This is a genomic window from Barnesiella propionica (assembly GCF_025567045.1).
In the GTDB taxonomy this organism is placed as follows: domain Bacteria; phylum Bacteroidota; class Bacteroidia; order Bacteroidales; family Barnesiellaceae; genus Barnesiella_B; species Barnesiella_B propionica.
In genome coordinates, this window is sequence record NZ_JAOQJK010000004.1 from 173,014 (window position 1) to 288,356 (window position 115,343).

The following is a 115,343-nucleotide window of genomic DNA, read 5'->3' on the forward strand; positions in this document are numbered from 1 at the left end:
CAGTTGCTAATCTGTATATGGACAAAGGATATCTTTTCTTCCAGTTGGTTCCGATTGAAAATAATGTTATGAACGACTCTATAGATCTGGAGCTTCGTATGATGGAAGGTCCTCAGGCACGTATCAATAAAGTCGTTATTAATGGTAACGACCGTTTGTATGAACATGTGATACGCCGTGAGCTTCGTACGAAACCGGGAGAACTTTTTAGTAAATCGGATCTGATGCGTTCGGCCCGTGAAATTGCGCAGACGGGGCATTTCGATCCTGAAACGATGGATATAAAGCCTCAACCGAATGAAGAGAACGGAACCGTGGATCTTATTTATAATCTGCAGTCCAAGGCTAATGACCAGATAGAATTTTCTGCCGGGTGGGGACAAACGGGTGTTATCGGGAAGTTGAGCCTTAAGTTTACTAATTTCTCAATGAGAAATTTACTTAATCCGAAATCATATAAGGGTATTATACCGCAGGGCGACGGGCAGACTTTTACTATCAGCGCCCAGACGAATGCAAAATATTATCAATCTTACAGCCTGTCTTTCTTTGATCCGTGGTTTGGCGGTAAGAGGCCGAACTCTTTATCCGTATCGGCTTATTACAGCCGTCAGACAGCAGTGAGCAGTTCGTTTTATAATAATAGCTTTAATCCGTATGCTTATTCCGGTTTGTACGGGAATAGTTATAATAACGGCTATCTCAACGATTATTATCAGAATAGCATGGAAAATGCCATCGATCCTGATAAATGGCTGCAAATGGTGGGTGTATCGGTGGGATTCGGTAAACGATTGAATTGGCCGGACGACTATTTTACTTTCTCTGCCGAGCTTGGCTATCAGTTGTATATGCTTAAGAACTGGGAATATCTTTATTATATGCAGAACGGTACTTCCCACAGTATTACGTTGGGGTTGACTTTGGCCCGTAACTCTATAGATAATCCTATATATACCCGCCGGGGTTCTCAATTCTCGATGTCTTTGCAACTTACACCTCCTTATTCTTTATGGGATAAAAAGAATTATAAAGAGCTTTCGGAGAAAGGAACGGCCGCGGCTAAAAAAGATATGTACAAATGGATCGAATACTATAAATTCAAATTTAAGAGTAAGGTCTACATACCTCTTACTTCGGCAGAAAGTCAGCACACGCTGGTATTAATGACGAGAGCTGACTTCGGATTATTAGGTTCGTATAATAAATATAAGAAATCTCCGTTTGAAACGTTTTATGTGGGAGGCGACGGTATGACGGGGTCATATACGTATGCCCAGGAAACTATAGGTTTACGTGGTTATGAAAACGGCTCATTAACTCCCTGGGGAAAAGATGGCTATGCTTATACCCGTCTGGGCTTTGAGTTGCATTTCCCGTTATTGCTGCAACCTTCGTCGACTATTTATGCTTTAGCTTTTGTAGAGGGAGGTAATGCCTGGACATCTTTGAGCAATTTTGATCCGTTCTCTTTGAAACGGTCGGCAGGAGCAGGTGTGCGTATTTTCTTGCCGATGATAGGTATGATGGGAATTGACTGGGCCTATGGTTTCGACAAAGTGTTCGGAGAAAGAGGCGGAAGCCATATTCATTTCATCTTAGGACAAGAATTTTAAATTGTGAAAAAATAGCAGCTATTCAGTTAAATGCTGCAAAACGAAATGAGTTAAAGATATCGAGCATGAATTTTTATGTTATCTTTAACTCATTCCTTATATAAATAGGAACAATGGACTTTATGTGAAATTTAAAAGTTTAAAAGATGAAAAAAATAGTACTGATGACAGTGTTGGTATTTGCGTTTGCAATCCACGCTTCGGCACAGAAATATGCGTTGGTAGATATGGAATATATTCTTAAGAATATTCCCTCGTACGAGATGGCTAACGAGCAGCTGAACCAAGTATCTCAGCGCTGGCAGAAAGAGGTAGAGGAAAAAGCGAAACAGGCAGAACAACTGTATAAAGATTATCAGTCCAATATGGTATTCCTGACCGAAGACATGAAGACGAAAAAAGAGGAAGAGATATTGGCAAAAGAAAAAGAAGTGAATGAATTGAGGCGGAATTATTTCGGCCCCGAGGGAGAATTGTTCAAAAAGCGTGAAAGCCTGATGAAACCGATACAGGATGATATTTATAATGCAGTAAAGAAAATATCGGAAGAAAAAGGATATATGATGATTCTGGACAGGGCTTCTTCTTCGAGTATAATTTTCGCATCGCCCCGTATAGATATTAGCAATGAAGTCCTTGCAAAATTAGGATATTCAAAATAATTGACTACTTTTGTGCCATAAACTTTTATAGCAAATAACAATAAAAAATTAATATCACAATGTTTAAGAAATTAGTAATTGCTCTTGTTTGCGCATTACCTTTGAGTATGAGTGCGCAATCATTTAAATTCGGAACGGTTAATTCCCAGGAGATTTTTAATATGATGCCCGAAAAGGCTGCTGCAGAAAAAACTCTCCAGGACGTAAATAAAAAGTACGAAGATGAGTTTATGAAAATCCAGGAAGAATTTACTAAGAAGTATAAGGAATTCCAGGCTATGGGCGACACTGTTCCCGAAACTATCAAAATGCGTCGTGCTCAGGAAGTACAAGACTCCCAGAACCGTATAGAGAGTTTCCGTGAAATGGCGACTGCCGATATTCAGAAACAACAGGAAAAATTGTTAGCTCCTATTTCTCAGAAATTGCAGGAGGCAATTAGGTCGGTAGGTGCAGAAAATAAATTCACTTTTATTTTTGATTTAGCTTATCCCGGTGTGCTTTATAACGGTGCTCCGAGCGAAGATGTGACTCCGTTGGTGAAAGCTAAGTTAGGATTGAAATAATATTCTTTAAAATCATAGAAAAAGGATGATAACGCATTATCATCCTTTTTCCGTTTTAGTCCTTTGATTATGGTGCAAACATTTTCTTCAGAACCGGGAGCTATCGGCGTTTTTGATTCAGGATACGGCGGACTTACCATTTTAGAGGAGATACGGCGTGAAATGCCCCAGTACGATTATATATATGTGGGCGATAATGCTCGTGCTCCTTACGGTACACGTTCGTTTGAGGTTGTATATGAATTTACCAGGCAAGCGGTATTGCACTTGTTTGCACAAGGTTGCCAACTGGTTATATTAGCTTGTAATACAGCTTCGGCAAAAGCCTTGCGTACCATACAGCAAACCGATTTGCCTAAGGTCGCTCCTGATCATCGCGTGTTGGGGGTAATCAGGCCTACGGTGGAAGCTTTGGGAGAATTGACACGAACCGGGCATATAGGGGTGTTGGGAACGCCGGGGACCATACGTTCGGCATCATATCCGATGGAAATAAATAAGATGTATCCCGGTTTTAAGGTGTATGGAGAGTCTTGTCCTATGTGGGTACCTTTAGTCGAGAATAACGAATATAATGCACCTGGTGCCGACTATTTTGTAAAGAAATATATAAGTTCGCTGTTAAGTCGATCTTCGGATATCGATACGGTTGTTCTGGGATGTACTCATTATCCTTTGTTGTTGGAAAAAATTAAATCTGTACTTCCTGCCGGAGTATTTCCTTTGATACAAGGAGAACTGGTTGCCAGGAGCCTGAAAGATTATTTATTGCGTCATCCCGAGATGGAAATGCGTTGCACGAAAGGAGGGAACTGCCGTTACCAGACAACCGAGGCTGTACATAAATTTTCGGAAGCCGCCGCTTTGTTCCTGCATGAAGAAGTAGAGGCTGAACATATTATTCTGGAATAATTAAAATTGGAAATATGGCATTGGTAAGAATAAATAAATATATAAGTGATACCGGCTTTTGTTCGCGTCGTGAAGCCGATCAGCTAATTGCGGACGAGCGGGTAACGGTAAACGGAATTTTAGCTGAAATGGGTACGAAGGTTTCCGATACCGATAAAGTGAAAATCGACGGACAGATACTGAGACCCGCAGTTAAGTTGCCGGACGAGGCGAGACCGGTGAAGAAAAAGAAAATAATGTCAGATGAAGGTGATGCAACTCCGCGTCGCAGAGGCGGTAAGTCAGGTACGCGTGGTTCTGCACGTAATAGTAGGATAGGATATGTAAAGCCTGATGATATTACTTCAGAGAAAACCGCACGAGGTTTTTCTGTAGCTAAGAAAGACAAATATCCGTCCCGTAAGTCCGGTAAAAGCAAATCCGGGTTATCGGGGAAAAAATAAATGTATAGAACCGGGAATAGTGTTTACATAATATTTTTATGTTTTGTTATTCTCCGGGATTTATTTTTATTTGGTTCTATTTTAGAAATATATATGATATTATTGGCCGGAGAATCAACAGAATATAAAAAAGTTTTGGATACAAAAAAGGCTTGCAAAAAAATGCAAGCCTTTTCTTATAGATTATTTTTTATACTTCTTCAGTTTCGTCGTACCATTTAGAGTACATCAGATAGTTTTTCGCTATTTTCTGGTTTATCTCTTTAGATTGTTCCGGGTCAACCATTTTTATGAATTTGGCGGGAGCTCCTCCCCACAGTTCACCGGGTTTGATAACGGTCTTGCTCAGGACTACCGAGCCGGCAGCTACAATAGCTCCTTCTCCTACTTCCACATGGTCCAGCAATACAGCCCCCATACCGATAAGTGCGAAGTCTTTTATTTTAGCACCGTGTACGGTAACATTGTGTCCGATCGATACATCGTCTCCTATTTCGATAGTTGATTTTTGATAGAGAGTATGTAATACGGAACCGTCTTGTATATTTACCCGGTTGCCGATGCGTATTGAATTGACATCGCCTCTTAAAACGGTGTTGAACCATATGCTGCATTCATCGCCTATTATTGTATCACCTATAATCGTGGCATTGTCGGCCAGAAAGCAATCTTTTCCTATTTTAGGGGTATATCCCCTTACTGATTTTATAAGTGCCATATTTTAGATTTTATATAATGTTATAAAGCGGATGTGGCATTACGTAACCATTCCTGCTCTTCGTTTGTCAGTTCCGGGCTTAATGTTCGATATACTGTTTCGTGGTAATTGTTAAGCCATTCTATTTCCTCTTTTGTCATAAGCGTTTTGTCAAAGGCCTTTTTGTCGAAGGGGAATAAAGTGAGTGTTTCAAATTTGTAGAAACGTCCGAATTCTGTTTCTCTGTCGTTTACCGTAAGTACAAGATTTTCACAGCGAATTCCATATTTCCCTGTACGGTATAATCCAGGCTCGTTAGATGTGACCATACCTGGCATCAAAGGAGTCGGATTCTCTTCAAGGCGTATGTTTTGCGGGCCTTCATGCACGTTGAGGAAATGGCCTACACCGTGTCCTGTTCCGTGTAAATAATTTAATCCTTCATTCCACAGGTAATGACGTGCCAGAACATCCAGTTGAGCTCCTCTTGTACCTTGAGGGTAGTGCGCTGTTGCTAAAGCTATGTGTCCCTTCATGACCAGCGTGAAATCCTGTTTCTGTTCCGGTGTGAGTTCTCCGAGCGCGATAGTGCGGGTGATATCGGTCGTCCCGTCAAGATATTGAGCCCCCGAATCAATCAGTAGAAATCCGTTGGTAGAGAGAGTTGCATTACTTTCGGGAGTAGCCGAGTAATGAACGATCGCTCCGTGCTCGTTGAATCCGGCGATTGTAGAGAAACTTTCTCCTACATAATGCTTGCCCGCCGAACGAAATTCTTTTAATTTTTCGGCGACGGTAATTTCTGTTACATTACCGTCTGAGAGATGTGCTTCGAGCCAGCGGAAAAATCTTACCAATGCTACCCCGTCCCTTTTCATGGCAGTTTTTATTCCTTCGATTTGGACCGGGTTCTTTACGCTTTTAAGCATACTTACCGGAGAGGTGGTTTCGCGTATGATGCAATGGCCAGGAATGGTATTTATCAGTGTGTAATTTACCTTTTTAGGATCAACTAATATGGATGTGTCTTCCGGCAGAGAGGCCAGGAATGGCAATATGTCGGTATAAGGACGGAATGTTATGCCTTCTTTTTTCAGATAGGCCGTGCTTTCTTCTGTTAATTTTTGAGAGTCTATAAATAATATCCGTTGTGTATCCGATAGAAATGCATAACAGATTACAACAGGATTACATTCTACATCGGACCCGCGCACATTGAAAACCCACGCTATTTCGTCCAGTGCAGCGAGCAAGGTAGATGTTGCTTTGTTTTTGCGCACTTGTTCCAGTACCCGGTTTACTTTGTTGTCGACCGACTCTCCGCTGAATTTTTCATTATGGATGAAAAGTTTGTTGTCCGGTATTTTCGGCCTGTCGGCCCAAATAGTGTTGAAAGGTGTAAAATCGGATATAAATTTAAGCTCGCTATCTTCGAATAGCTGTTTCATGTTCCTTGCTTCTGCTGCGGAAAATAAAGTTCCGTCAACCGCAATGACCGAACCGGCCGGAAGTTCTGTAATGAGCCAGTCATTTATTGCCGGGGTCTCAGGCAGTCCGTCTTTGAATAGGTCGAATCCAGAATCTTTTAATTGTTGTGCGGCTTGTAAGAAATATCGCGAGTCTGTCCATAATCCGGCCTTGTCGGTAGTGATGACCGCCGTTCCGGCTGAACCGTTGAATCCTGATATCCATCCTCTGGCTTTCCAGTGTTCTGCACTGTATTCGCTCAAATGAGGGTCGGTGCCCGGTACGATGAAGGCGGATATACCTTTCTTACGCATTTCGTTGCGCAATGCATCTAATCTTGGTAACGTATTCTTGCTCATATTATGTATGATTTTATTAGAAACAAAGATACAATATAATTAGGTCAATTCGAAATTATGGTAGAACAATCGTCTGTCCCGTATAGCCGGAAAATATTTTCTGGTTTTATTATTCCGGTTTAATTTTAAGATGATAAGAACCAAAAAAAGCGCAAGTTATCCATAAAATATCTCCGAAAGTTTTGTTTATCACGAAACAATATATAATTTTGCACCGCATTTTATCCGAGATAAAACAAATTAAATAATTTATAATATGATAGTAGTTCCAGTAAAAGAAGGCGAGAACATTGAAAAAGCTTTGAAGAAATTCAAAAGAAAATTTGAAAAAACCGGTGTAGTTAAAGAACTTAGAAGTCGTCAGGCATTTGAAAAACCATCTGTGGTAAATCGTAAAAAGATTATGCGTGCGATTTATGTTCAGAAATTGCAACAGGTAGAAGAGTAAATTCCCTTTTGTTAAGTTGGAAATCTGAATTCTTTTCTTTATTTTCGTAGCGTAAGATCAAGTTACGCTCGTTATGTCGATTGAATCATTTTTAAGATATATCCGGTATGAGAAAAACTTGTCTTCTCATACCGTATTGTCATATAAAAATGATTTATTTCAATTTAAAGAGTATGTAGAGAGGAGCAATGGCAGTTTTGATGTAGCGGAAATTACCCGGGATCAGATAAGAAATTGGGTAATGGATTTGGGGGAAAGAGATGTATCCCGTACGATTAGCCGCAAAATATCCTCTTTACGTTCGTTCTTTCATTTTTTGGTGAAGCAGAAATACATTCCCGAGAGTCCCGTAAAGGATATCTCATTACCCAAGATTCGCCGGAAATTACCGGGGTTTGTTCGTCAGGAAGTCATGAACGAGGTGATAGACGTAGGTGATTACGGTAAAGGGTTCGGTGCAGTCCGGGACCGTTTGATTATAGATATGTTATATAGTATAGGGTTGAGGCGTGCCGAGTTGATAAATTTGACCGATGATGAGGTGGATTGTAGTACGGGAGAGTTGAGGGTGACCGGTAAGCGGAATAAACAGCGCATTATTCCGTTTGGACCTATACTGAAAGATGAGATATTGTATTATATGGAAATGCGAAATGAAAAGTTCGGATTTCCCGTGACGGCATTTTTCGTAAGGGATAACGGTGAACCTTTATATCCCCAGTTTGTATATCGGTTAGTAAAACGCTCTTTGGAAGGTGTGAGTACGCTTGTCCGAAAAAGTCCGCATGTATTGCGCCATTCATTCGCTTCGGCTATGTTAAATAACGGGGCGGAGTTGAATACGGTGAAAGAACTGCTTGGTCACAGCTCGCTGGCATCGACGGAGGTATATACTCATATAACGTTCGAAGAGCTGAAACGAAGTTATAACCTGGCTCATCCCAGAGCCCTAAAAAAAGGAGGAAATATGGAAATTCGGATTCAATCAATTCATTTTGACGCTTCTGCTCAGTTGGAAAGTTTTATTCAGAAAAAGGTGTCAAAATTGGCTCAGTATTATGATGAAATCATAGCTGCTGAAGTTTTACTTAAAGTGGTAAAGCCCGAAACCGTACAAAATAAAGAAGCCGGTATCAAGTTGTTGATTCCAAAAGCCGAGGATTTATTCTCGAGCAAGGTCGCAAATACTTTTGAAGAAGCTGTCGATTTGGCGGTTGACGCTTTAGTAAAGCAGCTTCAGAAAAACAAAGAAAAAACACGCTGTAAATAAAAAAATGCGATAATAATTTTTGTAGTTCGAAATTATTGCCTAAATTTGCACCCGTTTCCCACAGGATAATACTGCTCTGTAGGAGCGGGTGTATGTTTCCTGCCGATGTAGCTCAGTTGGCCAGAGCACGTGATTTGTAATCTCGGGGTCGTGGGTTCGAATCCCTCCATCGGCTCCAGAAAAGGAAATAAATATTTGTTAGGGCGAATACCAGAGTGGCCAAATGGGGCAGACTGTAAATCTGCTGACGTACGTCTTCGGTGGTTCGAATCCATCTTCGCCCACAAAAAATGCGGAAGTAGCTCAGTTGATAGAGCATCAGCCTTCCAAGCTGAGGGTCGCGAGTTTGAGCCTCGTCTTCCGCTCTATAAGTAAGGATTGCCAATGTAGCTCAGCGGTAGAGCACTTCCTTGGTAAGGAAGAGGTCACGGGTTCAAGTCCCGTCATCGGCTCAAGTTTTGAATGCTAATCATTAATCAAAAATAAATAACAAAGTTATGGCAAAAGAACAGTTCCAACGTACCAAACCACACGTAAATATTGGTACTATTGGTCACGTAGACCACGGTAAAACGACTTTGACTGCTGCAATCACAACCGTACTTGCAAAGAAAGGTCTTTCTGAATTACGTTCTTTCGATTCTATCGATAACGCTCCTGAAGAAAAAGAACGTGGTATTACAATTAATACTTCTCACGTAGAATATGAAACGGCAAATCGTCACTACGCTCACGTTGACTGTCCGGGTCACGCCGACTATGTAAAGAACATGGTTACCGGTGCTGCTCAGATGGACGGAGCTATTATTGTAGTTGCTGCAACTGACGGTCCTATGCCTCAGACTCGCGAGCACATCCTTTTGGCTCGTCAGGTAAATGTTCCCCGTATCGTTGTTTTCTTGAACAAATGCGATATGGTTGACGATGAAGAAATGCTTGAACTCGTTGAAATGGAAATGAGAGAACTTCTCTCTGCTTATGAATACGATGGCGACAATACTCCTATTATTCGCGGTTCTGCTCTGGGTGCTTTGAATGGTGAAGCTCAATGGGAAGATAAAGTAATGGAATTGATGGAAGCTGTTGATACTTGGATTCCTCTGCCTCCGCGTGATGTTGATAAACCTTTCTTGATGCCTGTTGAAGACGTATTCTCGATTACTGGTCGTGGTACTGTTGCTACAGGTCGTATCGAAACCGGTATTATCAAAGTAGGAGATGAAGTTCAAATTATCGGTCTTGGTGCAGAAGGTAAAAAATCTGTTGTTACCGGGGTTGAAATGTTCCGTAAACTTCTTGACGAAGGACAAGCTGGTGATAACGTAGGTTTGTTGCTTCGTGGTATCGATAAGAATGAAATTAAACGTGGTATGGTTATTTGCCATCCGGGACAGGTTAAGCCTCATTCTAAATTCAAAGCTCAGGTTTATATCCTGAAGAAAGAAGAAGGTGGCCGTCACACTCCGTTCCACAACCACTATCGTCCTCAGTTCTATATTCGTACCTTGGACGTAACAGGTGAAATTACTTTACCGGAAGGCGTTGAAATGGTAATGCCTGGTGACCATGTAACTATCAATGTTGAGTTGATCAATCCGGTTGCATGTGACTTAGGTTTGCGTTTCGCTATCCGTGAAGGTGGCCGTACTGTAGGTTCTGGTCAGATTACAGAAATCTTAGACTAATTACAGATATAAATTTAAACCGGCTCAATATAGAGCTGGTTTAATACGGGTCTAGCTCAGTTGGTAGAGCACTGGTCTCCAAAACCAGGTGTCGGGAGTTCGAGTCTCTCGACCCGTGCAAATCCGAGAATAAAATGAAAAAATTAAAAATACTTGCAGATATCGAGGATTCTTATAATGAACTTGTTCATAAAGTATCCTGGCCTACCAAGTCCGAGTTGGCGAATAGCGCAGTAGTTGTTATGTTTGCTTCCCTAATCATAGCTATTGTGATATTTGCAATGGATCAATGCATCGATTTCATCATGCACTTTATTTATAGCATAAACTAATTCAGGGAGGTAAAATCAATGTCTGACGAAAAGAAAGGATGGTACGTTCTGCGTGCCATTAGTGGTAAAGAGAACAAGGTCAAAGAAACTCTTGATGCAGAAATCAAGAATACTGATCTTGGTAATTTCGTATTTCAGGTTTTGATACCTACCGAAAAGGTTTATTCTGTACGTAACGGAAAGAAGGTTGTAAAAGAAAAGAACCTTTATTCCGGTTATGTGTTTGTTGAAGCCATCTTAGTAGGAGAGGTTATTCATCGCCTACGTAATACGACAAACGTTATCGATTTTCTGGGAGGAAAGGCTAATCAGCCGGAACCCTTAAGACCTTCGGAGGTTAATCGTATGCTGGGTGCTGTTGACGAAATGCAGGAAATAGGCGATGAGCCTGTTGTTTCTTACGCAGTAGGTGAAACAGTAAAGGTAAACTACGGTCCGTTTAACGGGTTTAGTGGTGTTATCGAAGAAGTGAATAACGAAAAGAAGAAGTTGAAGGTGATGGTTAAGATCTTTGGTCGCAAGACTCCTCTTGAACTGGAAAATTCGCAAGTAGAAAGGGAATGATTACATTGGTTACGCAATGTAACGGCCCTCGGTATTTAACATATCAAAATTAAAAACAATGGCTAAAGAAATTGCTGGACAGATCAAATTACAGATTAAAGGTGGTGCAGCAAACCCCTCTCCTCCTGTAGGACCTGCTTTAGGTTCTAAAGGAATCAATATCATGGAGTTTTGCAAGCAATTCAACGCCCGTACTCAAGACAAAGCTGGAAAGGTTTTGCCGGTTGTAATTACTTACTATACCGATAAATCTTTCGATTTTATAGTTAAGACTCCTCCCGTTGCCGTTCAATTGCTCGAAGTTTCGAAACAAAAGAGCGGATCGGCGGAACCTAACCGTAAAAAAGTAGCTGAAATAACTTGGGATCAGGTTAAGGCAATTGCTGAAGACAAAATGGTCGATTTGAACTGTTTTACTTTAGATTCAGCGATGAGTATGGTTGCTGGTACAGCGAGAAGTATGGGTATCACCGTTAAAGGGGAATTCCCGGTAAATAATTAATAAACTTCAATTGAAATGGGTAAACTGACAAAAAATCAAAAGTTAGCTTTCGACAAAATTGAAGCAGGGAAGGCCTACTCACTCAAGGAAGCATCACAGTTGGTAAAGGATATTACTTATACTAAATTTGATTCTTCCCTTGATATAGATGTACGTTTAGGTGTAGATCCACGTAAAGCAAACCAGATGGTAAGAGGCGTAGTCTCTTTACCTCATGGAACCGGAAAACAGGTACGCGTTCTTGTATTGTGTACTCCCGATGCCGAAGCAGATGCTAAGGCCGCTGGTGCAGATTACGTTGGTCTGGATGAATATATCGATAAAATCAAATCTGGTTGGACCGATATTGATGTTATCATCACCATGCCTGCTATCATGGGTAAAATTGGTGCCCTGGGTCGTGTATTAGGTCCTCGTGGCTTGATGCCTAATCCTAAGAGTGGTACTGTGACTACCGATGTCGCTAAAGCTGTTAAAGAAGTAAAGCAAGGTAAGATCGACTTTAAAGTTGATAAAAACGGTATCGTACACGCCTCAATAGGTAAAGTTTCGTTTACTGCTGATCAAATAAGGGATAATGCAAGAGAATTTATTTCTACCTTGATTAAGTTGAAACCTACTGCTGCTAAAGGTGCTTATATAAAGAGCATTTTTCTTTCGAGTACAATGAGCCCGGGTATTAAAATCGAGCCTAAATCAGTTGATGAGATTTAAAAAATTGAATTATGAGAAAGGAAGATAAAAGCACAGTTATTGAGCAAATAGCAGATACTATAAAAGAGTACAACTGCTTCTACTTGACTGAAACGGCCTCTTTGGATGCTGAAAAAACAAGTGCACTTCGTCGTGCTTGTTTCAAAGAAGGTATCAAATTGATGGTTGTAAAAAACACCTTGCTTCATAAAGCAATGGAAAGTCTTGACGTGGATTATTCTCCGCTGTACGAGACTTTGAAAGGATCTACAACTATTATGTTCTCTAATGTTGGTAATGCACCGGCTAAATTGATTAAGGAATTTACGAAAACTTCGGATCTTCCTGCATTAAAAGCCGCATATGTAGAAGAAAGTTTCTATATAGGAGCTAACCAACTTGACTCTTTGGTTGCTATTAAGAGCAAAAACGAACTTATTGCTGATGTTATCGCATTGTTACAATCGCCTGTTAAGAACGTTGTATCTGCACTTCAGTCAGGTGGTTCAACAATTCACGGAGTATTACAGACACTCTCTGAAAGATAATTTTATTACAGTAAAAATTAGATTAAATAACATTTAAATCATACAAAAATGGCAGATTTAAAAGCTTTTGCAGAACAATTAGTTAACTTGACCGTAAAGGAAGTAAACGAACTTGCTCAAATTTTGAAAGAAGAGTATAACATTGAACCTGCTGCTGCAGCTGTTGCTGTTGCTGCTCCTGCTGCTGCTGGTGCAGCTGCTGAGGAAAAATCAGCATTCGATGTAGTTTTGAAAGCCGCTGGTGCTAACAAACTTGCAATTGTTAAATTGGTTAAAGAACTCACCGGTCTTGGCTTGAAAGAAGCTAAAGATTTAGTTGACGGTGCTCCTAGCAACATTAAAGAAGGACTTGCTAAAGCTGAAGCTGAAGCATTGAAAAAACAACTTGAAGAAGCTGGAGCTGAAGTTGAACTTAAATAGTATTATACTTGTAAAAACAAGTATTTTGGTTAGGAATCCTCGAAGGAGGGTTCTTAACCTTTTGTGTCTATTTTAATATTAAGTTCACTTAATCCATATTTTAAATGTCTTCAAACATAGGTAAACAACGGGTTAATTTTGCTTCAATTAAAAATCCTCTCCCTTATCCGGATTTTCTTGAGGTTCAATTGAAGTCATTTCAAGACTTTCTCCAACTTGATACACCCCCCGAAAAAAGAAAGAATGAGGGTTTGTACAAAGTGTTCGCAGAAAATTTTCCTATAGCGGACACACGTAACAATTTTGTCCTCGAATTTTTGGATTATTACATCGATCCGCCGAGATATACTATCGACGAATGTATCGAAAGAGGTTTAACATACAGCGTTCCTTTAAAGGCAAAGCTGAAGTTGTACTGTACAGATCCCGATCATGAAGATTTTGCGACTGTGATTCAGGATGTGTATCTGGGGCCTATTCCATACATGACAGAAAAAGGTACTTTTGTTATCAACGGTGCAGAACGTGTCGTTGTTTCCCAGTTGCACCGTTCGCCCGGTGTTTTCTTCGGACAGAGTACTCATGCAAACGGAACGAAGTTGTATTCGGCCCGTATAATCCCCTTCAGAGGTTCTTGGATTGAGTTTGCTACAGACATTAATAATGTCATGTATGCATATATCGATCGTAAGAAGAAATTGCCTGTTACCACTTTGCTTCGTGCAATAGGATTCGAGAGCGATAGGGATATCCTTGAGATTTTTGGCCTTGCCGAAGAAATGAAGGTGAACAAAACCAATATGAAGAAGGCTATCGGCCGTCGGTTGGCAGCCCGTGTATTGAAGACTTGGGTGGAAGATTTTGTGGATGAAGATACAGGTGAAGTTGTCTCTATCGAGCGTAATGAAGTTGTTATCGATCGTGAAACCGTTCTGGAAGAAGATCATATTAACGAAATACTCGAGTCTGGCGTACAAAATATTCTTTTGCACAAGGAAGACAGCAATGCCTCTGATTATTCGATTATTTTCAATACGCTGCAGAAAGACTCCTCTAACTCGGAGAAGGAAGCAGTGCTGTATATATACCGTCAGCTTCGTAATGCCGAGCCGGCCGATGACGCCAGCGCTCGCGAGGTTATCACTAACCTGTTCTTTTCTGAAAAGAGATATGATCTGGGTGAGGTAGGACGTTACAGGATTAACAAGAAATTGAATCTGAGTACTCCTCCTGATGTGAAAGTTCTTACGAAAGAAGACATTATTGAGATTATTAAATATCTCATTGAATTGATCAATTCAAAAACCGATGTAGATGATATCGACCACTTGAGTAACCGTCGTGTTCGTACGGTAGGAGAGCAGTTGTATAATCAGTTTGGCGTAGGTCTGGCCCGTATGTCGCGCACAATTCGCGAGCGTATGAACGTGCGGGATAACGAGGTATTCACCCCGATAGACCTGATCAATGCTAAAACTATTTCATCGGTTATCAATACATTTTTCGGAACGAATGCGTTGTCACAGTTTATGGACCAGACCAATCCTCTGGCCGAGATGACGCATAAACGCCGTATGTCGGCGCTGGGGCCTGGCGGTCTTTCCCGCGAGCGTGCCGGTTTCGAGGTGCGGGACGTACATTATACGCATTATGGCCGTCTCTGTCCTATCGAAACTCCTGAAGGGCCTAATATCGGTCTTATATCTTCATTGTGTGTATATGCGAAGATTAATGATCTCGGTTTTATTGAAACACCTTACCGTAAGGTAGAGAACGGAAAAGTAGATTTGAGCGAGGAAGGTATAGAATACCTGACGGCTGAGATCGAAGAAGGTAAAGTTATCGCTCAGGGTAATGCTCCGTTGAATGATGATGGTACTTTTATCCGCAGTCGTGTAAAAGCACGTTTGGATGCAGACTTCCCTGTGGTGGCTCCGGACGAGGTGCAGATGATGGATGTTTCTCCTACGCAGATAGCTTCGATAGCAGCATCTCTTATTCCTTTCCTGGAACATGACGATGCTAACCGTGCTTTGATGGGATCGAACATGATGCGTCAGGCAGTTCCTTTGTTGCGTTCCGAAGCTCCTGTTGTGGGAACCGGATTGGAAGGTCAGCTGATACGTGATTCTCGTACTCAGATTACAGCAGAAGGAGACGGCGTAGTAGAATTTGTAGATGCTACAACTATTCGTATTCGCTATGACCGAACCGAAGATGAAGAATTCGTAAGTTTTGAAGATTCTGTTAAAGAATACAATATTCCGAAATTCCGCAAGACCAACCAGAGTACGACAGTGGACTTACGTCCTATCTGTACAAAAGGACAACGGGTGTCTGCGGGAGAGATTCTTACCGAAGGTTATTCTACCGAAAACGGAGAATTGGCTTTGGGACGTAACCTTAAAGTGGCATTTATGCCCTGGAAGGGTTACAACTATGAGGATGCTATCGTTTTAAACGAACGTGTAGTCCGTGAAGATATACTTACTTCTGTTCACGTAGACGAATATTCTCTGGAAGTTCGTGAAACGAAACGTGGTATGGAAGAGCTTACCTCTGATATTCCGAACGTTAGCGAAGATGCTACGAAAGATTTGGATGAAAGAGGTATTATCCGTGTAGGAGCTCATGTCAATCCGGGCGATATTATGATAGGAAAGATTACTCCTAAAGGCGAATCAGATCCTTCTCCCGAAGAAAAATTGCTTCGTGCGATTTTCGGTGATAAAGCCGGTGATGTGAAAGATGCTTCGTTGAAGGCAACTCCTTCATTGAAAGGTATTGTTATCGGGACTAATTTATTCTCTCGTGCTATTAAGAAAAAGAAATCTAAACTTAGCGACAAAGCTATTTTGCCTAAGCTTGACGAGGAGTATGAAACGAAGATGAACGCTTTGAAAGATGTGCTTATCGAGAAATTGATGGTATTGACGCAAGGCAAGACTTCTCAGGGGGTGAAAGATTTCATGGGAACCGATGTTATTGCCAAGGGTGCTAAATTTACCCAGGCTGCTTTGAGTAAAATAGATTATACGGCTATACAGGTAAGTAAATGGACGACGGATCCGGCTAAGAACGAAATGATTCGTCAGACCATAATCAATTATCTCAAGAAATACAAAGAGTATGATGCTGAATTGCGCAGGAAGAAATTTGATATTTCTATCGGTGACGAGTTGCCTTCCGGAATCGTACAGATGGCCAAAGTTTATATAGCTAAGAAGCGTAAGATCAGCGTGGGAGATAAGATGGCCGGCCGCCATGGTAACAAAGGTATCGTATCCCGTATCGTTCGCCAGGAAGATATGCCGTTCCTGGAGGACGGAACTCCGGTAGATATTGTGTTGAACCCTCTGGGTGTACCTTCCCGTATGAACCTCGGTCAGATATTTGAAACCGTGTTAGGTTGGGCCGGTGCTAAATTAGGAGAGAAATTTGCTACGCCTATATTCGACGGTGCCAGTATGGATGATCTGAACGAGTGGACCGATAAAGCCGGTGTACCGCGTTACGGTAAAACATATTTGTATGATGGCGGAACAGGAGATCGTTTCGACCAGCCGGCAACAGTGGGTGTTATCTATATGTTGAAACTGGGGCACATGGTCGAAGACAAGATGCATGCCCGTTCTATAGGCCCGTACTCGCTTATTACACAGCAACCGCTTGGTGGTAAAGCTCAGTTTGGTGGACAACGTTTTGGTGAGATGGAGGTTTGGGCGCTTGAAGCCTTTGGTGCTGCTCATGTGCTGCAGGAAATCCTTACTATCAAGTCCGATGACGTAGTAGGACGTTCTAAGGCTTATGAGGCCATTGTAAAAGGTGAGCCTATGCCTAATCCCGGTATCCCCGAGTCCCTTAATGTTTTGTTGCATGAATTGAGAGGTCTTGGTCTTAGCATCAATTTAGAATAATAAAATAAGGGAATTTGCAGACTTTCAGAAGAGAGTCTGCATTCCTGCTAACTCTTTATAATTTAAATATATGGCTTTTAGAAAAGATAACAAGATAAAGAGTAACTTTTCGAAGATTTCGATTGGTTTGGCTTCTCCCGAAGAGATTCTGGAAAATTCCAGCGGTGAAGTGTTAAAACCCGAAACCATCAACTATCGTACCTATAAGCCCGAACGTGACGGTTTGTTTTGCGAACGTATTTTCGGGCCGGTAAAAGATTACGAATGTCATTGCGGTAAATATAAACGTATTCGTTATAAAGGGATCGTATGTGACCGCTGTGGTGTGGAAGTTACCGAAAAGAAGGTACGCCGTGAACGCATGGGGCACATTCAACTGGTCGTTCCTGTGGCACATATCTGGTACTTCCGTTCATTACCGAATAAAATCGGTTATTTGTTGGGGTTGCCCAGCAAAAAACTGGATGCAATTGTTTATTACGAGCGTTATGTAGTCATACAACCGGGTATTAAGAACGATACGCTGGCTAAATATGACTTGCTTTCCGAAGAAGAATATCTCGATATTATGGAGACTCTTCCTAAAGAAAACCAGATGCTCGAGGATACCGATCCGAATAAATTCATTGCCAAGATGGGTGCAGAAGCTATTTATGATCTTCTCGCTACTCTTGACCTGGACGACCTTTCTTATGATTTGCGTCATAAGGCCAATACCGACGGATCCCAACAGCGCAAGAGCGAGGCTCTTAAACGTCTTCAGGTAGTAGAGTCTTTCCGTGCATCCAAAGGCCGTAATAAGCCTGAATGGATGATTATGAAGGTCGTTCCGGTGATACCTCCCGAATTGCGTCCTTTGGTTCCTCTGGACGGCGGACGTTTTGCTACCTCCGACCTTAACGATCTTTATCGTCGCGTAATTATCCGTAATAACCGTCTGAAACGACTGATGGAAATCAAAGCTCCCGAAGTAATTTTGCGTAATGAAAAACGTATGCTTCAGGAAGCAGTCGATTCTTTGTTGGATAATTCACGTAAATCGAGTGCTGTTAAAACGGATGCCAATCGTCCTTTGAAATCCCTTTCGGATAGTTTGAAAGGAAAACAAGGACGTTTCCGCCAGAACCTTCTTGGTAAACGTGTTGACTATTCGGCCCGTTCGGTAATTGTCGTAGGCCCGGAACTCAAAATGCACGAGTGCGGTCTTCCTAAGGATATGGCCGCCGAATTATATAAACCGTTCGTTATACGTAAACTTATCGAACGCGGTATTGTAAAAACGGTGAAGTCCGCTAAAAAAATAGTTGACCGTAAAGAACCGGTCGTATGGGATATTCTTGAACATGTTATGAAGGGACATCCGGTTATGCTTAACCGTGCTCCTACTTTGCACCGTTTGGGTATCCAGGCTTTCCAGCCCAAGATGATTGAAGGAAAAGCCATCCAGTTGCACCCGTTGGCTTGTACGGCGTTCAATGCCGACTTCGACGGTGACCAGATGGCTGTTCACTTGCCTTTGGGTAACGAAGCAATTCTCGAGGCTCAAATGCTCATGTTGGGAGCACATAATATCCTGAATCCTGCGAATGGTGCGCCTATTACAGTTCCTTCTCAGGATATGGTTCTGGGATTGTATTATATTACCAAGCTTCGTCCCGGCGCGAAAGGCGAAGGGCTTAAGTTTTACGGTCCTGAAGAAGCCGAGATCGCTTATAATGAAGGTAAAGTTACTTTGCACTCTCCGATATCGGTTATTGTAAAGGATTTGGACGAAAACGGTAATCTGGTAGAGAAGATGATAGATAAGACTTCGGTGGGACGTGTGCTGTTTAATCAGTTCGTACCGAAAGAAGTAGGTTATATCAACCAGATTATTTCGAAGAAATCTTTGCGGGAAATCATCGGTAAGGTAATCAAGGTATGTGGTGTTACACGCTCGGCACAATTCCTTGATGATATTAAGAATCTGGGTTATCAGATGGCCTTCAAGGGTGGCTTGTCTTTCAACTTGGGAGACGTGCTTATTCCTGAAGAAAAAGAAACTTTGGTAAACGAAGGTTATGCCGAAGTGGAACAGATTCTTAATAACTATAATATGGGTTTCATTACCTATAATGAACGTTATAACCAAATTATCGATATTTGGACACATGTGAATTCCAGATTATCCGATATTTTGATGAAACAATTGACCGCCGATAATCAGGGATTCAACTCTGTATTTATGATGCTTGACTCCGGAGCCCGTGGTTCTAAAGACCAGATACGCCAGCTTTCCGGTATGCGTGGTCTTATGGCGAAACCGCAGAAGTCTGGAGCAGAAGGAGGTCAGATCATTGAAAACCCGATTTTGGCGAACTTCAAAGAAGGTTTGTCGGTATTGGAATACTTTATCTCTACTCACGGTGCCCGTAAAGGTTTGGCCGATACGGCATTGAAAACGGCAGATGCAGGTTATCTGACCCGTCGTTTGGTGGATGTCGCTCATGATGTAATCATTCATGAAGAAGATTGCGGTACATTGAGAGGTTTGGTCTGTACGGAAATTAAAAATAATGAAGAAGTAGTTGCTTCACTGGGTGAAAGAATATTGGGACGTGTTTCCGTTCACGATGTACAGCATCCGTTGACGGGAGAGATTCTGGTTCATTCCGGTGAAGAAATTACGGAAGATATAGCCAAGAAGATCGAAGATTCACCTATAGAACGCGTAGAAATACGTTCGGTGCTTACTTGCGAGTCTAAGAAAGGTGTTTGTGCCAAGTGTTACGGACGTAATCTTTCCAACAACCGAATGGTGCAGAAGGGTGAAGCTGTGGGCGTTATTGCCGCCCAGTCAATCGGTGAGCCGGGAACACAGCTGACGTTGCGTACGTTCCACGTCGGTGGTATCGCTTCTAATATTGCGGCTGTGTCCAGTGTAACATCCCGTTATGACGGTATTCTGGAAATAGACGAGCTTCGTACGGTGGAAAGTGTGAACGAGACCGGACAGAAAGTCCAGATCGTAGTAGGCCGTCTGGCAGAAATGCGTATTGTAGACCCGAACACCAAGATTGTTCTTACTACTGCTAACATACCTTATGGTTCTAAACTTTATTTCAATAGTGGCGACACTTTGAAAAAAGGCGATATGGTGTGTGAATGGGATCCTTTCAATGCTGTTATCGTTTCGGAAGTTGCCGGTAAGGTTGATCTGGAATTTGTAGAAGAAGGTGTGACTTATCGTGTTGAATCGGACGAACAGACAGGTTTGCGTGAAAAGATCATTATCGAATCCAAAGACAGAACCCGTGTACCGGCCGCTCATATTGTAGATGAAAACGGAAATGTTCTCAAGACATATGCATTACCTGTGGGAGCTCACCTCATGGTAGACCAAGGTAAAGAGCTGAAAGCCGGTGAGGTATTCGTGAAGATACCTCGCGCCGTAGGTAAAGCCGGTGACATCACAGGAGGTCTTCCTCGTGTTACCGAGTTGTTCGAAGCTCGTAACCCGTCGAATCCCGCTGTCGTATCTGAAATTGACGGTGAAGTAATTTTCGGTAAAGTGAAACGTGGTAACCGTGAAATTTCGGTGATATCCAAGACCGGTGAAACGAAAAAATACCTTGTACCTCTGTCTAAACAGATATTGGTTCAGGATAACGACTATGTACGTGCTGGTACTCCTCTTTCGGACGGTGCTATCACGCCGAGCGATATTCTTGCGATTAAAGGCCCCACGGCTGTTCAGGAATATATCGTAAACGAAGTTCAGGACGTATATCGTATGCAGGGTGTGAAGATTAACGATAAACACTTTGAGGTTATTGTTCGTCAGATGATGCGTAAGGTAACGATACTTGACCCGGGAGATACCCGCTTCCTGGAACAGCAAATTATAGACAAACAGGAATTCATGGAAGAGAATGACCGTATCTGGGGTAAGAAAGTTGTTGTGGAGTCGGGTGATTCTCAGACAATGAAGCCCGGACAGATAGTAACTGCACGCAAATTACGTGACGAGAATTCGGCTCTTAAACGTAAAGACTTGCGTCCGGTTGAAGTTCGTGACGCTATACCTGCTACATCGGAACAGATTTTGCAAGGTATTACGCGTGCGGCATTACAGACTTCCAGTTTTATGTCGGCTGCATCGTTCCAGGAAACGACAAAGGTTCTTAACGAGGCCGCTATTAACGGTAAGGTAGATTATCTGGAAGGTATGAAGGAGAATGTGATTTGCGGTCACCTGATTCCTGCCGGTACGGGTCAGCGTGAATTCGATAAGTTGATTGTCGGTTCCAAAGAGGAGTTCGACCGCGTTTTTGCAAACCGTAAAAACGTAACGGATTTTTAATAAACGCTGATAGAAATCTTATATGCCGGGACATGACGAAGTAATCCGTTATGTCCCGGTTTTTTATGTCTATAATGGGATCTGGTGTATGTATAGGTAAACTTAGGATCGGACGTGAGATTTGGTTTTATATGGTAACTTAGTTCGTTTTTTATCAAATTATTTTGAGGTGCCGATCATTTCTTTAATGAGAGTTCTTGAATTACGTTAAAAAACTGTGTCAGCAATAGGATATAGTATTTGCTAACACAGTTTCCGTATTTTGATTTACAAGTTTTTTGTTTTGGTATTTCTTGTAAAAAATGGTTCTCTTATTTGCTTATTATTTCACTGTTGGGAGCCTAACTTAAAAGTATGAGTGAAACCGATTTTTACGAATAAGGCGGACATCGACGCGGATTTATATGTCAAGTAATAAGAATTTCCTTGCCTGTCTTCGTAAGTAGCGGTCTGCTCGGATAGTTTTGCCGACGCGAAATCATAGCCAGCTTTAATATCCAGATAAGAATTGTTGGTTGTGCGTATGGATATGCCTATGGCGGGGGCTATAAAGAATCCGGATTTTTTAGGTTCAATAGGGTTAAATTTAAATTCGTTCCAATCTGTGTAAATATATTCGGGTTCGGTGTAGCTGTATTTTCTTATTCCTGCGTCACACGAGGCGAAAGGAGATATTTTCCGGTTAGTGAGCCGGTATTGACCCCTCACAAAAATATTATGTGCATATCCGTTTGCCTTGCTCCATATGTCGTGTAAGTACATATCATTACCTTCACTATTAAAATTAGTGTTAAAGTAATCGAAACCATAACCTACTCCGAAACTAATATTTGGATTTAATTTGTATGTCGCTACTAATGCGCCTCCCGCGGTACTATACCCTTCTTTTCTATCGGTCGCCAGCAACCAGGGGGCGGCACTTCCGGCTTCCAAGGTAAACTGCATTCCTTTGTTGCGTGTTGGAACTGATTTGCCGACGGTTTTAAATAATGATTTGTGGAAGTCAAATCCTACTTTAACTGTGAAAGCACCGCTTCCTCCTATATTTATGGTAGGAATGTAGTGAGTGTAGCCTAAAGAGAAATTGACGTCTACTTTTTTCGATAATGGAATTTGTATTCCGGGCATTATCTGGAGCATGATATAATTTAGTTTTCCTAAATTGTCAATCTCATCGGCCGTATTGATAATATAACCGAAACGTACGGTTCCATTCGGTACTATGGAAGTCGTGTTGAGCGGAAAATACACTTTGAAATCGGTGTTTACGGGAATCATTGTATTTCCGCCTTTTTTTGTAGGAATAAAAGCGCCACTCCCGATACCCCAGTAAAAATTTTTGGTGAAGCGTTTGCCAATCCCTATTTCGGTTGAAAATGTTCCTCCTCCTCCTTTTGTGGCGATATTGTAACCCAAGTCCACACTGAAATCCAATCCACGGTGTCCGGAATTTTTCATTTCGTTTTTATCTTCTTTGGTAATCTTTTGTACGTCGCCCACATTATATACAAATACGCTTCCGTCTTTTGTACGTACTTTGATAGATTGATTTGGCACTTGTTCGATAATTTCACCTTTAATAATACTACCATTCTTGAGATAGACCGTTTCGATGTCGTGCTGGGCCATTAAGCTATTGCAAGAAAGCAATAAGCTGAAAAATAAAAGCATTTTTTTCATAGAAATAAATTGGAAATAAAAAAGCGGAACCATTCAATGCTTGTCTTAATCTCAGGTTACCGCCAAGTGACCTTCCTCACAAACAAGCACGAATGGTTCACGCCATATAAACGTGAACCATAGTCGCTTGTTCTCGTGAGAATGAATATTGGCGGTATTCGAGATTAGAGAACAAGAGCCAGAGCTCAATATATTTTAATTAATATGAATAGAAACGCTTTTTCTGTTGTTAATTAATTTGTTTACAAATTTCTGCGAGAGTTTCTGTATATAACAGTTTTATTCTCAAAGTTTCTTTCATGGGTGTCTGTTTCGTATTTATTTGTTTTTATGGTTAATAACTGGGCAAAAATAAATAAAATAAATGAATAAACTTTTTGAAGATATTAGATTTTCTTCAAAAAAGATATTCTTTCTTTTATCCGATTTTATTTTTAGTGTAATACCTCTTCTTTTCTTGTATTAAAATAAACTTATTAACAGGGCAATATTTAATCCTGCTACAAGTAGTCCGAGTGTAAGGAGAATTGCAGTTGTAGATTTTTTATTCACATGTTTACCCATTACTTTTCCAGATGAAGTCAGGTAAATTTGAGTGAATACTGTTATGGGTAATTGTACGCTCAGTAACATTTGTGATATGATAAGTCCCTGGAACGGGTCACCGATAAAGAATATGAGTAACAAAGCCGGGATAAAGGAAAGCATGGTTCCCACTTTTGTATGGATATCTTTCGGGCTGTAAGCTTCGTTAAAAAATCCGGCAAAAATCGAAGCTCCTGCAATGCCGGATGTAATAGTGGAAGATATCCCGGCGAAGAGTAAAGCTACCGCGAAAATAAATCCGGCGTTATTGCCTACGAGAGGAGTCAGTAGTTCTGCTGCCTGGTTCAGTTCTTCTACGACGATCCCCTGTTTGTAGAAAGCCGCTGCCGCCAGAATTATCATGGCGGAGTTTATAGCCCAGCCTATTCCCATGGATAACAAAGTATCATAGAATTCATATTTCAGTTGTTTTTTTATTACCGTTTCGTTTTCCAGATTCCATTCCCTGCTCTGTATAACTTCCGAATGAAGGAACAGGTTGTGTGGCATTACGACGGCTCCCAGGACGCTCATGATGATTAAAATGGAATTGTCGGGGAAAGACGGTTTTACCCAGTTTGTGACAGTCTCAGGCCATGAGACATCTACCAGCGCCAGTTCGTACAGGAACGATATGCCTATAATGGAAACGAACATGATAATCCATCGTTCTATTTTGCTGTAAGTATTACTGAACAGCATGATGATACAGGCTGCCGTTACGATTACGGCACCTATCTTAACCGGAATATTGAAAAGCATATCCAGGGCTATAGCTCCTCCGAGTATCTCGGCCAGAGAAGTAGAAATGCTGGCAAGCATGGCACTTCCCAGAATGGGGCGTGCCAGAGGTTTTGGTATATATTTGTTGGTGGCTTCGGCCAGACAAAGTCCGGTAACTATTCCCAAGTGGGCTACATTATGCTGGATGATAATGAGCATAATAGAAGAAAAGGTCACCACCCATAATAAAGAATAGCCGAATGAGGAACCGGCAGCCAGATTGGTCGCCCAGTTTCCCGGGTCTATGAAGCCTACGGTGACCAGTAGCCCGGGACCTATATATTTCAGCAGGTCCAGTGCACCTGACCGGGTTTTATGTGTAATTTTTAGTTTATCGAGGAATTTCATGAAGAGGAGTAATGGATATTATTATGTTATCAGGAGCAACAATCCGTTTCGCAATGTTCTCCCGGCAGTTCTGTTTCAAAGGTTGCGTGTTGTATATTTGCATCTTCCAGCCGATGTTTCAGCCGGTATTTCAGATCTTCTATACCGGCAAACGAATCTACGACAATATGTGCAGTCAATGCGGTCTGAGTCGTACTAATGGCCCATATATGCAGGTGATGAACTCCTTTTACTTCGGGTTCGTTCAAAATTAACTTTTTGACTTTTTCAATATCTACATTGCCGGGAACGCCGTCTAAAGAGAGCCTTAAACTGTCGTGCAACAGATTCCAGGTGGATATTAAAATGATAAGGCTTACTACCAGTCCTATAACAGGGTCTATGATATTCCAGCCCGTATAACGTATGATAAGACCTGATACCAATACACCTACTGAGACCAGTGTATCGGCTGCCATATGCAGATAAGCTCCTTTTATGTTGAGGTCTTTTGATTTATCTTTAAAGAACAGGTAGGCTGTAAAAGCGTTGATGACGATGCCTATTCCGGCTACCCATGCGACAGCGTCGCCGTTTATCGCTTCGGGGTTTCGTAATTTTGATATACTTTCTGAAATGATGATACCTACCGCCACTAATAATATAATAGCGTTTAGAAGGGAAACCAATATCGTGCTTTTTTTGTATCCGTACGTATAATTACCGGAAGGTTTAATTTTTGCCAGCCGGAATGCCAGCATGGCCAGGATTAGGCTTACTACGTCGCTCAGATTATGTCCGGCGTCGGAGAGTAGAGCCAATGAACCGAAATATAATCCGGAGCCGGCTTCTACAATAACAAATAGCAGATTGAGCGTTATACCTATAATAAAAGCTTTATTCAATTTGCTTATTTCATGCGTATGGTGGTGTTCATGTGCCATAATCCAGTAAAACGATTTTACACCATGAGATGTTTATCCCATGGTGTGCCATATTGATTTTATAATAACAAATATCCGGCTTTTATCTGAAATATTATATGTTTTCGATAGTTTTTTTAGGAGAATAAATCATTGAGAGCTTCACTCATACTGGGGTGTGTGAAAATAAAATTATGTAAAAATGTAGAATCCAGCCCGGCTTTCATGGCTAATGAGACTGTGTTTATCACTTCACTGGATTCGGGGCAAAAGAGCGTACATCCCAAAATTTCATGAGTATCAGCATCTATCACTGCCTTCAGCATTCCGTCTTCAGCATCCACTGTTTTTGCACGGGGAATCGAAGAAACCGTGAATTTGTTTACCAGAATATTCTTACCGCTTTTTCTGGCTTCTTGCTCGTTCAATCCGATATGAGATAAAGGAGGGTCTATGAATACCGAGTAGCTGACAGGTTCCCTGCCGGTAGTTCTTCTTCTTTGATCACCGAACAAGTCGTCCCTTATGATACGATAGTCATCAAGAGATATATAAGTGAATTGCAATCCTCCTTTTACATCGCCCATCACCCTGATACTGGGAGTTGTCGTTCTCAGTAATTCGTCCACTATGATAGCTCCTTGTTCATTTACTTTTACTCCGGCTGCTTCCAGATTAAGTTCTTTCGTGTTCGGTCTTCGGCCCGTTGCCAGCAGTACGGCGTCCGCTTTTAATGTGTAACCTGCATTTTCCCGTGTATTGGTATATGATATGATAACTTCGTTTCCGGTGTTATGGAAAGAATTTACTTTTGCCCCCATTTTAAATAATATTCCTTTTTTTTCCAGGACTGTTTTTACACTTTCGGCGATGTCTCTGTCTTCTCTGGGCAAGAGTTCGGTATAGCCTTCCAGTACTGTGACCTGGGAGCCGAAAGATGCATATATGGATGCAAATTCCAGTCCGATATATCCGCCTCCTATGATCACCAGTCTTTCCGGAAGCTCAGTAAGTTCCATGATCTCTGTACTGGTATATATGAACGGATTTTCTTTTATTCCTTCTATGGGTGGTATAACGGTTTCGGCTCCTGTATTAATGAAAATGTACGGCGCTTTCAACAGCAATGTCCCTTTTTCTGTTTTTACATTTACGGTTTCGGGAGATGCGAAACTTCCTGTTCCCGTATAGACTGTTATGTTTTTCTTGTCGTCCAGTTTATGAAAGTTATTGTTTCGGAGTAAAGAAGTTATCTTGTCTTTTTTTTCTATGGCTTTCCGATAAAATTCTTTCTTATTTTCGAAAGAGTCTTTTTTCCTCAAATCGGCAAGTTTTGCCTGGTGTACCAGTACTTTGGTCGGTATACAACCGATATTGATACATGTGCCTCCGTACATTTTTTCGGATTTTTCCACCATGGCGACCTTCCATCCCCTGTTTGCCAGATCGGAGGCGAGAGTTTTCCCTCCTTTCCCAAATCCTATAATGATAGCATCGAACTCTTTCATAATACTTATTTATTAAAATATTTTTTCAATAATCTTTGTGCCGATTCTGAAAGTACAACTACGCTGCCCGCCAGTATGGCCGTATCTTTAATAACTAATCGCCCGGCTCCTGTCAATAGAGGGAATCCGTATTCTCCGCTCCCTAAATCGGGAACCCAGACTTCGGGTGTTGTAATAAGAAAAGATAGCGTTCCTAATGTCATGATAATGGCCAGGATAGCACCTGCAAAGCCTAATTCGGGAGAGAATATACCTAAGAATACCAACAATCCTATGGTTATAATGAGGATGCCGAGTCCGTGGGAAAATGCATATGTATGGTTTTGTACATGCCATTCGTGTTTGACTTCGTTATATTCTCCTTCTTTCAGTTTGTAGTCTTTGTATTCCGGGGCATCTTTAGCATAGAAAAAGCTCATAAAAGGACTGTTCGCTACGAAAGGTACGATGCCTTCGGCTTCATAATTGTAAAACTTAAGTCCGCCTATCCATACAAAAATGATAAGGATAGCAATGCGGATAAGATCAATTCCCAGTTTCTGTGACGAAGCGGTAATTCTTAGAAGAGAAAAAAACAGGTGTTTTGCTTTTGTTGTCATATTGTCAGTTTTTAATGGTTTAACTTATGATGCAAAATTCGGTTGTTTTTTCCGGGGAATAAATAACAATTTTACCGGATTAGTTGTCAATTATTCCCGTTTTTCTTTTTTTCTGAAATCGGAAATGCTTTCTCCCGTCATATTTTTGAAAAAACGGCTGAAAGAAGCCAAGTCTTCAAAGCCCAGAATCTCCGCAATTTCTTTGGCGCTTTTTGTACTATATAGCAGTAAACGTTTTGCTTCGGCTTCGGTTCGTTCGTGAATAATTCTTAGCGGAGATGAAAAACCATAAGAAGAAAACAGATTGGTTAAGGTTTTAGGAGAACGGTGAAGCATTTCGGCATAATCCTGTACTTGCTTTTTTTCTTTGAAATGGTTATCTACCAGAACAAAGAACTGACGGATGATATCGAAACTTTTTTCTTTTTCATGGTTAATCGAGAATTTTTCCCGGGCAAAACGGGTACAACTGATAATAAAGCGTTTCAACAGGATGCGCAGCATTTCTTCCTGCAGATTATCTTTAATAAGATATTCATTTCTGAATTTGGATGTTATATCCAGTAATATTTCTTTTTGTTCCAGTGTTAATCGAAGGCGCATGATATCGGACGTGCCATTGAAAAGGAAACCGTTGCATGAGACCTCATTGTCGTGCCCGAAAATACAGTAGAAATTGCTGTTGAAAAGAAGTGTGAGATAGTCTCCGTTTATTTCTTTAAATGCGATGTGGTGCAACGGAGTGAGGGGAATGATCTCGTCTTGCTCCAATGTCATAATCACGTGGTCTACTTCCAGTGTCAGACTGCCGTTTTGTACCCAGATAAATTTATACAGGCTTTTATCTTTTTGCAAAACTTTATTTTCGTTAAAATTGGAAGATAACGATATGTTCCCTTTGAGAGGGGTTGAAAAATGATATTCCATAGTTTTTCGGTTTAGTTAAGTAACAATGGAAATTACTAATTTTTAAAGGTATGAAGTTTTTATCGGAATAAAAAGATATTATGAATGAAAAGAGCTAATGAAACTTATAAAGTAAAATTTTAATATAAAAGATGTTTTAATTTTTTCCTTAACGGTCGTTCAATTTGTTATTGTGTTATATTTGATTATTATGAGAAATGTATGGTTATGGTGTCTGTTATTCCTTTGTAGCCTGTTTTCTGTACAGGCACAAAAGAGTGTGGATACAGATGTAATGAAACAGGAGAAAAAGAAAATGGAAGATAGAAGTGTGGTTTATTTTGCAGGCGGTTGTTTCTGGGGAACCGAGCATTTTATGAAACAGATCCGGGGAGTCGAAAAAACAGAAGTCGGCTATGCAAACAGTAATATAGCAAATCCTACCTATGAACAGGTATGTACCGGTAAGACAGGGGCTGCAGAAACGGTAAAGGTCGTTTATGACCCCCATACTGTGAAATTGAGTTTATTACTCGACCTTTATTTCAAAACTATCGATCCCACCAGTCTCAATAAGCAAGGGAACGATAGAGGTACACAATACAGAACCGGAGTTTTTTATACCGATAAAGCAGACCTGCCTGTGATAGAATCGGTGATAAAATCTTTGTCCCGTAAATATAATAAACCTATTGTGACGGAAGTAAAACCGATTATTAATTTCTATCCTGCGGAAGGTTATCACCAGAAATATCTGGATAAAAATCCGGGCGGTTATTGCCATATAAATCCGGAACTTTTCAAACTTGCCCGGGAAGCCAATTCCCGGCCGGTCTATAAGAAACCAGATGATGCGACATTACGTACTATTTTATCTGCAGAAGAATATGCTGTAACACAAAAAAATGCTACGGAACCGGCTTTCCGCAATAAATATTGGAATGAAAAGCGGGATGGGATATACGTGGACGTGACTACGGGGGAACCTTTATTTGTTTCCACCGATAAATTCGATTCCGGTTGCGGGTGGCCCAGTTTTTCCAAACCTATAAATAATGCACTGTTGAATGAAAAAATGGATTTGTCTCACGGGATGACTCGTGTTGAGGTGAGGAGTAAAACGGGAGATGCTCATTTAGGACATGTATTTACCGACGGCCCGAGAGATAAAGGCGGTTTGCGTTATTGTATCAATAGTGCTTCATTGAAGTTCATCCCGAGAGAAAAGATGAAAGAAGAGGGATACGGCGATTATTTATATTTGTTGGATAAGTAGTGTTTTAAATTGATAGATGAATGTTATAAAAAAGTATGTAATAATAAAATAATACAATAGGCATTTATATCTATCAGTTATCGGGGTTGTTTTTTATCTTTGCAAAAAGAGACGGACTTCAGGTCTTTCAATTTCCGAATGAAAGGTGATTTTTATTTATCCCGGGAATTAAGTCCGGAATAATTTTATATAGTGATTTTTTTGCGAAAAGAGAGATTATTTATTATCTGCCGTAAAAATTACGGCTTCGTCCGGTTTTATATGCTTCTCCTGTTTATGAGTTTCAAAAATTCATAATAGCCTCAGATTTGATACTGAAACTTGTTATTCGCGTTCAATTTTTCTATAATAATATATAGAAAAATATGAATGCCGTATATTTATAAGTTACAAAGAGGCAATAATTGAATGAGTGATAATTTTCATATATATACTGATATATCACATATTCCGGCAAAAGAATATGAGACGTATCTGGAGGAAGGTTTTAGCGGAATATGTACAGGTGGTTCCGCCGTTATAGAAGTTTTCTCGGTTTGTCGCCAGATAGTTAAAAATGACCTTGTGACTATTTTGCCGTTGCAACTGGTATCTGTCCGTGATATCAGTGATGATTTTTCCATGACATTTTTTAAAGTCGATAAAGTTATGTTTCTGGACATTATGAGTGGATTGGGGAGGATCACTACCGACTTCTTTTTTTATATGCGGAAGAATTTTCAGTACCATTTGAGCGATAGCGATACTAAAAGATTTCTTGGGTTTTGCCGTGTAATCGATTTTCGGGGGAACAATGACGATCCTGCTTTTCAACGTGAAACTATTTTACATTTGTTACGTATTTATTATTGGGATTTTTATGTTCATTTTCAGACGAAAGCAAGTGATAAAAAAAAATCTCTCTCTAATTCCAATAAGGAAAATATCGCTTTTAGATTTTCTATGTTGGTTTCTGAACATTATAAAGAACATAGAGAGATCGCTTTTTATGCCGACAAATTGTGCATATCTCCTCTATACCTGACAAAGGTTATACAGGAAATGAGAGGACAGTCGGCCCATGAAGTAATCATAGATTACGTGATTGTAGAAATAAAGAACCTTCTTCGGGATACAAATCTTGATATAAAGGATATTGTCCGGAGAATCGGTTTTGCGAATCAGTCATCGTTAAGCCGTTTTTTTCGGCAGCATACGGGTTTGTCTCCTTCGGAATATAGGCGTACCATCCACATTATATAATATATATACTACATACACAACACAATAACTATAAATTCCAATGTTAAAATTAACTGCGAATACGACTGATTATCAATATTCTCATTTTTCTGTTTTGTGGATAATTATAGTCGCATTTTCTTTTTTTATCCTGCCGGTTAAGGCCCGGGTATTACAAGACAGTGTTTTTACAATTAATAAAGACTATTTGTTGGTTGTAAATACTTATACTTCGGATGCATCCTGGAGTAATGCTGTTTTGGAGCCGATACGGCATTGGGCTGCAAACGATAACCGGACTATTTTTATTGAACATCTGAATATGCTGATGATTGATAATCTGGCTGAATTTCGTGAAGTGGAAGCCGATTTATTTGAAAAATATAGTGACAAAGCTCCTAAGGCTATTCTACTATTGGGTAATTCTTCCTTATTGCTCAGGGACGGCTTACGTGCGCACTGGGGAGATATCTCTATCGTCGTATGTACAGAAGAAAAATATATAGGACCGGATTTGGCATATATTGATAAGAAACCTGTTTCGGAAAAAGAGCAAATTCCGCTTATTGAACTTGCTGATTCATATAATATGACGGTTATCCAGTCCGAAATGTTTTTACAGGATAATATTTCTTTAATGCGGCGTATGATTCCGGATATGAAAAAAGTGATCTTGATCGGTGACGGCCGTTATATCAACCAACAGCTTGACTATGATTTAAGAAATCTTTTAATGCGCTCATATCCAGATATGAAGTACGATTTTTTTTCGGCTATGGATATGACAAAGGAGGAGTTGCTTCACCGGCTGAACAATATTGACCCTGTAACAACAGGAGTGTTATTTTCTTCTTGGTTCAATAAATCGCACTATGCCGGGAGTACTTTACTCACAACTAATTCATTTCAGGATATAACGAACGTTTCTGTACCGGTTTTTGCCCTTCAACAGGCTTCGATGAACAATAATGGTATTATAGGAGGTTATTTTTATGATAAACAAACTTTTCAATCATGGCTGCAACAAACATTAGAAAATGTGTTGGAGGGAAAGCAGGCGAGAGATATTCCGTTTTATATTCCTACCGATGCTATCCCTACATTTAGTTATCCTGTTTTGTTGTTTAAAGGGTTTACCGTTGAGCAATGTCCTCCGGGAAGTGTTTTTTTGGAACGTCCTCGTTCGTTTTGGGAACGTAACAAGTATTTTATAATTTTCGGAGGAGTGTTGTCGGCTCTGTTACTTTTGTTTTTGTTTATTTATCAACATAACCGCATTCATGTTCTGAAAGTCCTTAATGAAGAGCGTAAACAAAAACTGGAAACTAATAAAGAGCTGGCTAAGTTGTTTGAAGATATGCCAATTGGTTATTCGAAAGGGAAATTAGAGCGAAACGAGGATGGCAAGATTATTGATGTGGAGATTACACGTATGAACGGACGGTTTATCCATAGCCTTGTCGGAGAAGGGAAGCAGTTAGAGGGATTAAAATTGAGCGAGCTTTTCGGGACAGATTTTCAGGTATTTCTTCATTTTTTGCATTTGATGGATGCGCAACATAAGACCATTACTTATTCGCAATATTTTTCGGCTGTGAAAAAGTATGTGGGGGTTTTTATAACGGATGCTACACAGTCGGACTATATTGATGTCTACTATATCAATACGACTGATTTGCATATAACCCAGCAAAAACTTAATGAAACAAACCATAAGTTGGCTATGGCTCTTGATGTAGCCAGCATTATTCCTTGGAATTGGGATTTGAACAATCATACAATTACATGTGATATAAATCATCCGGTGAAATCGGGGAGTGAAAATACGGTTTCAGGTGAAGAAGATCGGTTAGTAGTACCCGAATCACAGTATTTTGAAAAGATCCACAAGGAAGATCGGAAACGTGTAGAAAAAGCTTATTTGGATCTTATGACGGGATGTGTAGATAAGGTCCGGGAGGAGTACAGGATAGTTAACAGTACAGGATGTGGTTTCACATTGGATTGGGTTGAGGCTTGTGCGACTGTGGGAGAACGGGATGAAAAGGGGTGTCCGCAAATGTTGGTTGGTTCGTTGTTGATTATTACGCAACGAAAAAAAATGGAAATGGAGTTGATCGATGCCCGTGATAAGGCTGAAGAGTCCAATCGTCTAAAATCGGCTTTTCTCGCGAATATGAGCCATGAAATCCGAACTCCGCTTAATGCTATTGTCGGTTTTTCGGAGATGCTTGGCAGTGTGGAAGAGGTTGAAGAGCGCGAGGAATATGTACGCATTATTGAGAACAATAATGATTTATTGCTTCAATTGATCGGAGATATTCTTGACTTATCTAAAATAGAATCGGGAACGTTGGAGTTTGTAGAAGCACCGCAAGAGATAACTTCTTTGCTGAAAGATATGGTCTGCTCGTTACAAAAACGGGCGGATAAAAAACATCTGGTCATAACTTTGGAAAAGTACTTGCCTGAGTGTTTTACTTTAATTGACCGTAACCGACTTAATCAGGTGCTTACTAATCTTATTGTTAATGCCATTAAATTTACCAGTACGGGCGGAATCGATGTTGGCTACACTTTACAGGAAGACGGTATGTTGCGTTTTTATGTTACAGATACGGGGTGCGGTATTCCTAAGGAAAAACGACAGGAGATTTTTAACCGTTTTGTCAAATTGAATAATTTTGAGCAAGGAACCGGCTTGGGACTGCCTATTACTCAGATGATAGTAAATAGAATGGGAGGTGAGATCGGTTTGGATTCGGAACCGGGAAAAGGAACTACTTTTTGGTTCACTATTCCTTATCGTGAAGTGAAAAGAGGTCAAATCGATTTACCGGAACGATCTATGTTACAAGTGTGCTCAGATCAAATTACGATGCTTATTGCCGAAGATGATGCCAGTAATTATAAATTGTTCGAAACTATTCTCAGGAAAGACTATCGTATATTACATGCCTGGAACGGAAAAGAAGCGGTAGAATTGTTTGAAGAATATCATCCCCATATTGTATTAATGGATATTAATATGCCTGTGATGGATGGTTATCAGGCAGCAGAAGAAATACGCAAAATATCTGCAGAGGTTCCTATTTTGGCCGTTACAGCTTATGCATACGCTTCGGATGAAAATCGTATTCTCAGTTATGGCTTTGACGGTTATACTTCGAAACCGATAAATGCCGGAGCTTTGCGCTTAAAAATTAATGAATTAATAAAAAGCCGGTTAATGCTGATGTTTTAGTGGGAATTCAATAAAGTTTACGGTTTGTATAATATGATGCTCAAAAACTAATATAATCGTATGGAGCAAGGTAAAATGTCTTTTGACAAAGAAATGTCCAGATTACTTCAGGATCAGATTCTGTTTACAGAAAGCGTATATGCTCGTTTGCCGATGGGAATAGAAATCTATGATGTGCAAGGTATATTACGCAGTATGAATGACTATGCACAGCATATGTACGGTGTTGATGTCGATGCTGTGATAGGAAAGGTGAATCTTTTCGACAGTCCTTATGTCGATGATGAACTTGAAAAAAAAATAAAGTCCGGAGAAGATATTACTCTGGAATTCGAGTACGATTTCGATAGGGTAAACAAAGAATATTTCTCGACCCATAATCAAAATACTATAATTTATGAGGTAAAGATCGTATCTATACGGAATAAGAAAGGGATTATTGTAGGCCATATGTTGTTAACCAATGATGTAACAGCAACAAAAGAGGCGGAATATCGTACCGAAGAGAGTAAGAAAAATCTGGAAATGGCTATGGAGGCGGCTAATATGTCTTCCTGGGTGTATGACGTACATAAGGGGGAATTCGGTTCGTTACATGGAAATGCCATCGTCAAAGATGGTATGACATTGGAAGGGCTACAAAAGATGTTGCATCCACAGGACCGTATTATAGTGACAGAACTTTTTTCCCGGTTAATTGGTAAAGATATTCAACAGGGCTATATAACCGTACGTGTCTTTAATGAAGAAGAAATGCAGTACCGGCATTATGAGAGCCGGATGAGGCTGTCAACGGAACATTTTGGGAAATTACTGATAGTAGGGACCCAGCTGGATGTGACTGAGAAGATACGAATGGCTAAAAAAACTCAGGACTTGATAGCGAAACGTGAGCTGGCTATGCAGGTTAGTAATATCGTTCATTGGGATTTTGATGTGCGTACGGGAAAATTCGAATCTTATAACGATCCGGTCAATGATTATGCCAGCGATAAATTACTGACGGTTTCGGAATATCTGGATGTGATACATCCGGAGGACCGCTCATCTGCCAATGATGCGATACAATCAATGCTGTCGGGAAAGAAACTCAATGTCGATTTTACCTGTCGCATGCAAACGAAATATGATGATTCCTGGCAATATTGTAATATTATAGGTGTTCCGTTCGAATATGATGATGATGGCAGTATTACCCGATTTACGGGATTCACGCAAAATATTTCCAAACTCCATCGTTTGAATGAAGAACTAAAGGAACGAAATTATAAAATGGAACTTACATTCAAAATGGTAGGAATGTCTTATTGGGATTTTGATGTAGAGAATAGTCAATTTCGCGCATTTAACGATCCTGTAAACGATTATCATTCAGAAAAATCAATTACACCTGAGGCATATATACATGTTACACATCCGGATGACGTGGAGATAGTTCGTGAAAGTATAGACTGTATGCTTCGGGGTACTAACAAAGAGTTCAGTTACCAGTACCGTTCCAGAACTAAATGGGATCAGGAGTGGCAGACTCTTATTGTTACCGGTATACCCGTAGAAAAAAATAAAAAAGGGCGTATCACGCGTTATACGGGTATTTCATATAATAATACGAAATGGGAGAATATCGCCAGGGAGTTGAAGGATCTGAAAGAAAAGGCAGAACTTTCCGATCGTCTTAAGTCGGCTTTTCTGGCTAATATGAGTCATGAAATACGTACTCCCCTGAATGCTATCGTCGGATTCTCCGAACTTATGGTGAATACGGACGATCAGGCCGAGAAAGAGGAATATATGGAGATTATCGAATCTAATAATGAGTTATTGCTACGACTAATCAATGATATTCTGGACTTGTCTAAAATAGAATCGGGAATTTTAGAACGTAAACGGGAGAAATTCAATTTATCCAAAGTGTGTGGTGAATTATATACTATGATTCAGCCGAAGATCACGAATCCTGATGTTGAATTTCGTCTGGCTAATTCCAGCCCGGATTGTTGGATATTTTTGGATAGGAACCGGCTTAAACAGGTGTGGATGAATTATCTTACCAATGCAGTGAAATGTACGGAATCGGGATATATCAAGATGGGGTATTCTATTGAGAAGGACGGCATTAAAATTTATGTAGAGGATTCGGGGGTGGGAATACCCGAGGAATTGCAGAGCCGGGTTTTCGGTCGGTTTCAAAAACTTAATGAGTTTGCTCAGGGTACAGGCCTCGGGTTGGCTATTTCCCGGGCTATTATCGAAGCGGCAGGGGGAGAAGTGGGATTTACTTCTGTTCCCGGTGTCGGGTCGACATTCTGGGCACGAATTCCCTGTGAAGTAAACATGGAAAAGAACGGGGGTAAGAATAATAATAAGGGAACTTCGGGTGTTAAAGCTCCGTTGAATGGGGCTGACGGTAAGGAAATGAAGATATTGATAGCGGAAGATAATGATAGTAATTACTTGTTAGTACAGCATATTCTCAAGAATTATCATCTTACCTGGGTGAAAAATGGGGCAGAAGCAGTGAATAAAGTACGTGATGAACATTTTAATCTTGTTTTGATGGATTTGAAAATGCCAGTCATGGGAGGTGTGGAAGCGACCCGGAGAATTAGGGAATTCAATACAGGCATTCCGATTATTGCTCTTACTGCCAACGCTTTCGATTCGGATAAGGCCAGTGCTTTGGATGCAGGATGTAATGCTTTTTTATCCAAACCGTTGAAAAAAGATCAGTTACTTGAACTCTTTCGATGAATCAGTAAGGAGAATTGTTATTTTAATTAAATCGTAAACGCCCTATAAATCTTATAGGGCGTTTACGATTTAATATGGTAATTATTTTTTAACGGAACATTGTTTTAAGTTCTGTTATCAGAAAGGTTTAAAGCCCATTATTTCTCGTACGTCCCGTAAAGTTTTTGCTGCGCTTTCGCGTGCTTTTTCGGCTCCGGTCCTTACCACTTTACGCAAGAACTCATCATTGTTCTGTATGTCCAGAATACGTTCGCGAATGGGAAGGGTAACTTTTAGAATATCTTCGGCCAGTTGTTTTTTCATATCTCCGTACCGTATTTCACAGTGGTTATATTTTTCTTCGAAATAGTCTACTGTATCGGGAGTTGAAACGATTTTAAGTATGGTGAACAGGTTTTCTACCGGTTCCGATTTAGGTGCATTGGGTGTTTGCGGTCCTTCATCGGTTACTGCGCGCATGACCTTTTTCCGCAATGTCTTTTCGTCATCTATCAGATAGACGCAATTACCTTCAGATTTACCCATTTTACCCGAACCGTTCAGACCTGGTATCTTGATGGTTTCTTTTCCGAAGTTATAGCTGGTGGGCTCAGGAAAATATTCTACTCCATAGATGGTGTTGAAACGGCGGGAAAAGCGGCGCGTCATTTCCAAATGTTGTTCCTGGTCTTTTCCTACCGGGACTTTCGTAGCCCGATGTATCATGATATCGGCAGCCATGAGGCTAGGGTAGGTAAGTAATCCGGCATTTACGTTCTCGGGTTGTTTGCGTATTTTTTCTTTAAAAGATACGGTACGTTCCAGTTCTCCTACATATACGTGCATATTCAGCAGCAGGTAAAGTTCTGATATTTCGGGTATATCGCTCTGTATGAATATCGTGGACTTTTCGGGATCGAGTCCTGAGGCCAGATATTCGGCCAGTATGTTCTTTACATTGGCGTGTAGTAAGGCCGGGTCGGGGTGGGTGGTTAATGCGTGCAGGTCGGCGATAAAAAAGAAGCAATTGTTTTCATCCTGCATTTTTACAAAATTTTTGAGGGCACCGTAGTAATTACCTAAGTGTAGATTTCCTGTGGAGCGTATACCGCTCACGACTGTTTCTTTCATTCTGTTTTTTATTAGTGACTCCCTTTTCCGGTTTTGGAGGCCGGTAAGTCTGGTTAAATATTAAATGGCATGCAAATATAAGAATAAAAGATTTTCCGGCATTGTGACGGATAAATTAAATTTGCGGACGATAGGGCCGTTCGCTCAATTGAGGTAATATTTGGCGAACTATTTCTTTGGATCCTGCAAGTATGGATATTCCTCTGTCATTCCTGAATGTGCGTATTTCACCTCCTGCTTCTTTAACAATAAGTTCTCCTGCACAAACATCCCATGCGTGGAGGTCCAACTCCCAATATCCGTCCAGCGTACCGGAGGCCACGCAACACAGATCATATGCGGCCGATCCCAGCCGGCGTATACCCCGGACATGCGGAAGAATACGGATCAGATTATCGGCATTGTTATCGGGATTTCTATCTTTGTCTATGGGAAATCCGGTTGAAAGGACAGAACGGTCGAGTTCTTTTTTATTAGATACCTGTATAGGCAGGCCGTTCAAAAATGCACCTTTGCGTATGATTGCCGTATATAGTTCGTCGAGATAGGGAGCATATACAACCCCTACGATCGTGTCGCCTTTGTATTGTATACCAATAGATACAGAGAAGATAGGGAGCCCCTGACTGTAATTTGTCGTTCCGTCGAGGGGATCAATTACCCAGCGGAAATCTTCCGTTCCGGTGTGTTCTCCGCTTTCTTCTCCCAGTATGGCATGTCCCGGGAATGTTTTGTTGATTTGTTCTATCAGATATTTTTCACTTTCCTTGTCAGCGATGGTGACTACGTCGTGGAGATTGAATTTTGTTTGTATATCGAGATGTTTTCCCCGGAAATAGCGAAGTTGTATTTTCCCGGCTTCCCGGGCCCATTCTGTGGCTTTATGGAGCAGGTCGTTTATAAGTTTTTCCATATGAATGTAAATTTAATAAATAACAAGCGCCAACTGTCAACTGTTTATTTACAGTGGCAAGCCGGCGTTCTTATTATATATAGTATTTTTGGTTGGGCATTATTCTACATACACTTCCAGGTCTTCAATAGGGAGTTGGCGTTTGAATACTTCTTTGAAAGAAATAAGGGATTCGGTACGGGCGAGTCCCAAGGGTTGAAGTTTCTTGTGTATTATTTCCAGCAAATGACTGTTGTTGCGTGCATATAATTTGATAAACATGTCATATTGACCTGTGGTATAATGGCACTCTACGACTTCGGGAATTTCTTTTAGTTTGTCTACAACATCGTTGAATTGTCCTGGTTTCTGGAGGTAAAATCCGATATAAGCACAAGTTTCGAATCCTATTTTGTTCGAGTCTATAACATATTCCGATCCCTTGATAATACCCAGATTGGTTAATTTCTGGACACGTTGATGAATGGCAGCTCCCGATACATTGCATTCCCGGGCTACTTCAAGAAACGGAATCCGGGCATTTGATGCAATCAGTTTCAGGATTTTATAATCCAGACTGTCTAATTGATGATATCCCATATTTTTAATTTGTTGTGTTAAATAATAAGTTAATCTATTTCAGAGTTTTGACAAAGTTACTATTAATCTCTTACATAATCAAACATTTAGGTGATAATCTGGCTTTTTTTTGTGAAAAACTCTGATTAGTTTATGCTTTCGCTGAGAAGGTTGCTTTCAGATTGATACTTCGTATTCATGCAAAAATGAACAAAAACCGTATCTTTGTTTTTTGAATGATAAGGTAAGTAGTGAGATTTTCTACGATAATATTCTAATAAATAGTAATATGATACGATTATATCCTGCCTTGCAGAATGATAAGGACGCTTTGGAGTTTATCCGCAAGGTTTACATGAAATCTTTTCCCGAAGACGAAAGACGGGAGTTTTCCCGTGTAATAGAATTACTTGCCGGGAATCCGTTGTTCCATATAGTTGTTCTTCGTAATGAAAGAGAAGAAAATGTCGGTTTTATTTCATATTGGGAATGGGAGCATCTGGTTTATGTTGAACATTTTGCTGTAGAAGAACGCTGGAGAGGATCGGGATACGGGGCAGGAGCTTTAAAGTCTTTTCTCGATGAGGTAAAGTTACCGGTTGTACTTGAAGTGGAGAAGCCCGAAAACGAAATGAGCCGCCGCCGTATAGGTTTTTATGAACGTCTCGGGTTTAAACTGTGGCCGCAGTATCTTTATATACAACCTCCATACGAAAAAGGGAAACAGAGTCTGGAACTGTATCTTATGACTTATGGAGATATAAATATGGAAACCTCTTTCGAATCGGTGAGAGATTTGTTACATGCAGAAGTGTACCAGGCAGGTTCTATTCCCGATTGAGAAATTGCACCGCCAGATGTGACAAGATATCTGTTCCTGTCGTCAGGGCGGCTTCATCTATCAGAAAGGTGGATGTATGTTGTCCTCCGCAATTCGGATTGCCGGTTCCTTGAATTCCTAACCTGAAATAAGCGGAAGGGATAATGGCCGAGAAAAAGCCGAAGTCGTCTGCTGTCATTCTGGGTTCCATGGGCAGTATATGTTCTTTACCGAGTAATTTTTCTGCGTATGTGCGAACCGACCGGGTAATTTCAGGATCGTTATAGACACAGGGATATCCGTCGTTCATTATGATTTCGCTTTTACATCCGAAAGCTTCTGCCGTATGCATTATGACTTCTTTTAATAAAGATTTGAGACGTTTCCTCTCGGATTCATTCATGCAACGGAGCGAACCGGATATCTGCACTTCATCCGGAATTACATTTGTCGCACCGTCGGCAATGAATCTTCCCACCGATAATAGTGACGGAATGAACGGGTTCCTGTTTTTGGCAATGGCCAGATGCATTCCCTGTAATGTTTGAGCTGCAGCTAATACGGTATCATTGATACGGTGTTGAAGGGCTCCGTGTCCTCCCTGTCCTGATATTTTTATGTGTATTTCATCGGCGGAGGCCATGATATATCCTTCGTTAATGGCTATTGAGCCGCAAGGAATGTCGGCATTGCAATGCATTGCCAGCATGACATCCGGAAGAGTTTTCCCGAATAATCCGTCTTTCAGCATCAAATATGCTCCTCCCGGATCTTTTTCTTCGGCTGCTTGGAATACGCAAAGTAGCGTACCTTCGAATAAAGCTTTTATTCGGTTCAATGACAGTGCACATCCTATCAGGCAGGCCATATGTGCATCGTGTCCGCAAGCGTGCATAACATGGGGTATTTTGGAGCGGTATTCTATTTCATTTTGTTCTTGTATGGGGAGCGCGTCCATATCGGCCCGTATCGCTATGGTTCTTTTTTGAGGATTTTTCCCTTCTATGGAAGCTACGATACCGTACCCGCCAATATGACTGCGGTAAGGGATATTATTCTTATCAAGAACAGAACATATATAAGAGGCTGTTTTTACCTCTTCGAAAGATAGTTCAGGATACTGGTGTAAGTCCCTGTAACAATTTATAACGGTATTTCTTAATTCCTTATGTATGTCCGGTATAATTCTTTCCATGATTCTTCGTTATTTTATTACAAATGTATATAAAACGGCTTTGTTTTTTGTACGTTTTTATATAAAAAAAGTGTTTGTGGATTCAAACTGATATGTAAAATGTTAAAAACGAAATTTAATATATTAAAAAATAGAAGAACAGATATAATTGATTTGTTTTGTATTATATTTGTAAAAAAATAAGTGCTGTGCAAGCACCCTTGAAACGAAGAAGTTCTATTGTAATGAGGTTAAGAATTTTATTTATTCTTATATTGGCGTTGGCTGTCACGGCGGTTTCCTGTTCATTGAAAAATGAGGAGAAGAAAATTGTCACAGTGACTATTCAGCCTCAAAAGTATTTTGCCGAAAAGATAGCCGGTGATCGGTTCGAAATAAATTGTATTGTTCCTGTCGGGAGTAATCCGGAAGCGTATGATCCTTCTCCATCTCACTTGGTGCATTTAGGAAAAAGCGTTGCCTATTTTAAGATCGGCTATATAGGTTTCGAGTTGGCCTGGATGGATAAACTTATCCAGAATAATCCGAACATGAAAATATATGATAATTCTAAGGGCATATCCTATCTGGAAGGCACTCATATGCATGCTGATACGCCGAATGATATGCACGACGATATAGATCCTCATATATGGAGTTCTCCCAAGATGGCTTATAAGATAGCCGAAAATATGTATGAGGCATTTGTGGAACTTGATCCGGCTCATAAAAAAGAATATACCAGAAATTATGAAAATCTTGTTTCTGAAATAAGCAAGGTTGAATCCGAAATTACAGCACGTCTTTTGCCGGTGCAAGGTACGATGTTCGCTATCTACCATCCGTCATTGAGTTATCTGGCTGCCGATTATAAGCTGCAACAGTTGAGTATTGAAACCAATGGAAAGGAACCGTCTGCCTTATATATGAAAAAGGCTATAGATATAGCTCGCAAGAATAATGTCAAGGTCATCTTTATCCAGAAAGAATTCGATATGAAACAAGCGAAGACTTTTGCTTCGGAAATAGGGGCAAAGATCGTTGTGATAGATCCCTTGAATTATCATTGGGGAGAAGAGTTAATACATATAGCAGATGCTCTCGGAAAAGAATAAACTGATAGAAGTCGCGCACGTATCACTTAGATATGATCTTCAACCGATTCTTACAGATATAAATCTGGACATTAATCGGGGTGATTTCATGGTAATTACCGGTCCCAACGGGGGTGGTAAAACTTCTTTGTTGCGTATTATTCTGGGGCTATTGAATCCTACAAAAGGAACGGTACGTTTTTTTGATGATGGAAAAGCTGTACATAAACTGAATATGGGATATTTGCCTCAAAAGAATATGATAGACAGCCGTTTTCCTATTACGGTGTCGGAGGTGATATTGTCGGGGCTTATCAATGAAAAACCTTTTTTGCGAGATTTTTCCCGGGAACAGAAAGAGCAGTCTGAACATATTATGGAATTAATGGGTGTAAATGAACTTCGGGACAGGTCGATAGGACAACTCTCGGGCGGACAGTTACAACGTACTTTACTGGGACGTGCCATCATTTCCGGTCCCGGTGTCCTGGTGCTTGACGAGCCTTCTTCTTATGTAGATAAGAAATTTGAAAACCATATGTATAAACTTTTGGCTGACCTGTCACAGAAAACAACGATCCTGCTCGTTTCTCATGAATTATCCAAAGTAACTTCAATCGCAAATCGTACTGTTTATATAGATAAGACGTTACGGGAAGAATTTGATATTTAAGAAATAATCGTTACCGGTAATTCTTATTTATGCTTGTCATTCATTTTTATGCTTTTATGAAAAACACAATTCTGATTATTGTTTTATTATTTAGCATTTATCCTTCTTTTTCTCAAGTCAATGACTCTATCTCTACGGTGTCGGGACATTCCATTCAAGTCGCCCCGATAGGGATACGGTATAATTATGAGCAGGCGTTTGGACAAAAGTTTTCTTTGAATTATACAGCGAGTCTCGAATATAGTGTTTTCCCTGTTTTTGTTTTTGATCTTTGGCATGCTAATATTTGTTTTGATTTTGAATATTCATTAAATCCAGTATTACAGATAGAACCGCGCTATTATTTTAATTTGAATAAACGTGCTGCAAAAGGGAAAAATACCTACCTGAATTCGGGCGGTTTTCTTGCATTGTCATGTACTTTCTTTTTACTTCCTTTATCTTATAATACCGATAAGCCTTTATCCGGTTTTTTTATTACGCCCTATTGGGGCGTGAAGCGGGTATGGTATAAACATTTTTTATTCGAGTTCGGGGCAGGATTGAATTTTTTTAAATTCTTTTCTTGGAAACAAGTTGGTATTTTTCCTTATTTGAACTATAAATTAGGATATCAGTTTTAGGCAGATTTTTATTCTTTCGCAAGCATCGGCTGCTCATACAGGCCGGTAAACTCCTCCCGGGAAAGTGCGTATCAGATTTTTGAATTCCAGTTCTATGAGATTCGACAATACTTGCGATGCAGTCATCTCGAGCATGACGGTCAGTTGATTTATTTGTGCTTCCCCTTGTTGCCGTAGTACGTTTAGGATAAGGTTCTCCTCGTCGTTCAGTTCTTGGAATAATGACGGCTGTATCGTTTCTTTTGCCGGTAAGCTCCAACGCATGGATTCAATGAGATCACGGGCGGAGGTAATAAGTGCTGCTTTGTTTTGGTGGATGAGCCGGTTACATCCTTGAGACCAGGTATCGCCCGTCCTTCCGGGTAAAGCAAAAACATCCCTGTGATAGCTTTCGGCAATTCCTGCTGTAATAAGAGCTCCTCCTTTTTCTCCCGATTCTATAACGACGACGGCATCACACATTCCGGCAACAATCCGGTTGCGGGCGACAAAGTTCCCTTTATTAATAGATTGTGTGGAAGGATATTCTGTAATCAGACCTCCCTGATGCAGCATTTCTATCGCTGTATGCCGGTGGTTGGAAGGGTACACCTGGTTCAATCCGTGAGCCAATACACCTACGGTTTGCAGATTGTTTTTCAGGGCGGCTCTGTGTGCGCAGATATCTATACCATAAGCCAGGCCGCTAATGATGAGTAAATCGGGATAACAATAGGACAGGTCCTTGATTAATTCCTCGCAGAATCCCTTTCCGTAGGCTGTAGCATGTCTGGTCCCTACAATACTCAGAATTTTTTTTGCATTTATATTGCCGTTTCCGAAGTAATAAAGCAGAAGCGGGGCGTCGGTGCAATCCAACAGGCGTGCCGGATAATTATCTTGCGTGAAGAATAACGCGGAGACATGTTTCTTTTCCAAGAAAGCCAATTCGTTTTTAGCTATACGTAATGCTTCTTTACGATTTTCTCCGGAAATTATTTTTCCGTTCCATCCGGTAATTTCTTTTATTTCTTTATCCGGTAATGTGAAGAATGATTCCAGATTTCCGGTTGTTTCCATCCATTGGCGTGCGAGCAGAATATTCATTCCTTTGACGCGGGAAAATGCTATTTGGTAACAGAGATTATCGGAGTCCTGTTTCATTGTGAAGGAAAATATAATTTACAGGTATTTTTCGAATATAGGGAGGAATTCTTCTCCTCTGGTTATACGTCCATTGCTTGTACAAACCGTTTCTACGACAGCTCTGACACAAAGCTGGCCGTTTTCTGTCTTGTAAATATCCTGATAAAATATATATTTTACACCTTCTCGTTTCATGTACAGTTTACTGGAAAATATATCCTGGCTTTTCAGTGGCGTTTTATAATTGATTTCGATACGGCTTACAACGGGGTCTATTCCTTTTTCATGCATTTCGGTAAAAGAGGCTCCGGTAGAAAGCAGGAACTCATGGCGCGTATGTTCCAGATAATGCTGGTAGTTGGCGTTGTTTACGATTCCCTGCATATCACACTCATAATCCCTGACTTTCATTTCCAATTCGAAAATATATTCCGGCATCTTCATTTAGTTTTATTCATTTATTGTTCGGCAAAAATAAAATAAAAAATGGGAGTATGAGCAGAATCGCGGGAGAAAGCTGTAAATAGTTACTTAAATGATTTGGAGGGGGCTCGATTGTAACAGTCCGGCATAAACTGTTCCGGGGTTAAACGATGCAGGAGTTTTTTATTGTCGAGGCGTTCTTTTCCTTATTGTCGAAAGAAGTTATTGGAAAGGTTTGTAATAAATTTTTAACCACGGCAATAGGATAAATAAATATTCCTATAAATTTCGGTTAGGCGCAATGTCGTTTCTGTCTGCTATGAGTTGCCGTTTATATTCTATTCTGTTATCTTTGAAAAATGTAATAAATATAATTGGGAATGATAAAGAGGAATATTATATTTTTGTTTTATTTCTTTTCCGTGTTAGAGTCTTTCGCTTGTACATCGGCTGTAATTTCAGGAAGAGTAACGGAAAACGGACGTCCATTGTTGTGGAAACACAGGGATACATCTGCGGAACAAAATGTCGTGGTACGGTTTTCAGCCAGTGAAAATTCTTATGCTTTTGTGGGGCTTGTGGACAGCCGCGACACAAAAGATACTGCCGTATGGGCAGGTTATAACAGTGAGGGTTTTGCTGTGATGAATACCGCTTCGTATAATCTTAAAAACGATACTTTTGCTATTGTCGACAAAGAAGGCGTGTTGATGAAAGAAGCCCTCGGTAAATGCCGAACGGTAAAGGATTTTTCTTTGTTTCTCGAAAACTATCCGTCGGTAAGGGGGGTCGAGGCGAATTTCGGGGTTATAGATGCCCATGGCGGGGCAGCTTATTTCGAAGTAAGCAATAGTGAGATATTCCGGTTCGATGTAAAAGATTCACCGGAGGGTTATCTGATTCGTTCCAATTATTCGATGGCAGGCCGTAAAGATGAAGGACTGGGATATATAAGATATGAGAACGCACAGTACCTTTTATCTCCTGTAGCAGTTAAAAAGGGATTGACTCCGGAATATATCACAGGGCATGTTTCCCGTTCGTTCTATCATTCCTTGCTCGGTAAAGATATGTCCCGGACGGGGGATAATTGGGTGGTAGACCAGGATTTTATCCCGCGTCGATCGAGTTCTGCTTCGGTAGTTGTCGAAGGTGTGAATGAGGGTGAAAATTTACAAATGGTAACGATGTGGACACTATTAGGTTATCCTCCCTGTTCGGTCGTTATGCCTGTCTGGCTTTCTGCTCCCGAAGGTGTACCTTTTTTGCTTTCACGGGATAGTACTGGTGTGTCGTCATTTTGTAACAGAGTTGTCGGTTTGAAACATCAGGTTTTTCCTTTAAAACGAGGGAACGGAAAATATTATATAAACATGGAGTTATTGTTCGGTCACCGCTCCCTGGGGATTGTTCCGCAACTTATTTCTTTGGAAGAATATGTTTACAGGGAAAGCCGGATATTCATGCGTGAAGCAGAAAAGAATGGCGGTTTTTCCGGACTTAATGTATCGTTCTTTATGGACCGTATTTCTCAAAAGATTTTGGCTGCGTACGACAGGCTTGAAATCTCTGTTGAATAGAAAACTTATTCTGTAGATTGTACTTTTAGAGTGGAGTTATATAAGTCTGTTTAAACCGGAGCGGGGAAAGATCTTTTGTTTTAAAAAGGAGCCCTCATAGCGTTGCCGTTATGAGGGATGTATATTTTTAATAAGACTGATATCAATCCAGAAGAGGGGCTATCCTGTCGATCAGTTCGTTTCCTAATTCGGTTTTTATCCGTATATGCTCGCTTACCATACAAACGAAAGGATCTTTCTCAAATGCGCCGCGAACCTGCTCGAAGTCATATTCACGTTGTTTGCTGTTACCGTCTGCTCCGAAACCTGTCTTGCTTACCAGTGAATATTCTTTGTGTGCGTCTTCATAAAGCATTTTATCCAGGGTAACTACAGCGTCTTTCCATTGGCGAACGATGTCTGTAATATCTTTTGCCGTGATTTCTTCAACAGATATTCCATACCATCGGGGTATCAGGTCGCAGACCCATGTCCATTCCATATCGTAATAGTCCTTATGCCAGCGGGAAAAAGATTCTTCAATAAGCGACAGGTCATTTACAAGGCCGTCTTCTATAGATTCTGCTAATTGTGAAACCAGTTGTTTCGGAGTGATAAGACCTGAGAGATCAACCCATTCTCCCAGCCCGTAAGGATGTGTGGGCTGCAGTCTTAGCCGTATTTCTTCGTTATTGCTGAAGCGGATGTTTTCAAGACGTTTAATGATAGAGTTCCCCATGAATTTATTGATAGCGAGCGTATAAAACTGTATGCCTTTGACCAATGATGAATTGCGTATGATCGTACTCTGGTAACTGTAGCTTTCTGAAGTTTCTCCTGAGGTATTCTGTAACTCTCTTAACGTATCTATCCCGTTCAACATTTTTTGTATGGTAAATGGGCTGAGCAGATTAAAATTGATATTATCCAGTTTTTCGGGATCTTTTCGTTTGTCTCGTTTCGGCCATTTTTGAGCGTCTCTTATCGTACCTACACTTCTTAAATTCACGCCGGGTACCAGAAATGACTTGTTTCTTTTTTCGATGAGATAGGAGAACGGTAGATTAGAGGTATCGGGATGGGTTACATGCCGTCCCATAACAAGAGAAAAAGCTCCTATTCTTGCCGGCCAGAGAATATAAGAGTCGCTGGTGGTTTTTGATCCTCGTTCGGCGATACCTTGATGTATAGGCCCGAGTTTATACATGTGGTTGCTTTGGTTAGAGCCGCTTCCGGCATTCAGGAAAGAGAACATCCCGGCGATGAGCAAACTGGATTTATGCATAGATACGGTGTAGGGGCCTGCGAATATCGCGCATGCTTCACCGTTTTCTCCCTGGCAATTACTAAAGAATAGGGAGTCGTGCGCCGAAAACAGATGGCTCAGGTTGCATGCCTGACCTATAAAGCACCGTGACAGGACTACACCGTCGCTTACATGGGCGCCGGAGCTGATAATGAAATTTTCGGCCATTACATTGTGTCCGATATGTACCGGTGCATGTTCGTTACTGTTAATACTTCCGTTTTCTAACCGGGAAGCACCGTCAATGTAGCAATTATCGCCGATAAACATATTTTTAATAGTTCCGGTATTCAGAATAAATACTCCTTTTCCTATTTTTCCGGTAGCTGATTTTATATTTTCGGTATATTGGTTTATGTGGAATCTCAGCTTATTTATAAGTTCGGGACGGTGGCGGTACATAGCTATTATGTAAGCTGTATGAGCCGAAAGTTTATTGTATATTGGGACTTCCCGCCCGCCTGTCTCGTTCAGCACGGAAACTTCGGTCCCGTTTCCGAAAGAGCTTATTCCCTCGACAAGTATATTGTTCACGTTCTGGATAAAACATTCGTCTCCGATGTCGTAATTGGCGATGTAGTTGGGGATATTTTCTATCAGTACATTATCGCCGAGTGTACAGTTATGTAATGTGACATGGCGCAGGCCCGCCTGCTTTTTCAGACCACCGGGCAAGGTGAAATTTTTATCAAAACGGCCTAAGCGTATTTTCCCCGAGAAACGGGTGTGGAAGATGTTTCCGGCCGTGAAGCCGTCCGATACGGTGATGTTGTTCCAGTCGTCGGCCAGGCACGATTGGTTTTGCAATTGTTTTATTTCTCCTGAAGTGAGTTTACGATCCATAATATATATATCAATTAATCAATGTCGTTTTTTTTATTCTTCGTCCGTTTCATATTTTTGGAACAGGAAATCGTTATACGGGAACCTGGTTGTATGTATTTCTTTTACACGTTGGTATAACATTTCTTTCAGTTCTTCAATGTTTGTTTTCTCATGTGCCGAAATGAAAATACAATTGTCGTGCATTTTTGCCATCCAGGTCTCTTTCAATTCTTCCAGTGAAATATTCTCACGAGTACGCGGGGTAAGGTCGTCCGGAGCTTTCTCTATGTAGGTGAATGCATCTATTTTATTAAAAACGATGATCATCGGCTTATCAGCCGAATTGCATACTTCTTGTAAAGTCCGGTTTACCACTTCGATTTGTTCTTCGAAAGCAGGGTGCGAGATGTCGACGATATGTAATAAAAGGTCTGCATCACGTACTTCATCCAGAGTGGATTTGAACGATTCGACCAGATGTGTGGGCAATTTACGGATAAATCCGACCGTATCGGTAAGGAGAAATGGAAGATTGTCGATGATAACTTTACGCACAGTCGTATCAAGAGTCGCGAATAATTTGTTTTCGGCAAATACTTCCGATTTGCTCATCAAATTCATTAATGTGGATTTTCCTACATTCGTATAACCGACAAGAGCGACGCGTACCATTTTTCCCCGGTTTTTTCTCTGCATGGATTTTTGCCGGTCGATGTGTTGCAGTTCTTCTTTTAGCCTGGATATTTTATCAAGGATAATGCGTCGGTCCGTTTCTATCTGGGTTTCACCGGGGCCACGCATACCTATACCTCCCCTTTGACGTTCCAGGTGGGTCCATAGCCGTGTAAGTCTGGGGAGCAGATATTGATACTGGGCCAGTTCCACCTGAGTTTTTGCATTGGCTGTTTGTGCCCTTGCGGCAAAAATATCCAGAATAAGACTGGTACGGTCGAGTATCTTGACTTGCAGTTCCCGCTCTATATTTTGTACTTGCTTGGAAGACAAATCATCGTCGAAAATCACCATGCCTATTTCATTCTCTGCTATATATTCTTTAATCTCCTGTAATTTTCCTGTTCCTACGAAAGTTCTTGAATTCGGGGTATCCAGACGTTGCAGGAATTTTTTTACCGGTTGCGCTCCTGCCGTTTCGGCGAGGAAGGCAAGTTCGTCCAGATATTCATTGGCTTTAGCCTCATTTTGAGCAGGAGTAATAAGTCCCACCAGTACGGTTTTTTCTGTTTCCTGTTTTGTCAGGATAAATTCTTTCATGCAATTGGTTTATTGTAAATTTAACAGTTGCAAATATAATGGATTTGGATGGCATTTGGTTCTTATTTAAGTGATATTGAGAATTTGTACTCCTATCTCGTGAAAATGAAAAGTATGTTTTTGATTAGATACAATTTTTTATAAAGATTTTTTATAAAAATATGGTTTTGCCGGAACTGGTATGTGTGCTACAGTTTAGAGTATTCTAAGGAGATATAAGAGCTTTATATTATATTTGCATGGATGATAAACGGAAAAGGATATGAAACCTAAACGCATTATACTTATTCGTCACGGAGAAAGCGAAGCGAACGTAGACCGTTATTTGTTCGGCAGCATTCCCGATTACAGGATAGAGCTTACCGAAAAAGGTTTGGAGCATGCCTGGCATGCGGGGATAAGATTAAAAGAATTGGTAAGGGATGAAACTTTATATTTTTATGTTTCTCCTTTCTGGCGAACGCGTTCTACTTTTGAACAGTTAGTTTCGAGCTTTCCGCGACGGCAATACCGGTATAGCGAAGAACCCCGTTTAAGGGAACAGGAGTGGGGGTATCTGAGGTGCAACGAAGATTTTGACAAGATATGCAGGGAACGTCGGGAATACGGAATTTTTTATTATCGTATTCCCGGTGGTGAAGCCGCTACAGATGTCTACGATCGCATTAATGATTTGCTGGGGTCGCTGCACAGGGATTTTTCCCGGGATGATTACCCGGGAAATTGTGTGCTGGTTACTCATGGGCTGGTTATACGGTTATTCCTTATGAGATGGTATCATTTAACTGTCGAAGAATTTGAAGCTATGGATTCTCCCGGGAATTGCGAGCTCGTAGTCATGGAGAACGACGGTGCCGGCCGTTATATGCTGAAAACACCTTTGTCTACCCACGATACCGATCCTGCCCATAGCAGACCGATACGTTTATAATAATTCTATAAGTTAGTTTTCGTTTATTTTTATCTCATGTTAAATTTCATTTCCCTAATTTTGCGTAGCTGTTTCAATTTAAAAAAATAAAATGGAAGTCTCACATAAAATTAATAAAGTCCAGATACGGAATCTGCAGTTGGAAGACTATACGCAGTTGTCGCAATCCTTTACCCGGGTGTATTCAGACGGATCGGATGTATTCTGGACAAGAGAACAAATAGGAAAGCTGATAGATATTTTTCCAGAAGGGCAGATTGTTGCCGTAGTAGACGAGATGATCGTGGGTTGTGCTCTTTCCATAATAGTAGATTATGATATGGTTAAGAACGATCATACTTATGCGAAAGTGACGGGTGATGAAACCTTTTGTACGCATAATCCGAACGGCAATATATTATATGGCATAGAAGTGTTTGTCCACCCCGATTACCGAGGATTGCGGCTGGCACGCCGTATGTACGATTACCGTAAGGAACTTTGCGAAACCTTGAATCTGAAAGCTATCATGTTCGGAGGGCGTATTCCTAATTATTATAAGTATGCAGCAGACATGCGGCCTAAGGAATATATTCAGAGGGTCAAGCTGAAAGAAATATACGATCCGGTACTGACGTTCCAGTTATCTAATGATTTCCATGTGCGCAAGGTAATGACCAATTATTTGCCTAATGACGAAGAATCCAGGCATTATGCTACTTTATTACAATGGGACAATATATATTATACTCCTCCTACAACCGATTTTGTTGCCGCTAAAACGACGGTTCGCGTAGGATTGGTACAGTGGCAGATGCGCTCTTATAATACGATAGACGATGTTTTCGAGCAGGTCGAATTTTTTGTGGATGCTGTATCGGACTATAAAAGCGACTTTATTCTTTTTCCCGAATATTTTAATGCTCCTATGATGGCGAAATATAATCATCTGGGAGAATCGCAGGCAATACGCGAGCTGGCTAAATATACCGAGGAGATACGTGACCGGTTTATCAATCTGGCTATCAGTTATAATATAAATATTATTACGGGAAGTATGCCTCTGGTACGCGATGGCAGCCTCTATAACGTCGGTTTTCTTTGTCGTCGCGACGGTAGTGTGGAAACGTATGAGAAAGTGCATATAACGCCTGACGAGGCAAAGAGCTGGGGGCTTTCGGGCGGTAATATGGTACAGACATTCGAAACGGATTGTGCCAGAATAGGAGTACTTATCTGTTATGATGTGGAATTTCCCGAATTGTCGCGTATTATGGCCGATCAGGGTATGCAGATATTGTTTGTTCCTTTTATGACGGATACACAGAACGGATATTCCCGCGTACGGGTATGTGCACAAGCCAGAGCGATAGAGAATGAGTGCTTTGTCGTGATAGCGGGTAGCGTAGGCAATCTTCCCCGTGTACATAATATGGATATACAATATGCGCAGTCTGCTGTATTTACTCCTTGTGATTTTGCTTTTCCGACGGACGGGAAGAGGGCGGAGGCTACTCCTAATACAGAAATGATTCTGGTATCGGATGTAGATCTCGATCTGTTGAATGAATTACACACGTATGGAAGTGTACGTAATTTAAAAGATCGCAGGCATGATCTTTATGAGCTAAAAACTAAAAGGAGATAGTTATAATAATGATTTTTTGTATATATTTGTAAAATCTGACGACGTCAGGTCCTATGACAGATTTGTGAATGTTACAAAGCTTTAAGACACTTAAATTGAAAGTCGTATTGGGGTATATGTCCCTGATAGCTATTTTGTTGGTAACTTTCTTTTTTTTACATAAGGAGTTGTCGGCATTTTCTGGCTATGACCGTTTTGAGGCAGAGCAGAGGCAGCGGCGTGAGTCTGTGAACCGCTTTTTTGTAGATTTGTATAGGACCGAAGTTCTTGCTCAGGTATTGAATCAGGGCCGTACCTCGGATTTTAATGCTTACCGTATCGCCCTTTCGGATGCATTAGCTTCAGCCGATTCTTTGTGCTTGTTGATGGCCGATTCGCTTCAAATATCCCGTATAGATAGTATTCGTGTTTTGTTGAAGATACGGGATCGCAGTTTAGAAAATCTGGTCTGGGCCGCATCGGCGGAGAAGAAAAGCGGTATCAGGAATATCCAGAAATTACGGCTGAAACAAGATTCTCTTCTTGATGTGCAGGAAAAACATGACAAGATCATCGCCGAGCAGGATTCTATTATTAAAAAAAGTCGAAATAAGGGCTTTTTCAAACGGTTTGTGGAAGTGTTTTCTCCGGACAAGAAGACGGCCCGTCGTATCGACAGTTTGCAGAATGTTCGTCATAAGACTGGCGAGTATATGGATTCGATAGCCGTGAACCTGAAAGAGTCCGGTTCCCGGTATGAGGAAGACATGGGAGGAATGCAGGCCCGAACTTGGTTGAATTTACGAAAAGTGTTACAAGAGAATCAGTCACTGACCGTGAGAATCAGTGGCCTTATACACGAGTTTGAACAAAAAGAGCGGGCAGAATATGACGAACGGGTTATGCAATATGGGGATGTCCGTATGAATGCCCTTCATATGATAACGATGATTGCTATTATTGCGATATTGCTGGCGCTTGTGTTCGGAGCTATGATTTGGCGTGATATCACGAGAGGGAACCGTTACCGAAAAGAACTTGAAATAGCCAGAAAGAAAGCGGAAGAATTGTTGTCGGCCAGAGAGAACCTCATGCTTACCATTACTCATGACTTTAAAGCTCCTTTAAGTTCAATAATTGGATATACGGAGCTTTTATCCCGTTTGACAAAAGGGGATCGGCAGAAGTATTATCTGAGTAATATGAAACATTCTTCGGAACATTTGTTGAGGCTGGTAACGAATTTATTGGATTTTCACCGGTTGGATTCACATAAGATAGAGGCCAATAATATTCCGTTTAATCCTAAATTGCTGTTTGACGAAATCGTAACAGCATTTGAACCAGTCGTTGCACAAAAAGGATTGAAATTAATTTACAAATCCGATCCACGGTTACAGGGACATTTTGAAGGAGATCCTTTACGCCTCAAACAAATTGCCGATAATCTTCTCTCCAATGCAATTAAGTTTACGCGTAGAGGCAGTATTACATTACATTTGTTTGAAGAAAATGGATCGCTGTGTTTTTCGGTGAGCGATACGGGAAAAGGAATTGCAAAAAGCGATTTGGAAAAGATATTTCAGGAATTTACGCGTTTGCCCGGAGCTCAGGGTGAAGAAGGCTTCGGCCTGGGACTTACAATTACCCGCCAGCTGGTGAATTTACTAAGTGGAGAGATAATCGTGGGAAGCGAAGAGGGCGTCGGAAGTAATTTTACGGTTCGTTTGCCTTTAGTACCGGTAGAGACAACAAGCTTGAAAAAATCGGGAAAGACTTTAATGCTGGAGAATGTTCGCATCCTTTGTATAGATGATGATAAATTGCAATTGGAGATGGTAAAAGCTATGTTGGAACAAGAAGGGGGAAACGTTACGATCTGTAATAAAGTTGACGATTTATTATTATCATTAGAAAGAGGAGTATTCGATCTGATAATGACTGATCTGCAAATGCCTGAAATAAACGGTTTTGACCTGTTGTCGAAATTACGTAAATCTGGTTTACCGACTGGTGACACCATTCCTGTAATAGCCGTTACTGCAAGGAGTGATGCGAATGAACGGCATTTGCAAGAACGGGGATTTGCCGGTTGTCTTCATAAGCCTTTTTCTACAAAGGAGCTGATAGGAGCCGTTTTATCGGCTCTTGACAAATCGATGATAGACCGCGGAATCGAAGAGGACTTTGAACAGCGAAGCGACTGGCAGGGAGAATATGATTTTGACTCTCTCACTGCTTTTGCTGGTGACGATCGAACGGCCTGTGCCGAGATATTAGCTACATTTTTAGCCGAAACATCCGGAAATATAGAAAAAATGGAGCAAGCTTTTGAAGCTCATGATATGCGGGCTATAGCTGGAATGGCGCATAAGTTATTACCGCTTTTTACAATGATTAAAGCTTTAAGGGCTATTCCGGCTTTGAGCTGGCTGGAGCAGAGAAGAGACAAGGAGTATATTGAAGAGGTGTCCGGTAAAGTATCTATTGTGATCACTGAAGCCCGGCGGATAGTGGAAGAACTTCAAAAAAATAAGGAGATAAAGGAATGAATAAGATATTGATCGTAGAAGATGATATTACATATGCGAAGATGCTTAAAACCTGGCTTTCGCGTAAAGGATTTGATGTCGTTTCTGTCAGTGAGGTCGGGAAAGCGGAAAAATATCTGGCGGAAAATAAAGTATCGCTTATTCTTTCGGATCTACGATTACCCGACAGGGATGGCATCGAATTATTGGTCTGGATACGTGAAAATGATTTGGATATTCCGTTAATCGTTATGACGGGTTATGCCGGTATTCAGTCGGCAGTACAGGCGATGAAGTTGGGTGCCGTGGATTATGTAGAAAAACCGATGAACCCGGATGCGTTATTAAAAAAGATAGAAGATGCTCTGAACCCGGTTGCAAATGATAAGAATGCACCCCGGGAAAAAAGAAAAGAAAAGAACAGCCGTAAACAAGCATTGACTTCAGCGAATTATTTAGAAGGAGAAAGTGAAGCGGCAAAACAATTATATAATTATGTCCGTTTGGTTGCTCCTACTTCGATGTCGGTGCTTATAAACGGTGCTAGCGGAACCGGGAAAGAATATGTTGCCCGACAAATTCATTATTTGAGTAAGCGTTCTGATAAACCTTTTGTCGCTATAGATTGCGGTGCGATCCCGCGTGATCTTGCCGCATCGGAATTCTTCGGTCATAAAAAAGGTTCGTTTACGGGAGCCCTTTCCGATAAAATCGGGGCGTTTGAAGCAGCGGACGGAGGCACTATTTTTTTGGATGAAGTGGGTAATCTGAATTATGATACACAGATACAGCTACTTCGGGTTCTGCAGGAAAGAAAAATAAGGCCGGTGGGTTCCAATACAGAAATACCTGTTGATGTAAGGTTGATAAGCGCGACTAATGAAAATTTGCAGGATGCGATGGAAAAAGGTAACTTCAGAGATGACCTTTATCATCGGATCAATGAATTTACTATTCGTATGCCGCAGCTTTGTGAAAGAAAAGAAGATATATTACTGTTCGCTGATTTTTTTCTGGACAGGGCGAATAAAGAATTAGGTAAAGATGTTTCCGGATTTGAAGATAAGGCTTTGCAAAAAATTCGTACATATAGTTGGCCCGGTAATCTGAGACAAATGAAAAATGTGATTAAAAGAGCAACTTTGTTAACTAGCGGACGCTATATCACATCCGATGAATTAGATATCGATATTGTGCAGGAATCTGATGTACCGGATATTATGCCGTTGAGAAACGTGGCGACAGAACGTGAACGTATAATAGAAGCGTTACAACGTACGGGCAACAATAAAAGTAAAGCTGCCGAGCTTTTGCAGATTGACAGGAAGACATTGTACAATAAACTTAAATTGTACCATATTGAAGAATGACTTTATGTTATAGTGTGGAATTTTTCCACACTATTTTTTTTAATTCCCCATTATTCTACAAAATTCCCCATTCCATAGTTTAATAGTTATTTTTTAAGTGCTTTATTTATAGTGCTTTATTTAAATGTGTTTATTCTGGCATCACTTTTGGTCTTATATTATCAGAAGTGAAGTTGAACAGTCTTAAAAAAACGATTATGAAAAAGTTAGCATTATCAGTAGCTGTGTTTATGATGGCATTAGGCGGAGTGATGAATTTATCAGCTCAGGAACCGACCAGTTCAGAGCCTACCAAAGAAGAAAAGAAAGATAGCGTTCCGAGTCAGGAGCCGAAGAAAGATACATCCGTTTCATTTGCCCTGATGGATGAGCCTGTTTCTTCCGAACCGAAAGAAGAAAAGAAAGATAGCGTTCCGAGTCAGGAGCCGAAAAAAGATGCATCCGTTTCTTTTGCCCTGATGGATGAGCCTGCTTCCTCAGAACCGAAAGAAGAAAAGAAAGATAGCGTTCCGAGCCAGGAGCCGAAGAAAGATGCATTCGTTTCGTTTGCTCTGATGGATGAGCCAACCTCTACCGAACCGAAAGAAGAAAAGAAAGATAGCATTCCGAGCCAGGAGCCGAAAAAAGATGCATCCGTTTCATTTGCCCTGATGGATGAGCCTGCTTCCTCAGAACCTAAAGAAGAAAAAACGGATACGGTTCCACCCACTCAGAAATCAGATAAAGCCGTTTCTGAATATGGAATAGCATAAAAAATAACTTGACAATCAATTTCGTGAGAAATAAATTCTATATTCTTGTTTTGCAACACCTTGCTTCTCAACCTTCTATCACCCACTATCTATTCCCAATTAGTTGAGAAGCGGAGGCTATCTACAGAAAGCCTCTTAATAAGTGATTTTGAGAATCTCTGGCGATTGGTTCGTCGGAGATTTTTTTATGCAGCCTTTAAAAAGTGAATTATTTATTTGTGAATTAAATAATAATGAATATATTTGTGATATTAAAATGATATCAAAATAAATATTATGAAAGAACAAGAATTTGAATTTAAAGGATTTGTTGCCAATGGCTTCTTTATGCTGTTTTTTAATTTATTGTTTACTGCAGCGGGTATTGCTTCGTTCTCTTACTATGGTAGGTTCGGGGATTGGTGTATAATAATAGGGATAGTTATACTTATTGCAACTATTTTTATATGGAGAGGCATTATGAAACTGGAACCTAATGAGGCGCGTGCCATGGTTTTTTTTGGTAGTTATAAAGGTACGTTCCGGAAAACCGGGTTCTTTTGGGTTAATCCGTTTTTAGAGAAAAAGAAATTGTCATTTCGAGCCCGTAATTTAAATGTAGAACCTATAAAGGTGAATGATAAGGTGGGAAATCCTATTCTTATAGGTCTTGTACTCGTTTGGAGATTGAAAGATTCGTATAAGGCTTTGTTCGAGATTGATTCTCAAACCATGGTGGAAGTTTCGGCTGGAGTAGTTACATCTAATGATATTAATAGTCTGATTAGTCATGCAAACCGGGTGAATGTGAACCGGATGGGAGCTTTTGAAAATTTTGTACGTGTACAAAGTGATGCGGCACTACGTCAGGTAGCCAGCCTTTATGCGTATGATAATAGCGGCATGGAAGAGGATGAACTGACTTTGCGCTCGGGGGGAGATGAGGTAAATGAGCAGTTGGTACAGAAACTGAATGAACGATTGGCTATGGCCGGCATGGAGGTAGTAGAAGCCCGAATAAACTATCTGGCCTATGCTCCCGAAATTGCGGCTGTTATGTTACGCCGTCAACAAGCCAGTGCCATTATAATGGCGCGCGAAAAGATTGTAGAAGGAGCTGTGTCTATGGTTAAAATGGCTTTGGATAAGATAGAAAAAGAGAATATGGTCGAGCTGGACGAAGAAAAAAAAGCAGCTATGGTGAGTAATTTACTTGTTGTATTATGTGCCGATGAAGCTGCTCAGCCCGTTCTGAATACCGGTACGTTGAACCATTGATATTGTATATGATTATATGTCGAAAAAAGAACCGAGCCGAAATTTTGTATTGCGTATTGATGCCGATATGATGGATGCTATTGAGAAGTGGGCGGCTGATGAATTTCGTTCGACCAATGGACAATTGCAGTGGATTATTTCAGAGGCTTTACGGAAAAGCGGAAGACTTAAAAAAATACGAATAAAGAAAAATGAGGAATAGATATGTATGTTTTAAATGTTTTTTTACGTATGAAAAAATAGAAATTTTCTACTCCGCGTTATACCGGAATGGAATAAGTTTTTTATCTGAATTAAAATAGTTTAAATCATTATGTTTCATGACTTTTGAAAAACATATAAGCCCGAAAATTTTTATTTTTTGGCTTATATGTTTAAAGTCTTTTTATAACGGCTTTGGCTTTATAAGCCCGGTTTATTTCCTGATGAAAATTTATCAACTCTTCATATTCCGACGGTTCAAATTTACCGGAGGAACGAATGAAGTCGTAAATAGCCGTGATTATATTTTTCTCATTTTTATATCGGGTTTTGAATGTTCCGAATCTTGACCGGATATTTAGTTCTTTCGGAAGGGATTCGACCATATATCCTTGGGGAATTGTGATATGGATGGTATCTGTATCGTGGTAGCCGTATTTAATGACTATAGGATTGATACGTTCTTTCTTCGGTAATTGAGTGATGCCGTTTCTGAAAATGTTTAAGGGAATAAATATTCGTTGGTTATTCTGATTTAGCGGAGGAGTATGTGATATGTTATAGAAAAGAATGGCATAGGGTTTTTCCTCTTTATATTCAGAAAAATGTATGTTGCTTATGGACGGGTTTGACAAATCTATGCAGGAGCGTATTGCTTCTATTTGTTTTTTACCATCCAGTGCCTGGAAATACATATAAGGTTCATATTGTTTTAATGAATTGTATTCATTTATGTATCCCGATATTGTACCTTTTTCATCTATTTGCAGATTTGCCGATATTGCCGATAGATTTTCTTTGTCGTCGTAATCGGGTATTTTGGTAAAGATGCCTCCTTCCGGTGTGATAACTATTACATTATGTCCGGCCATGTGGCGGGGAATGTAGCCCAAAGGAACTTTAGGATTAGTACATTCTATCCATAAGGTATCGTTTTCCAAAGGAACCGTTAATATCTCATGGTCGGTTTGTCCTGCACTGGCAAAATCTTCGAAAAGAGATTCCGATTTACTGTTAATAATTGTATTGTATGCAGGAATTCCTGTTTCCTGTAACATTGCCATCATATAGTTTGACAAGGCTTTACAATCTCCGAATCCCGTGCTGAATACTTTAGATGCTTCCATCGGCTGTAATCCTCCTATTCCTATTTGAATGCTTACATACCGGGTATTATCACCCATATAATTATATAGGGCTTTTATTTTGTCTTTATCGGTCTTGCACTCTTTTGTAAGATCGGTGATTTTCTGTTTCAGTTTTTCCGGAAGCATATCCCTGCCTTTCTGTAGATCATACAGCCAGGAACCAAATGTTTTCCAATTATCGAGTCTGCCATACGTCCCTGCGTAAGTGATCTCGGTGTTGGTTACGTGTAACCAAGGGCGAAGCGTGGAAAAATCAGGGCTGAAGGGTTCTGCTTTGAATGCTTTTACAGAATCTGTTTTCCACAGTAGAGTAATAAGACCTTTATCGACAGATTTTATAGGCCCTTCCATTTTCCCGGATTTATAATTTATTTCAGTGGTTTCGGGGATTTGTATTTTGTAATACCCCGATTCCATACTTATGTTGTCTCCGGGTAAAGGAAAAAATGAAGGAAAACCCAGCAATCCTCCTTTGAATACAACTTCTTTTTCGTAGCACACCGTATAGGGATATATGCCTATCGGTGAATTGGAAAAAAAAGATGCGGCGTCAGATGCCAACCCGTCGAAGTATTCTGTCCTAAGCAAATCTTTTTTTGTTATTCGGGATATTTTTTTCCCGTTCTTGTCGTAAAAAGTTCCTGTAAATTTGTTCAACGCTCGGAACATATTTTCAAAATCTCCGAAAGAAGCATAAACAGCACCTTCTTTGTTCAATATGGTAATAATCTTTTTTTCTTTATAAATGCCGCTCGTTTTATTTTTATAAATGAATTCGGCTTCATATGTACGTATGACTGCGTCTGAGTTAGTTAACAGCTCTTTCGGTATATTTACGGATGTGTAATTTTCCTGGGCCGATAAATTTAAAAGGAAGAAAAAAGATAAAAGAGTTGTTATTATTCTATTCATGTTATTATAATTTTTGTAATACTATCTGTTCATTACATTTGCCAATAAGGGCCGAATAGAAATTCTGCAGATCGGGGTATTTATCCTGCAGGTAATAGGATTTGCGGCGATCCAGGTTATATTGTAAAGTGATGGTATTGCCGTCCGTTATAATAGAATAGTTACAGTGTATTGATTTGTCTGCGGTTATCATTGTTATTTTTTCAGGCAGTTCTGTTATTTTATATCCTTCGGGTATCGTTATAGTCGTGGTTATAATAGTCTTGATGTTATATGGGAATTCGACGGGATATTTACGGGTAGGGCTGTTAAAGGGGGATTCGCTCATGTAATTGAAAACAATAGGATTAATATAGATAAATTCATCCGTGGCAGAAAGTTGTTTGCTGAAAGTAAGCTCTTCTTTTTCTGTGTTATCTTTATCTCCTTTTCCTGATTCATATTCGCTTATTTCCAGATCATAATCTTTTTCAGCCAATGTTTTTATTTCTTCCTTATCGGAGGCTGAGGCTGCCCATTTTCTTTGACTGTACGCGGACTGTCCGTTGCATATGGTTGTCATTTTTCCAGATATCAGTCCGGTCTTGTCTATCGATGCTTGTATAGATATATACCGAATGTTTTTACACAGTTCTCTTAAATTTACCCAACGGCTGATCTTAGGTCCCATTAAACGAGCCTGTTCTACTAGAAGAGATTCATCCAAAAGATTGATGCCTCCATAGCGGGAACCTCCGTCCATGTATATAAATTCGTTATTTCCTTTGTCGACAGCTACAATAAATGTGTTTAGTTTTTCCATGGTAGGGGAAGTGAAGGGCAGTCGTCCCAGATTCCTGCGGCTTAGTACTACAGGATAAGCTTTTAATCCTGCGGCTTTAAGGGCACTTATCAGAATAAAATTGATTTGCGCGTTATTTCCTTTACCATTTTTTACGGCTTCTTTTATGTCGCTGGCCCATAAAGCATAATTTTCATTCCAGGATATTTTATTTTTTACCAGTTGCAATACCGCATCGGCGCGTTCGGTCGTGTCGGGTATAGAAGAAAGGAGAGCGGCTTCATCTTTGAAAGGACATCCTATCTTGAGCATATCTCCGAAATCGTCGAACTTCATCATGTTTTCTTCGATATCTTCCCAACTATTGGTAAATCGTTTATATGTACTTCCCGGCATCATTGTACCTTTTAATTCGAAAGACAGCCTGGGCCTGAAATCTTCTAAGCACCAGATATGGGATTCGGGTTTAAGTGCCTGAGCGGTATCGGTGACTATTTTATATATTTTGGTATCAGCTTTTATTTGAGCTATTTCATGTCCGGTGTTGATCATGAAATTCTGATAGCTCGGAATTATTTCGGCTTGGGGTAATTGCCAGCCATAAGCATTGACACTGAAATCGAAATATTCAGGGATCTCTACAGTGGCTTCACTGTGCCATACAGGAATACTTTTTTGTGTGTTTATATCGGAGATTAACCAGTAAAAGTCGGATCGGACAGAGTATTTGTATTCTATCACACTTCCTACTTTAACATCCGGGAATGTAAATTTCTTTTGTAAAAGATTTTTCGATACTTTTTCTACGAAAATATATTTTTTATCAAGTTTTGTCTTTTTAATAGATCCGTTTTCCCAATTATATACGGTTCCCTGAAGTTTTTCAATAATTTCTTTAAAATCATAGGAATAATCGAGATATGGTATAGAAATGTTTGCTTGCTCCAATCCTTCTTCTTTTAGTATCTTGATTTTCGTACTGTAATCTGTAACTTGTGCGAAACCTTTATGTGCAGAGAAATCAAATCTGACAAATTTTTCTTCAAATAATACTACAGCGGCAGCAGATGTATCGGCCTCGTAGGTATTCATCTTTACTTCGTGTTCTGTGATTTTTCCATATTTCAAAGATATTTCTTGTGCATATAAATTTATAGAAATAAGTGAAATAAGAATAGATAGAAAAAGAAATACTGTTTTTTTCATAGTTTATGTTTCAAATATTTTAACCCCTAATATTACAAAAGTAATTAAAAATATTATATAGAAAAATAAAAATATATGTTTTTTATAAATATGTAGTTGATTATCTTATAAACTAAATTTTTTTGAAGTTCGGTATCAGTGCAGGTTAATGTTGTTTTTTGCATTCCGTATAAAAGTAAAATATCAATAAATCCAGTATATTTGTAGTAAATTTAATTCAAATAAAAACACACAAAAAATGAAACCTTACGTATTAGGCATCGATATCGGCGGAACGAATTCGGTATTCGGTATTGTAGACGCCAGAGGGACTATTCTGGCAAGCGGATCTATAAAAACGCAAAAATATGCAGCTGTCGAAGATTATGTAAATGATCTTTGTAATGAGATATTGAAGCTTGTCAAGCAAGAAGATGTTGAGGATAAAATAGAAGGTGTGGGTGTGGGTGCTCCAAATGGTAACTATTTTAACGGAACAATAGAATATTCGCCTAATCTTCCTTGGAAAGGCATTATCCCGTTGGCCCAGATGCTTGAAAATAAATTAAAATTGCCTGTAACGATCACAAATGATGCCAATGCGGCTGCTATAGGTGAAATGACTTATGGTGCGGCACGGGGAATAAAAGATTTTATCATGATCACATTAGGTACCGGAGTGGGGAGCGGTATTGTTGTTAACGGACAATTAGTGTATGGGCACGACGGTTTTGCGGGGGAATTGGGACATGTAATCATGCGGCGGCAGAACGGACGCTTGTGCGGGTGCGGCCGTACCGGATGCTTGGAGGCATATACATCTGCAACCGGAGTTGCCAGAACTGCACGGGAATTTTTGGAAATCAGAACTGATGAGTCTTCTTTACGTTTGTTGCCTATTCAGGACATTACATCTAAAGATGTTTATGAAGCTGCTGTGTCGGGTGACAAGTTGGCTATCGAGATATTTAATTATACTGGGACGATGCTGGGAGAAGCTTTTGCCGATTTTGTGACTTTTTCCAGTCCTAAAGCCATTATTCTTTTCGGTGGGCTCGCCCGGGCCGGAGAGCTGATCATGCGTCCGATACGAGAAGCTATGGAAAAAAACATCCTTAATATATTTAAAGGTAAAACAGAACTGTTGTTCTCGGAACTGAAAGAGAGCGATGCTGCCGTATTAGGCGCCAGCGCGCTGGGATGGGAAGCTAAGTGATAGTTGTATATAATATTCTGATAGGCGGCATTTTTATATTTGCCGCTTACTTTTTAATTTTTGGGATATATGATGAAAAAACCGTCTTCTTTGTGGAACCCATGGCACGGTTGCCATAAGTTGAGTGAAGGCTGCCGGCATTGCTACGTTTACCGGATAGACGGAAAACACGGAAAGGACAGCTCGGTAGTTGCTAAAACCGATAATTATGATCTGCCTTTGCGCCGTAAAAAGAATGGTGAATATAAAATACCGGCGGGGAATACGGTTTTTACCTGCTTTAGTTCCGATTTTCTTGTGGAGGATGCAGACGGGTGGCGTAAAGATGCCTGGAAAATGATGGATATTCGTCGGGATGTGAATTTCTTTTTTATTACTAAGCGGATAGACCGGTTGATGGAATGTTTGCCTGATAACTGGGGTGACGGATATGAGCATGTAACAATTTGTTGTACGATGGAAAATCAGGACAGGGTGGACTATCGCATGCCTATATATATGGAAGTCCCTGTTTGTCATAAAATTATAATTTGCGAACCGTTATTAGGCAAAATAGATTTGTCCCCTTATCTCGGGACGTGGGTGGAACAAGTTGTAGCCGGAGGAGAATCGGGGAAGGATGCCCGGATATGTGATTATGACTGGGTGCTTGATCTCCGGCGGCAATGCATAGAGGCCGGTGTTTCTTTCTATTTCAAGCAAACCGGATCTTATTTGCGTAAAGACGGGAAAATATATAGGATTGCCCGTCAATTCCAACATTCGCAGGCACGTAAAGCTTTGATTAATTTTGAACCGGAGTGAGAATATTTATTTGAATCATTGTAATTATAGTGGCAGGTCGTGTTTAATAAATTAAGGTTATTCCGGAAGTAGCTATGGCTGCTTTTTTTGTTTAATATTTTTTGTATAAATATGTGTTTTAGAATAAAAACGTGAAATAAAATACTTATTTGTGTAAAAAAATATGCTTGTTGATAGAAAATTATTACTTTTGTACTCGTTTTATTTACGAATAAAAATAATTTTGGATACTTGACTGTGAAAAAGTATTGCCCTTGTAGTTCGAATAACATTAATTATTAATTATTATAAAAATGGGAAAAAAGTTTACACTTGTTTTAGGGCTTCTTATGATGGTTCTGGCAATTAATGCCCAGACATTATTAAGAGAAGATTTTGAATCGTGTACGGTCATGCCTCCTAACGGATGGACGGTAATAGATGACGTACAACCGGGAACTGTCAATCACTGGATATTGTATGAAGATGACAAGGCCGCTGTGGCAGGTGTCAAGAGTGCATATTGTGATGCCGGCAGCTTTACTTATGATGAACCGGCGAAAGAAGAATGGCTCATTACACCCGCTCTCGTGTTGGATGATAATACATACAAACTGGAATATAAATGGGTAGGGGCTTCTGCTGCTGCTATAGAAAAACAGGAATATGATTTTAAAATCAGAATTTCTGATAATGACGGGAAAACCTGGACGGATGTATGGTCTTTCCTGAACAAAGAACAGGTAGAAAAAAGCGGGGTGTTGTTTCCCTGGGCCGCTTGGGCAAAGAATACTTCTATTATTAATTTGAGCGCATGGAAGGGAAAGACTATCAAAATTGCTTTTGTACACTGTAAACTTGTTGCCGGTCTGGGTAAAGGAAATTGCGTGAAGCTGGATGATATCCTGGTTGAAAAATATACTCCGATAGAAAAGCCTGTTGCTGAAGGTTCCGGTTCATATATTTTTAATGGAGCCTATATGGGAGTGAAAAAATATTCCGAACCTCTTTCTATCCGTAATGTCGGGGTCGATACTTTAAAGATATTGTCGATTGAAGGACTGGAAGGAACGGATTTTTCTACTAATATAGTTCCCGGCGATGTAAAGTTGTCTCAAAAACAGGAATACCGTTATAATGCGATATATACACCTACTTTGACCGGATCGCGCAATGCTACGATGACAATCAAGACTAACGGAGGAGATATTAACGTAGCTTTGCAGGGAACTAAGCTGGTCTTGCCTGCAAATTACACCTTGGAAAGTTTTGAAGGCGATGTATATCCTCCTTTGGGTTGGACGTCTGCCAGCGAATGGAAACGTTACGGAGCCGGTTTTTCCGGTGATTTTTGCGTATATTCAAGCTTATCTTCGAATGGAGAGTTAATGACTCCTCGTTTGGATCTTTCAGCCGGAGGCCCATATACGATCACATTCGATATGCTGGAAGATTATACTCCTGCATCGGACGATGCCGTAGGCCCTGAAAATGAATTGGAGCTTTATTTTACTTCTAACGGCGGAAAGAGCTGGAGCAAACTTAATTTCCAGAATTTGACTTTGAATGAGATTGTTCGTTATAAAGTGGATCTGGGTTCTCCTGCATCTGATAATTGCTATGTGAAATTCAGATATGCCATGGAGCTCGATCTTTCAGGAGGTTATGATGAGATTCCGGAATACAGTACGATTTTTGTGGATGATGTGGTTCTTCCTCCTCTTTACGGACGTGATGCTGCTCCGGTGGCCGCAACAAATCCTGTACCTGCAAATAATGCCATCAATGTGCAGAATGAAGATCTTAAATTATCCTGGGGCGGAAGTCAGTTCGCTACCGGTTATAAGTTATATGTAGGTACTTCCGAAAATAATTTCGATATTGTGAACGGCGAATCTCTTACGGCTACTTCTTATGAAATAGCTTTGTTAGAGAATAATACGAAATATTACTGGAAAGTTATTCCGTTCAATGCAGTAGGCGAGAGTGCCGATGTAAAAGTATGGCAATTTACGACGATGGCCGATCAAAGTATAAAGACTTTCCCGTATTTTGAAGGTTTTGAAGGAGATGCATTTCCTACGTTGGGATGGCAAAGTATTAAAGGCGGTGCCTATGGTGGATGGAGCCGTACGAATATCAATCCTTTTGACGGAACATATTCGGCATTGGTTTCAAGTAACCTGAGCAATACTCAGGATATCCTTCAGAGCCCTCCGGTTCAATTACCTAACGATAAGGATATGCAGATCAGCTTCTACTGGGGAAATTCGGTACCTTCCGGTCTTACAAAACCTAAAGCACCGTCAATAACTACTGTCGTTGATAATGATACGTTATATTTAGAAATAAAATCGAACGGCGAATGGAATGTGCTGGCTTCTTTATCTACATTGGATAAAGAAAACCAATCCTGGGCACGTGAACGTATTATGTTGTCGGCCTATAAAGGACAGACTGTAGCATTCCGTTGGCGTTACAGTGTAATGAACGGGATGAAAGCTACCGGTGGTGCTTTAGATAATATTATGATAGAAGAAGCCGCTATGGGTGGAAAAGCTGTTATTAATGCGCAAAGTTGGAATGCCGGCTCGGTAAATTATAAAAAATCCTACTCGTCTGGTACGGTGTTTGCTTTATTGAATGACGGTGAGCAGCCTATGACCCTTAAAAACATCAGTTTCAAGAGTAATAATTTTATGACTTCTCTTGCTCCTAATACAGTGATTGCTTCCCGCGAAAGCGTACCTTTCTCCGTAACATTTAATGCCGGCGACGCCAATAAGCTGGTACAAGATACTATGTTGCTCGAATTTGAAAATGCGGCAACGATTAAATTCCCTGTTGAAGGAACTGCATTAAGCAGTACGGTACGTTATTTCAGTTTCGATGAAGATGAGTTCGGTTCTGTAAATCCTCAGGGATTTACCATGATCGATGTTGACCGGGCTGCCACTTGCCGTCCTGTATTTATCAATTACCCGAACTACGGTGGTGCTTACGCCTTTATCGTAATCAACCAGAAACCGGAGCCGGAAGGAGCTGACTGGCGTAATATTTATCCCCGTTCGGGAGATCAAATGCTGGCTGCCATGAGTCCTCAAGTAGAAGGTTTGTCTTCTAATGACTGGATCGTTAGTGAAAAAATGACGGCACGTGACCATGCACAATTCCGTTTCTATGCTAAATCTTATGGTGATACCGAAAGTTTTGAGAATTCCAAAGTTTCAGTTTGGGTAAGTACTACAGATAATAAGCAGGCTAGTTTCGTGCCTGTGGCAAATGCACAGAATATGGTAGTTCCTCATATCGATAACCACAGCAATAAAAACTTTACGGAGTTTATTGTAGACTTGAGTGCGTGGAAAGGACAACAAATTTATGTAGCCTTGCAGCACACGGTAAGTTATAATGGTTTCGTCGCTTTCTTTGATGATTTCTATTATGAAGATTTCGATTTCGGTGCCGAAGAGAACAGTGCCCCTATATTTATGTCTACCCCTGTAGAGAAGGCAACGATAGGACAGGTGTATACTTATAATCTACAAGTTTATGATGCCGATTCGGATCCTGTGACTATTAAAAATACCGGTCTTCCTTCTTGGTTGACTTTCACTCCCAATGCTACCGGCGGCGTTTATACAGGTACGCCAACTACATTAGGAGAAGTGATGTTCCGCATCAGTGCTTCCGATGGTAAAGTTTCGGTAAGTCAAGACGTTGTTATTGACGTGACAGACGGTTCGGGTGTTGAAGAAGTAAATGCCGCTAAGGTTAAAGTATATCCGAATCCGGTAAGAAATGTATTATGTGTTGAGGGTACTGATGTAGAAGCTATTCAAGTTTATGACTTGACCGGAAATTTAGTTCTTTCGAAAGTAGGAACCAATGAAATATCTGTAGAGTCTCTGATCACCGGAACATACATCGTACGTGTTCAATCGGCCGGACAGGTTTACTCGACCCGTGTTGTCAAGATGTAAGATATAAAAATTTATATGCCCGAAATAGGCGGACTCTTTTTTGAGTTCGCCTATTTTATTTTTTAAATAATGAGGAATAAAAAAATGAGAGGTAATTATATGTGTTTAATTACAAATTAGAAGTGATTGGCGATATTATCTTTCTTTTTTTTAGAAAATAAATATTTTTATATATCTTTGTCAAACAAAAATTATTTTTAAACGGAATACCCTCCTGGAATAGAATTTTGCAGAATAAAAATACGCAATTTGTATCGATATATAGAAATATTTAATTTTCTAAGATAAGTTTTAAGTATTAATTAAAATATACGTTTATGAGAAAATCTACTTTAATTAGAATGTTGTTTATTGCTGTATTGCTGGCTATCGGGGCTATCCCTCCGGCAATGGCGGAAACAATTACTATCGGGGAAAAGAGTTCGTTCCAGATTACGAATTCGGCTCCGATAAGTTATGGGTATTATAACTCTCATAGTCAGATAATTATTCTGGCAAGTGAGCTGAATCTGCTGCCGGGTTCATCCATTAATTCCCTTACTTTCTATTATAAAACATCATCAACATCGAAAGATATGTCCCGTACATTGGCCTTTTCTTTGGGAGAAACGGCCCAGAGCAGTTATGCGACAACTGATTTTTTAACGGCTTTGAGTACTTGTCTTGAGACCAGTGATACAAAGATGGATTTCACTACGAATGATCAAGATGCGGAAGTTACTTATACATTCACTACTCCCTATATTTATAATGGGGGTAATCTGGTTATAGACTCAAAGACTATAGTAACGTCAAATCAGTGGACTACAGTATATTTTTATGCGGGACAAAATACTTCGGAATCTACCGTTTTGTATCATTCCTACGATAGTTCAGACCGTGCTGTTTCGAAAGATAATAAGCGTCCTGTTGTGACGATCGGCTATACAGCCGGAGAATTACCCGCCGAGGCAAAACTTTCGGCGTCTCCAGGTTCGCTCGATTTTGGTTATATCAAAGCTGGAACATCTGTTAGCAATAATGTTACCGTACAAAATATAGGTAAAGCGGATCTGACCGATTTTTCTGTAACCGGTATTTCGGCTCCTTTCTCTGTCGTTGTTCCGGATGGCGTTGTAACTTCTTTGGAAAAGAAGGAATTGATTTTTACTTACAATCCACAAGATGCAGGCGTACATACACAAACGGTTACCATTCACAGTAACGGAGGTTCCAAGAGCGTTGAACTGACAGGCAGTGCATATCCCAAAAATGCATATTTCGAACATTTTGAAGATATTACCTCTGCTCAGCCTGTGCCAACTTTTTGGTCTTATACCTCGGCTACGAACAGTGATCTTTCTGTAATTTCATCGGGAGGCCTGAACGGAACGAAATGTTTGGCAGTGGGAGAGAACTATTCGAATTATAAATTGTATTCTCCGAAAACCGGCGGACGCGTCTCGTTCTATGCGAAAGGCGGAGGCGGAGGTTATGGAGATACGCCTAAGCTAATCGTTTCCCAGCTGCTTGCATCCGATCCTGCGACTCCGGTAAATAAGCAGACCATAAGCTTATCTTCTTCTTATAAAGAAATAGTGATTGAAGATATTCCGGCCGGAACTAAGCTGATGTTCGAAATGAAGTATGTTTATCTGGATGAATTTTTTGCAGAGTCTGTCGAATTGCCTAATAACAATATACAGATGCTGGATATTACGTCCCCTTCGAGTTGGGGTACGCTCAATGAAGGAACTTCTCCAGTAACGTTTACTTATAAAAATGCAGGTATATCCGATATGGCTGCCAACTCTTATTCTTTTACGGTATATGATAGTGAAGGAAATGTACTCGGAACACTTACCGAGACTCCGGCTATAGCAGTGGGAGAAACAAAAACCTGTACGGTGAATGTGAATATTGCTTTGGAAGTTCAGGATGACGGACAGAGAATAACGTTCTATGTACAAGTTTCGGATGATGATGATAATTCTGATAACAAAACGGCGTCAAGGACGGTTTCCATTAATCCGGCTATTGGTAAACTCGGCCAGATAAAAGATGTTTATTTTGGTGTCAATAAAGGAATAAAAGAGATGATTTTCGAGTTGTCCAATACAGGAATTTCTCCTTTGAACATATCTGATATTTCTGTTGCGGCTCCGTTCACGGTCGATAAGAAAAATATGACTCTGGAGCCCGGAAAGTCCGAGAGTTTAACGGTTAAACTGGCCGGAAATGCCGGAGATTACGATGAACTCGTTACCATTACGCATAATGGTATTGGGGGAACTCGTACATTCAGGGTCTTGGGAACTATAGTGGCGGAAGATGCCTTACTGGAATCTTTCGAAAGTACGGTTTTCCCGCCCGCCGGCTGGGTTATGCCGGAAGGCGCTAATTGGAGGAAAAATACGACGTATAGTTCTTATAATCATTTGACCGGAATTCTGGAGGGAATATATACTTCCACTACCAGGGAAGACGATAAACAAAGTGCGGAAAACAGTATGGTGAATCTCTCTCGCCTTATGACTCCTCGCTTGAAAGTGGCAGCCGGCGACAGTCTTGTATTCTATGTGGCCGGACGTACTTTTTCAAGTGTATTGGATGTACTTTATTCACAGGACCGTTCACAGTGGACAAAAGCCGCGTCTTATACGGCCGATGACTTTGAAACTACTTCTTATAAATTCAAGAGATTTGTAATAAAGGATATCCCGGCCGGAGATTATTATTTCGCTTTCGATGCAGGTTACGTCCTGTTAGATATGGTTCATGGTTATAAACTTTCTCCTGCTTCGCACGATTTATATATCAACTCTTTTACGGGTAATGCTAAAGCTACGGTAAATAATGCGACTTCTTTTGAATTGTCCGTATCTAATATCGGTGTGAATAATGAAACGGCAGGCTCATATACTGTTACTTTGAAAGAAGACGGGGATTCTGTAGCTTGTGCAGCTGTCGTTGATTTGGCAGCAGGTGCTTCACAGATTTATAATATTGGCTATACACCTCATTCCGCAGGAGAGCATAGCTATACGGCGGAGATCAAAGCAGGTGAAGATTATAAAATCGTCTCTGCCCCGGTTGTCGTGAACGTAGCTCCCGAATCCTCGGAAGTTAAACATACTATCGGTAAGGTCACTACTACTTCACGTTCGTCGAGTGAAGCTCCTATAGATTTGCGATCATTGTTCAGCCAGAGTGAAAGTGTTTATACGAAGAGTATGATAGGACTGAGTGCCGGGGCCAAAATTACGAAATTATCTTACCCGTATTATAGATATTCCGGTAGTAATGTGGATTTTAAAGCTACGATTTGGATGGCTAATGTGACGGATGAAATGCCGGGTGACGCGTTTACCGATGTATCTGCTATGACACAGGTATTCTCCGGAACGGTGAATTTAAAAAACACGAAGGAGTTTGCAGACGCAGAATTCGTATTACCGGAAGGATTTGTTTATAGCGGTGAAAATATACGTATAGTTATCAAAGTAGAAAGTACCGAAAAACAGTATAGTTATTCGTTTGCTTATGAACAAAAAGCCGAAATGGATCGTCGTACTGCAACGACTATTTATGCTGTTGCCGATGCGAAAGAACAACTGGAAGCTAAAAAACCTTCTTATTTTGAAATCTATACGGCAGAAGACTGGACTACCGGCGATTCTGAATCATTCCAGACCAAAATGCCTGTGATCCGTTTATCCGAAGAACGTGCGGTTCCTGTTGTAAGTGGTGTTGTGAAGGCCGGAGATGTAAAATTACCGGGCGCTCGGGTTACACTGACTGCAGGAGATGTCGTGTATGCTGCTGTATCGGACGAAGAAGGAGCTTATAGTATTCCTGTATATCAGACGGGAAAAGACTATGTTTTGACGGCTGTTCTTGAAAACTACAGAGATTATACTCATGAAACTCCGGTTACGGTTGGTGAAGAAAATATTGGGAATCTGGATATAGAATTTTCTGTTCCGGTCGTTAGCGGTGTGGTTAAAGTTGGCGATATCGAATTATCTGGAGCTCGGGTTATATTGACTTCAGGAGATATTTCGTTCATAGGAGTTTCCGATGCCGAGGGAGTTTATAGCATACCTGTATATATACCCGGAAAGGATTATACACTTACCGCTACTATGGAAAATTACAGAGACTATGTTGCAGAAGGACTTGTTTCGGTTTCTAAAGACGATATCGGCAATCTCGATATAGAGTTTGTCGCTCCTGTTGTTAGCGGAATTGTAAAATCGGGTAATACCATACTGGCCGGTGCGAAGATCGTTCTTACTTCTGGTGACGTAGCGTATGATGCGGTTTCCGGTGCAGACGGAAGCTATCGTATGGATGTTTATTTAACAGGTAAGGATTATGCCGTAACTGCTACATTGAAAGGTTATAAAGACTATGCGGCAGAGCAACCCGTTACTGTCGGTGCAGACGATATAACTCTAAACATAGAGATGGCAGCTGTACCTTCAGCTTTGCCTGAAAATCAGTCTTCAGGAATAAAAGTCTTTATTGATGACTCGGGTATGTGCCATATTTCCGCCGGAGAAATTATACAATCGGTCACCATAAATAGTGCGAACGGAACGGTTGTAAAATATGCCGAGCCCGGAATATCTGACACTGAATTAAATGTCGGAGATTCTGTCTCGGGAATTTATATGGTCATTGTTAAAACCGCAACTGCCGTGGAGGTTGTGAAGGTGATTAAAAAGTAATGACAGGTAATTGTTTTTTGATGCAGCGCCGGGCTTTAAGCCCGGCGCTGTCGTTTTTATAGCAAATGGGGTATTATAGGATTTAGATTAGTATATTTTATTAGCAGTTTTTGAGGATATGTAGGCAAGTTTGTGTAATTTTGTGCAAATTATAAATGAACCGATTAAATAATGAAAAGAAAATTACTTGTTTTAAGTTTATTGCTGATAAGTATTATAATGGCGAATGCCCAGGGAAGTTATACATTATCCCTGAAAGTGTCGGCGGTAACCGGAGAAAATCTTACCGGAACGCCGGTCAGTCTGGAACACGTGGATTATGGTTTACAGTATCCTGAAGGATATTTATCTTCTACCGGAGAAGTCCGTTTTGATCAGGTGTTTGAAGGAGCTAACCTTTTGAAAATAGAGAAAGATGGTCTGGCTGTATATGAGAAAGTGCTGGATATCACGAAAGATATACAGTTGGAAGTTATTTTACAAGAAGATGTGCGTAATCCTTATGCTTTAAAATCCAGTGTGTTGCATAATCCCAAGACGGGAGATACCCAAATACTTTTGAATTGGAACGAAGAAACGGATTACTTCTTTGATGATTTCGAGTCTTATGAACCTTTTGCCATTGAATTTTCTCCGTGGACGGGTATCGATGTAGACCAGTTTCCTGCTGCTAACCTTACAGGCAATTATCCGAACCGGGGGCTTAATCAGTATGCGACTATATTCAATCCTTTGGAAATAGATCCTCCTGTATGGTATGAATATCCTGTTTTACGTCCATATAGCGGTAAACAATATGCCGGTTTTATCCGTACGGCCAATGAGGCTGCTAATAATGACTGGCTGATCTCTCCAAAAATAAAAGTAGGCGTTAACAATGTCGTGAGGTTCCTGGCTAAAGCGGGAGATGCTAAGGATGAACGTTTCAAGGTATATATTTCGACCAAAGGAACGGAAATAAATGATTTTGTCCAGCTTACTGCCGGTAATTACGAAAGTGTTAATTATAAAGCCTGGAAGAAAATAGAGTACAATCTTTCTGCCTATGAAGGAAAAGACGTATATATCGCTATTCAATATATCTCCCGTGCCTGCTTTATGCTCATGGTCGATGATTTTTATGTAGGTCCTTCTTCCATTAATCCCTCCAAGGCTCGTCGTCGTGCTTCTTTTGCCAATGTATACCCCGAAAAATTTGCTTTATATGTGGATGGGGACTCCATAGGTACTACCCTAAATACATCTCATTCGTTCAAGGGTCTTGCGCCGGGTGAACACACATTAGGAGTCAAAGCGATCTATCGTGTTTCTTCATCGGATGTTTCTACGTTGGGAGTAAATATGCCGTGGCCTTCTTCGTTTGCCGAGGTAACGTTTAATTTTACTTCGAATGGGGCCTCTCCAGATGGGTGTTTTGTCAATTTTATAGGGAGAGGGGATAATAAAGAGATGTTTACCGATACGATTAAAGATGGTAAAACATGTTTGAAAGCGATGATGAAAGGAGAATATCTGGTGAGCATAGATTCGGAAGATTTTGAGCCTTTCAGCGAGTTAGTGACAATCAGTGAAAAAAGGGTTGTTGATGTCGCTTTAAAAGAGAAAATAGTGAAACCGTACAATATTACAGTGGATATGACGGTTAATGCAAGTACGCAAAAAAACGATGCGTTAGTTCGCTGGAACCAGGACTTGGGGTGGAGCGATAATTTCGAGTCTTATGATAATTTTGTACAATCTTTCGGAGACTGGACTACGGTCGATGCCGACGGAATGACGACTTATGCCGTTAATTTAGCAGGGGCTGAAGTGTCTTTTCCCGGAGTGAAAGGGAAGATGCCCTGCCTTATTTTTAATGCTAAAGCTACGAAACCTTCGATGTACGAAGATGGTGCCGCCCGTGCTCCTGAAGGGGATAAGTGCGTGGCTTTCTTTTCGGCAGAGGCCGGACAATCCAATGACTGGCTTATTTCTCCCAAACAAAGGATCCGTGAAGGATATGTCGTGCGTTTTCTGGCAAAATCATATACGAGTATGTATACTGAAAAGATAAGGATTATGATATCCGAGTCGAAAGATATAGAGTCGTTTACTGAATTGGATATGATAACACTGTCCGATTCCTGGTATGAATATCAGGTCGATCTGTCGGCGTATGCAGGAAAAGACGTATATTTGGCTGTAAATTATGTTTCTTACAATGCATTCTTCTCGTTACTGGACTCTTTCTATGTAGGTCCAGCTGAAGATTCCGGAACTGAAAATACAGGTTCAGCTACCTATGATATATATTTGAACGGAACGAAGCTGGGAAATACGAAAGATTGTTCATATACGATATCATCCCTGGATGACGGAAGTTATACGGTAGGAGTCGTAGCCGTATATAAATCGGGAGAATCCGAAATGTCGGAGTATTCTTTTACAGTGGATAAAAGTGCGGTTTCCGGGGTAGAGAAACCGGATATACGTATATATGCAGTGTCTGGGTCTATATATGTTAGGTGTACGGTTTCCGGGGATGCCAGAGTTGAAGTCTATAATACGATGGGACAACTTGTTTCTGTTAAGTCCTTGAGCGGAGAGGCTGTAATACCGGTTCCTGCGGGATTCTATACTGTTAAAGTTGATTGCGGAGGCACATCTGTCGTTCGGCAGGTGGTTGTAAAATAAGATATTTATGTTTTGGTACAAAGAAAGCGGCCGTAAGCCGCTTTCTTTGTTATTATAAATAATACATATTATGCAGGTAGTTCAAAAATAAAGGATATATGTAGACTTCTTATTATATATTATTTAAAAATATTTTCATTTGGATGGGTAATATTATTTATGTTATTAAGTATATTTGCAATATATTAATATTTGTGATTTTCTTTGAATAATGCCAATAAATAAAAACCCTATAAAAGATGTATATGATTCCGGTAATGTCCGGAGCATAATGTCCGGTTTACTGAACATGCTGAAATGTAAACCGGACATATCGGAGGCCCGTTATATATTGAGTCTTGTTATAGAAGAATTCGGAGCAAGCCGTGCGTATATCGTTGAATATGATTGGGAACGATTCGAACAGAATTGTGTTTCTGAAGTGCTGGCGGATGGGGTGGAGCCTGCTATGTCGGGATTTAAAAATATTCCGATGAAAGATACTTCATGGTTTGTCCAGCGTTTATGCGCCCGCAAACCAGTTATTGTAAATGATATGTCGCTTCTTTCTGATTCAGGTAGAATTAAGCTTCATTTCAAAATTAAAGAAGGAACATCATCTTTTATTTTACTGCCTGTTGTGACGGGAGAAACGACTGTAGGTTTCTGGGGATTGGATACGGAGGAAAGAAACCATCGTGTATGGACGGAAGGTGATTATCACTGTCTTTCGGTTTTTTCCCATATGCTTACTGTGTCCGGTACTTTTCGTAACGAATTTACCGCTACCCGTATTAAAAAGACCGATGGATGGGAACTTAACAAGATTCGTTTGAACAGTATATATAATAATATACCGGTAGGCCTGGAAATATATGATAAAGAGGGATTCTTGGTCGATCATAATGATAAGGATGTGGAAATATTCGGATTAACGGATAAAGACGACCTTATCGGCAAAAGTATGTATGATAATCCGGTTATCCCACGGGAACTGTTGGAACGTCTGGGAAATAACGAAGATATCAACTTGCATTTGAATTATGATTTCAGTAAACAGGACGGTTATTATAAAACACATATCAGAGAAGGTGTCAAGAATATCAACATTAAGGGAAAATGCATATTTAATCTGCAAGGAGAGGTCGATTATTATCTGTTTGTGATTTCGGATAATACCGAGACCGAAAAGATTTATACGGAAGTACAGGAATTTAAGGAAATGTTTTCGGTAATTGCCCGTTATTCCAAGGTCGGTTATGTCAAATATAATCTGACGACACAGAGCGGATTCGCTGCCGGCGAATGGTACCGGAATCTTGGAGAAGAAGAGAATATTCCTTTGCCGGAAATTGTAGGGATCTACCCTCATGTTCATAAAGATGACCGGAAACGTCTGCAGAATTTTTATTCACAAGCTTTTATCGGTGCCAAAAAGTCATTCTCGGAAGATATTCGGGTCGTATGTCCGGACAGGACGTGCAAGTGGTTGCATAAGAATATAATTATACAGGAACAGAATGACGGAACATTGGAAGCCGTAGAGATAAACTTTGACATTACGCAGAATAAAGAGACAGAGGAAAAGCTTATAGAAGCGCGAAAGAAAGCGGAAGAATCGAATAAGCTGAAATCTGCTTTTCTGGCGAATATGAGCCATGAAATACGTACGCCTCTTAATGCTATAGTAGGATTCTCAAACATATTGGCGGAGACGGAAGACCTCGAGGAAAAACGGGATTATATTGCCATTATAGAGAATAATAACGATCTGCTGTTGCAACTTATCAACGATATACTCGATTTATCGAAAATCGAGGCCGGTATATTGGAATTTAATTATTCCGATGCCGATATCAATAGCATTCTTGAGGAAGTGGAATATTCTTCCCGAATGAGACAGAAGCGGAAGCATGTGCTTATTGAATTTGACGAACGTATGCCCGAATGTGTGGTGCGTACAGACAGAAACCGTGTGACACAGGTATTGGTGAATTTTATTAATAATGCGATGAAGTTTACCCGGGAGGGCTGTATTCGCTTCGGTTACCGTTTGCAGGAAAATAATATGTTGTATTTTTATGTTTCGGATACCGGATGCGGTATTCCTGCCGATAAAAAAGAACATGTTTTCGACCGGTTTGTGAAATTAGATTCCAAGGCGCAAGGTACCGGATTGGGATTGACCATCAGTTCTACCATTATAGAAAGGCTGGGAGGGGAAATAGGGGTAGAATCGAAATTGGATAAAGGTTCGACTTTTTGGTTCACTTTACCCTATATCCCTGTTCAAAGTATAAAAGCCGCCGATGGGGAACAGGAAAAAGAGGTTAAAGAGTTATTGCCTGAAGATAAATATTCCATTCTTATAGCAGAAGATAACCCCGGTAATTATAAATTATATGAGACGGTATTGGGTAAAGAATATAATTTGATACATGCTTGGAATGGAGCCGAGGCTGTGGACTTATTTAAGGAATATAATCCCCCTCTGATACTTATGGATATTAAAATGCCTGTCATGAATGGTTATAAAGCTACAAAACTGATTCGGGAAATATCATCCTCGGTTTGTATAGTAGCTGTTACTGCATTCGCTTTTGAGGAAGACGGCGACAGGATACTCCGCAGCGGTTTTGATGCTTATACGACAAAGCCTATACAAATAAAATTATTGAAAAATAAGATATACGATTTACTGAAAAAAAGGTACTGATTTTAAACGGTGCGGTTAACACGAGAGAGGAGAAAACACAATTTTCTTCTCTCTCTTTGTGTTGTTTGAGCAGAATACCGTTTTAGTTGTATATCAGGATGTAAAAGTTCAGGTATGATGCGAATGCGACCCATAATATATAAGGGATAAATAGTAAGCTGCTTAATTTAGATACCGGATAAGTCCGGACTGCGTACAAAACGATAAAAAAGAGCAGTGCAATTATATTGATAAATCCCAGCAGAGGATTCTGCAGGAAAAAAAAGACTATGCTCCAGGTAAAATTCAATAATAATTGAATAATGAATATTTTTATGAAACTCCATTTCGCAGGGGTATGTAAAAGAATTATATGCCCTATTGAAATACCCATGCATATATATAGTATACTCCAGGCGACAGGAAAGACGAAATTAGGAGGAGTTAAAGCCGGTTTGTTAAGGAATGGATACCAGTTAACTATGGAATCGGCTTGTGCCAACGATGCACTTATCCCTACTCCGAAACAGAGTAGTACGGGGATGAAATATGCCAGGAACTTTTTCATAGGTCTGTTTTATCATATAAACATATTTATCTTTCTCTATGTTCACAATAAGCAGTTTATGAAATCAGTTGTACAATAAGATCAGGAAAGGTCGATAATCTTTCACGTCTTTACGAAGCATTTCTGGTGCATGTGAAATGAGATAGGTAATAGTTTTTATAATTCTGTTTAAAGATCGATTGGGTTAGAGCCGGGTTTTATTATAGAAGGACGCTCTTTTTGCATGCATGAAAAAACGAATGAAAATTCGGGGATGTTTATTAAATAAAATTCCGGAAGAGTAATTATCTTTATATGGTATAAAAACGATAAAATTAAGCTAATTTGTTTTATGCGTTTCGGTTCTGGACATCTTTATTCTTAAAATGGCTGTTATGTTGGTACACGTGACGGATGGACTTGTTTCCGGAATGAAAAAAGTATGATTTTCATGAGAATATTTATATTGCCTTTATTATTATTTGCGGTTCTTTTTTTCTGTTCCTGTTCTCGCAGGGCCGGTGGAGATAATGTAAGAGATATGGTTTCGTCTGTTTCTCAAAATGCAGATTCCGCGAACCGTATTGTTACGGAAGAACCGGAACACCGTTTGTTAGAAACAAAAGTAAAAGATATTATTCCTGAAAGTATAAGAATAGAGAAGGCATTCCTGTATGACCGTCATACTCTTCTGGATAGTTATCCTTATAAAGATACGGTGCGTATGTTCCAGTGGTATAAAATAAGGAAGGCACTGGCATTGCTCGATTCAGCTCAACGGCATACGGTATCGTGGGGTGTTCTCCAGAATTACAGAAACCGGAACGGTGAATCTCCACTGGTCAGGAATTATAAAAGGAATGCATATCGAAGAATCGCCGATACGTTAGGAGTGGAAAGATTCCAGTCTGTTCCGCTTTATTTGTCCGGTGATTCTGTGCCCGAAATATACGGCCGGGACGGAACACTAGTGGAATTGTTGGACGCCGATTCGTTATATACCGGTGTACGTGCTTTGTATTTCGGAGGAAAATGGAAAGTTCCGCGTAAATATGTAAAGTCTTTGGCCGATTCGCTGGTTTTTACTAAAGTGATTTTCGTCGATGTCGTGAACCAGAATATTGTAACGCTGGAAAAAGTAGATTCCGTGTGGATGGTCAGGAGTATGAATCCGGTAACTACAGGCCGCCATCAACCGCCGTATATGCAGGAAACGCCTCCGGGTATATTTGTCATTCAGGAAAAAAAGAAAAAAATGATATTTCTGAAAGACGGTAAAGACGAGCACGGTGGTTTTGCGCCTTACGCTAGTCGTTTTACCAATGGCGGATATATTCACGGCATACCGGTGAACGAGCCGGATACGATTATACGTGAGTACAGTCCTTCGCTCGGTACTACACCGCGCTCGCATATGTGTGTGAGAAATGCGACATCTCATGCACAGTTTATTTATGACTGGGTATCGGTAGGGAAAACACTTGTTTTTGTGTTAGACTGATTTTTCGCGCTGTTAATTATACGTTTTTACCGGATTTTTTGAAAATGTATTATTATAGAATTCTGCCGAAGTATTTGAAAGAATCTTTTTTTTGCGTACATTTGTTCTATGAAGTGGCATGGAATAAGGCCGCTGTTGCTTAGGAAAAACATCGTATTGTCGTTTGACTTTGAAAACCGCCAAGATTTCTGCACTCGGATGATAATAGACAGTTTCTCCGTCCTTTTGCGATTGTATGTGTTTTACATATAATAGTAAAGGCGTGGGGTCATGGTCTATTTAGAGTGCGGGTGCTTGGCGGTACCTCAAGGTCGGAATGGACACCAGCCATGATGCTCACGCTTTTTTGTACCGGTTTATGTTTATTTGTTCTGCCAGCTTGGCGGAGAGATGTATTAAGACCGAATAGCCATTCATATTATTGTTTATTATTATATTTTCCGTTATGAGAGAGGATATGCATTTTCAGTTAAGATCCAATTATTTTCTGCGACTATCTTTAATGGTTATTTTATTGCTGTGTTCTTTTATTTCGTATGCCCGGACGGCTTCGCAGGGGCAAATGAGCTATCATAAAATTCCTACTTCCATTTTGCCCGGAGTAACGGAACGGGATTATACCGTTTATTTGCCAAAAAGTTATGCAACACAGCTTGACAGGCGTTATCCGGTACTTTACCTCCTTCACGGAGGGGCAGGCGGTGCATTCAGCGACTGGATGGAAAGAGCGAGGCTGGAAGGCTTTGCAAATGAAATAATCGATTCGGGAAATGCCTGTGAAATGATTATCGTATGTCCTGACGGGAGGTATAGAGATAATGCCATGTGGTTCAATATGGAAGACTGGCCTGCCGAAGATCATTTTTTTCAGGAACTGATACCGTATGTCGATAGTACTTACCGTACATTAAATGATAAAAAACATCGCGCTGTCGCGGGGCTTTCCATGGGTGGAGGCGGCAGTCTGTTTTATGCGATTTCACATCCGGATATGTTTTCGGCTGTTTATGCCGTCAGTTCTTATGTAGAACCATTAGACCGTATTTCTGCACCGAGACCCGATTGGTCCCAAACAGAAGTTGAGAAGAATAATATTATCCGTTTGTTTGATAGTGCGACTCCGGAACAAGTTGCAAAATGGAAAAAGTTGAATTGGTTCATCGATTGTGGAGACGATGATTTTACTTATGATTCGAATATCAGGATGATTGCTGCTATGCGTAAGCAGCAAATTCCTTACCAGTTGAGGATTCGTGATGGCGGACATACCTGGCAATACTGGATGACTAGCTTATACTTGATGCTTCCTTTTGTGAGCCAATCATTTGTTACGGAAGAGAAGTGACTTTCTAACAGTAATAACATAATGCTATTGTTCAGAGCTTTATCTTTGATGAAGTGGGCAAATTTATGCTGGACATGATTACCGGTTTAATGGGAATATATTATTTGATAAAGATCATTTTTATTGTCTGGGTTTATCAGGTGATATATATTCCAAAATCAATTTTGCACATCGTATACCTTTTCTCCTTGCTTTTGTCCTGTTTTGTTTTTTATGTAAATCCATATTTCGGAGCCTGTTTTATGCAGAATAATTCGCGGGTTTCAGGATAGCCTTGTTTTGAAAAGTTATTATTGTCTTAACTCTGAACAGGAAAGTCTGTGCTCATTTTATGTATTTCCTGTGATAAGTTTTTCAACTTAAATTGGGGTGATATTGCGATTTATCTAAAGATTATTTTAACGTACACTTCCGAATTACACATTCTTTTTCTCAATAATACCAAAAAAAATACATTTCTACCTTTTCTTACAAAAGTATTTTTATATCAGTTAATTAAATATACTAAATGTAAGTAGTTAGAACTTATATAATTACGCTGCCGTTATAATCCCGAGATGTACATCATAACTAATATGAGTTACTAACCATTAAATTAATAGGCGATGTTTTATCATTCAAAGAATTTGCAATTCAACGCTCGTGTTTCTAATCCGGATCCCCGCTTTGCCCGTATGCTTCTCGAAGCTTTCGGGGGAGCCAACGGAGAGTTAAAATCTGCCATGCAGTATTTTGTACAAGCATTTAGTTGTCGTAATCCGTTCCCTGACAAGTATGATATGTTGATGGATATTGCGACGGAAGAGTTGGGTCATCTCGAGATCGTCGGGGCAACCATACAAATGCTTCTCGGTCCTGTGAACGGACAAATGAAAGATGTTGTAGAAAATATGGAAATAAATACCGTAATGGGTGGAAAAACCAGTAAAGAAGATTTCATACAACAGGCATTTACCAATCCGCAATTCCTTATCACTTCACCGGGAAGTCCTATGCTTACCGACAGTAACGGTAACCCTTGGTGCGCAACGTATGTTTCGGCCAATGCGGAACCTACTGTCGATTTCCGTTCCAATATGGCGGGAGAATGTAGGGCCAAAATTGTTTATGAATACCTTATTCCGTTTACCGATGATCCCTCGGTTAAAGAAACACTCGGCTTTTTAATGACCCGTGAAGTTACACATTACCAACAATTCGAAGCCGCGTTAGAAACTATCCAGCCTAATTTCCCTCCCGGTGTATTTCAATCAGATCCTAAATACAGTAACCTTTATTTTAATTTGTCGAAAGGTGAAGATGCCCGTGGCCCTTGGAATGAAGGAGAGAGTACGCAGTTGAAAGAAGAATGGCAATACATCGATAATCCTTCGGAGGAAGTTGTTAAAACAAACGGTTTATTAGACAGAAAACCCGAAGGTACTGACCGTACTGAAGAGGAAGTTCGTAAATATGACAGTAAAATGGCTAAAGAGCGTAGTACCGAAATATTATCAGCTACTCCCGAAAAGGATATGCAATGGTGTGATTACAAATCTGTAAAAAAAGACAGCAAGTAATAAGAGTGCTGTATCATATATTGTTTAACTATAATTTTTATTTTTATGATTAAGAAAACTGAAAAAAAGCAGGAAGCTAAAAGTGCTCACAAAGCAGCTCCGGCAAAAGAAAGCAAGTCCTCTGCTTCAACTAAGAAATCGGTAAAAAAATAAATGACCGTTTCATACAAGAAGCAACGTATTATTCCCGGTAATGCATTTAAAAGTGTTATTACCGGGAATTTATCTGAAAATCATGTTTCATTTAACCAATATCGGCCGGGATTTTGCCATGCTCTCCGGGGAGAAGTCTCAAGGAAATTTCTCAAGAATATCTGAGCGTATTTTCGGTTTTAGGTAAAAGATCGTGTTTTCAAGATATTACTTTCATCGAAAAATTCATTTACCGAAAAAAGCTACCTCGTTGGAATATATTAATAAATATGCTACTAAATTTGTTCCAAAAGCCAATTTTCTCAGATTTCTGAGATACATAGGTCCGGGACTGCTCGTCACTGTAGGATTTATCGACCCGGGAAACTGGGCATCTAACCTGGCTGCCGGAGGCGAATTCGGATATTCGCTACTCTGGATGGTCACATTTTCTACTTTGATGCTCATTGTTTTACAACATAACGCCGCACGATTAGGTATAGCAACCGGATTATGTCTTTCAGAAGCCGCCACGATTTATCTGAAGCCTGCATTTTCCCGCATTTTACTCGGTTCTGCCGTAGCCGTTTCCATTTCTACGTCATTGGCCGAAATACTCGGCGGAGCCATAGCATTGCAAATGTTGTTCGGTATTCCTATAAAAACCGGAGCGTTACTGATAACTGTTTTTGTAATTATAATGTTATTTACCAATAGTTACCGGCTGATCGAGAAATGGATTATCGCTTTTGTTTCGGTTATCGGTTTTTCATTTATCTATGAACTTTCACTTATATCTATAGACTGGCCCGCCGCAGCCTATTCCTGGATTACACCTTCTTTTCCGGAAGGCTCTATGGTCATTATTATGAGCGTGCTGGGTGCTGTGGTAATGCCACATAACCTGTTTTTACATTCGGAGATTATACAAAGCCGGAATCAGATAACAGAAAACAATAACGATATACGTTACAAATTACGTTATGAATATATCGATACTATTTTTTCGATGATCTTGGGCTGGGCGATAAATAGTGCGATGATTTTGCTGGCGGCAGCGACTTTTTTTGTCAATAAAACACCGGTTACAGAGTTACAGCAAGCCGATTCGTTATTGAAGCCTATGCTTGGAAATGCTGCTGTCGTAATTTTTGCCGTAGCACTGTTATTTGCCGGAATCGCTTCTTCGATTACTTCAGGAATGGCGGGCGGCTCTATTTTTGCCGGTATTTTTAAAAAGCCGTACAATATTCGTGATATTCATTCCAGATTGGGGGTGATAATATCTTTAGCGGTGGCATTTGCGATCATTCTTTTGATCGATAAGCCATTCGAAGGACTTATTTATTCCCAAATGATTCTCAGTATTCAACTTCCATTTACCATATTCCTGCAAGTTTACCTCACGTCGTCGGAGAAAGTTATGGGATCCTATAAAAATACTCCCAAAATACGATTTCTTCTTTATTTTTTCGGAGGTGTGGTCACTTTGCTCAATATAATGCTACTTATTAGTTTTATATACTAATAGCATGATTTTAACCAATATATGGGTAAAAGAGGATAGGTTTCTTTTAGAATGTTAAACGCTAAACAAAATTTGCGTCTTGGGTTTTATAATAGGGAAAAATGTTGAAATTTAAATTTATAGGGATATGTTTGAAAAGGAAATATTGGGAAATTCCCTTCTGACATGGTGTATTTCTTTTCTCTTTATTTTAGGAGCGGTGATTATAGTAAAATTACTGACTTTGTTCAATAAAAAAGTTTTCAAATCATTTATTAGCCGTACATCCAACCATCTGGACGATATTATTTTTTATTCTATCGAACCTCCTATTAAATTTGCAATCTTACTGCTCGGTATCTGGATTGCCATTCACAAACTGGTTTATCCCGACAATTTCGTAAAAATCGTCGATAACGCATACCGAATACTCATAGTCTTAAACGTTACCTGGTTTTTTGCCAGGCTGTTCGGGGGATTACTTCAGGAATACTGGGGACGACGATCTGACGGACATCCCAATAAAATGATGCCGGTCGTAAAAAGAATAATTCTTGTTATCGTGTGGATTATCGGAATTGTAATGGCACTCAGCAATGTTGGAGTAAATATCAGTGCTTTATTAGGGACGTTGGGTATCGGCGGTATCGCATTTGCTTTGGCCGCACAAGATACGGTAAAAAACATTTTCGGGGCTTTTACCATCTTTACAGATAAACCTTTTAGTATTGGAGATACTATTCAGGTAAACGGTCTTGAAGGAACCGTGGTAGATGTAGGAGTCAGAAGTACTAAAATACTGGGTTATGACAGGCGAATTACTACCCTTCCGAATTATAAGATTACCGATGCCTCCATTGTCAATATTTCTTCAGAACCAATGCGGCGCATGACGGTAAAAATCGGATTGACCTATGATACTCCTCCCTCTAAAATGAAAGAGGCTCTGGATATTTTAAGAGCCCTACCTCAAAAGGTAGACAATGTATCGACCCATCCCTCGGATATCACGCCTAATTTTACCGATTATACTGACTGGGCTTTAGTAATTACTTATTATTATTACATTGTAAAAGGAGGAGATATATTAAAAGTGTCGTCGGATATGAATATGGCTATACTTGAATCTTTCAATAAAGCAGGTCTTAATTTCGCATTTCCCACACAAACTGTTTACTTAGAAAAAGAGGGGACGGACGAAAACACAAACAAACCTGATGATATTCCTGAAGTTAAACCTTGATAACGGTTTGTGTTTTATTAAAATAGATATAAGTTCGAATATAAATTTGATCATGGGAATCCTGTCCTTTACGAAACATATACACATTAATAATTTTCAGTTCTTAAGTGTTTACTACCGTTTTTCCTAAATAACCGCTGTCGGATATAAGAGAAAAATAATAGATTTATTAAATCGTTGTTGAGGTGGCCTGTCACTATCTGGTTTTTTTATAGGCCTTAGTACTGATATTACTTTGTCGGTTAACACAGTGATGTGAGTCTGTAGTTATCCGATACTTACGGATGGGTTTTATTTACACATGTTGAATGGATTGTTTCGGCCTTTATCCGACATATGGTAAAGTTCCCGGGTTCCTGTACGAGGTATTAGACCGCCAAGAGAATAATCTTTCTTAATTCCTGTAGTGTTGTGCCGTTTTTTAATTCATTCTTCAACGCCCTTTAGCGATTTTCTTAAAACATTTCATACCCCGGATCATCGTATTTTGCTGTAAACGCTTTTCCATTTTTTAAACACCTATTTTTTCTCGAATAAACATTCCGTGTACCGCCTTTTGCAAAATTTTGTTCCCGTAGTATTTCAATAAAAACTGGAAAATCCAGTTCCAACACCCAAAAAGAGAAAAACATACCGAAGAGAGGATTAAGGCTATAAATATGCTATATTACAAATATATAGCCGCAGTTTATAAAGCCTTGTTCATTTTTTTGCTAATTTTGCAATTGGAATTGAGCAGTGGCTCTTTCCGATACATATTAGAAAAAAAGAAGCGTTATGCTTATCTTGTGTTCGAAAACCTGAGAAATTTTCAATGTATGACAAGAGAAGGCATAGTGGTTCTCACGCTATAGCGTGGGCTGCTATTACCATATCCGTCATACAAGGTTTTCTCAGGACCTTCGAACAAAGGTGTGGTATTGTAGTTCCACGCTTCGGTGTTAAATAAGAGGTCTTTTTAGGGGCTGGAAAGACATACTGAATTACTATGAATTGCTTTTTTCATGAGAACAAGCCTGCGGTAGCAACATGTGCCCAATGCCATGTAGGGCTTTGTCGGGATTGTGTAAACAATGCTATCACTTGGGATGATAAGCCGCTGTGTCCCAGTTGTGGTAAATCCATTGTAATGGATAGATTAAAAGATGCGCAAAAAGACAAAACGTGGGCGCTGGTTAAATTTATCTTTAGTGGTTTTTTCTTGGGTATAGGATTCGCAGCTTTTGCAGGTGGCGCAGGTATTATGCAAGTGTGGATAATATCAGGCGTAGCCGGCATTCCCTCTGCATTTAAGGCAACACGCCGAAGCCGGGAACAACGTATAATAGACGAAGTTCATGACCGATACGAAAGGGACATGATAAATTTAATGTTTGGCTGGATGATGCGGTTGTTGATAAAAATTGTGTTCATGATTGGATTAGCCCCTATATGTGCCACCTATACATGTATTTCTAACTTGATTAAGTTCTTTACAAACAAGAAAACGGTCAGGGAATATGAAGATTTGTTAGCTCAAGCAGAACAAAGCCTTAATGACGAACCTAATTCTTATGTAGAACAGCAACCGCAAATTGAAAATAACATATCGGTTTATGACCCGGTGCAACCGGAAGTACCCGAGCAGAATATTGTTCCAGTCCAACCACAGACAAGCACAGTGCATACACAATCTGCCCAGACTTTTCAAACTCCGTCAGTTACGTCGTCTTATCAAACACCGACATCAACCAAACGGAATAATACTCTGATTATAGGTATTGTTATAGGTGCATTAGCCTTTGTTGGACTTATAGCCGGATATTTTATGTGGTATGTTCCTTATGCCAAAGATAGGGATGCGCTGCGCACTTATGTAGTTGCCAATAATGTATTTTTCCGTTCATCAAAAGTGGCAGGGGTAGAGTACAACATTTTATCCAAAGTTCCTTATGGTTCCGAACTGATTACCTATTCAAAAGATATGGAATGGGCGGAAATCAAAGTAAATGGGATGAAAGGGTTTGTTGCTTCTCCATATTTGCTTGAGTGGAATGATTTCAAATTACTTAATGATATATGGGGCAGCGCAGATACTAAAGAATATATTGAGTCCTCTAAATGCCGCCTTGCAATACTTGATTACTGTAAACGTAATCAGTTTAATACCGGGAATGAAAGTTGGCAACTTTTCACATTGCAGAAAAATGTAAAGCCTAATAATGTTTTATTTCCTCGTTTGAATAATGGCCATGATAAATTTACAGAGTTCGCTTTTATTCTCAAAAACAATGCCACACAAGAACGAAGGTTTGCTATATATTCTTTTGATGAAGAAACAGAAAAGCCTATATTCCTGTATGATGAAAATGCACCTGAAGACGGGCAAATAAAAAATGTAAGATATCTCAATGGAAGAAATGAATATAATGTAACTTATACCGGAAACAGTATTGTTGTTAAATCTGAGGTAGCATACACACAACAACAAACGCAAGACATCGTGAAAGAAATTCCATATATACCAGTAGTCGCAGAAGAAAAAATTGAAATAGTGGAAGATAATGCACCGACAGATATTAGTGTGAATGATATCGCTGCCGATAACGTAGAGGATAATCGCATATATGAGATTGTTGAACAAATGCCTGAATTTCCTAATGGTGGAATGGCAGGCTTAATGAGCTTCATCAGCAAAAATTTAAAATATCCTACTATCTGCCAAGAGTCAGGCGTACAAGGTAAAGTCATTGTGTTATTTGTGGTAGAGAAGGACGGCAGTACTACCGATTTTCGTATTGTGCGAAGTGTGGATAAATATTTAGATAAAGAAGCACTGCGAGTTTTAAGTAGTATGCCTAAATGGATACCCGGTAAACAGAAGGGTGTACCTGTAAGGGTTAAATACACCGTTCCTATCAATTTTAGACTTTCATGAAAACTGCATTAAGAATATTTTTATTACTGGTGTGTTGCTTCTGTACATGGTTGGCATGTAATTATCATCATCAGAAGATTATTTCTAAAATTGAAAACGCTAACATTATAGTTATATCCAAGCAGGATATGCAGCTAAATTTAATCAACTACAAAGGAGATACATTGTTTTGTGCTCCTATTGCAGTAGGAAAGGCATATGGAAATAAGCAAAAGCAAGGGGATATGCGTACTCCGGAAGGAGTATTTAGAGTCGTAGATATTCAAAATGCGTCAAAATGGACTCATGATTTTCACGACGGAAAAGGGGAAATAGAGGGGGCATATGGGAAATACTTCATGCGCTTAAAAGTACCCGGACATAAAGGAATAGGAATTCATGGAACACATGCCCCTGAAAGTATCGGAAGCAGAGCAACAGAAGGGTGTATTCGGCTAAATAATGACGATTTGGAACGGTTGGTAACTTTAATATATCCCCCACTAACAGTTGTTATTACCCCATCCGTAATGGATGAAAATTTAAATCTGAAGAAATAGGGCATTTCAATAAAAATAAGGACAGCTTACTTTACAGGTATACCGATAAGAAAGCTGTCCTTTGTGTTATATTGTACGCTTATTGCTTTTAACGCAAAACATCCCATTTTACATTATTAGGTGTAAAATGGGATGTTTTCTTCGTAAATTGTTGACAATCAGTGTTTACTGCGGTGCGGACGGAAGATGAACCTTTGTTTTATTCTTCACGTACTCAATATCTTAGCAAGCTCTTAATTCTTTCTCCCACTAATAACCCCACGTGTGCAATTCTTTAGATTGCTTGGTGTTGCGGTGGTTGTTTGAGTTGGTGCAAATATAGTAATATTTAGAATGTATTTCTACTTTTAGGCAAACTAATCTTCAATAAGTTGTTCAGTTTCTTTTAACCTATCCTTGGTGACGTCTGCACACATTCTGTAAAAATGAATTTTCTGTTATATTGATAATCAACGTGCTACGAATGATTTATGGGGGATTAGGTGTACCATTCCCCCATTTTCTTTGCTTTTTTTTCCGAACTTTGTTTCATCAATCGATTGGTAATCATTAGTCTATAACCTAAAAAATGAAGCAATATGTATGTAGATAATTACGAGTTCAAAGACTGGATGCAAAAACTACTCGATAAACTGGAAGAAGTAGGAAAAGATGTAAAGAGTTTGCAGACCAATCCAGAAGTAATGCCGGGCGATAAACTTTTAGATAATCAGGACTTGTGTCTGTTGTTTAAAGTGAGTACCCGAACATTACAGCGATTGCGTAGCAAGAAACTACTGCCCTTTATGATGATTAGCGGAAAAGCCTATTACCGGGCTTCCGATGTGCGTGAGTTCATAAAGGAGAGGTTTGATGTGGGTACGCTCCGCAAGTTTGAAAAAGAACACGGAACAGACAAGTAAGAAGTTATCCCGAAGCTGTACACGTGGCAATTTCGGGATATTTCTTTTTGGCAAGTTTTTGTTGTTCGTCCGCCGATATGTACTTTCTATTTAAAATATTGGGATAAAGGTCCTATTGCCTTTGCTTAGAATAAAGAGCTTCAAGCTTATGTAATTGCTGTATAAATAGATTAGTCTGCTTACTGTTTTCTACCTTATCATATAAACTAACCATTATATATTCTTGCAATAAATCTTTGTTTGTTATGCAGTGACTGAAATCATATACTTTTGTATCAGGATCTAACTTTGTTATATCTTGAACATTAATGTGGTCGGGCATATATCCGTAAACATTGGTATTATATGTGGTTTTACTCCATTTCCAAGTATAAGTACGAGATCCTCCAAAACTATCAGAAGTATATGTTTTAATAAAATATAGAATTCGTAGCTTTTTATATAAATATGATGTAAAAATGATAAATCCAATGACTAAAACTATTATCCACAATGATATTTTATAGTTTAGATATGAGGATGGGATACTAAATAGGATTTCCAAAATTCCTATTAAAGACAAGATTCCTCCAATAATCGGATTAGTAAAAAATAGTATCAACTTTTTCATATGCCCAATTATGTGTTTTCACTTTTATGATAAACAAAAGTAGTCATTTCTCTATAATTATTTCATTTTCAAAGGAGAATAATTATCTTTGTTAAGATTATATGATAATATAAGAATATACTACCGGTGATCCTTTGTGGAGGAAGATTATAATTTGCTGAATACAACATATGATTTTAAAACCCGTTAGTCCTATATTAAAGCAAACAACTAATATTAAAATTCATCCCGAAGCTATACACGTGGCAGTTTCGGGATGTTTTTTCTTTTGGCAAGTCCATATTTACTTCTTTGCCGATATTATCCCCTTCTTCTTATAAGATGCTTCAAACTGTTTGGTAAGCGCAATAATCTGTTGGTTCGTCTTTACCAGTTCAACAGTGTATTGTTCCAATTTATAAAGCAAAGCAAGTGCTTTCTTTTCCGTAAAATTGGAATGAAGCTCTTTCACCGTTTGATTATACAATATGCCTATGCTCCTGAATTGTGAAAACAATTGTGAGAGTTGAATGTAATAATCAGCCTTGCTTTTATCAATCCTAAGTACCTTAAACGACTTTCCGAAAATACAGTTCTTAATAAATGTGCTTTTACCTTGTAGCCTGACTGGTAGTAAAAGGCTAAGAATTTGGCGTTCTCCACATCGTCTAAATTAAAGGAATAGCAGTGTGTTCGTGGGTTAAGTTTAGGCTTGCGTTTTCCTTTGTTAAATGACTTTTTTTCTGATTTTATAAATCCACGGGGATACTCCGTTTGATCATAATTTTGGCTACTTGCTTGTTTACGGTGATGCGCATACAAACAGGAGCTTCACCGTTTTTCAGAAGTTTTGATTTCTTAATGATGAATAATACGCTTAATGTGTTTTTTTTCACTGCTCCCATAATTCTTTGTTTTTTAAGTGGTACAAAATTAGTTTGCTACACTCAAAAACCAGCTACGCAAAAAGCTGACAATCAAAGACAAATGCGTCAATTCGTGGGAGCAAAAACAGCTTTCAAAAAGTCCCACGAATAAGCCATGTGAGAACTGCCTAAAACCACTATTTTTTGCCAAAGCGGAGAAAAAGAAAAAGCTCTGAAATCCTTGAATTTCAGAGCTTTGCTTTAATTTGCTATTTGCTTTCGCGGTGCGGACGGGACTCGAACCCGCGACCCCATGCGTGACAGGCATGTATTCTAACCAGCTGAACTACCACACCAAATTTCCATTTTGCAATTTGTGATTGCCTCTCTTGGCCTCAATTGCGAGTGCAAATATAGAGGCTTTTTTTGAATCTCACAATAGTTTTCGAAAAAAATATTTTTTTCGGTATAAATTCTTTTTCCTTTCTGAAATGTTATAAGAGCATTATGTTATGTTGAGTACACTTTTTCATTTGATCTTCGGGCCATATACTGGCTTGTACTTCACCAATATGAGCTTTCTGTAAAAGATACATACATAGCCGGGATTGTCCTATACCGCCTCCAATAGAAAGAGGGAGTTCTTCGTTCAGTAGTGATTTATGGAAACTGAGTTCCGTACGTTCCATACAGTTACGTAATTCTAATTGGCGTAATAAGGAGTTTTTATTAACACGGATACCCATGGATGATAGTTCGAACGCACATTCGAGGATGGGATTCCAGAGTATAATGTCGCCGTTGAGCCCGAAATACCCGTCGCTGTTGGGTGTGACCCAGTCATCGTAGTCGGGGGCGCGTCCGTCGTGGGGTTCTCCGTTACTTAGCGTATTACCTATGCCGATAAGAAAAATTGCCCCGTATTTGCGGGCGGCTTTTGCCTCCCGGTCTTTAGCCGGAAGAGTGGGGTATTGCCGCAGAAGTTCTTCGGCATGCAGGAATGTTATGTTGTCGGGCAATTGAGGAGTTATATGCGGGAATTCGGCATATATCTTTTGTTCTATTTCTTTGATAGCCTTATATATTTTTTCTACCGTATTTTTTAGATAGTCGAGATTGCGGTCCCGTTCTGTTATGGTTTGTTCCCAGTCCCACTGGTCTACATAAAGAGAATGCAGATTATCAAGTTCTTCATGCGTGCGTATGGCATTCATATCGGTATATAAGCCGTAGCCTGGCGCGATACCATAGGCTCCTAGTTTCATTCTTTTCCATTTGGCAAGAGAATGTACGACTTCGGCCTTACGGTCATCCATGGATTTGATGGGGAATGAGACCGCATGTTCATTTCCGTTGAGATCGTCATTGATTCCGGTTCCGGACAGTACGAACAGAGGGGCTGTTACCCGTCTGAGGTTCAGTGTCTTTGCCAGTTTTTCCTCGAATGAATCTTTTAGAGTTTTTATAGCCTTTTCTGTTGTTTCAGGCAATAATTTGAGTTTGTATGATTTAGGTATGATAAATGCCATATTTCTTTATAATGTATATTTATAATTTTGAGTTTATATTGCAAATATATAACAAATGTTTTGAATAATGATAATTTATACATCATTTTGCTTTAATTTAAATGAATATATAATTCATAATGATATTATGTAGATGTAAAATTGTGTATTCATGTGCCCGTCAAAGAGTATACAGGGGAGACTTTTATATCGTTTTTTTGTATATTTGTTTTTTACTTATTTTAATTTAATAGCGTTGTTATAATGAGATATGAGCGTTATATATTCGTTGTCTTGTTTGCAGGTATATTGTTGTTATTGCAAGCTGGAAATGTGAAGCCAGTGAGATCTGCTGTTAACGATACTCTTACCGAGGTGGAAGCCGGAGAGATGCTGTCGCGTCTTGGAGTAGGAAAGAGCATGAAAAATATCGGTAAGTTTACTTCCGAAGCAGTAGGTTTATATGACTTTGATAAAAAGATATCGGGACGTAAAGAGACATTTTTGTTGAAGAATAATACGACCGAGCATATTTCCAGAATAAAACTTAAACTGGTGTATAAATCGCCTTCGGGTGATATGATTGATTACAGGGAGGTAATGGTGGAGTGCGATTTGTTACCGAAGACTACACGGCAGGTACAGATTGATAGTTTCGACAAATCGGGGCAATATTATTTCTATAAGAATGTTCCCCGTAAAGGAGGCGGTTTCCCTTTTAAGGTATATTATGATCTGTTGCGTTATGACGTGGTTGTAGAGCCTTGATAATACTTTTTTAATACTTCTCTTGAACTTTAACGGATTACTGGCTGTCAAATTTTCTTTTGTATTGTTTTATAATCATCGGGACAAATGGAATTTTGGTTCCGGTATAAAGTTATAACACAATTAAATTAAAATCAGGAGGAATTATTATGACACCTGCAAAAGCATCGCAAAACTGGCTTCCCGGAATTTTCAATGATTTTTTTGGAAATGAATGGATCGCTAAGTCAAACAGTTCGGCCCCGGCTATCAACATTCTGGAGACAGATAAAGAGTATGAGGTGGAGATTGCCGCCCCGGGAATAACTAAGGACGATTTTAATGTGACAGTTACGAAAGATAATCATCTTATCGTTACTGTTGAGAATAAAAGTGAAAATGAAGAAAAGGATAAAAAAGGTAAATTTCTTCGTCGTGAATTTTCGTATTCTCAGTTCCAGCAAACTCTTATTCTACCTGATAACGTAGAGAAAGACGCTATAGAGGCTAAACAGGAGAATGGAGTACTTACCGTAACTATTCCTAAGAAGAAAGCTCCAGAAGCTACGGAGCCTAAAAAAATAGCTGTGAAATAAGTGGTTGTGAAATATTAGGAACCTGCTCATGTTTTTTATTTTCGGAAAAATATGGGCAGGTTTTTTATCGGGTCTCTTTTTGCCATTGCAAAGTGAGCAGGGCTATGGTGATAATGATTATGCCGGTGACAGATTGCCAGTCGGGTTTTTCTCCCGGAAGAATTATCCAGCTGAGGATTACTCCCGAGACGGGAACGACAAATTTCCACATATTCAGTTCGGATACCTTTACTTCGGGATTTTTAAGTAATGAATACCAGATGGAAAATCCGGCGGCAGGAATGAGTGCCAGCCATATCCATGCGAGGTAGAATTCTGCAGTATAGTCGCGCAGATGCCAGTCGGGTTCGGTAAACCACGATACTGCATAGAGTATGAGGCCTCCTGTAAAATTGGCGAAAGCGGTGAGCATGACCGGATCGACTCGGTTCCGGTTCTTTGCCACGATGATATTCGTAGCTGCTCCGGTTATATTGCTGATGATAAGCAGGAATATACCGAGGTAAAAAGTATTGTTGCTTGCGTTTAATGTACCCTTTGTTGTGCTTATGAATACAATGCCTGTCATTCCTAAGAGGATAGCGATGACCTTGCGTAGACCGAGTTTGTCGTTTTTAATGGTGAAGTGTGCCATAACAGCTACAAAAAGCGGACCTCCTCCGATAATGATTGCCGATACCGCAGCCGGAACTTTGTCAAGTCCCATAAAAAAGAGACCGTATTGTATGAATGTCTGGAGTATACCGAAAAACAACATATACTTCCATTGTTTCAGGTTAGCTTTCCAATCGGTTTTCTGGTATATAAGAAAAGGTATGAGCAATATCCCTGCCAGTGTAAATCTCATACCGGAAAGATGCAACGGAGTTGTGTAAGTGAAACCTATTTTGGCTCCTGCGAAAGCAGATCCCCATAATATACATGCAAGTATTGCCGGAAGTTTTGTTCTCATATCTTTATATTACCGCTGGAACCCCCATGTATAGTTTTTATTACGGCTGAAACGTCCTACAAGCCTAAAGTATAGATTTGCGAACGGATGTATAAGTGTGAAGAAAGGCAGAGAGAATGCCAGCTTGCGACTGTTCAGTAATTTGGCGGCATTCCTGTAAACGATTGTTTGAATGACGAAATGTATTATAAGCAATAATAACCCGATAACGGAAAGTACCGCATTGTAGAATATACCTGTGATAATAAGAAAAAAAGTACCTGCATAAAAGAGCCATGCTGTCAATTCTTCCAGCGGAAATAGTATTTTGGCCTTTGTATGGAGATAGCGGGATGTGAAATCATATTGCAATTTCAGTTCTTTCCAGGCCCGATAATTATCGTCGTATTCGGTTATCATGTGACTTTCAGGCGACAGTTCTGTGCGGGTATTGGTGTGACCGGCTATCTCATTAATGAAAAGGTCATCGTCTCCGAAATGAAGGTTAAGATGCTGCGAGAAACCTTTATTTTCAAAAAACAGGGATTTGCGGTATGCCAGATTGGCTCCAGTTCCCCGGTAAGGTCTGTTTAACAGTGCGAACGAGAGATATTTTAATGTGTACATCAGCCTATTGAAAGCTGCGTACCGACTGGTATGTCCTGACATGTATGCATGTCCTATGACAATATCGATTCCGGGGATGAAATTCCGGGCTATTTTTTGCAGCCATATCCGGCTTCCGGGATGGCAGTTGGCGTGTGTAAGAACGATAATGTCGTATTTGGCTGCTTTTATGCCAAGAGTGAGAGCCAGTTTTTTACGGCTTAAGTTGCGGGCTTCGTCGGGAATATAGGTTTGGTAAAGATGTTTGTAACGGCATTCCAATGCTGAAGTTACGTCCTTTGTATCGTCTGTAGAGCCGTCATTTACCACTATTACTTCATATTTCGGATATTCCTGTTCCAATATTTCAGGCAGATATTTCTCCAGGTTTTCGGCATCGTTCTTAGTATATACGACAACGGAGAGGGGAGGATATTCCTGAAGAAAATGTAGGTTTTTTTTATCTTTTTTTCTTATGAATGTCGTCGGCCGGTTGAAAAAATATAAATAGTAAAAGAGTTCTATAAAAAAAAGGAGTGCGACCACACTCATGATTATGATTTCTATAGTATTGAACGAAAGACTGAAATGAATCATTTTGAGAATAGTATAACGATTTTTCAACTGCAAACGTACATAACTTTTTATATTCCTGAAACTTGTACAGCTAAATATTTATTGTGAATTAATTCATTTTTATTTTTCGCTGTAACAGGGACTATATCGGTATAATTTTTTGCTTTTGGGTTTGATGAAAATATTAGTCGATATTTAGTATTTTTTTTAGTTGTTTTAAACGGAATATCCTGATAAATGTGTTTATGAAATTTTCGCCGAAAACAGCTATCAATGCTTTTTTTATATCATATAATATCACAATTCTTTTGGGTATCCATGTTTTGGAGAAATGATGAATACAATGTGAATTTTCGGTAAGATGTATTTTTCCTGTATCATCATCTTTAGGACTGAAAAATTCGGTAGGAAATACTTTTATTTTATCTAATTCCTGATATTTATTTTCAAGTCTGAGGTTTTTGGCGACTAAGTGTTCAGTGATAAAAACCGTATTAGCAACTATTTTTTTGGGATCGTCCGGATTAAAAAATCGTCTGCCAGTATAGTAGTCCAGTAATTCTTTGATTAGGGAATTGTTTTTTTCTGCACCTATTATGGCGGAAGCAACCCATTTATTGCTCTCAAATCCGATGAATGCAGGATTGTTAAGAAATTTGTCAAATGATTTTAGTAGTTCTACATCGGTGTCCAGATAAATACCGCCTTCGTTGTATAAAGCGTATAACCGGACATAATCTGACACGAATGCATATTTTTTGCAGTGATATGCTTCTTGTACAAATAAATTGGAATTAATATCAAATGTATTTTCATTCCATTCTTTGATTTCATATCCGGGTAAATGACGTTTCCATGAATCTATGTATTTCAGTGTTTTTTTTGACATTTCGCCATGTCCGAACCAACAATAGTGTATAGTTTTGGGTATCATATATTACTTGTCTAATAGTAAAATCCAATGATTTGGGTTGTTGCTTTTTGATTTATTTACAAATGTACTAAGATTTTTATTGCGAAGCAAATATCAGTTTATTTTTACAGGATATAATAATATGCTTAATTTTTTAGTAAAAAAATATATTGATTTTTTGTATAAAAAGAATATCATCCTTGTATACTGGGTTATGTGATTCAGGCGGCTGGGAATATTATGAAATATATGATAAATAAATCTCATAAAAAAGATTTATTTATATAATAAAGATTCTATTTTGCCGTTTCATGAATGTAGTGTTTTTTATGTTTAAGAATATTGTGTTATCTTTGCCGAACTTTGACTGAAAAAATAATTTGGAATGAAGAACAAGATACTTTTACTGTTTTTTTTAACTGTTTTCGTAGTTTCCTGTAAAACAAATAAACAAGTAGTATATTTTCAAAATGTAGAGGAACAGACAGGCGAATTGTCTAAAGTACCGGTAGATTACGAATTGAAAATTGCTCCGGATGACCAATTAGCTATTTCTATTACTTCTTCTGTCCCGGAAGCGGTTGCAGCATATAATCTTCCCGCGATTACCTATTCGATTCCCGGAGAAAAAACATTTAATACAATGCCCAGTATTCCTTTGTATATAGTGAATGGGGAAGGTAATATCTCATTGCCGGTTCTCGGCGAAGTTCATGTGGCAGGAAAAACGAGAGGAGAGGTAGAGAATATGATTCGTTCTATGCTGAGCCAGGATATCAAAGATGCTTTGGTAAATGTTCAATTGAAAAATTTTAAGGTGGTCGTATTAGGGGAGGTAAGAGAACCTGGTGCTGTATCTGTAAATAGTGATCGTATTTCAATATTGGATGCTATTGCAATGGCTGGTGATTTGACCATATATGGAGAGAGAACCAATGTTTTGGTTGTACGTGAACAAGACGGGAAAAAAGAATTTTATAGAGTTGACCTCACAGACCCTGCCGTTTTTGCTTCACCGTGTTACTATTTGAAACAGAACGATGTGATATATATTTCTCCTAATAAATCCCAGCAAGCAAATTCTCGATATAGCCAGAATGGTCAATTTAATGTGTCTATTGTTTCGACAATAGTAGGTGCAGTATCGGTATTGGCATCATTGGCTATTGCATTATTTATTAAGTAATTTATCCTCGCTGAAATTATATTGTTGATATGAGTAGTATGATTACCAAACCACAAAAAGACGAGTTCGTTAATATAGTTGAATTATTGCAAAATTATAAAAGGCATTGGTGCCTTTTCTTGGGCTCTATTGCGTTATGTTTATTATTTGCTGTTTTTTATTTAAAAGTAAAAGAACCTGTTTATCAGATAAACGCAAATGTTCTGATTACGGAAGATGAGTCTCCCAGCAGTGGGGGCGGTTTGCAATCCGCTATGCTTAAAAGCTTTTCTTTTGGTGGTATGTTAGGGGGAAGTTCTGTCGATGACGAATTATTGATAATCTCTTCTCATTCTCTCATTAAAGATGTTGTAAAAGATTTAAATCTGAATATAGATTATAAAGTAAAAAAAGGATTATTTTATAAGACAGCATATAAGGATCTTCCTATACGGTTAATGGCTCCGGAGTCGCTTCAGGATACACTTTCGGTGTGGTTAAAATTTGACATTCGGATTAATAAAGACAATAAAGCCGATGTGAAGGTTAAAAAAGGGCGTTTTACTACTCTTGCCGATATTAAGGGCGCTACTTTTCCTGTTACAGTCAAGACTGTTTACGGTCAATTTGTCGTTGATACAGCTTCGGGGTATAAACCTGATAAGAATTATAAGATAAAAGCAACTATTGCGAGTTATGATTCATTTACTGAATTATGGGAAGAGAAAATAAGTATCGGAGTTGCATCGAAAAAAGCTAACGGAATTTCTTTATCTCTGGAAGAAACCAGCATTGACAGAGGTAAAGATTTACTGAATACTTTGATTGCTTTTTATAATGAAGCCGGCCAGAATGAGAAAAATGTAACGGCTTCTAATACGGGACGGTTTATAGAAAATCGTCTTTCCTCGTTGTATGATGAGCTTTCTGTGGCAGAGAAAAATGTAGAAGAATACAAAAAACAACATAATCTTACGGATCTGGAAATTGAGGCGAAAGTGATGTTGGAACAGAATGGGGAATTTAAGCAAAAGCTAATTGAAGCGGAAACTCAATTGTCTGTAATTTCTATGGTCGACAATTTTTTGCGGAACACTTCTAATAAATATGAATTAGTACCCATAACGTCGGGATTACCCGATAAATCGGCAGGGGATGCTATAAAAGCATATAATGATTTGTTATTGAGGCGTCTACAGCTTTTGAGAACAGCGGGTGAATCGAACCAGAGTGTTCAGAACCTTAATGAACAGATTGATGCAATGCGTGGAAATGTATTGCAGACAATTACAAAAGCAAAGGAAAGTTATGAGATTGTACGAGATGACTTGCAACAGCAGGAAAATATATTTATGAACCGGATTAAAGGGATGCCTACTCAAGAGCGTGAATTTTTGGAACTTAAGCGTCAGCAGATAATTAAATCGGAATTATATGTTTTTTTACTGCAAAAGAAAGAAGAGAATTCTTTGATGATGGCAGCATCGGTACCCAAGGGTCGTATTATTGATGATGCTTATCATTTGAATGAGCCTCTTTCTCCCAAAAGAATGATGGTTATTTTGTTCGCTTTCTTTTTCGGTTTGTTGTTACCTATTATTTATTTGTACCTTAAAGATCTATTTACATTTAAATTCGGGACTAAGCAGGAACTTAAAAAACTTACAAATATACCTGTTGTAGGAGAAATTTGTATGAATGAAAGTACTGAATATATAGTTGCGAAAAAGGGAGACAGGTCGTCAATCGGAGAGTTGTTCAGGCTGTTGCGCGCAAATCTTCAGTTTTTGTTACATGGAAAAAATGAAAATGTAATATTGATGACTTCTTCCATAAGTGGTGAAGGTAAATCTTTTGTTAGTGTGAATCTGGCTTTATCATTAGCGCTCACGAATAAGAAAATTCTTTTGGTGGGACTGGATATACGTAGTCCTAAATTAATGGATTATTTGGGAATGCACGCAAATTCGGGTATTACCTCATATCTTGCTTCTGATTCGGTGTCGATAGATGATATTATTAATCATACTAAGTTTTCCGAAATGTTAGATGTGATCTTTTCTGGTCCAGTTCCGCCGAATCCTGCTGAATTGTTGCTGAGCGAACGTTTGGACTCTTTATTTAGCGAGCTTAAAAAACGATATGATTATATTATTGTGGATTCGGCTCCAGTAGGAATGGTTTCGGATACTTTTACTCTTATGAGGATCGCAGATGCTGTTATTTATGTGTGCCGGGCTAATTATACCAGAAAAGATAATATTGCTTATGTAAATGACCTTGTCGAATCAGGAAAACTTAAAAACGTTTCTTTGGTCATCAACGGTACTACTGCTAAGCAGGGGTACGGTTATGGTTATGGTAAATAAAATATTATAGAAGTGGGAAGACCTTATTCTATACAAGATATAAAAGATTTTTTTCATAAGGGGGATACACGAAGTGTTCAACTAAAGAAAAGTATTGTTTCCTGTTTATTCATTAAAGTAATCAGTGTTATTATTTCTTTGTTGATGGTTCCTATGTGTATTCATTATATTAATGCCGAACAGTATGGTATATGGTTGACATTAAGTACGATGGTCTTTTGGCTTGGATTTTTTGATATCGGATTAAGTAATGGATTGAGAAATAAGTTTGCCGAAGCTAAAGCGAAAGGAGATTCCATCCTTGCCCGGGAATATGTGAGTACGACATTTTTTATGCTTACTCTCATTTTTGTTGTTATCTGGCTTTTTTTTGTAATAGGTAATAATTTTATTAATTGGAATAAATTCTTTCATTTGGGGTATGACTCTGTGGGAGAGCTTAATAACTTATTTGTAATAATAATTTCTTATTTCTGTTTACAGAATGTAATAAAAATCCTGTCTACTATATTTATTTCGGACCAGCATCCGGCGTGGGCTTCATTTTTTGATATGTTAGGTCAATTTTTGGCATTACTTATCATATGGGTTATGATGCAACTTATTCCCGGCTCGTTGATGAAACTCGGTATTGTATTATGTTTTGCGCCGTTGCTTGTATGGGTTATAGCAAATATTATTTTTTTTCGAGGCAGATATAAAATGTATTCGCCTTCGATAAAATATGTGAAGTTTATACGCATTAAGGATATTTTGAATTTAGGATTACAATTCTTTATTATTCAGATATCTTGTATAATACAGTTTCAGACGGCAAATTTTATCATTGCTTATTATTTTTCGGTATTAGATGTAACTATTTATAATATTGTATATAAGTATTTTAATGTTCTTGCGATGACTTTTACAATTTTTTTAGCTCCATTTTGGTCTGCAGTGACAGATGCTTGGACGCGAAAAGAGTTTGAATGGATTCGTAATGCAACTCGTAAATATTTGTTAATTGCCATGGCTTTTACATTTTTAGGGGTTGTACTGATGTTTGTCGCTCCTTGTCTTTTAAAATTATGGGTAGGTGAAGTAGCCAGTGGCATTGACTTGAGACTTATCGTAATTTGCTTTATTTACGTGGTTATTACACTTTATACTACTTTATATGTCAATATACTTAATGGCATGGGAATTCTTAGAGTGCAATATATTCTTGCTTTAATTTCTCCTTTCGTATATCTGGGGGCTTCTTATTTTCTTATAAATTATTGGAATTTAGGTACTTATAGTATATATATAGCTTTAATATTATCAAATATTAACGGATATGTGGCTCCCTTTCAATATTACCGGTTAATGAGAGAAAAAAGGAATTATGCTCATTTGAAAACTATGACAGATATAAACTTTTAAAATAATCGGGAATGTTTGTTATTGTCTTTTTAGCGATATCTTGGTTTTTCTGTGGAAGAAAAGTAGAGTCAATACTTTGTTTCTTTTTCTTTTTACTGGATGGATTTCAAATAATACCACTCTCCTGGTTTTCTCTGGGAATTGGACTCAAGCCGATGGACTATGCACTGGCGTATCTGTTAGGTATATTTGTGATTACTGTTCTTACCCATAATATGCCTGTTTGGAAAGATAAGATTATGCCAAAGTTTTCTTATTTATTTATGGCATTTCTGGTAGCTGCAATTATTGTCAGTCGTTATTTTTATGCTGTGCCTTGGGGAGAAATCTTAAGGACAGTACGTAATTTTATTCTGCTGCTTTCTTGTTTTCTTTTTTACCGATTATCAATACCAGAAATAGATCGTCTTAAAAAAATAATATTTTATATTACATTATGTCTTTCCGGAGTGTATATATTGCAAGCAATAATAGGTGCACCCATTCTTAACGGATATGCAGGCGGTGCAAAAATGGATGTACTGGGAGTGACTATTCCCCGCTATTATAATTTTCCTATATTATTGCCTTATTTTATATATTATGGACTTTATCAATATAATTACCATAGTAACCGTCAAAAAGTTTTCATTTCTATTTTACTATTTCTTCCTATTCTTTTATCCTTTCATCGTAATCTGATCATCTCAATCATATTTATTTTAGTACTTAATATTTATTTATATAATAAATTTTCATCGAAATCGTTTAAGTATACTTTACTTTTCATTCTTATATTGCTTCCTTCTTCGGGTATGATTTATGATAGTTTGAATTCCCGTGGAACAATTAATGATGTAAAGGCTGTTATGGAAGGTGATTTCGAGGCTTTTTCCCGTACTGAAGATTTTGCGGAATCAACGTTATTATTACGCATGAGCATGTTATATGAAAGGACAAACCGAATGTTGGAAACTCCTTTAACTACTTATATGGGGTTAGGGCTGATGCAGGAAGCTACTCCATATACAATGAGTCATTTTGACTTTGTCTTGGGAATCAGAAATGAGGATACGGGAGAAATCATGCAGGTAGAGACCTCTGATATAGCCTGGATTACATTATTTGTTCGCTTCGGTTTGTTAGGTACAGTAATATATTTGATATATTACTGCAATTTATTTCTGTTTTTCTGGAAAGGGAAAGACGCTGAAGTTAAAAGAACGGTTTGCTCATATATGCTTTTAATGTTGATAACATCAATAACTAATATAATGATTTGTTCAATGGCATATATTGTTCCTATATTGTTGGAATATACCAGAATGAAGAAGTTAAAAAAACAAGAACCGGATCTCCTAAAACTGAAAGAAAATGAATGATCATATATTGGTTTCTATTGTAACTCCATCATATAATCAGGGGCAATTTATAGAAGAAACTATCCAAAGTATACTTAATCAGTCGTACCCTCACATACAATATATTCTCATTGACGGCGGATCTTCGGATCGTACGATGGATATTGTAGAAAAATACCGGGATCGTATAGATATAGTTGTTCATGAAAAGGATAATGGCCAGAGCGATGCTATAAATAAAGGTTTCCGTATGGCTACTGGAGAATTAGTCGGCTGGATTAATTCAGACGATGTTCTGTATCCTGATTGTGTGCAGAAAATTGTAGATTTATATAAAAAACATCCGGATGGTGCTATCTTTTATGGTTCGAAACTTTCATTTATTAACGAAGAATCGATAGTTTTTGAAGAGCGGGATTTTCATATAAAAAGAAAAAATGACTTATTATTCAAAGACTATAGTGTTGCGCAGCAAGGTTCATTTTACCGAAATGAATTTTTAAAAAAATGTAATTATTTAGATAGTTCTATCTGTTACTGCATGGACCTGGATTTATGGTTAAGGTTATTGGACCTTGGAAATATTTATTCTGTAGATAAAACTCCTTTGGCCAAATTCAGAATCTGGTCGGCGACTAAAACTACGACAGGATGGAAATCTTTTTTTAAAGAGATCAGGTATACCCTTCTTAAGCATGGCTCTAAAATTTACAGCCATTCTATTTTAAAATCATATTGGATTGAATTTAAAATTACCGTAAAGACTATTTTTAGAAAATGAAGATAGTTGAGTATGTTGTGTTCATAAAGTTTTTGTATTATCTGTTATTAGTTACGATGTGTACCATTAGATTTGGTGATATGTACATATTTTGCCTATTTAAAGAGGTGGTGTTGAATTTTATTGTGTAAAATTTATGGGCCCGTTAGAAGCGGACAAAAAAGATTGGTATTTATATTTAATAGGTTTGTTTTTTTAATTGTAAATTTCTTCATGCTTTTGTTGTTTGATATATATCATGTTTTTTTAGCTAAATGATAATAATCTTTATTAAATTATTTCAGTTAATAGTTTATATATAATATATTAAAAGAGAAATTATAGACCGCTCTTTAATTCTATAAGAGATTCTCTATTCTGAAATCACATTATAGGATAAAATAAAAAGAAATGTGTTTGTTAAATACTCGTATTTCAATGTGAGTTGTTATGATACCATTTGTTTACAAATAATAGTGGATATTTTGATTAATTCATTGGTAATCACATAGAAGTAAGGTTTGTTAAGGTGGCTTATTTTAATTGAAAAAATCGGTATGATGAAAAAAACGTGCTTATTGATTTTTTGTATTATAGTAGCTCAGTTTCAATTGTTCTCTTTGAACAAAATGGACTGGTTTAATAATGCCCGCTTCGGGATGTTTATTCATTGGGGAGTTTATTCGACTTTAGGAGGCGTATATATAGGTCCTTCATTAAATGGATATATGTATACTCCGGAACAACCTTTTGTTGCAACATATATAGCCGAGTGGATAATGTCAGAAGCATATATTCCCAGAGCAGAATACCGGAAATATGCTTCTAAGTTTACTGCTGAAAAGTTTGTTCCGGATTCCATAGCAATATTAGCTAAAACTGCCGGAATGAAATATATTGTATTAACAATAAAGCATCATGAAGGTTTTATTCTATATCCATCTGCTTTTTCCGATTGGTGTACAACAAATTCTGGGGCGAATGGACGCGATTTAGTCCGGGAACTGATTGATGCTGCCAAAAGACAAGATATTAAGATAGGAATCTATTTTTCACAAAACTTAGATTGGATGGCACCGGGGAGTCTGGGCGGAATCCCCGAAATAGGAGGAGCAATGTATCCCCGGGAGCAACAGATGGAATATATACAGAATACGTGTAAGATAATAGATGAGTTTACCACACGGTACGGGGACGATATAGATATAATATGGTGGGATGCACCATATACCAATAAAGATAAGGAATTTACGAATATGCTGAAATCTGCGTTGGAAAATAATCCTCATTATAGGCCGGAAATAATTCAAAATAACCGTCTTTCGGAATTGGATGATGGAGATTATGACACTCCGGAAGGTATATTGATGGATATTCCTAAACGACCGTATGAACTTTGTTACTCAATGACGTATTCTTGGGGATTTCTTCAAAATAGTGAGTTTAAATCACCTTTACGTGTTTTGCATGAATTATTAAGGACATTAAGTAAAGGTGGCAATTTACTGCTTAATGTTGCTCCCCGGGCAGACGGTAGTATAACGGAAGAAGAAAAAAATGTACTTAGATATATAGGAAATTATATTTCGGTCAATAAAGAAAGTATATATGGGACGGAAAGTAATGAGTTTATGTATGGTCAAGATTTCGGAGTAATTACCCGTAAAGGGAATACTCTTTATTTACATTATTATGTTGGGGAAAATCTTAAGTTATTTGGTGTGGAGAATAAAATACTGAATGCATATATACTTTCGGACGGAACTCCCGTAATTTACGAAAAAATTCCTGGTGGCTATTGGTTTCACAATATTCCTAAAGGGAGTACTGTATGTGTCGATTTCGAAGATATTACTATTGATGAGGGACGTGTTTTGGGCGGAAATGAACCGGGAACGGAGCTTACTGTCATGGCAGCATCTCCCTGGGGCGACTTGCTTTTAAATGGGATAGAAGATTATCCTAATTTCGGGGGATGGAGAGATGAAAATGCCTATTTATCCTGGCCGTTGCAAGTTACAGAGACTAACAAATATGATATATATGTAACAATTTCGGGATATGATGCTGGAACGGCTACTATTACCATCGGAGATAATTATTTGGAAGCTGATTATCCAGCATTGAAAAACTTCGATAATTATATAGAGATAAAGATGGGGACCTGTGAGCTGAAAGAAGGAAAATATGAAGTGAAATTCGGAAGAAAGCCGGTATCCCTTTTGAATTTTCATAAAATCCGTATCATAAAGTCTGAACTGGATTCATCTGATTCTTCGTTTAAAGATCGACTTTTTAAAGTTATCCCTTTGTATGATTCTAATATCATGGTACATATCCCGCAAATAGAAAGCTTGGTAAGTTTGGATTTTTATACCGTTATGGGGAACAACCTACATCGGATTTCGGGGTTATCTTCCGGGAATCATAAAATTATGCTGCCTTTAAACCTGTCTCCTGGTATTTATATTGTTTCTTTTAGTGATCAAAAGGGGGAAGTTCTATCTATCGAAAAAATAAAGCTATAATTGAGAATAAAATATATATTTTAAATTATTAAATAGGATATGTTTCCGGAATGCACATGTATATAAAAAAATATATATCTTTGTGTTCAAAACAATCGGGGGACAAAATGAAGATACTTCTTGTTAATAAATTTTATTATTCACGAGGTGGGGCTGATTTAGTTAATATTAGGTTAGAAGAACTGCTGAAATCGAAAGGGCATGAAGTTGCCGTGTTTTCCTGTGGCTATTCTAAAAATATAAAGGTACATTGGGATGAATATTTTCCTGAAGAAGTGGACTTTTTTGGTTCTTTTTCTTCTAAATTGAAAGCAGCTTCACGAGCAATATGGGGTTCCGGAGTTCGTGAAAAATATGAGAAATTAATTTCGGATTTTAATCCTGATCTTGTTCATATCCATAATGTACATTCTTATTTGTCTCCTATAGTTGCCCGTATAGCATATGAGCATCATTTGCCGGTGGTTTGGACTCTGCATGATTATAAATTAATATGTCCAGCATATAGTTGTTTGTGCCGGGAACAGGTTTGCGAGGAATGCTTTAATGCTCCTTACCGAGTTGTGTTGCGAAAGTGTATGAAAAATAGCTGGAGTGCCAGTATTGTAGCGTATTGTGAGATATTGAACTGGAATAAATCGAAGCTGCAACGATATGTGGATACATTTATTTGTCCAAGCGATTTTATGCAACGTAAAATGATAGCGGGAGGTTATTCTTCAAAACAGTTGACTACGCTATGTAATTTTATTCCGAGTGAGTTCACATCAGAAGAAAGGCCCCGGGAAGATTATTATTGTTATGTTGGACGTTTATCTCCGGAGAAGGGTGTGGAAACTCTTCTGAAAGCAGCAATAGACTGTTCTTATACCTTGAAAGTTGCTGGTGATGGCCCTTTATTCTTACAGTTGAAAAAGCGGTATCAATCGGATAAAATTCTTTTTTTGGGAAAACTGAACAATAAGGAAGTTAGTGCTTTATTAGCAGGTGCACGATTTAGTGTAACTCCGTCGGAATGTTATGAAAATAATCCGTTGAGTGTGATTGAATCACTTTGTATGGGTACGCCTGTATTAGGGTCTGATAACGGCGGTATTCCTGAACTGATAGAAGAAGGTTGTACCGGAGAAATTTTCCATGCGAAAGATATTACGGATATAAAGAAAAAAATCAAAAAAATGTTCAATACGGATTTTAATTATTCCCTTATATCAAAAAAATCGCAGGAACGTTTTTCAGAATCAGTTCATTTTGATAAACTTTTGAAATTATATCAGAACGCCTTAAAGAAACATTCTGAGCTTCAATGAGAATAGTCGTGATAGGTACAAGAGGTTTCCCCGGCATTCAGGGGGGGGTTGAGAAGCATTGTGAACATTTATATCCGCTTCTCTCGGAAAAAAACGATATTATTGTTTGTCGCCGTAAACCCTTTTTATCGGACGCTTCCTCTTATCAATACCCTCACATTTGTTATAAAGATTTTCCTTCGACCCGAATTAAAGGATTCGAAGCTTTTTTTCACTCATTCATTTGTTCTTTATATGTGATATTCACACGTCCGGATATTGTCCATGTACACAATATAGGACCGGCCATGTTTGCTCCTTTTATACGTTTATTTGGAATACCTGTATTACTTACTTATCACAGCCCTAATTATGAACATAAAAAGTGGGGCTTTTTTTCCAGAATGATCTTACTTATGTCCGAGAAAATCGCACTACGTTTTTCCAATCATATTATATTTGTTAACAGGTTTCAAATGGAAAAATATGGGAAAAAGGTGAAAAAAAAATCGGTATATATACCTAATGGAGTAGAGCCTGTATCTCCTTCTTCTTCCACTTCATATTTGAACTCAATCGGTATAAAACCACATAATTATGTGCTTGCGGTGGGGCGGATAACTCCAGAAAAAGGATTCGAGTATCTTATAAAAGCGATGGAAATGATTCCGACAGAAATAAAATTAGTAATTGCCGGAGGGATAGATCATAAGTCGGATTATTATAAACAGTTAAATAATAGTACGTTGGGAAAGCGGCTCATTTTTACAGGATATGTGGATGGTGAACCTTTACAAGAATTATATGCCCATGCCAGGTTGTTTGTTTTATCTTCTTTGAATGAAGGTTTTCCTCTGGTACTTTTAGAAGCTATGGGATATGGACTTGAGTTGCTTGTAAGTGATATTCCGGCTACACATTTGATAGAACTGGATGCTTCTTGTTATTTTAGAGCTGGCGATGTACATGAGCTTTCTGAAAAGATTTCTCGCTCATTATCGGAAGAATACCATTTGTGCAGATATGATTTGGCTCCATACGATTGGAAGAATATTGCTATTCAAGTGGGTGAGTTATATCGTTTTATTTCTAAAGCTCGAGCTTAATTCTTTTATAGAAAAAACATCATAATAATTTTATTTTTTCATCAAACAATACTTAATCAGATTTGTTTGTAGTGTATATCAAGTTAAAAACTTGTAATAATCAATCACTAAAACAGAACTGATATGAAAAAACTAATTCCTATTCTTTTCGTAGCACTGGTTTTCTCTGCTTGCCAGAAAGAACCCAGCCTATCGAAACTGGACAATGATTATGTAGTCTTTACCGACTATGATAGCTCTGCTGATTTCAGTGCATTCAGTACCTATTATATGCCGGATAGTATCTTGCGTATAACAAACAGTAAAGACCCTAAGTACCTTACCGGAAATGATGCCGAATATATTCTTTCGGTGTATGAGGATAATATGGAAGCCAGAGGATATACTCGCGTGGATGAAAAAGATATCGCCGATCTGGGCTTGCAAATTAGTTATGTAGAAGATGTAAGTTATTTTGTTAATTATCCGAACTCTTATTGGTGGAACGGTTACCCGGGCTATTGGGGACCAGGTTACTGGGGTGCGGGTTGGGATTACTGGTACTATCCGTATCCGGTAGTTTATAGTTATAGTGTCGGTTCATTCCTGGCGGAAATGGTAAATCTTTCTGCTTCCACTGAAGCGAGTCGTCGTCTGCCTATATTGTGGGATGCTTATATGGCCGGTTTGCTTTCAGGTTCATCAAAGCTAAACCGGGATTTGGCCATAAGGGCAGTAGATCAGGCTTTTGTTCAATCTCCCTATCTTAAGAAATAATGCCTGATATAAAATTTTATTTAGTGTCTCACTTAAGATAAAATAGAAAAACGTATGAAAACTTTCAAAAAAATATCATTATGGGTAGTTTTGGCCGTATCGTGCCTGATGCTCCCCGCAACGGGAAATGCGCAGATTATTCCCAATGGCTATGTCAATGTTGACTGGCAGTTTAACTCTTTATCCGGCGAGTATGCCAATGTGGCCAGCGGATGGGGTATGAATTTCGAAGGCGGTTATTATGTCACTCCTAAATTAGGTTTAGGTTTGTTTCTTGCTTATAGTACCAATAATAAATATATCGGACGTGAGACTTTGGTTTTGAAGTCCAATTCTTCTCTAACGGCCGATCAGCAGCATTCTATTTTTCAGTTGCCTTTCGGGGCTGTGGCAAAATATCGGTTTATGACACAAGGAATGTTCGAACCTTACGTATCGGTAAAACTCGGAGCCGCATATAGCCGTATGTCTTCTTATTTGCAAGTGTGGGAATTATATGATGATAGCTGGGGATTTACGGTATCTCCTGAAATTGGTGTAAGTTTTTTCCCCGTACCTTCATCCCGTTACGGATTTCATCTGGCGTTCTACTATAACTATGCGACAAATAAAAGCTTGGTGCTTACTTATGACCAGGATGGCCGTAATAACATAGGATTCCGCTTGGGTGTTTCATTTTAATATATTGTTCGATAAAAATAACAAAGGGATACACTTTCTGTGTGTCTCTTTGTTGTTTTATATAGTTATAAGTTGTGAATTAACACGAATCATTTGCGAAAGCGTTCTAAATACTTTATTTTTGTTACTTATATAGGACTTAAATTTCTCCTGTTTGAATAATTATGATTCGAATTCATCAATATATTATAAGAGTATTTCTTATTCTGTTTTTTGGAATAGTTTCTGCCGTATCCTTTGCCCAGTATCCGTTACATTACGATGTGTCGTTTAACGGGATTTTTGCCGAGACGGACGAAGTTCCTTATCAATTGGCCAGTAACAGGCATGGTGTCGTTTCTCCGGACGGCTCAAATGGCTGGGCAAGAGTCGGATTATTCAGAAATTGGGATACTTCGTCCCGGTTTTCTTATGCTTTCGGTATAGACTTGGCAGGTGGTTTCGCTCAAACATCTACGATGTTACGTACATCGTTGCAGGATTCATTCGATTCTTATTCCGATGAATTCAGGCGTGATGTCCATCTTTCTAAAATGAGATTCTGGATTCAGCAAGCTTATGCGGATATTAAATATCGCTCGATATTTCTATCTGTAGGAAGTAAAGAATATACTGGAGAAATAACTAATTTCCTTTTGAGTTCGGGAGATCTTATATGGTCGGGGAATGCCCGTCCCATACCGCAAATTCGGGCTGGATTCTGGGATTTTGTAAATATTCCGTTTACGAATGGCTGGGTACAAATAAAAGGAGATATAGCTTATGGGATATTTACCGATGATAATTATCTCAAAAGCCGTTTTAATTATGATGGCTATAGCCAATCGGCCTATAGTCTGTCATTTGTTACGACAAATACATTATATCATCAGAAAAGAGTTTACTTCCGTTCGCATAAAGACAGACCATTTGTTGTGACCATTGGTACAGAAATAGGTACTCAGTTTGCCGGTGATTATCGATCGTATACAAATGGCCGAATAATGAATGAAATATTATCGCCTGTCCGGTTTAAGGATTTCTTAAGAGTAATTATTCCTACTTCGGGAGATGGAGATACTAATTTGGGAGATCAATTGTATAAGTATGGTAATCATGTGGGAATGTGGAGTTTGATGGCTGAATATCATTTTAAGGATAAATCGAAAATAAAAGCTTATTTTGAATGGCCTTTTGAAGATGCTTCTGGTATGGGTAAGCTCAATGGTTGGGATGGACTATGGGGGATTGAATATAATACTGGAAAAAAAAATCTTTTGTCGGGAGCGGTGCTGGAATATTTGGATTTTACCAATCAAAGCGGTCCTATTCATTGGGCTCCGGCCGATCATGAAAATACGTCATTACAGGCCCACGCCACAGGTTCCGACGATTATTATAATAATTTTTTTTATAATGGTTGGGCTCATTACGGTATGTCTATGGGCTCTCCTATGGCTAAATCTCCGGCTTATAACCGGGATGGTTATATGAGGTTTACCGATAATCGTATTCGTGGTTTCCATTTGGGCTTTAACGGTTATTTTCGCCCGAATTGGAATTATAGGGTATTATCTTCATGGCGTAAGTCCTGGGGTACTTTTTTTGTTCCGTTGGCGAAACCTTCGACAGCTACTTCCATAATGATAGAATCTTCTTACTCTTTTCCTTCGGTGAGAGGGTTGTCAGTTACTTTGCAATTAGCTCAGGACTGGGGCACTATGTACGGAAAAAATAGTGGTATTATGATCGGTGTGCGTCGTACGGGAAGTCTTTTTAATAAAAAAGAGAGATGAGATTTATGAAAAATATTGTTGTCTTGTTTATTTTGTGGATGACGATTTTGTTATCGGCATGTACTCATAATGATGGAGATATCGGTCCTTTGTTCGGGCAATGGAAGCTTGTTTCTATAGAAAAATCCGGCCAGAAGTATATTTATGATAATCTTTTCGTTTCATTTCAATCTGCAGTTATAGAATTTAAAACGGTGACATATCCTCATGATTATGATTGGATATGTGGGGAATATAAACATATTGATAATTATTTAAATATTAAAATAAAAGAAGGTTCCGAGTCCGTATTGAACGATTTTCAATTAAATAAAAATAATGAAGATGAATGGAGTTTCTCATTTAATATTGTAAAGCTGACGAATAATAAGATGGTTTTGTCCTTAGATGATAAAATATATACTTTTGCTAAGTATGGAAATTAAAGTATTCTTATATTTTTATTTATTGTTCTGGGTGAAGGATTGTCCCTTATCAGCATAATGGGAAATTCATTATCCTTTGTTCTTCTTTGTGCCGTATTTGGATATACCTCGGAAACGCCGTCTGTGTGAGATATTATAACATAGCGTTTTAACTGTCTTTTTATTGAAATATCATTTTTCATATATAACCAAATGAAATCCATTTTTTGGTACAGGGAATTTTCGATGTAACCGATAATAGTTCCTTTCTTTAACTGGACCGAAGGGGAAGAGAGAAAGATAAGACAATGAGTGAAATTGCTATTGAGCGATGGGTCCTGGAATTTTTCTATGGCAATTTTCGTTTCGTCGTTTCTTATTGTCCAGATGCCTTCATAGCCGTCGGAATTGAATGTCTCGAGATATGCAAGAAGACCTTGCTCGTCATATTCCGGAATAATGATGGGTGTCTCCGGAGGGGTGTTGTGTTGTTTCTCATCGTCGGGAAACAAATCATTATTTTGTGCCGGTAGAATAAATACCGGCAGAATCGAAAGTAAAAATGTAGCAACATGTTTGCCTTTCATCTTATGATTAATTAGAATCTGTAATTAAATCCGAAACTCAATAATTCTTTCAGTTGAAAATATTTCCAGCTTTCCTGTCTTTGTACTCCGTCGTCATAACGAAGATGCACGAATAAGCGTGTGGAAAAATATTTATTCAAGAGAAAATCGAACGAATTTTCCAGTTCTGCTTGAACTTTTTTATAATTGGTAAAATAGAAAAGCCTTGATGTCCATCTT

The 115,343-nt window shown here is 39.2% G+C and carries 85 protein-coding genes, 6 tRNA genes and 3 pseudogenes (2 of these 94 only partly in view); 65 read left to right on the forward strand and 29 right to left on the reverse strand.

The genetic code is table 11. The features are described from left to right. From bamA to OCV73_RS07180, 5 genes are all read left to right on the forward strand, one after another. Positions 1-1,616: the 3' portion of an outer membrane protein assembly factor BamA gene (gene bamA / locus OCV73_RS07160; RefSeq protein ID WP_147550808.1), read on the forward strand. 1,015 nt of this gene lie to the left of the window's left edge; the window shows 1,616 of its 2,631 coding nt (coding positions 1,016-2,631); its start codon lies beyond the left edge, outside the window; its stop codon occupies positions 1,614-1,616. Positions 1,617-1,762: 146 nt separating this feature from the next. Beyond that, entirely contained in the window at positions 1,763-2,278 is a 516-nt protein-coding gene (locus OCV73_RS07165) for an OmpH family outer membrane protein (RefSeq protein ID WP_147550810.1), read from the forward strand. Between the two features lie 59 nt (positions 2,279-2,337). Then, positions 2,338-2,844 carry an OmpH family outer membrane protein gene (locus tag OCV73_RS07170; protein ID WP_147550812.1) on the forward strand — a complete coding sequence of 169 codons (507 nt, stop codon included), beginning with the start codon at positions 2,338-2,340 and terminating at the stop codon, positions 2,842-2,844. A gap of 69 nt (positions 2,845-2,913) precedes the next feature. After that, complete coding sequence (murI, locus tag OCV73_RS07175) at positions 2,914-3,756, forward strand: glutamate racemase (RefSeq protein WP_147550814.1); 843 nt, start codon at positions 2,914-2,916, stop codon at positions 3,754-3,756. A gap of 14 nt (positions 3,757-3,770) precedes the next feature. Continuing rightward, complete coding sequence (locus tag OCV73_RS07180) at positions 3,771-4,199, forward strand: S4 domain-containing protein (RefSeq protein ID WP_147550816.1); 429 nt, start codon at positions 3,771-3,773, stop codon at positions 4,197-4,199. A gap of 190 nt (positions 4,200-4,389) precedes the next feature. Here OCV73_RS07180 and OCV73_RS07185 read toward each other — a convergent pair whose 3' ends face one another. Together OCV73_RS07185 and OCV73_RS07190 are read right to left on the reverse strand one after the other, a co-directional pair. After that, positions 4,390-4,917: a gamma carbonic anhydrase family protein gene (locus tag OCV73_RS07185; protein WP_147550818.1), complete on the reverse strand. Its 528-nt coding sequence runs from the start codon at positions 4,915-4,917 to the stop codon at positions 4,390-4,392. Positions 4,918-4,937: 20 nt separating this feature from the next. Further along, complete coding sequence (locus tag OCV73_RS07190) at positions 4,938-6,722, reverse strand: aminopeptidase P family protein (RefSeq protein WP_147550820.1); 1,785 nt, start codon at positions 6,720-6,722, stop codon at positions 4,938-4,940. A 256-nt stretch (positions 6,723-6,978) separates the two neighbouring features. On the opposite strand from OCV73_RS07190, the gene rpsU reads away from it, so the two are divergent. From rpsU to rpoC, 16 genes are all read left to right on the forward strand, one after another. Further along, positions 6,979-7,170, forward strand: a complete 192-nt coding sequence (gene rpsU, locus OCV73_RS07195; RefSeq protein WP_147550822.1) for a 30S ribosomal protein S21 — start codon at positions 6,979-6,981, stop codon at positions 7,168-7,170. A gap of 73 nt (positions 7,171-7,243) precedes the next feature. Beyond that, entirely contained in the window at positions 7,244-8,440 is a 1,197-nt protein-coding gene (locus OCV73_RS07200) for a tyrosine-type recombinase/integrase (protein ID WP_147550824.1), read from the forward strand. A 101-nt stretch (positions 8,441-8,541) separates the two neighbouring features. Continuing rightward, positions 8,542-8,618, forward strand: a tRNA-Thr gene (locus tag OCV73_RS07205). A gap of 23 nt (positions 8,619-8,641) precedes the next feature. Beyond that, a tRNA-Tyr gene (locus tag OCV73_RS07210) sits at positions 8,642-8,724 on the forward strand. Positions 8,725-8,732: 8 nt separating this feature from the next. Next, a tRNA-Gly gene (locus OCV73_RS07215) sits at positions 8,733-8,805 on the forward strand. 15 nt (positions 8,806-8,820) lie between these two features. Then, a tRNA-Thr gene (locus OCV73_RS07220) sits at positions 8,821-8,892 on the forward strand. Between the two features lie 45 nt (positions 8,893-8,937). Continuing rightward, positions 8,938-10,125, forward strand: a complete 1,188-nt coding sequence (tuf, locus tag OCV73_RS07225; RefSeq protein ID WP_147550826.1) for an elongation factor Tu — start codon at positions 8,938-8,940, stop codon at positions 10,123-10,125. Between the two features lie 45 nt (positions 10,126-10,170). Further along, positions 10,171-10,243: transfer RNA gene (locus OCV73_RS07230), tRNA-Trp, on the forward strand. 16 nt (positions 10,244-10,259) lie between these two features. Continuing rightward, positions 10,260-10,457, forward strand: a complete 198-nt coding sequence (gene secE, locus OCV73_RS14575) for a preprotein translocase subunit SecE (RefSeq protein WP_147550828.1) — start codon at positions 10,260-10,262, stop codon at positions 10,455-10,457. A gap of 18 nt (positions 10,458-10,475) precedes the next feature. Continuing rightward, positions 10,476-11,021 (forward strand): transcription termination/antitermination protein NusG, encoded by a 546-nt coding sequence (gene nusG, locus OCV73_RS07235; protein ID WP_147550830.1) that lies wholly within the window; start codon positions 10,476-10,478, stop codon positions 11,019-11,021. Positions 11,022-11,079: 58 nt separating this feature from the next. Beyond that, on the forward strand, positions 11,080-11,523 hold the full coding sequence (rplK, locus tag OCV73_RS07240; RefSeq protein ID WP_147550832.1) for a 50S ribosomal protein L11: 444 nt from the start codon (positions 11,080-11,082) through the stop codon (positions 11,521-11,523). Between the two features lie 15 nt (positions 11,524-11,538). Further along, on the forward strand, positions 11,539-12,237 hold the full coding sequence (gene rplA, locus OCV73_RS07245; protein ID WP_147550834.1) for a 50S ribosomal protein L1: 699 nt from the start codon (positions 11,539-11,541) through the stop codon (positions 12,235-12,237). 11 nt (positions 12,238-12,248) lie between these two features. After that, positions 12,249-12,764: a 50S ribosomal protein L10 gene (gene rplJ / locus OCV73_RS07250; RefSeq protein WP_147550836.1), complete on the forward strand. Its 516-nt coding sequence runs from the start codon at positions 12,249-12,251 to the stop codon at positions 12,762-12,764. 48 nt (positions 12,765-12,812) lie between these two features. Continuing rightward, positions 12,813-13,184, forward strand: a complete 372-nt coding sequence (gene rplL, locus OCV73_RS07255) for a 50S ribosomal protein L7/L12 (protein ID WP_147550838.1) — start codon at positions 12,813-12,815, stop codon at positions 13,182-13,184. 104 nt (positions 13,185-13,288) lie between these two features. Beyond that, a complete protein-coding gene (gene rpoB, locus OCV73_RS07260) occupies positions 13,289-17,101 on the forward strand; it encodes a DNA-directed RNA polymerase subunit beta (RefSeq protein WP_147550840.1) in 3,813 nt (1,270 codons plus the stop codon). 70 nt (positions 17,102-17,171) lie between these two features. Beyond that, on the forward strand, positions 17,172-21,443 hold the full coding sequence (gene rpoC / locus OCV73_RS07265; RefSeq protein WP_147550842.1) for a DNA-directed RNA polymerase subunit beta': 4,272 nt from the start codon (positions 17,172-17,174) through the stop codon (positions 21,441-21,443). Positions 21,444-21,770: 327 nt separating this feature from the next. Here rpoC and OCV73_RS07270 read toward each other — a convergent pair whose 3' ends face one another. From OCV73_RS07270 to OCV73_RS07295, 6 genes are all read right to left on the reverse strand, one after another. Beyond that, positions 21,771-23,123: a hypothetical protein gene (locus OCV73_RS07270; RefSeq protein ID WP_167551227.1), complete on the reverse strand. Its 1,353-nt coding sequence runs from the start codon at positions 23,121-23,123 to the stop codon at positions 21,771-21,773. Between the two features lie 462 nt (positions 23,124-23,585). After that, positions 23,586-24,839: an Nramp family divalent metal transporter gene (locus OCV73_RS07275; RefSeq protein ID WP_147550846.1), complete on the reverse strand. Its 1,254-nt coding sequence runs from the start codon at positions 24,837-24,839 to the stop codon at positions 23,586-23,588. A gap of 29 nt (positions 24,840-24,868) precedes the next feature. Beyond that, a complete protein-coding gene (locus tag OCV73_RS07280; RefSeq protein WP_147550848.1) occupies positions 24,869-25,762 on the reverse strand; it encodes a cation diffusion facilitator family transporter in 894 nt (297 codons plus the stop codon). A gap of 116 nt (positions 25,763-25,878) precedes the next feature. After that, positions 25,879-27,249 (reverse strand): FAD-dependent oxidoreductase, encoded by a 1,371-nt coding sequence (locus tag OCV73_RS07285; protein ID WP_147550850.1) that lies wholly within the window; start codon positions 27,247-27,249, stop codon positions 25,879-25,881. Positions 27,250-27,254: 5 nt separating this feature from the next. After that, a complete protein-coding gene (locus OCV73_RS07290; protein ID WP_147550852.1) occupies positions 27,255-27,848 on the reverse strand; it encodes a DUF417 family protein in 594 nt (197 codons plus the stop codon). A 90-nt stretch (positions 27,849-27,938) separates the two neighbouring features. Further along, positions 27,939-28,775, reverse strand: a complete 837-nt coding sequence (locus tag OCV73_RS07295; RefSeq protein ID WP_147550854.1) for a helix-turn-helix domain-containing protein — start codon at positions 28,773-28,775, stop codon at positions 27,939-27,941. Between the two features lie 274 nt (positions 28,776-29,049). On the opposite strand from OCV73_RS07295, the gene msrA reads away from it, so the two are divergent. The 4 genes from msrA (at position 29,050) to OCV73_RS07315 (ending at position 37,246) form a co-directional block, all read left to right on the forward strand. Next, entirely contained in the window at positions 29,050-30,030 is a 981-nt protein-coding gene (msrA, locus tag OCV73_RS07300; protein ID WP_262512918.1) for a peptide-methionine (S)-S-oxide reductase MsrA, read from the forward strand. Positions 30,031-30,438: 408 nt separating this feature from the next. Further along, positions 30,439-31,272, forward strand: a complete 834-nt coding sequence (locus OCV73_RS07305) for a helix-turn-helix domain-containing protein (RefSeq protein WP_147550858.1) — start codon at positions 30,439-30,441, stop codon at positions 31,270-31,272. A gap of 40 nt (positions 31,273-31,312) precedes the next feature. Then, complete coding sequence (locus tag OCV73_RS07310; RefSeq protein ID WP_147550860.1) at positions 31,313-34,495, forward strand: ATP-binding protein; 3,183 nt, start codon at positions 31,313-31,315, stop codon at positions 34,493-34,495. Positions 34,496-34,555: 60 nt separating this feature from the next. After that, a complete protein-coding gene (locus OCV73_RS07315; protein WP_147550862.1) occupies positions 34,556-37,246 on the forward strand; it encodes a hybrid sensor histidine kinase/response regulator in 2,691 nt (896 codons plus the stop codon). A gap of 117 nt (positions 37,247-37,363) precedes the next feature. On the opposite strand, the gene trpS is transcribed toward OCV73_RS07315, so the two are convergent. The 3 genes from trpS to OCV73_RS07330 form a co-directional block, all read right to left on the reverse strand. Continuing rightward, the gene (gene trpS / locus OCV73_RS07320; RefSeq protein WP_147550864.1) at positions 37,364-38,356 is read right to left on the reverse strand and encodes a tryptophan--tRNA ligase; all 993 of its coding nucleotides are present in this window, start codon (positions 38,354-38,356) and stop codon (positions 37,364-37,366) included. Between the two features lie 115 nt (positions 38,357-38,471). Further along, on the reverse strand, positions 38,472-39,269 hold the full coding sequence (locus tag OCV73_RS07325; RefSeq protein WP_147550867.1) for an inositol monophosphatase family protein: 798 nt from the start codon (positions 39,267-39,269) through the stop codon (positions 38,472-38,474). Positions 39,270-39,368: 99 nt separating this feature from the next. Next, positions 39,369-39,848: an Lrp/AsnC family transcriptional regulator gene (locus OCV73_RS07330; protein ID WP_147550869.1), complete on the reverse strand. Its 480-nt coding sequence runs from the start codon at positions 39,846-39,848 to the stop codon at positions 39,369-39,371. A gap of 268 nt (positions 39,849-40,116) precedes the next feature. Here OCV73_RS07330 and OCV73_RS07335 point away from each other — a divergent pair, with 268 nt between their 5' ends. Then, positions 40,117-40,668, forward strand: a complete 552-nt coding sequence (locus OCV73_RS07335) for a GNAT family N-acetyltransferase (protein ID WP_147550871.1) — start codon at positions 40,117-40,119, stop codon at positions 40,666-40,668. On the opposite strand, the gene OCV73_RS07340 is transcribed toward OCV73_RS07335, so the two are convergent. After that, a complete protein-coding gene (locus OCV73_RS07340) occupies positions 40,655-41,842 on the reverse strand; it encodes a M20 metallopeptidase family protein (RefSeq protein WP_147550873.1) in 1,188 nt (395 codons plus the stop codon). The two genes, OCV73_RS07335 and OCV73_RS07340, sit on opposite strands and share 14 nt — an antisense overlap. Positions 41,843-42,066: 224 nt before the next feature. On the opposite strand from OCV73_RS07340, the gene OCV73_RS07345 reads away from it, so the two are divergent. The 3 genes from OCV73_RS07345 to OCV73_RS07355 are packed head-to-tail and all read left to right on the forward strand — an operon-like array spanning position 42,067 to position 44,211. Beyond that, positions 42,067-42,936 carry a metal ABC transporter solute-binding protein, Zn/Mn family gene (locus OCV73_RS07345; protein WP_147550875.1) on the forward strand — a complete coding sequence of 290 codons (870 nt, stop codon included), beginning with the start codon at positions 42,067-42,069 and terminating at the stop codon, positions 42,934-42,936. After that, the gene (locus tag OCV73_RS07350) at positions 42,917-43,588 is read left to right on the forward strand and encodes a metal ABC transporter ATP-binding protein (RefSeq protein ID WP_147550877.1); all 672 of its coding nucleotides are present in this window, start codon (positions 42,917-42,919) and stop codon (positions 43,586-43,588) included. Before OCV73_RS07345 ends, OCV73_RS07350 begins: the two co-directional genes overlap by 20 nt. A 56-nt stretch (positions 43,589-43,644) precedes the next feature. Next, on the forward strand, positions 43,645-44,211 hold the full coding sequence (locus OCV73_RS07355; RefSeq protein WP_147550880.1) for a hypothetical protein: 567 nt from the start codon (positions 43,645-43,647) through the stop codon (positions 44,209-44,211). Between the two features lie 33 nt (positions 44,212-44,244). Here OCV73_RS07355 and dprA read toward each other — a convergent pair whose 3' ends face one another. After that, the gene (dprA, locus tag OCV73_RS07360; RefSeq protein WP_147550882.1) at positions 44,245-45,354 is read right to left on the reverse strand and encodes a DNA-processing protein DprA; all 1,110 of its coding nucleotides are present in this window, start codon (positions 45,352-45,354) and stop codon (positions 44,245-44,247) included. Between the two features lie 18 nt (positions 45,355-45,372). Next, entirely contained in the window at positions 45,373-45,774 is a 402-nt protein-coding gene (locus tag OCV73_RS07365; RefSeq protein ID WP_147550884.1) for an acyl-CoA thioesterase, read from the reverse strand. Between the two features lie 365 nt (positions 45,775-46,139). On the opposite strand from OCV73_RS07365, the gene OCV73_RS07370 reads away from it, so the two are divergent. Beyond that, positions 46,140-47,339, forward strand: a complete 1,200-nt coding sequence (locus tag OCV73_RS07370; protein ID WP_147550886.1) for a C45 family peptidase — start codon at positions 46,140-46,142, stop codon at positions 47,337-47,339. A gap of 142 nt (positions 47,340-47,481) precedes the next feature. Here OCV73_RS07370 and OCV73_RS07375 read toward each other — a convergent pair whose 3' ends face one another. Further along, a complete protein-coding gene (locus OCV73_RS07375) occupies positions 47,482-49,467 on the reverse strand; it encodes a DUF4954 family protein (RefSeq protein ID WP_167551228.1) in 1,986 nt (661 codons plus the stop codon). Positions 49,468-49,500: 33 nt separating this feature from the next. Further along, the gene (hflX, locus tag OCV73_RS07380; protein WP_147550890.1) at positions 49,501-50,721 is read right to left on the reverse strand and encodes a GTPase HflX; all 1,221 of its coding nucleotides are present in this window, start codon (positions 50,719-50,721) and stop codon (positions 49,501-49,503) included. A gap of 262 nt (positions 50,722-50,983) precedes the next feature. On the opposite strand from hflX, the gene OCV73_RS07385 reads away from it, so the two are divergent. The 7 genes from OCV73_RS07385 to OCV73_RS07415 all read left to right on the forward strand — a co-directional run bounded on the left by OCV73_RS07385 (position 50,984) and on the right by OCV73_RS07415 (position 59,370). Then, complete coding sequence (locus tag OCV73_RS07385; protein ID WP_147550891.1) at positions 50,984-51,652, forward strand: histidine phosphatase family protein; 669 nt, start codon at positions 50,984-50,986, stop codon at positions 51,650-51,652. Between the two features lie 91 nt (positions 51,653-51,743). Next, positions 51,744-53,279, forward strand: a complete 1,536-nt coding sequence (locus OCV73_RS07390) for a carbon-nitrogen hydrolase family protein (protein WP_147550893.1) — start codon at positions 51,744-51,746, stop codon at positions 53,277-53,279. A gap of 68 nt (positions 53,280-53,347) precedes the next feature. Beyond that, on the forward strand, positions 53,348-55,810 hold the full coding sequence (locus OCV73_RS07395) for an ATP-binding response regulator (protein WP_147550895.1): 2,463 nt from the start codon (positions 53,348-53,350) through the stop codon (positions 55,808-55,810). Continuing rightward, positions 55,807-57,159 (forward strand): sigma-54-dependent transcriptional regulator, encoded by a 1,353-nt coding sequence (locus OCV73_RS07400; RefSeq protein WP_147550897.1) that lies wholly within the window; start codon positions 55,807-55,809, stop codon positions 57,157-57,159. The genes OCV73_RS07395 and OCV73_RS07400 overlap by 4 nt, the downstream gene beginning before the upstream one ends. A 197-nt stretch (positions 57,160-57,356) precedes the next feature. Next, positions 57,357-57,911, forward strand: coding sequence for a hypothetical protein (locus tag OCV73_RS07405; RefSeq protein WP_147550899.1), 555 nt, complete (start codon positions 57,357-57,359; stop codon positions 57,909-57,911). A 276-nt stretch (positions 57,912-58,187) separates the two neighbouring features. Next, positions 58,188-59,168: an SPFH domain-containing protein gene (locus tag OCV73_RS07410; protein WP_147550901.1), complete on the forward strand. Its 981-nt coding sequence runs from the start codon at positions 58,188-58,190 to the stop codon at positions 59,166-59,168. A gap of 16 nt (positions 59,169-59,184) precedes the next feature. Further along, positions 59,185-59,370, forward strand: coding sequence for an Arc family DNA-binding protein (locus OCV73_RS07415; RefSeq protein ID WP_147550903.1), 186 nt, complete (start codon positions 59,185-59,187; stop codon positions 59,368-59,370). Positions 59,371-59,542: 172 nt separating this feature from the next. Here the strand turns inward: OCV73_RS07415 and OCV73_RS07420 are convergent, their stop codons facing one another. Next, on the reverse strand, positions 59,543-61,429 hold the full coding sequence (locus OCV73_RS07420) for a transglutaminase-like domain-containing protein (protein ID WP_147550905.1): 1,887 nt from the start codon (positions 61,427-61,429) through the stop codon (positions 59,543-59,545). 4 nt (positions 61,430-61,433) lie between these two features. Beyond that, a complete protein-coding gene (locus tag OCV73_RS07425) occupies positions 61,434-63,416 on the reverse strand; it encodes a DUF3857 domain-containing protein (protein ID WP_147550907.1) in 1,983 nt (660 codons plus the stop codon). A gap of 238 nt (positions 63,417-63,654) precedes the next feature. Here OCV73_RS07425 and OCV73_RS07430 point away from each other — a divergent pair, with 238 nt between their 5' ends. From OCV73_RS07430 to OCV73_RS07455, 6 genes are all read left to right on the forward strand, one after another. Beyond that, positions 63,655-64,611 carry an ROK family protein gene (locus tag OCV73_RS07430; RefSeq protein ID WP_147550909.1) on the forward strand — a complete coding sequence of 319 codons (957 nt, stop codon included), beginning with the start codon at positions 63,655-63,657 and terminating at the stop codon, positions 64,609-64,611. A 72-nt stretch (positions 64,612-64,683) separates the two neighbouring features. Continuing rightward, positions 64,684-65,415: a DUF5131 family protein gene (locus OCV73_RS07435; protein WP_147551067.1), complete on the forward strand. Its 732-nt coding sequence runs from the start codon at positions 64,684-64,686 to the stop codon at positions 65,413-65,415. 293 nt (positions 65,416-65,708) lie between these two features. Next, a complete protein-coding gene (locus tag OCV73_RS07440; RefSeq protein ID WP_147550911.1) occupies positions 65,709-69,377 on the forward strand; it encodes a T9SS-dependent choice-of-anchor J family protein in 3,669 nt (1,222 codons plus the stop codon). Between the two features lie 317 nt (positions 69,378-69,694). After that, the gene (locus tag OCV73_RS07445) at positions 69,695-74,089 is read left to right on the forward strand and encodes an Ig-like domain-containing protein (RefSeq protein ID WP_147550913.1); all 4,395 of its coding nucleotides are present in this window, start codon (positions 69,695-69,697) and stop codon (positions 74,087-74,089) included. 171 nt (positions 74,090-74,260) lie between these two features. Next, the gene (locus OCV73_RS07450; protein ID WP_147550915.1) at positions 74,261-76,762 is read left to right on the forward strand and encodes a T9SS-dependent choice-of-anchor J family protein; all 2,502 of its coding nucleotides are present in this window, start codon (positions 74,261-74,263) and stop codon (positions 76,760-76,762) included. A 211-nt stretch (positions 76,763-76,973) separates the two neighbouring features. Then, a complete protein-coding gene (locus tag OCV73_RS07455; RefSeq protein WP_147550917.1) occupies positions 76,974-79,457 on the forward strand; it encodes an ATP-binding protein in 2,484 nt (827 codons plus the stop codon). An 82-nt stretch (positions 79,458-79,539) separates the two neighbouring features. On the opposite strand, the gene OCV73_RS07460 is transcribed toward OCV73_RS07455, so the two are convergent. Continuing rightward, positions 79,540-80,004, reverse strand: a complete 465-nt coding sequence (locus OCV73_RS07460) for a TspO/MBR family protein (RefSeq protein ID WP_147550919.1) — start codon at positions 80,002-80,004, stop codon at positions 79,540-79,542. Positions 80,005-80,425: 421 nt separating this feature from the next. Between OCV73_RS07460 and OCV73_RS07465 the strand changes: the two genes are divergently transcribed. The 8 genes and pseudogenes from OCV73_RS07465 (at position 80,426) to OCV73_RS07500 (ending at position 91,628) form a co-directional block, all read left to right on the forward strand. Beyond that, the gene (locus tag OCV73_RS07465; RefSeq protein WP_394802951.1) at positions 80,426-81,484 is read left to right on the forward strand and encodes a L,D-transpeptidase; all 1,059 of its coding nucleotides are present in this window, start codon (positions 80,426-80,428) and stop codon (positions 81,482-81,484) included. A 445-nt stretch (positions 81,485-81,929) separates the two neighbouring features. Further along, positions 81,930-82,829, forward strand: coding sequence for an alpha/beta hydrolase (locus tag OCV73_RS07470; protein WP_147550921.1), 900 nt, complete (start codon positions 81,930-81,932; stop codon positions 82,827-82,829). Positions 82,830-83,434: 605 nt separating this feature from the next. After that, the gene (locus OCV73_RS07475) at positions 83,435-84,388 is read left to right on the forward strand and encodes a manganese catalase family protein (RefSeq protein ID WP_147550922.1); all 954 of its coding nucleotides are present in this window, start codon (positions 83,435-83,437) and stop codon (positions 84,386-84,388) included. A gap of 403 nt (positions 84,389-84,791) precedes the next feature. After that, on the forward strand, positions 84,792-86,048 hold the full coding sequence (locus OCV73_RS07480) for an Nramp family divalent metal transporter (protein WP_147550923.1): 1,257 nt from the start codon (positions 84,792-84,794) through the stop codon (positions 86,046-86,048). 127 nt (positions 86,049-86,175) lie between these two features. Then, on the forward strand, positions 86,176-87,270 hold the full coding sequence (locus OCV73_RS07485; RefSeq protein WP_147550924.1) for a mechanosensitive ion channel family protein: 1,095 nt from the start codon (positions 86,176-86,178) through the stop codon (positions 87,268-87,270). A 2,602-nt stretch (positions 87,271-89,872) separates the two neighbouring features. Then, positions 89,873-90,187 (forward strand): annotated as a pseudogene (locus OCV73_RS14515) (energy transducer TonB); the annotation flags it as partial. Next, positions 90,184-90,726 carry a L,D-transpeptidase gene (locus tag OCV73_RS07495; protein ID WP_262512909.1) on the forward strand — a complete coding sequence of 181 codons (543 nt, stop codon included), beginning with the start codon at positions 90,184-90,186 and terminating at the stop codon, positions 90,724-90,726. The pseudogene OCV73_RS14515 and the gene OCV73_RS07495, both read left to right, overlap by 4 nt. Positions 90,727-91,304: 578 nt before the next feature. After that, entirely contained in the window at positions 91,305-91,628 is a 324-nt protein-coding gene (locus tag OCV73_RS07500) for a helix-turn-helix domain-containing protein (protein ID WP_147550925.1), read from the forward strand. A 112-nt stretch (positions 91,629-91,740) separates the two neighbouring features. Here the strand turns inward: OCV73_RS07500 and OCV73_RS07505 are convergent, their stop codons facing one another. From OCV73_RS07505 to asnA, 5 genes and pseudogenes are all read right to left on the reverse strand, one after another. Continuing rightward, positions 91,741-92,238 (reverse strand): hypothetical protein, encoded by a 498-nt coding sequence (locus tag OCV73_RS07505; protein WP_147550926.1) that lies wholly within the window; start codon positions 92,236-92,238, stop codon positions 91,741-91,743. Between the two features lie 283 nt (positions 92,239-92,521). Further along, positions 92,522-93,039: pseudogene (mobA, locus tag OCV73_RS07510) on the reverse strand (conjugal transfer protein MobA). Next, positions 92,970-93,122: pseudogene (locus OCV73_RS07520) on the reverse strand (Arm DNA-binding domain-containing protein); the annotation flags it as partial. The pseudogenes OCV73_RS07520 and mobA, both read right to left, overlap by 70 nt. A gap of 243 nt (positions 93,123-93,365) precedes the next feature. Then, positions 93,366-93,439: transfer RNA gene (locus OCV73_RS07525), tRNA-Asp, on the reverse strand. Positions 93,440-93,577: 138 nt separating this feature from the next. Further along, positions 93,578-94,612 carry an aspartate--ammonia ligase gene (gene asnA / locus OCV73_RS07530; protein WP_147550927.1) on the reverse strand — a complete coding sequence of 345 codons (1,035 nt, stop codon included), beginning with the start codon at positions 94,610-94,612 and terminating at the stop codon, positions 93,578-93,580. Between the two features lie 243 nt (positions 94,613-94,855). Here asnA and OCV73_RS07535 point away from each other — a divergent pair, with 243 nt between their 5' ends. Both OCV73_RS07535 and OCV73_RS07540 read left to right on the forward strand, forming a co-directional pair. Next, positions 94,856-95,359, forward strand: coding sequence for a hypothetical protein (locus tag OCV73_RS07535; protein WP_147550928.1), 504 nt, complete (start codon positions 94,856-94,858; stop codon positions 95,357-95,359). 149 nt (positions 95,360-95,508) lie between these two features. Then, a complete protein-coding gene (locus OCV73_RS07540; RefSeq protein WP_147550929.1) occupies positions 95,509-95,934 on the forward strand; it encodes an Hsp20/alpha crystallin family protein in 426 nt (141 codons plus the stop codon). A 64-nt stretch (positions 95,935-95,998) separates the two neighbouring features. Here the strand turns inward: OCV73_RS07540 and OCV73_RS07545 are convergent, their stop codons facing one another. From OCV73_RS07545 to OCV73_RS07555, 3 genes are all read right to left on the reverse strand, one after another. After that, the gene (locus tag OCV73_RS07545; RefSeq protein ID WP_147550930.1) at positions 95,999-96,886 is read right to left on the reverse strand and encodes a DMT family transporter; all 888 of its coding nucleotides are present in this window, start codon (positions 96,884-96,886) and stop codon (positions 95,999-96,001) included. A gap of 9 nt (positions 96,887-96,895) precedes the next feature. Beyond that, positions 96,896-98,101: a glycosyltransferase gene (locus OCV73_RS07550; RefSeq protein WP_262512911.1), complete on the reverse strand. Its 1,206-nt coding sequence runs from the start codon at positions 98,099-98,101 to the stop codon at positions 96,896-96,898. A gap of 130 nt (positions 98,102-98,231) precedes the next feature. Then, a complete protein-coding gene (locus OCV73_RS07555; RefSeq protein ID WP_147550932.1) occupies positions 98,232-98,981 on the reverse strand; it encodes a glycosyltransferase family 32 protein in 750 nt (249 codons plus the stop codon). A gap of 364 nt (positions 98,982-99,345) precedes the next feature. On the opposite strand from OCV73_RS07555, the gene OCV73_RS07560 reads away from it, so the two are divergent. The 12 genes from OCV73_RS07560 to OCV73_RS07615 all read left to right on the forward strand — a co-directional run bounded on the left by OCV73_RS07560 (position 99,346) and on the right by OCV73_RS07615 (position 114,558). After that, complete coding sequence (locus OCV73_RS07560) at positions 99,346-100,146, forward strand: polysaccharide biosynthesis/export family protein (protein WP_147550933.1); 801 nt, start codon at positions 99,346-99,348, stop codon at positions 100,144-100,146. A 29-nt stretch (positions 100,147-100,175) separates the two neighbouring features. After that, positions 100,176-102,494 (forward strand): polysaccharide biosynthesis tyrosine autokinase, encoded by a 2,319-nt coding sequence (locus OCV73_RS07565; RefSeq protein ID WP_147550934.1) that lies wholly within the window; start codon positions 100,176-100,178, stop codon positions 102,492-102,494. 12 nt (positions 102,495-102,506) lie between these two features. Next, positions 102,507-103,898, forward strand: coding sequence for an MATE family efflux transporter (locus OCV73_RS07570; protein WP_167551229.1), 1,392 nt, complete (start codon positions 102,507-102,509; stop codon positions 103,896-103,898). Positions 103,899-103,909: 11 nt separating this feature from the next. After that, a complete protein-coding gene (locus tag OCV73_RS07575) occupies positions 103,910-105,259 on the forward strand; it encodes a hypothetical protein (protein ID WP_147550936.1) in 1,350 nt (449 codons plus the stop codon). Continuing rightward, positions 105,252-106,019 (forward strand): glycosyltransferase family 2 protein, encoded by a 768-nt coding sequence (locus OCV73_RS07580; RefSeq protein ID WP_147550937.1) that lies wholly within the window; start codon positions 105,252-105,254, stop codon positions 106,017-106,019. The genes OCV73_RS07575 and OCV73_RS07580 overlap by 8 nt, the downstream gene beginning before the upstream one ends. A gap of 536 nt (positions 106,020-106,555) precedes the next feature. Continuing rightward, on the forward strand, positions 106,556-108,526 hold the full coding sequence (locus OCV73_RS07585) for an alpha-L-fucosidase (RefSeq protein WP_147550938.1): 1,971 nt from the start codon (positions 106,556-106,558) through the stop codon (positions 108,524-108,526). Between the two features lie 107 nt (positions 108,527-108,633). Then, positions 108,634-109,836, forward strand: a complete 1,203-nt coding sequence (locus OCV73_RS07590; RefSeq protein WP_147550939.1) for a glycosyltransferase — start codon at positions 108,634-108,636, stop codon at positions 109,834-109,836. Further along, positions 109,833-110,921, forward strand: a complete 1,089-nt coding sequence (locus tag OCV73_RS07595) for a glycosyltransferase family 4 protein (RefSeq protein ID WP_147550940.1) — start codon at positions 109,833-109,835, stop codon at positions 110,919-110,921. Before OCV73_RS07590 ends, OCV73_RS07595 begins: the two co-directional genes overlap by 4 nt. A 123-nt stretch (positions 110,922-111,044) precedes the next feature. Further along, on the forward strand, positions 111,045-111,677 hold the full coding sequence (locus OCV73_RS07600) for a DUF4136 domain-containing protein (protein ID WP_147550942.1): 633 nt from the start codon (positions 111,045-111,047) through the stop codon (positions 111,675-111,677). A 54-nt stretch (positions 111,678-111,731) separates the two neighbouring features. Continuing rightward, positions 111,732-112,358, forward strand: a complete 627-nt coding sequence (locus tag OCV73_RS07605; protein WP_147550944.1) for an outer membrane beta-barrel protein — start codon at positions 111,732-111,734, stop codon at positions 112,356-112,358. Between the two features lie 164 nt (positions 112,359-112,522). Further along, entirely contained in the window at positions 112,523-114,133 is a 1,611-nt protein-coding gene (locus tag OCV73_RS07610; protein WP_147550946.1) for a capsule assembly Wzi family protein, read from the forward strand. Positions 114,134-114,138: 5 nt separating this feature from the next. Next, complete coding sequence (locus OCV73_RS07615; RefSeq protein ID WP_167551230.1) at positions 114,139-114,558, forward strand: lipocalin-like domain-containing protein; 420 nt, start codon at positions 114,139-114,141, stop codon at positions 114,556-114,558. Here OCV73_RS07615 and OCV73_RS07620 read toward each other — a convergent pair. Both OCV73_RS07620 and OCV73_RS07625 read right to left on the reverse strand, forming a co-directional pair. Beyond that, complete coding sequence (locus OCV73_RS07620) at positions 114,555-115,124, reverse strand: hypothetical protein (protein WP_147550950.1); 570 nt, start codon at positions 115,122-115,124, stop codon at positions 114,555-114,557. The genes OCV73_RS07615 and OCV73_RS07620 overlap by 4 nt on opposite strands. Before the next feature lie 11 nt (positions 115,125-115,135). After that, on the reverse strand, positions 115,136-115,343 hold the final stretch of the coding sequence (locus OCV73_RS07625; RefSeq protein WP_147550952.1) for a DUF3078 domain-containing protein. Its footprint extends 1,205 nt past the window's final position; the window shows 208 of its 1,413 coding nt (coding positions 1,206-1,413); the start codon falls outside the window, past its right edge; its stop codon occupies positions 115,136-115,138.

Excerpts from the sequence above, each read along its gene's own strand:
- OCV73_RS07165 (WP_147550810.1), top strand. The coding sequence starts at position 1,763 with ATGAAAAAAATAGTACTGATGACAGTGTTGGTATTTGCGTTTGCAATC.
- OCV73_RS07170 (WP_147550812.1), top strand. The coding sequence starts at position 2,338 with ATGTTTAAGAAATTAGTAATTGCTCTTGTTTGCGCATTACCTTTGAGT.
- murI (WP_147550814.1), top strand. The coding sequence starts at position 2,914 with ATGGTGCAAACATTTTCTTCAGAACCGGGAGCTATCGGCGTTTTTGAT.
- OCV73_RS07180 (WP_147550816.1), top strand. The coding sequence starts at position 3,771 with ATGGCATTGGTAAGAATAAATAAATATATAAGTGATACCGGCTTTTGT.
- OCV73_RS07185 (WP_147550818.1), bottom strand. The coding sequence starts at position 4,917 with ATGGCACTTATAAAATCAGTAAGGGGATATACCCCTAAAATAGGAAAA.
- OCV73_RS07190 (WP_147550820.1), bottom strand. The coding sequence starts at position 6,722 with ATGAGCAAGAATACGTTACCAAGATTAGATGCATTGCGCAACGAAATG.
- rpsU (WP_147550822.1), top strand. The coding sequence starts at position 6,979 with ATGATAGTAGTTCCAGTAAAAGAAGGCGAGAACATTGAAAAAGCTTTG.
- OCV73_RS07200 (WP_147550824.1), top strand. The coding sequence starts at position 7,244 with ATGTCGATTGAATCATTTTTAAGATATATCCGGTATGAGAAAAACTTG.
- tuf (WP_147550826.1), top strand. The coding sequence starts at position 8,938 with ATGGCAAAAGAACAGTTCCAACGTACCAAACCACACGTAAATATTGGT.
- secE (WP_147550828.1), top strand. The coding sequence starts at position 10,260 with ATGAAAAAATTAAAAATACTTGCAGATATCGAGGATTCTTATAATGAA.
- nusG (WP_147550830.1), top strand. The coding sequence starts at position 10,476 with ATGTCTGACGAAAAGAAAGGATGGTACGTTCTGCGTGCCATTAGTGGT.
- rplK (WP_147550832.1), top strand. The coding sequence starts at position 11,080 with ATGGCTAAAGAAATTGCTGGACAGATCAAATTACAGATTAAAGGTGGT.
- rplA (WP_147550834.1), top strand. The coding sequence starts at position 11,539 with ATGGGTAAACTGACAAAAAATCAAAAGTTAGCTTTCGACAAAATTGAA.
- rplJ (WP_147550836.1), top strand. The coding sequence starts at position 12,249 with ATGAGAAAGGAAGATAAAAGCACAGTTATTGAGCAAATAGCAGATACT.
- rplL (WP_147550838.1), top strand. The coding sequence starts at position 12,813 with ATGGCAGATTTAAAAGCTTTTGCAGAACAATTAGTTAACTTGACCGTA.
- rpoB (WP_147550840.1), top strand. The coding sequence starts at position 13,289 with ATGTCTTCAAACATAGGTAAACAACGGGTTAATTTTGCTTCAATTAAA.
- rpoC (WP_147550842.1), top strand. The coding sequence starts at position 17,172 with ATGGCTTTTAGAAAAGATAACAAGATAAAGAGTAACTTTTCGAAGATT.
- OCV73_RS07270 (WP_167551227.1), bottom strand. The coding sequence starts at position 23,123 with ATGAAAAAAATGCTTTTATTTTTCAGCTTATTGCTTTCTTGCAATAGC.
- OCV73_RS07275 (WP_147550846.1), bottom strand. The coding sequence starts at position 24,839 with ATGAAATTCCTCGATAAACTAAAAATTACACATAAAACCCGGTCAGGT.
- OCV73_RS07280 (WP_147550848.1), bottom strand. The coding sequence starts at position 25,762 with ATGGCACATGAACACCACCATACGCATGAAATAAGCAAATTGAATAAA.
- OCV73_RS07285 (WP_147550850.1), bottom strand. The coding sequence starts at position 27,249 with ATGAAAGAGTTCGATGCTATCATTATAGGATTTGGGAAAGGAGGGAAA.
- OCV73_RS07290 (WP_147550852.1), bottom strand. The coding sequence starts at position 27,848 with ATGACAACAAAAGCAAAACACCTGTTTTTTTCTCTTCTAAGAATTACC.
- OCV73_RS07295 (WP_147550854.1), bottom strand. The coding sequence starts at position 28,775 with ATGGAATATCATTTTTCAACCCCTCTCAAAGGGAACATATCGTTATCT.
- msrA (WP_262512918.1), top strand. The coding sequence starts at position 29,050 with ATGAAACAGGAGAAAAAGAAAATGGAAGATAGAAGTGTGGTTTATTTT.
- OCV73_RS07305 (WP_147550858.1), top strand. The coding sequence starts at position 30,439 with ATGAGTGATAATTTTCATATATATACTGATATATCACATATTCCGGCA.
- OCV73_RS07310 (WP_147550860.1), top strand. The coding sequence starts at position 31,313 with ATGTTAAAATTAACTGCGAATACGACTGATTATCAATATTCTCATTTT.
- OCV73_RS07315 (WP_147550862.1), top strand. The coding sequence starts at position 34,556 with ATGGAGCAAGGTAAAATGTCTTTTGACAAAGAAATGTCCAGATTACTT.
- trpS (WP_147550864.1), bottom strand. The coding sequence starts at position 38,356 with ATGAAAGAAACAGTCGTGAGCGGTATACGCTCCACAGGAAATCTACAC.
- OCV73_RS07325 (WP_147550867.1), bottom strand. The coding sequence starts at position 39,269 with ATGGAAAAACTTATAAACGACCTGCTCCATAAAGCCACAGAATGGGCC.
- OCV73_RS07330 (WP_147550869.1), bottom strand. The coding sequence starts at position 39,848 with ATGGGATATCATCAATTAGACAGTCTGGATTATAAAATCCTGAAACTG.
- OCV73_RS07335 (WP_147550871.1), top strand. The coding sequence starts at position 40,117 with ATGATACGATTATATCCTGCCTTGCAGAATGATAAGGACGCTTTGGAG.
- OCV73_RS07340 (WP_147550873.1), bottom strand. The coding sequence starts at position 41,842 with ATGGAAAGAATTATACCGGACATACATAAGGAATTAAGAAATACCGTT.
- OCV73_RS07345 (WP_147550875.1), top strand. The coding sequence starts at position 42,067 with ATGAGGTTAAGAATTTTATTTATTCTTATATTGGCGTTGGCTGTCACG.
- OCV73_RS07350 (WP_147550877.1), top strand. The coding sequence starts at position 42,917 with ATGCTCTCGGAAAAGAATAAACTGATAGAAGTCGCGCACGTATCACTT.
- OCV73_RS07355 (WP_147550880.1), top strand. The coding sequence starts at position 43,645 with ATGAAAAACACAATTCTGATTATTGTTTTATTATTTAGCATTTATCCT.
- dprA (WP_147550882.1), bottom strand. The coding sequence starts at position 45,354 with ATGAAACAGGACTCCGATAATCTCTGTTACCAAATAGCATTTTCCCGC.
- OCV73_RS07365 (WP_147550884.1), bottom strand. The coding sequence starts at position 45,774 with ATGCCGGAATATATTTTCGAATTGGAAATGAAAGTCAGGGATTATGAG.
- OCV73_RS07370 (WP_147550886.1), top strand. The coding sequence starts at position 46,140 with ATGATAAAGAGGAATATTATATTTTTGTTTTATTTCTTTTCCGTGTTA.
- OCV73_RS07375 (WP_167551228.1), bottom strand. The coding sequence starts at position 49,467 with ATGGATCGTAAACTCACTTCAGGAGAAATAAAACAATTGCAAAACCAA.
- hflX (WP_147550890.1), bottom strand. The coding sequence starts at position 50,721 with ATGAAAGAATTTATCCTGACAAAACAGGAAACAGAAAAAACCGTACTG.
- OCV73_RS07385 (WP_147550891.1), top strand. The coding sequence starts at position 50,984 with ATGAAACCTAAACGCATTATACTTATTCGTCACGGAGAAAGCGAAGCG.
- OCV73_RS07390 (WP_147550893.1), top strand. The coding sequence starts at position 51,744 with ATGGAAGTCTCACATAAAATTAATAAAGTCCAGATACGGAATCTGCAG.
- OCV73_RS07395 (WP_147550895.1), top strand. The coding sequence starts at position 53,348 with ATGTTACAAAGCTTTAAGACACTTAAATTGAAAGTCGTATTGGGGTAT.
- OCV73_RS07400 (WP_147550897.1), top strand. The coding sequence starts at position 55,807 with ATGAATAAGATATTGATCGTAGAAGATGATATTACATATGCGAAGATG.
- OCV73_RS07405 (WP_147550899.1), top strand. The coding sequence starts at position 57,357 with ATGAAAAAGTTAGCATTATCAGTAGCTGTGTTTATGATGGCATTAGGC.
- OCV73_RS07410 (WP_147550901.1), top strand. The coding sequence starts at position 58,188 with ATGAAAGAACAAGAATTTGAATTTAAAGGATTTGTTGCCAATGGCTTC.
- OCV73_RS07415 (WP_147550903.1), top strand. The coding sequence starts at position 59,185 with ATGTCGAAAAAAGAACCGAGCCGAAATTTTGTATTGCGTATTGATGCC.
- OCV73_RS07420 (WP_147550905.1), bottom strand. The coding sequence starts at position 61,429 with ATGAATAGAATAATAACAACTCTTTTATCTTTTTTCTTCCTTTTAAAT.
- OCV73_RS07425 (WP_147550907.1), bottom strand. The coding sequence starts at position 63,416 with ATGAAAAAAACAGTATTTCTTTTTCTATCTATTCTTATTTCACTTATT.
- OCV73_RS07430 (WP_147550909.1), top strand. The coding sequence starts at position 63,655 with ATGAAACCTTACGTATTAGGCATCGATATCGGCGGAACGAATTCGGTA.
- OCV73_RS07435 (WP_147551067.1), top strand. The coding sequence starts at position 64,684 with ATGAAAAAACCGTCTTCTTTGTGGAACCCATGGCACGGTTGCCATAAG.
- OCV73_RS07440 (WP_147550911.1), top strand. The coding sequence starts at position 65,709 with ATGGGAAAAAAGTTTACACTTGTTTTAGGGCTTCTTATGATGGTTCTG.
- OCV73_RS07445 (WP_147550913.1), top strand. The coding sequence starts at position 69,695 with ATGAGAAAATCTACTTTAATTAGAATGTTGTTTATTGCTGTATTGCTG.
- OCV73_RS07450 (WP_147550915.1), top strand. The coding sequence starts at position 74,261 with ATGAAAAGAAAATTACTTGTTTTAAGTTTATTGCTGATAAGTATTATA.
- OCV73_RS07455 (WP_147550917.1), top strand. The coding sequence starts at position 76,974 with ATGCCAATAAATAAAAACCCTATAAAAGATGTATATGATTCCGGTAAT.
- OCV73_RS07460 (WP_147550919.1), bottom strand. The coding sequence starts at position 80,004 with ATGAAAAAGTTCCTGGCATATTTCATCCCCGTACTACTCTGTTTCGGA.
- OCV73_RS07465 (WP_394802951.1), top strand. The coding sequence starts at position 80,426 with ATGATTTTCATGAGAATATTTATATTGCCTTTATTATTATTTGCGGTT.
- OCV73_RS07470 (WP_147550921.1), top strand. The coding sequence starts at position 81,930 with ATGAGAGAGGATATGCATTTTCAGTTAAGATCCAATTATTTTCTGCGA.
- OCV73_RS07475 (WP_147550922.1), top strand. The coding sequence starts at position 83,435 with ATGTTTTATCATTCAAAGAATTTGCAATTCAACGCTCGTGTTTCTAAT.
- OCV73_RS07485 (WP_147550924.1), top strand. The coding sequence starts at position 86,176 with ATGTTTGAAAAGGAAATATTGGGAAATTCCCTTCTGACATGGTGTATT.
- OCV73_RS07495 (WP_262512909.1), top strand. The coding sequence starts at position 90,184 with ATGAAAACTGCATTAAGAATATTTTTATTACTGGTGTGTTGCTTCTGT.
- OCV73_RS07500 (WP_147550925.1), top strand. The coding sequence starts at position 91,305 with ATGTATGTAGATAATTACGAGTTCAAAGACTGGATGCAAAAACTACTC.
- OCV73_RS07505 (WP_147550926.1), bottom strand. The coding sequence starts at position 92,238 with ATGAAAAAGTTGATACTATTTTTTACTAATCCGATTATTGGAGGAATC.
- asnA (WP_147550927.1), bottom strand. The coding sequence starts at position 94,612 with ATGGCATTTATCATACCTAAATCATACAAACTCAAATTATTGCCTGAA.
- OCV73_RS07535 (WP_147550928.1), top strand. The coding sequence starts at position 94,856 with ATGAGATATGAGCGTTATATATTCGTTGTCTTGTTTGCAGGTATATTG.
- OCV73_RS07540 (WP_147550929.1), top strand. The coding sequence starts at position 95,509 with ATGACACCTGCAAAAGCATCGCAAAACTGGCTTCCCGGAATTTTCAAT.
- OCV73_RS07545 (WP_147550930.1), bottom strand. The coding sequence starts at position 96,886 with ATGAGAACAAAACTTCCGGCAATACTTGCATGTATATTATGGGGATCT.
- OCV73_RS07555 (WP_147550932.1), bottom strand. The coding sequence starts at position 98,981 with ATGATACCCAAAACTATACACTATTGTTGGTTCGGACATGGCGAAATG.
- OCV73_RS07560 (WP_147550933.1), top strand. The coding sequence starts at position 99,346 with ATGAAGAACAAGATACTTTTACTGTTTTTTTTAACTGTTTTCGTAGTT.
- OCV73_RS07565 (WP_147550934.1), top strand. The coding sequence starts at position 100,176 with ATGAGTAGTATGATTACCAAACCACAAAAAGACGAGTTCGTTAATATA.
- OCV73_RS07575 (WP_147550936.1), top strand. The coding sequence starts at position 103,910 with ATGTTTGTTATTGTCTTTTTAGCGATATCTTGGTTTTTCTGTGGAAGA.
- OCV73_RS07580 (WP_147550937.1), top strand. The coding sequence starts at position 105,252 with ATGAATGATCATATATTGGTTTCTATTGTAACTCCATCATATAATCAG.
- OCV73_RS07585 (WP_147550938.1), top strand. The coding sequence starts at position 106,556 with ATGATGAAAAAAACGTGCTTATTGATTTTTTGTATTATAGTAGCTCAG.
- OCV73_RS07590 (WP_147550939.1), top strand. The coding sequence starts at position 108,634 with ATGAAGATACTTCTTGTTAATAAATTTTATTATTCACGAGGTGGGGCT.
- OCV73_RS07595 (WP_147550940.1), top strand. The coding sequence starts at position 109,833 with ATGAGAATAGTCGTGATAGGTACAAGAGGTTTCCCCGGCATTCAGGGG.
- OCV73_RS07600 (WP_147550942.1), top strand. The coding sequence starts at position 111,045 with ATGAAAAAACTAATTCCTATTCTTTTCGTAGCACTGGTTTTCTCTGCT.
- OCV73_RS07605 (WP_147550944.1), top strand. The coding sequence starts at position 111,732 with ATGAAAACTTTCAAAAAAATATCATTATGGGTAGTTTTGGCCGTATCG.
- OCV73_RS07610 (WP_147550946.1), top strand. The coding sequence starts at position 112,523 with ATGATTCGAATTCATCAATATATTATAAGAGTATTTCTTATTCTGTTT.
- OCV73_RS07615 (WP_167551230.1), top strand. The coding sequence starts at position 114,139 with ATGAAAAATATTGTTGTCTTGTTTATTTTGTGGATGACGATTTTGTTA.
- OCV73_RS07620 (WP_147550950.1), bottom strand. The coding sequence starts at position 115,124 with ATGAAAGGCAAACATGTTGCTACATTTTTACTTTCGATTCTGCCGGTA.